A 113194-nucleotide genomic window follows, 5' to 3' on the forward strand; every position below is an offset into this window, starting at 1 on the left:
CTCGGCCAGCACCAGCTCGCGCTGGGAGGCGACGGAGGTGTACTCGCCCGCCGCCATGGAGAAGGCACCGGCCGCGAGCCCGGCCAGGCCGGTGATCACGATCGTCTGGGAAGAGGCGGAACCGCCGGCGACGCCCGTCATGAGGGCCACGTTGGAGACCAGTCCGTCCATGGCTCCGAAGACCGCGGGCCGCAGCCAGCCGCCGTTCACATCGCGGTGCGTGTGGTTGTCGCGGTGCGCTATGTGCGGTGCCTCAGCCGTATCGAGGACAGACATCTTCGCTCGTGCTCCCTTCCCCGGGGAGAGCCTGCCGCCCATCCCCCATGAGTCGAAGGTACGCACGAATTACGATGATCCGCTAGCAAGGAAGGCCGAACTTACCTCTCTGACCTGCGCAAACGCGGGAGGCCCGGGAAAATTCCCCGGAAACGCCCGAGGGCCGCCGGACCTTGGCGGTCCGGCGGCCCTCGGGGCTGATGACGTCCCGGGTCAGAGCTTCTTGCCCGGCCGGTCGGCGGACGCTCCGGTGGCGGTGCCCTTCGCGGCGTCCTTGTCCGTGCCGGTGGCGGCGTCCCCGGACCCGGACGACGGGGCAGCCGGGGTGCTCGCAGGGCCGTCCGCCGGCTTCGCGCCGGGCTTCTCCCCGGGCTTCTCGACCGGCTTCTCGACCGGCTTGGGGCCCGGCTTCGCGGGGGCCTTCTCCGCCCGGGCGTCCGGCGCGGGGCCGTCGTCGGCGGCGGCGGGCTCCACCACGGCTTCCCGGCCGGGCCGGCGCTTCGCGGAGATGACCATGTAGAGGACCGCGGCGAGGAACAGGATGATCGAGGTCCAGCCGTTGAGCCGCAGGCCCAGCAGGTGGTGGGCGTCGTCGACGCGCAGATACTCGGTCCAGAAGCGGCCCACGGTGTACGCCGCGACATAGAGGGCGAAGGCCCGGCCGTGGCCGAGGGTGAACCGCCGGTCCGCCCAGATGACCAGCGCCGCGACGCCGAGGCACCACAGCGACTCGTACAGGAACGTCGGGTGGTACGTCCCCGCGATCCGCCCGATCCCGGGGTCGGCGTCGATCTTGAGCGCCCACGGCAGATCCGTGGGCCGGCCGTACAGCTCCTGGTTGAACCAGTTGCCCCAGCGGCCGATGGCCTGCGCGACCGCGAGGCCGGGCGCCAGCGCGTCCGCCCAGGCGGGGAGCGGGATCCCGCGACGCCGGCAGCCGATCCAGGCACCCACCGCGCCGAGGGCGACGGCACCCCAGATCCCGAGCCCGCCTTCCCAGATCTTGAAGGCGTTGACCCAGTTCCGCCCCGCACCGAAGTACAGCTCGTAGTCGGTGATCACGTGATAGAGGCGGCCGCCGACGAGCCCGAAGGGCACCGCCCACACGGCGATGTCGGCGACCGTCCCGGTCCGCCCACCGCGCGCGATCCAGCGCCGGTTGCCGAGCCAGACGGCGACGAAGACGCCGATGATGATGCAGAAGGCATAGCCGCGCAGCGGGACCGGTCCGAGGTGGATCACACCGGTCGACGGGCTGGGAATGTAAGCGATGTCCATGGCAGCACCGACGCTACCCTGCCGGGACACGCACCGGGCAACCCACCCGGCGCAACGGCTGCGTAACGGCGCTCGGGCCGCCCCGTCCTCCAGCGGCCGTCGCGCCACCGTGCACGCCCCGAGGACGTGCCTCAGCTCTTCGCCGCCCCGGCGACCATCTGCCGCAGCTTCTCGGGCGTGAGCGGGTTGGTCTGGTCGCCGTAGATGCTCTTGCCGTCGAGGAGAACGGTGGGGGTGGCGTGGTGGCCGGACTTGCCGAAGGCCTCGTGGGACTTCTTCACCCAGCTGTCGTGCGTGCCCTCGTTCACACACGTGCGGAAGGCGGGGGTGTCCAGGCCCGGGACCTGGCCGGCCAGGTCCAGCAGGCGGGCCTTCTTGCCGAAGGCGTCGTCGGTCTCCGCCGGCTGGTTCTTGTAGATCAGGTCGTGATAGGCGGAGAACTTGCCCACGTCCTGCGCGCACGCCGCCGCGTTCGCCGCGTTGAGCGATCCGGCGCCACCGAGGTTGTTGTCGATCAGTGTGACGAGGTGATACTCGGTCTTCAGCCGGCCCTTGGCCTCCAGCGCGTGGATCGTGTCGCGGAAGCCGTTCTCGAACTGGGCGCAGCCGGGGCAGCGGAAGTCCTCGTAGACGGTGAGGGTGGCCTTGGAGGCGGGCTTGCCGACCGGGATGGTGACGGCGTCCTTGCCCATGGCGCCCTGGGGCAGGACGGGCGGCCCGGCGGTTTCCTTCCGGTCCTTCCCGGCGCTCGCGAGCAGCGCGCCGACGCCGGCGGCGATGCCGAGGACGCCCACGGCCACGCCCCCCGCGATCAGGGCCCGCTTGCGCTTGGCGCGGGACTCCTCCCTCTGACGCTGTTCCTGCAGCCGCTCACGGGCGCTGCGCTTTCCGTCGCTGTTCTTCTGGCTCACATCCCGCTACAACGAACCGGGGGCGCGCCCATGCGCGCCCCCGGCGACGTTTTCCTTCAAACGGATTACCCGCGCTTGCGTACCCCGGCGGCGAGTTCACCCGCCAGTGCGCGCACTCCGGCCAGGCCCGTTTCCAGGTCGGGGGCGTCCAACAGCCGCTTCACGAAGGCCGATCCGACGATGACGCCGTCGGCGAACTGGGCGACCTCCTCGGCCTGCCGGGCGTTGGAGACGCCGAGTCCGACGCAGACGGGCAGTTCGGTGACCGCCTGGGTGCGCCGCACCAGGTCCTGGGCCTCCTGGCCGACGGACTCGCGGGTGCCGGTGACGCCCATCAGCGAGGCCGCGTAGACGAAACCGCTGCCCGCTGCCGTGATCTTGGCGAGCCGCTCGTCGCGGCTGCTGGGCGCGACGACGAACACGGTGGCCAGGCCGTGCTGCTCGGCGGCCTTGCGCCACACCTCGGACTCCTCGACCGGCAGGTCCGGCAGGATGCAGCCCGCTCCCCCGGCGGCGGCGAGATCGGCGGCGAACCGCTCCACGCCGTAGGCGTCGACGGGGTTCCAGTAGGTCATGCAGAGCACCGGGGCGCCCGTCGCGGCGTGCGCCTCGCGGACCGTGCGGATCACGTCGACGATTCTGACGCCGCCGCGCAGGGCGATGTCGTCGGCGGTCTGGATGACCGGGCCGTCCAGGACCGGGTCGCTGTGCGGCAGCCCGACCTCGACGACGTCGCAGCCGCCCTCGACCATGGCGACGACGGCCCTGACCCCGTCGTCCACGGTGGGGAAGCCCGCCGGGAGGTAGCCGACGAGCGCGGCGCGCCCCTCCGTCTTGGCCGTGGCCAGTACGGAACTCAGCAGTTCGATCGTGCCCGCCATCAGTTCGCCCCCGCAGCGTCGTCGTACAGCCCGAAGTAACGCGCGGCGGTGTCCATGTCCTTGTCGCCGCGCCCGGAGAGGTTGACCAGGACGAGGCCGTCCGGGCCGAGTTCCTTGCCGAGGTCGAGGGCGCCGGCGAGCGCGTGGGCGCTCTCGATCGCGGGGATGATGCCCTCGGTGCGCGACAGCAGCCGCAGGGCCGCCATGGCCTCGTCGTCGGTGACGGCGCGGTACTCGGCGCGCCCGGCGTCCTTCAAATACGAGTGCTCCGGGCCGATGCCGGGGTAGTCGAGTCCGGCGGAGATCGAGTACGGCTCGGTGATCTGGCCGTCCTCGTCCTGGAGCACATAACTGCGGGAGCCGTGCAGGATGCCGGGGGTGCCGGCGGTGAGGGTGGCCGCGTGCTCGCCGCCGGCCACGCCGTGGCCGCCCGGCTCGCAGCCGACCAGCCGGACGCCGGTGTCGGGCAGGAAGGCGTGGAAGAGGCCGATGGCGTTGGACCCGCCGCCGACGCACGCCACGGCGACGTCCGGGAGACGGCCCGTGCGTTCGAGGATCTGGCGGCGTGCCTCGACGCCGATGACCCGGTGGAAGTCGCGCACCAGCGCCGGGAAGGGGTGGGGTCCGGCGACGGTGCCGAAGAGGTAGTGGGTGCGGTCGACGTTGGCGACCCAGTCGCGGAACGCCTCGTTGATGGCGTCCTTGAGGGTGCGGCTGCCGGACTTCACCGCGACGACCTCGGCACCGAGCATCCGCATCCGGGCGACGTTGAGCGCCTGGCGCTCGGTGTCGACCTCGCCCATGTAGATGGTGCACTCCAGACCGAAGAGCGCGCAGGCGGTCGCGGTGGCGACGCCGTGCTGCCCGGCGCCGGTCTCGGCGATGACCCGGGTCTTGCCCATGCGCTTGGTGAGCAGCGCCTGCCCCAGCACATTGTTGATCTTGTGGGAGCCGGTGTGGTTGAGGTCCTCGCGCTTGAGGAACACCCGGGCGCCGCCCGCGTGTTCGGCGAAGCGCGCCACCTCGGTAAGGGCGCTGGGCCGGCCGGTGTAATTGACCATCAGTTCGTTGAGTTCGGCCGCGAAGGCGGGGTCCGCCTTCGCCTTCGCGTACTCCTCGGCCACCTCGTCGACGGCGGCGACGAGGGCCTCGGGGATGAACTTGCCGCCGAAGGCGCCGAAGTAGCCCTCGGGGCTGGGGACGTGACCCTCCGGGTCCGGGATGAAGAAGTCAGACGACATCCGACGTACTCCTCAGTCGGGGCCCGCGGGCCCCGCTAGGTATCGATGGACGGGCATCACGCTATGCGGAGAGGACGACCGCCGAGCCGCGGCTTTCGCGCGGCTAGGCCGTGGCGCGGTGGGTGCGGTTCGTCGTCGTCGTGCGCATGGTGGGGCGACGCCATCGCATGCCGTTGATCTGGCCCGGCTCACAGCCGATGTGGTAGCGCACCCGGCGGCCGTGGATCCGGCGGGCGGGCGCGCGGCAGCCGCGGGGGCGGCAGCCGCGGGCGAGTCGTGCGTACGCCGACATGCCGACGGGGGCCGAGTGCGAACTCGGTCCCGGGCGGCCACGGCGGCGGGTCATGGGAGGGGTCAGCCCCTGCCGTGCCGCAGGGCGGGGTGGGCGCCGGCGGCGACGAGGTCGGCGACCGCGCCGCGCGGGTCGCGGCCGGTGACCAGGGACTCGCCGACGAGCACCGCGTCGGCGCCCTCGTTGGCGTAGGCGATGAGGTCGTGCGGGCCGCGCACCCCGGACTCGGCGATCTTGACGATGTGGTCCGGGATCTCGGGGGCGACGCGGGTGAAGTTGTCGCGGTCGACCTCGAGGGTCTTGAGGTTGCGGGCGTTGACGCCGATGATCCGGGCGCCGGCGTCGACCGCGCGCTGGACCTCTTCCTCGTCGTGCACCTCGACCAGCGGGGTGAGGCCGATCGACTCGGCCCGCTCGATGAGGGAGACCAGGGCCTCCTGCTCGAGGGCGGCCACGATCAGCAGAGCCAGGTCGGCCCCGTACGCGCGGGCCTCCCACAGCTGGTAGGCGGTGACGATGAAGTCCTTGCGCAGGACCGGGATGTCGACCCGGGCGCGGACGGCCTCCAGGTCGGCGAGCGAACCGCCGAAGCGCCGCTGCTCGGTCAGCACGCTGATGACGGCCGCGCCGCCCGCCTCGTAGTCCGCGGCGAGTCCGGCGGGGTCGGCGATCGCGGCGAGCGCGCCCTTGGAGGGGCTGGAGCGCTTGACCTCGCAGATGACGGTGACGTTCTCGCCCTTGAGGGCCGCCACGCCGTCCTTGGCCTGCGGTGCCTTGGCGGCTCGCTGCTTGAGCTCGTCGAGGGTGACGCGCGCCTGCCGCTCCGCGAGGTCGGCACGGACACCGTCGATGATCTCGTCGAGCACACTCACGCGAGCGGCCCCCTTCCGGACTCGGATGGTCTGGGCTGGCGGCTGGAAATCACCCCACCAGGACTTGCGATGGTACTTGCCGGAGGGCGAAGGTCTCGCATCCGGTTGACGCGGATACCGCCACGTGGACATTCACGGGACCAGAGCCGACCCGAACGGCAGATTCCGTACGACGGTGAAGACGAGGACGACCGCGCCCAGCGCCCACCAGCGGCCGGGGCGCGTGCCGGGTGCGGGTACGGCTGCGGGGGCCGCCCGCAGGGACCGGACCAGCCATCCGGCCCAGAACACGGCGAAGGCGGCGTAGCCGGCGACGGCCAGGGCGTTCGCGCCGAGCGCGGTGGCGAGGTCGCCGTGAGCGAGGGCGTGGACGCCGCGCAGTCCGCCGCAGCCGGGGCAGTACAGCCCGGTGTGACGCAGCAGCGGGCAGGCCGGGTAGTGGCCGGGCTCGTTGGGGTCCACGGCGCCGATCCACACGGCGGCCGCGGCGAGCGCCGCCGCGACGCCGAGCGGGGCGGCGAGGCGATGGGCCAGGGGCTCGGGCGGGGCGGTGGTGGTGCCGGGGGTGATGCCGGGGGCCCGGGGGTTCCGGGGCCGGCTCGCGTGGTCCCTCACCCTGTCGAGTCTCCACCGGAAACGACGAAGGCGCAGCTCAGGGCCGGCGTACGGGCAGCCGTACGGGCCCGGGCCGCGCCATGCGTGCCCGCGGTGCCGCCCGTGGTGTGCCGGGCGGCGGCGAGAGGGTGCTCGTCGGAGCCGGGGGTCAGCCCTGGGTCTGTGCGTGCGACTGCGCGCGGACGGGGCGCTTGGGGGCCTGGCCGAGGCCCGCGGCGCGCATGGCCATGCCGACGACGCCACCGAGGGCGATCACGATCATTCCGGCCCAGAAGCCCATGGGCTTGGCCATCACCGTGAACGCGCCGGAGATGCAGAAGCCGATGAAGGCGATGATGACACCGGTCCAGGCGGCCGGAGTGTGTCCGTGGCTGCTACCCGACATGAGTATGACTCCTCGTTGCTGTATCGCGCCTGCGGGCGCAGAGAGAACGCTCGATGCCATTGTCCCCGACGGCCGGGGCTGCCTTGAGCTGGGGTGGGCGTGTCCGGCCCGGCTACTTCCGGGAGGTGTCCCGGGTGGTTTCGCCGGTGGGGTCCTCGCCGCGGTCGAGGGCCTTCCACAGCTCCTCGGGGCGGTCCGGGTCGGGGGCGGTGCGGGCGCGGCGCGGGCGGGGGGTGCCGTCGCGCTCGTAGCGGCCGGACATGGTGGGCCAGTGGCGGCCGTAGCGCAGGGCGAGCAGCCCGGCGAGGAGCAGCAGGACGCCCCCGGCGAAGGCGACCCACGGCCAGGCGGTGTGGGTGACGTTGTCGATGGCGCCGTGGGTGAGGCCGCCCGCCTTGCTCGCCTTCTCCTCCAGGGCGGCGGTGTCGGAGACGCCGCCGAGGGCGCCGGCGATCACGCCGGCGCCGCTCAGGGCGAGCAGCGCGGCGACGGCGATCCGGCCCGCGCCGCGTACGGCGAAGACGGCGACGAGGGCGGCCAGGCCGACGATGGCCAGCGCGCCGGGCAGGCCGCTGACGTCCTGGCCGGTGGCCTGGCGCACGACGCTGCCCTGGGCGACGGCGGCGGTGCCCTCGGCCCAGGTACGGCCGCCGGACAGCAGGACGAGGGCGGCGCCGAGGGCGCCGAAGAGCAGGGCGATGCCGACACTGCGTCTGGCACCGCTGCCGGTGCGCGGGGCGGGCTGGACTACGGGGCGGGGGTGGGGAACGGCTGCGCTCACGGTTACCACTATCCCCCTCCCACCCGCCCGCCCCCAACGGGGGCCCGGCCGGACGGGCTGCTGTGCCCTGTCCTCAAGCGCCGGACGGGCTTGAATCGAGCCCGTCCGGCGCTTGAGGACCCAGCACAGCAAGCCCGTCCGGCGCTTGTGGACGCGCCCGCGGGGCGCCCGCCGCCGTGGGCGGCAAGGTCCGGTTGTCGGCTAGCCGGCGGCGAGCCGATTGGCCGTGTGGACCGCCCGGAGCACCGCGGCGGCCTTGTTCCGGCATTCGGCGTCCTCCGCGGCGGGGTCGGAGTCGGCGACCACGCCCGCGCCCGCCTGTACGTAGGCGGTGCCGTCGCGCAGCAGCGCCGTGCGGATGGCGATGGCGGTGTCGGAGTCGCCCGCGAAGTCGAGGTAGCCGACGCAGCCCCCGTACAGCCCGCGGCGGGTCGGCTCCAGCTCCTCGATGATCTGCATGGCGCGCGGTTTGGGCGCGCCGGAGAGCGTGCCGGCGGGGAAACAGGCGGTGAGCACGTCGAAGGCGGTCCGGCCGGCGGCGAGGCGGCCGGTGACCGTGGAGACGATGTGCATCACATGGCTGTAGCGCTCGATCGACATGAAGTCGACGACCTCGACGCTGCCGGGTTCGCAGACCCGGCCGAGGTCGTTGCGGCCGAGGTCGACGAGCATCAGGTGCTCGGCGCGTTCCTTGGGGTCGGCGAGGAGTTCGTCGCCGAGCGCGGCGTCGGCCTGCGGGCTCGCCCCGCGCGGGCGGGTGCCGGCGATGGGGTGCACCATGGCGTGCCCGTCCTCGACCTTGACGAGCGCCTCGGGGCTGGAGCCGACGACGTCGATGGCGCCGCCGTCCTCGTGGGGGAACCGGAACAGGTACATGTACGGGCTGGGGTTGGTGGCCCGCAGGACCCGGTAGACGTCGAGGGCGGAGGCGGTGCAGGGGGTCTCGAAGCGCTGGGAGGGCACGACCTGGAAGGCCTCGCCTGCGCGGATGCGCTCCTTGATGTCCTCGACGGCCTTCATGTAGTCGGCGCCGCCCCAGCGGGCGGTGTACTCGGGAAGTTCGGAGGGCGGCAGGACCGTGGGGCTGGTAGGTGTGGGCCGGTGGAGGTCGGCGGCCATCGCGTCGAGCCGGGCGACGGCGTCGGCGTAGGCCTCGTCGATGCCGGTCTCGAGGTCGTTGTGGTTGATCGCGTTGGCGATCAGCAGCACGGTGCCGTTCCAGTGGTCGAGCACCGCGAGGTCCGAGGTGAGCAGCATCGTCAGTTCGGGCAGCCCGAGGGTGTCCTCGCCGTGTTCGCCGATCTTCTCGAGGCGGCGGACGATGTCGTAGCCGAGGTAGCCCACCATGCCGCCGGTGAAGGGCGGCAGCCCGGCATCCTCTATGAGGTCGCGGGGGGTGTGCAGGGCCGCCACGGTGTCGCGCAGCGCCGCCAGCGGGTCGCCCTCGGTGGGGACGCCGACGGGCGGGGTGCCGAGCCAGTGGGTCCGCCCGTCGCGGGCGGTGAGGGTGGCGGCGCTGCGGACGCCGACGAAGGAGTAGCGGGACCAGGTGCGGCCGTTCTCGGCGGATTCCAGCAGGAAGGTGCCGGGCCGTTCGGCCGCCAGCTTGCGGTAGAGGCCGACGGGGGTGTCGCCGTCGGCGAGGAAGCGTCGGGTGACCGGGATGACCCGACGGTCCCTCGCGAGCATCCGGAACGTGTCGGCGTCGGGGGTGGTGGTACCCGTGGTCGCGGCGCGGGGGGCCGGGACGCCTGAGGTCGTGGCAGCCATGGCAGCGGAGCCTACTTGCCCAGGGGCAGGACGTCGGCATCGAAACAGGTGCGGTCACCGGTGTGGCAGGCGGCGCCGACCTGGTCGACCTTGACGAGGAGGGTGTCCGCGTCGCAGTCCAGGGCAACGGACTTGACGTGCTGTACGTGACCGGAGGTGTCGCCCTTGACCCAGTACTCGCGGCGGCTGCGGCTCCAGTAGGTGCAGCGGCCGGTGGTCAGGGTGCGGTGGAGCGCCTCGTCGTCCATCCAGCCGAGCATGAGGACCTCGCCGGTGTCGTACTGCTGGGCGATGGCGGGGACCAGGCCGTCGGCGTCGCGCTTGAGGCGGGCGGCGATGGCGGGGTCCAGCCGGGCGCCGTCGGCACGTGCGCCGGGGGACGTCCCGGGAGGTGCGGCGGGAGACACTCCGGGAGAGGAGGGGCCGTGGGGGTCGCGGAGAGGGGCATTGCCGGTCATGCGCCCATTCTGCCGCTTCGCGCCGGTGGGGTTGCCGTAACCCACTGGTGGGGCTGTCAGTGGCATGCGGCATGCTTCGCCCATGACCTCTCCGCCTCCGCCGAACGCCCCTCGATCGCCTGGTGACGGCGGTGGGTTCGGCCCACCGCAGAGTTTCGGCGCGCCCTATGGGCAGCAGGGCCCGCAGGGGGCGCCCGGTCAGCCGTACGGGCAGCCGGCGTACGGCGGTCAGCAGCCGTACGGGCAGCCTTACGGGCAGTTCGCGCCGCCCATGCCGCCGCCCCCGCCGCCCTCCGGTGGCAGCGGCGCGAAGGTCGCCGCGATCGTGGTCGCCTCGGTGCTGGTGGTGGGCCTGGCCGTCGGCGGGGTGATCCTCTCCCGTGGTGGTGACAAGGACGACGAGCCGGCCGCGCGGGGCTCGTCCTCGCCGAGTGCCTCACCGTCGGCTTCCCCTTCGGCGTCCCAGGACTCCACGGGCCTGTCCCCCGGCGAGGGCGGCGCGGTGGACAGCGGCCAGTCGGCCGGCCCGAGCCTGCCCTCCCTGCCGCGTCAGGTGCCGTACGTGGTCCTCAAGCCCGGCCAGTGCTACGACCACCCGGCGTTGAGCAGCACGGTCACGGTCATAGAGACCAGGTCGTGCGAGAGCGCGCACGACGGCGAGGTCGTGGCCAACAGGGTGCTGACGGGTACCTTCTCGACGCAGCGGGAGATCCAGGAGAAGGCCGTGGAGCTGTGCGGCACGGAGGCGGAGAAGCGGGTGCGGTCCATAGCCGACGGCCGCCGGTACTACTCGTACACGCTGATGCCCGCGAAGACGACCTACGAACGCGGGCAGAACCAGCTGTCCTGCACGATCACCCTGAGCAATGCCCGGGGTGGCGCGAAACTGACCGCACCGCTTCCGGAGTAGGACCCGTGGGGGCGGGGAGGCAGGCGCGGCACCATGGCACTGCCGAGGTGACGGTCGTAGGCTGACGGCATGTCAACCCATGCCCAGCGCGAACGCCTCCTCCTCGCCGACCTGTTGGAGACGGCGGGTCCGCACGCTCCGACGCTCTGCGACGGCTGGCGCACCCGTGACCTCGCGGCGCACGTCGTGGTCCGCGAGCGCCGTTCCGACGCGGCGGCGGGTCTGGTGCTCAAGCCACTGGCCGCCCGCCTGGAACGGGTGCAGGCCGAATACGCCGCGAAGCCGTACGAGGAGCTGCTGCAGCTGATCCGTACGGGTCCGCCGCGCCTGTCGCCGTACGCCCTCAAGCAGGTCGACGAGGCGGCCAACACCGTCGAGTTCTACATCCACACCGAGGATGTCCGCCGTGCGCGGCCGGAGTGGACGCCGCGGGTGCTCGATCCGGTCTTCTCGGACGCGTTGTGGAGCCGGGTCGAGCGGATGGCCCGGATGCTGGGCCGCCGCTCACCGGTGGGCCTGGTGCTGCGCCGGCCCGACGGCCGTACGGCCGTGGCCCACCGCGGCACCCCGGTCGTCACGGTCACCGGGGAGCCGGGTGAGCTGACCCTGTTCGTCTTCGGCCGCCAGGACGCCGCCCGCGTCGACCTGGAGGGCGACAAGGACGCCCGCGCGAAGCTGCTCGAAGCGAAGCTGGGCATTTGAGCATCTCAAGCCCGTCCGGCGTTTGAGGACGCGCCCGCAGGGCGCCTCGCCGCCGCAGGCGGCACGACGGGCCGATGGCCGAAGAACCGCCGGAGTCCGTCGGCACCACCGCTGCGCGGCGGTCGTCCTCAATCGCCGGACGGGCTGGATTCGGCTGGGCTTGGCTGTCATGGCCCAAGCCACGTCAAGCCTGTCCGGCGTTTGAGGACGCGCCCGCAGGGCGCCCGCCGCCGCAGGCGGGCGACGGCCTGGGGCCGGTGATACTCGACGGCTCGCGCCTAGCGCACCTCATGCCCGGCGGAGCGCAGGCAGTCCTTGACCTCGCCGATGCGCAGATCACCGAAGTGGAAGACCGAGGCGGCGAGGACCGCGTCCGCGCCCGCCTCGATCGCCGGGGCGAAGTGCTCCAGACGGCCCGCGCCACCGCTCGCGATGACCGGGACGGTGACGTGCTTGCGCACCTCCCGGATCATCTCGGTGTCGTAGCCGTCCTTCGTGCCGTCGGCGTCCATCGAGTTCAGCAGGATCTCACCGGCACCCAGCTCGGCCGCCCGGTGCGCCCACTCCACGGCGTCCATTCCCGTGCCGCGCCGGCCGCCGTGCGTGGTGACCTCGAAACTCCCGGACGGGCCACGGCGGGCGTCCACCGACAACACCAGCACCTGACGGCCGAAGCGCTCCGCGATCTCGCGGATCAGCTCGGGCCGCTCGATGGCCGCGGTGTTGACCCCGACCTTGTCGGCGCCGGCCCGCAGCAGCTTGTCGACGTCGTCGGCGGTGCGGACGCCGCCGCCCACGGTCAGCGGGATGAAGACCTGCTCGGCGGTGCGGCGCACCACGTCGTAGGTGGTCTCGCGGTTGCCCGAGGAGGCGGTGATGTCGAGGAAGGTCAGCTCGTCGGCGCCTTCCCGGCCGTAGATCCTGGCCATCTCGACGGGGTCGCCCGCGTCCCGCAGATTCTGGAAGTTGACGCCCTTGACGACCCGTCCGTTGTCCACGTCCAGGCAGGGGATGACTCGGACCGCCAGGGTCATGTGCTCGATGCTCCTCGGTAAGCTTCTACTTCTACTTCGACCAGGACGCGTGAGTCGACGAAGCCGGAGACCACGACGAGGGTCGCCACGGGACGTACGGCGTCGAAGAGTTCCTTGTGGGCGCGGCCGACCGCGTCCACGTCACGCGCGTGGGTCAGATACATCCGGGTGCGGATGACGGACTCGACGCCGAGACCGAACTCGCGCAGCGCGGCCAGCGCACTGCCGAAGGCCGCGAGCGTCTGCTCGTAGGGGTCGCCCTCGCCCTGCAGGACGCCGTGCACCAGCGGCATCGTCCCGGCGACGAGGACCCGGTCCCCCGCCGCCACGGCACGTGCGAAGCCGATCGACTCCTCCCAGGAGCTGTCTGTCTGCACACGCCGCGGGGCTGGGGATTCGGTCATACGGACACTGCCTCCAGGGCTTCTTCCAAGGTGAACGCCTTGGCGTAGAGAGCCTTGCCGACAATGGCACCTTCGACACCCTCCGGTACCAGAGTGGCGATCGCCCGCAGATCGTCAAGGGACGAAACACCGCCGGAGGCGACGATCGGCCTGTCGGTGACCGCGCAGACCCCGCGGAGGAGTTCCAGGTTGGGGCCCTGGAGCGTGCCGTCCTTGGCGATGTCGGTCACGACGTAGCGGGCGCAGCCCTCGGCGTCCAGACGGGCGAGGGTCTCGTACAGGTCGCCGCCGTCACGGGTCCAGCCGCGGCCGCGCAGGGTGGTGCCCCGGACGTCCAGACCGACGGCGATCCTCTCGCCGTGCTCGGCGATGACCTTGGCGACCCACTCGGGGCTCTCCAGGGCGGCGGTGCCGAGGTTGACGCGGGTGCAGCCGGTGGCGAGGGCGGCGGCCAGCGAGGCGTCGTCGCGGATGCCGCCGGACAGCTCGACCTTGATGTCCATCGAGCGGGCCACCTCGGCGACCTGGGCCCGGTTGTCGCCGGTACCGAAGGCGGCGTCCAGGTCCACCAGATGCAGCCACTCGGCGCCCGCCCGCTGCCAGGCCAGGGCGGCGGACAGGGGGTCGCCGTACGACGTCTCGGAGCCGGACTCGCCATGGACGAGACGGACGGCCTGGCCGTCGCGGACATCGACGGCGGGGAGGAGTTCGAGGCGGTTGGCGCTCAAGGCATGTTCCTAGATAGCAGGGGTCGAGAGGGCTAGAGGGTGGCGAGCCAGTTGGTCAGCAACTGGGCGCCGGCGTCGCCGGACTTCTCGGGATGGAACTGGGTGGCGCACAGCGGTCCGTTCTCCACCGCGGCGATGAACGGCTCGCCATGGGTGGCCCAGGTGACCTGGGGCGGCCGGATGTGGTCCGCGGTGATCTCGAAACCCCACTCGCGCACGGCGTAGGAATGCACGAAGTAGTAGCGGGTGCCTGCGTCGAGGCCCGCGAAGAGCCGGGAGTCCGCCGCCGGGGTGACGGTGTTCCAGCCCATGTGCGGCACCACGGGGGCCTTGAGCGGCTCGACCGTGCCCGGCCACTCGTCCAGGCCCTCGGTCTCGACGCCGTGCTCGATGCCGCGCTCGAAGAGGATCTGCATGCCGACGCAGATGCCCATCACGGGCCGGCCGCCGGACAGCCGGCGCCCGATGATCCAGTCGCCGCGGGCGGCACGCAGGCCCTTCATGCACGCGTCGAACGCGCCGACGCCCGGGACGAGCAGCCCGTCGGCGGTCATCGCCCGGTCGTAATCCCGGGTGATCTCCACATCGGCGCCGACGTGGGCGAGGGCACGCTCGGCGGAACGGACATTGCCGAATCCGTAGTCGAAGACGACGACCTTCTTGCGGTCGCTCATTCCCAGACCCCCTGCAGTCGCAGTACACCGGCCACCAGGCACATCACGGACGCTATGCCGAGCAGCACGATCAGGCCCTTGGGCATGCCCTGTTTGGTGAAGGAGTAGATCCCGCCGGCGAGGAACAACCCCACCACGATCAGGATGGACGAGAGGCCGGTCATCGTGTCTTTCCGTTCGTTTCTCCGCCCGCGCGGCGCGGCGGTGCGGGCTTCGAGGTCGTCCGCGGCCCGGAGGCCGCGCGTGCGTCGCTCACAGCGCGCCCTTCGTGGACGGGAGGATGCCGGCCGCGCGCGGGTCGCGCTCGCTGGCGTAGCGCAGGGCGCGGGCGAGGGCCTTGAACTGGCATTCCACGATGTGGTGGGCGTTGCGCCCGTACGGCACGTGGACGTGCAGGGCGATCTGGGCCTGTGCGACGAAGGACTCCAGGATGTGCCGGGTCATCGTGGTGTCGTAGGCGCCGATCATCGGTGCCATGTTCTCCGGCTCGGAGTGCACCAGGTAGGGGCGGCCGGAGAGGTCCACGGTGACCTGGGCGAGGGACTCGTCCAGCGGCACGGTGCAGTTGCCGAACCGGTAGATGCCCACCTTGTCGCCGAGCGCCTGCTTGAAGGCGGCGCCGAGCGCGAGGGCGGTGTCCTCGATGGTGTGGTGGGTGTCGATGTGCAGATCGCCGTCGGTCTTGACCCGGAGGTCGAAGAGGCCGTGCCGGCCGAGCTGGTCGAGCATGTGGTCGAAGAAGCCGACGCCTGTCGACACGTCGACCTGCCCCGTCCCGTCGAGATCGATCTCGACGAGGACGGACGTCTCCTTGGTGGTGCGCTCCGTGCGGCCCACGCGGTTCATCGGTTGTTCTCCTTGCGAATGGCACGTACCGCGTCGAGGAAGGCGTCGTTCTCCGCCGGGGTGCCGGCGGTGACCCGCAGCCGGCCCGGTACGCCGTTGTCCCTGACCAGGACGCCGTGGTCGAGGATGGCCCGCCACGCCGCGTGGCTGTCCTCGAAGCGGCCGAACTGGACGAAGTTGGCGTCGGAATCCGTCACCTCGCAGCCCATGGCGCGCAGCTCGGTGACGATGCGGTCGCGCTCGGACTTGAGCTGTTCGACGTAGCCGAGCAGCGTATCGGTGTGCTCCAGGGCCGCGAGCGCGGTGGCCTGGGTGACGGACGACAGGTGGTACGGCAGCCGGACGAGCTGGACGGCGTCGACGACGGCGGGGTGGGCGGCCAGATAGCCCAGGCGCAGTCCGGCCGCGCCGAAGGCCTTGGACATGGTCCGGGAGACGACGAGGTGCGGGCGGCCCTCGATGAGCGGCAGCAGCGAGGGGTGGTGGCTGAACTCGCCGTACGCCTCGTCCACGACCACGATCGAGGGCTTCGCCGCCTGCGCGGCCTCGTACAGCCGCAGGACGGTGGCGGCGTCGACGGCGGTGCCGGTGGGGTTGTTCGGAGAGCAGACGAAGACCACGTCGGGCCGCTGCTCGGCGATGGCCCGTACGGCCGCGTCGACGTCGATGGTGAAGTCGGCGGTGCGCGGCCCGGCGGTCCAGCCGGTGCCGGTGCTCCGCGAGATCAGGACGTGCATCGAGTAGGAGGGCTCGAAGCCCATCGCCGTGCGGCCGGGGCCGCCGAAGGTCTGGAGCAGTTGCTGCAGGACCTCGTTGGAGCCGTTGGCGGCCCACACGCCCGCGCGGCCGACCTCGTGGCCGGTGGTGCGGGTGAGGTACTTCGCCAGCTCGGTGCGGAGTTCGACCGCGTCCCGGTCGGGGTAGCGGTTGAGGTGCCGGGCCGCCTCGGTGACGCGCTCGGCGATGCGGGCGACGAGGGGCTCGGGCAGCGGGTAGGGGCTCTCGTTGGTGTTCAGCCGGACGGGCACGTCGAGCTGGGGCGCGCCGTAGGGGGACTTGCCGCGCAGTTCGTCGCGGACGGGGAGGTCGTCCCAGGGGGACGTGGGGGTGTCGCCGGTCACTTACTTCGGCACCTTCCAGCCGAACCTCGCCTTGAGCGCGGCTCCGTGTGCGGGCAGGTCCTCGGCCTCGGCGAGGGTGACCACGTGGTGGGCGACCTCGGCGAGCGCGTCGCGGGTGTAATCGACGACGTGGATGCCGCGCAGGAAGGACTGCACGGACAGGCCGGAGGAGTGGCAGGCGCAGCCGCCGGTGGGCAGGACGTGGTTGGAGCCGGCGCAGTAGTCGCCGAGCGAGACCGGCGCGTAGGGGCCGACGAAGATCGCTCCGGCGTTGCGCACCCGGGCGGCGACGGCGGCGGCGTTCTCGGTCTGGATCTCCAGGTGCTCGGCCGCGTAGGCGTCGACGACGGCGAGGCCCTGGTCGAGGTCGTCGACGAGGACGATGCCGGACTGGCGTCCGGCGAGCGCCTCGGTGATCCGCTCCTGGTGCCGGGTGGCGGCGACCTGCGTCTTCAGTTCGGCCTCGACGGCCTCGGCGAGCGCCTCGGAGGGCGTGACGAGGACGGCGGCGGCCAGCACGTCGTGCTCGGCCTGGCTGATGAGGTCGGCGGCGACGTGCGCGGCGTCGGCGGTGTCGTCGGCGAGGATCGCGATCTCGGTCGGGCCGGCCTCGGCGTCGATGCCGATCCGGCCCTTGAGCAGGCGCTTGGCGGCGGCGACCCAGATGTTCCCGGGGCCGGTGACCAGCTGGGCGGGGCGGCACTCGTCGGTGCCGTAGGCGAACATGGCGATCGCCTGGGCGCCGCCGGCGGCGTAGACCTCGTCGACGCCGAGGAGGGCGCAGGCGGCGAGGATCGTGGGGTGCGGCAGGCCGCCGTGGTCCTTCTGCGGCGGCGAGGAGACGGCGAGCGAGGCGACGCCGGCCTCCTGGGCGGGGACGACGTTCATCACGACGGACGAGGGGTAGACCGCGTTGCCGCCGGGCACGTACAGCCCGACGCGCTCGACGGGCACCCAGCGCTCGGTGACGGTGCCGCCGGGGACGACCTTGACCGTCTTGTCGGTGCGCCGCTGCTCGCGGTGGACGAGGCGGGCGCGGCGGATGGACTCCTCCAGCGCGGCCCGTACGGCCGGATCCAGCCGCTCAAGGGCACCGGTGATCTCCTCGGGGGCGACGCGCACCCGGTCGATCCGGACGCCGTCGAACCGCTCCGCGTAGTCGATCAGGGCCGCGGTGCCACGATGATGCACGTCCTCGCAGATGGGCCGCACCTTTTCCAGGGCGGCCTCGACGTCGAGTTCGGCTCGGGGCAGCAGATCGCGGTCGACGCCCGAGGCGGCACCGCGCAGATCGATTCGGGAGATCACACCGCCAATTGTCTCAGACCCGTCCCGGCACACGGCGCGCCGTACCACTTGGTGATACGTCGCGTCGGGGCCGTTGCCCGTTGACGGGTGCCCGAAGAACAGTTGATCATCACTATCGGCGTTCAAGCGGGCACAGAGCGGGAATGGGACCTGTACAAGTGGTACAGGTGACGGGAGGGAAACGGCCGTGACCGAGCCACGTGACGGTGAACCGCCCGCCGGGCTCGATCTCACCACCGCCGAGTGGGGCATGTGGCAGGCGTTCCGCAATGGCAGCACCCATGATCTGCGCACCCCCTACCCCGAGCGCAACGACCCGACCGGCCCGCACACCTGGGGGCCCGAGCGCAGTGTGCGGGCCCGGATCGTCGCCCTGCTGCTCCTGGACGGCCCGCCCCCGCAGCCGGGCCGCGTCTGCGCCCTGAAGCTCAACGGGGTGCACGTCACCGGCACCCTGGATCTCTCGGGCGGGACGGTCGTCCCGTATGTCGAGATGCACAATTGCCGTTTCGAGCAGCAGATCCTGTTACCGGAGAGCCGTTTCACCACCCTGCGGCTGGTCGGCTGCGCGATCCCCCGGCTGGAGGCCGCCCGGCTGACCACCGAGGGCGATCTGCATCTGCCGCGCTGCGTCATCCCCAGCGGCATCCGGCTGACGGACGCGCACATCGGGTCGGACCTGCTGCTGAACCAGATGATGGTGCGCCGGGACCGGCGGGGGCTGTCCATCGCCGCCGACGGGCTGACCGTCGGGCAGGACCTGCAGGCCGAGATGATGCGTTCCGACGGGGAGATGAGCATGCGCGGCGGCAAGATAGGCGCCTCGCTGAGCCTGCGCGGCAGCTCGCTGAACAATCCCTTCGGGCGGCGCGCCTTCAACGCCCCGCAGCTGACCGTCGAGCGCACCCTCTATCTGACGGCGGCCGGTGTCAGCGGTTCGCCCTTCACCGGCGCCACTCCCCCGTACGGCATCACCAACACCCCGGCGCACGGCACCCGGCTGCAGCCCTTCGAGTGCCAGGGCGGGGTGCGGCTCGACGACGGGCGGTTCGGTGACGCGGTGGACCTCAGCCAGGCCCGGTTCGTGATGGAGGCGGACCAGGAGCTTTCGCTGCGCCGGGTGCAGACGCCCGAGCTGCGTTTCCTCGGGGAGCGGCAGCAGCGCGGTCGGGTGGTGCTGTCCGGGGCGCGGGTGGCCAATCTCGTCGACCGGGCCGACAGCTGGCCGGGCCCCGGCGGCCTGGTGATGGCCGGGTTCTTCTACGAGCACCTGATACCGCTCGGTCACTTCCCGCTCGCCCGGCGGCTGGAGTGGGTGGCGGCCGCCACCCCCGAGTACGCCCCGGAACCGTACGAGCGGCTGGCGGGGGCGCTGCGCGCCAGCGGCGAGGACTCCGACGCGCGGGCGGTGCTGCTCGCCAAGCAGCGCCGCAGACGCGAGACGCTGCCGCTGGCGGGCAAGGCGTGGGGGTACCTCCAGGACTGGACGGTGGCGTACGGCTACCGCCCCGGGCGGGCCGCGGTGTGGATGGCGGTGCTGTGGGCGCTGGGCACGCTGTACTTCACCTGGCGCCCGGTGGCTCCCCTGAAGGAGGGCGAGGGACCGGACTGGAGCGCCGTGCTCTACACCCTGGATCTGCTGCTGCCGGTCATCGACCTGGGGCAGGGCGGTTCCTGGAAACCCACCGGGGCCGCCCAGTGGGTGGTGACGGCCCTGATCCTGCTGGGCTGGGTGCTGGCCACCACGGTCGCCGCCGGGGCCTCCCGGTTGCTGCGCCGTCAGTGAAACGGGCCCGGTCCCCGTCGGGCCCGGGCCGGGGAGCGAGCCCGTGCGGCGGTTGGGGACGCGCCCCGCGGGGCGCCCGTCGCCGCGGCCCGCGCGGACGGCTCGCAGCCCAAGATCCGCCGGACAGGCCCTAGGCTTACCGACTGTGACCACCGCGCGCCTTCCGCTCTTCCCGCTGAACTCGGTGCTGTTCCCGGGACTCGTCCTCCCGCTGAACGTCTTCGAGCAGCGCTACCGCGCGCTGATGCGCGATCTGTCGGCACTGCCGGAGGACGAGCCGCGCCGCTTCGGCGTCGTCGCCATCCGCGACGGCAGCGAGGTCGCGCCCAGCGCGCCCGGTCTGCCCGAGGGCGCCCGGCCGGAGCCGGGACCGGCCTCCGGCTTCGGCCCCGACCCGATCAAGGCGTTCCACCTGGTGGGCTGCACGGCGGACGCGGCGACGATCCGCGAACGCGAGGACGGCACGTACGAGGTGCTGGCCACCGGCACCACCCGTTTCCGGCTGCTGTCCGTCGACGCCTCGGGCCCGTATCTGACGGGTGAGGTGGAGAGCATCGAGGAGGAGCAGGGCGCGGAGGCGGGCGCGCTGGCCTCCGGTGTCGTGCGGGCCTTCCGGGCCTACCAGAAGCGGCTGGCAGGGGCGCGGGAGCGGTCGCTGAGCGGTGCGGCGGACCTGCCCGGCGAGCCGTCGGTGCTGTCCTACCTGGTGGCGGCCGCGGCGGTGCTGGACACCCCGGCCAAGCAGCGGCTGCTGGAGGCCCCGGACACGGCGGCCCGGCTGACGGAGGAGCTGAAAATACTGCGCGCCGAGACCGCGGTGATCGGTAAGCTCCCGTCGCTCCCGGCCGTGGAATTCACCCGGCGGCCGACCAGCCCCAACTGAGCCCCGACGGCACCCCCACGAAAGGGCCGGCCTTGGCGAAGAAGTCCAGGAAACAGCAGTCCGGTGCCACGCCCGCGATCGTCGCCCTGGAGAAGGCGGGCACCGTCTTCGCCGTGCGCGCCTACGAGCACGACCCGGCCGCCCCCTCCTACGGCGAGGAGGCGGCACGGGCACTGGGCGTCGACCCGGGCCGGGTGTTCAAGACCCTGGTGGCCGACGTGGACGGCGAGCTGACCGTGGCCGTGGTGCCCGTCTCCGGTTCGCTGGACCTCAAGGCCCTCGCGGCCGCGGTCGGCGGCAAGCGGGCCGCGATGGCCGACCCGGCGGCGGCCGAGCGCACCACGGGATACGTGCGGGGCGGGATCTCGCCGCTCGGCCAGCGCAAGCGGCTGCCGACGGCGCTGGACGCCTCGGCCGGCGCGTTCGAGACGATCTGTGTCTCGGCGGGCCGGCGCGGGCTGGAGGTCGAGCTGTCGCCCGGTGACCTCGCGGCGCTGACGGGCGCGGTGCTCGCGCCGATCGCCCGCCCCTGAGCCACCGGTCCGCTTCCGCGCTCCCCTGCCGTGGGGCTGGACTGTTGCGCGTCCCTCGGTTACGACCGGGGGGCGGGCCGCCGTACGCGCGTCCCGCCCAGGGAGGGACGCCCATGTCGAAGCGCACCCGCAAGCGCCGCTGGCGCCTGAAGAAGAACCGCGCCAACCACGGCCGGCGCCCGGCGTAACGCCTGGGGCCGGCGGCGCGACGAACGACGACCGGCGCTGTGCCCTGTCCTCAAACGCCGGACGGGCTCGAATCAAGCCCGTCCGGCGCTTGAGGACGCGCCCGCAGGGCGCTCGCCGCCGCAGGCGGCAACGACGGCCCGCAGCCGAGGATTCGCCGGGCGCGGCGCGCCCTACCCCTTCGGCGCGGGGCCCGACCAGTGCGGAGCATCGGGTTCCGGGTCGCGAGGACCGAACGCCGCGGTGAGGCCGAGGTGGACGGCCATCGCGGCCAGGGGCCAGGTCAGCAGCGCGCCCTTCGCTCCCAGCCGGAGCGGGGCGTCGAAGACCACGCCCCGGCCCGCGGCGCGGGCACTGGCGGCCACGTCGGAACTCGGGCCGAGCCACACGCCCAGCCGCCAGCCGACCACCGAGGCCAGCAGCGAGCCGAGCGCCAGCCCGATGACGAGGGGGATGCCGCCGCGGCGGCGGAACCAGAAGACCAGGGCCGCGCACACCGCGCCGAAGCCCACCCCCAACAGCACGAACGTGCCGTCGGCGCCGATCGCCTGCTCCCCTTCGGTGGCCTTGAGGTAGACGGCCTTGCCGTCCGAGATCAGCGGCACGCGCGGCGCCAGCCACAGCCACAGCAGCCCCAGCAGCACCCCGGCGAGGGTCACCACCGCGGCGACGGCCCCGGCCTGGCGCAGCTCGGCGACGAGTCCCGGGCCGTCGTCGGTCTCCTGGGGCGCGAGCCCGTGCGGGGGGATGCGGGAGGGTTCGTGCGGGGGTTCGTGCGGCGGCGTCAGCGGTGCGGTCACCTTGCCATCGTGCCAGGTCGGCGGTGTGCCGTCGGCGGCAGGACCGCCGCTGCGGCGCGTCACCGCACGGCCGCCCTGCGGTACGCCCAAGTGGCGACGGCCAGCGAGACCACGCCGACGGCGGCGCACACCCCGAGGTCGGCGGCCACCAGCAGCCAGTCGGGCCGCTCGTCGAAGGTCCGCGCCAGGGCCTCCACGCCGTAGGTGGAGGGCAGCAGATCCCGCGCGTAGCCGATGGGGGCGGGCAGGTGGGCGGCCGGGAGCACGCCCAGCAGCAGCGCCGCGGACATGCCCAGCTGGCCGCACAGCGTCGCCAGTTCCTGGCGGGGGGCGAGCAGCCCGAGCGCCGCGCCGAGCCCGGCGAGCGCCGCCCCGGCCAGCGGGATCACCGCGACGAGCACCCACAGATGGGTCATCGGCAGATGGAACAGCGCGCTGCCGACGACGGCCGTGACGGCCGTGCCGGGCACGGTGAAGGAGGCGTAGGCCGCCGCCGCGCCCAGCACCACCGCGGCGGGCGGCACCGGGAGGGTCGCGTAGTGGTCGAGGCCGCCGCTGGCGCGCAGCTGCCCGAAGTACTGGGCGAGGAGGTTCAGCGCGACGAACGCCACGACCAGCACGCTGGACCCGGCGACGACGGCCCGCGCCTCGTCCCCGCCGTCCACGACCCCGCGCATCAGGACCATGATCCCCACGGACTGGAACGTCGCGACGAACAGCAGCGGGATCCGCGCCACCCGGGCGCGCGAGAGCTGCGCCCGGTACACGGCGACCAGGGCGGGCAGCAGCCGCGCCCGGGGAGCGAGCGGTGCGGCGCCGTCGCCGCCCGGCCGGGGCCGGGTTCCGTCCACGGGCCGGGCCGGGCCCTCGGCCCCGGCGCGGCCGGACAGTACCTCCGCGGATACAGCAGTCACCCGGCACAGCTCCTGTTCGGTCCGGTCCAGTGGCCCGTCATGAATGGGTCACCCCTTCACCAGTCCCTCGGTGCGGTCGCCGCCGAGCGCCAGATAGACGTCCTCCAGACTCGGGGTGGCGAGCGTGAAGTCGTCGAGCGCGGCGAAGGCGGGGCCGCCGGTCACGGCGGCCACGGCGGCCCGCGCCGCGGCGGGGGCGAGCCGCAGCGACCAGCGGCGGCCCGACTCGTGGGCCGCGTCGCGCAGCGCCGCGACCTCGGGGATGTCCAGCGGGGGCTCGGCGCGCCAGACGAGTTCGACGCGGACCTCGTCGCCGACGAGTTCCTTGAGGCCGGTGGGGGTGTCACAGGCGATGATCCGGCCGCGCTCCAGGACCGCGACCCGGTCGAGGACGGTCTCGGCCTCGATGACGTTGTGGGTGACGAGCAGCACGGTCGCGCCGTGCTCGGCACGCCGTCGGTCGACGGCGGCCCAGACGGCGCGGCGCGCGACGGGGTCCATGCCGGTGGTGGGCTCGTCCAGGACGAGCACGGGCCGCTCCCCGACGAGGGTCGCGGCGAAGCAGGCGAGCCGGCGCTGGCCGCCGGAGAGCTTCTTCAGCGGGCGGCCGGCGATCGGGGCGAGGCCGAGTTCGTCGATGACGGCGTCCCGCTCGGCGCGGGCGTCGCGCAGGGTGAGCCCGCGCAGCCGCCCGGTGGTCTCCGCGGCCAGGGAGACCGTCAGCTCGTCGAGCGCGGTGGACTCCTGGCCGAGGTAGCCGACGAGCCGGGAGGCGCGCTCGGGGTGGCGTACCAGGTCGTGGCCGAGCAGGTCGACGCTGCCGGCGTCGGGCCGCAGCAGACCGGTGAGCTGGCGTACGAGGGTGGACTTGCCGGCGCCGTTGGGGCCGAGCAGCCCGAAGATCTCACCACGCCGGACGTCGAGGTCGATGCCGTCGCTGGCCCGTACGGCGGCCGCGCCGGGGGCGCCCCGGCGCCCGCGCGCGGCGGGGTAGGTCTTGACGAGGCCGCGCACGGTGCACACCGCGTCGTCCGTCGCCCGCCCTGGGGAGCCCCGCTCCGCCTGTTTCGCGCCCATCCTCACGAGCTATGAGGGTACGCGCTCCGGGGCCCTTGGCTTGCTTCGGGGTGGCGCGCCCGGGGATCTCCCCCGGCGGGCTCGGGCGGCCGGGCCCGGCCGCGTCCGGCCCAGCCGGCGTCGGCGGGCCGGGGCGGTGGCGGCTCAATCCCCCGCGGGGGCGTGCTCGGCCGCCGTGCGCGCGTCGATCTCGCGCCAGAACCCCGCCCGGATCGCGTAGCGGTCGTGCTCGTCGATCTGGTCGTCCTTGTGGGCGAGCAGCCCGAAGCGGGCCGCGTAGCGCAGCAGCTCGCCGTCGATGCGGTGCGGGATGCGCGGGTACTCGGTGGACAGGTGCTGGAGGTGGACGGAGTCGGTGAGGCGCTCGGTCCAGCGGCGGGCGAAGACCTGGCCGACCTCGAAGGGGTCGCCGCCGACGGTGGTGATGTCCTCCTCGCGGTCGGCCCAGCGCTGCTCGGCGCTGGTGAGCTGGGCGAGCATGGGCAGGGAGGCCGTTTCGGGCGGCTCGCCCAGGCCGTTTCCGGCGCCGCGCTCGACCCAGCCCTTGTCGGAGGACCAGCGCAGGGTGGCGTTGGGGGCGGGCGTGCCCTGCGCCCCGGCCTGGGCGCCCCCGCCGTTGGGGGACGCCGCTCCGGCCAGTCCGCGGGCGAGGCCGGCGAGGTCCTTCGGGGTGGGCACGCCCTTGCCGCCGGGGCTGTCGGTGCCGCGCTCGGACTCGGGGCAGACGTCGGGGCAGGGCTCGGCGGGGGTGGCGGGCCGGGTGCCGTTGCGCCGGTCGGGGCGGGCGTCGGCCGCGCGGCTCGCGGCGGCGGCAGCGGCGGCCGCCGCGGTCTCGGGGAGCGGCGCGGAGAGAATCGCGGCGATCTCGGGGCGGGGCGCGGGCTGCGGGGCGCAGATGCCGGTGAGTTCCTTGGCGCGGACGGCCCGGGTGATCCAGGTGCGGTCCAGGACGCGCCGCTCGTCGGCTTCGGCGACCAGGTCCTCGGACTGGTTGTAGTCGCCGTCGGCGGCCTGGACGGCCCACAGATGGACGGCGACGCCGTGTTCCTTTGCGGACATCAGGCCCGGGAGCAGATCGCCGTCGCCGGTGACGAGCACGATGTCGGCACAGGCACGGTTGCGGGCCAGCTCGGTCAGCTCGGCGTGCATGGCCGCGTCGACCCCCTTCTGCGCCCACCGGCCGTCGCTGCGGGTCAGGGCACCCAGCCGGACGGTGACCCGGGGCATGACGCGGAGCCTGCGGTGCTCGGGCTGCGGCACCCGGTCGGGGGCCCCGTCGAACCAGTAGATCCGCAGCAGCGGGCACTGCGTCTCGGCTTCGGCCCGCTCCCGCAACCCCTGGATGAGAGTCGCGTGGTCGACGGTGATGCGGGACCGGGCGGGCTCCCCGGCCAACAGGCTCGCGGCGGCGCCCAGCAGATAGCCGGCGTCCACCAGGACGACGCAGCGGTCCACGTTCCACCCTCTTTCCGTCAGTGTGCTGTCAGTCCAGAAGTGCGGTCGCCCCCCGGCACGGTCGTGCCCCTGGTTTGCCTTGGCTTTCCTTGGAGTCTGCCCGACCGCACGGGGGTTATCAGTCCGAACTGGATCATCGGCGTGGCGGATACGGGCACAGAACGATAAGTGCATCTATCACGCACGGTAATTACCCGAAATGCACGGTTCGCCGGCGCGTGCCAGTGTGTTCGGCGGGGGGTCACCCCGACTGGAGGCACGTGAGCATGGCCAAGAACAGGAAGCAGAACCGGGAGCAGCAGAAGAGCAGCGCGGCCGAGCGCGGCACGCAGCAGGCGAAGAGCTCCTCCATGGAGGCCCAGGCCGATCAGCGGCAGTCCCATGTGACGCCCGCGGACGTGGCCCACAAGGGCCGGCAGAAGCGCTTCGGTCACAACTGAGCGCTCGCCGGGCCGCCGGGGCAGGGCCCGCGGGCGGGCGGCTCCGCCCCGACGGCGCCGCCCGCCCCCGTCGGGACGGTGCCGGCCCGGCGCCTTGAAGTGCGCGTGGGGCGCGTCCGGTTGAACCGGACGCGCCCCACGTCGCTGTGTGTGACGGGCCGGCCGGCCCGTCCGGGTTCAGCCCGCCAGACAGGAGGGGCCGAGCAGGACCTTCAGGTCGCCGAAGAGCGCCGGGTCGGGGGTGACCCGGTGGCGGTCCAGGCGCAGCACGGTCGTCTTGCGCGCGCCCTGGAGCTTGATGCGTACCTCGGTGGAGCCCCGGTGGTGGGTGAGCACCTGGCCGAGCTTCTCCACCAGCGGCGGGGTGACCTTGACCGTGGGGATGGTGATGATCACGGGGGCGTTGGTCCCGGCGTTGGACAGGTCGGGGACCATCAGCTCCATGGCGACCAGGCGGGGGATGTCCTCGCGCTTGTCGAGCCGTCCCTTGACGAAGACGACGGCGTCCTCGACGAGCTGGGTGGAGACCAGCTGGTAGGTGGCGGGGAAGAACATGCAGTCGATGGAGCCGGCCAGGTCCTCGACGGTGGCGATGGCCCAGGCGTTGCCCTGCTTGGTCATCTTGCGCTGGAGGCCGGAGATGATGCCGCCGATGGTCACGATCGCGCCGTCGGCGTGCTCACCGCCGGTGAGCTGGGAGATCGCGGCGTCGGCCTTGTCGTTCAGGACGTGCTCGATGCCGAAGAGCGGGTGGTCGGAGACGTAGAGGCCGAGCATCTCGCGCTCCTGCGCGAGGAGGTAGGACTTCTCCCACTCGATGTCGGAGAACTCCACGTCGAGCCCGAAGCCGGGCTCGTCGCTGTCCGCCTCGCCCATGCCGCCGAAGAGGTCGAACTGGCCCTCGGCCTCCTTGCGCTTGACCGCCACCACGTTGTCGATCATCGGCTCGTAGTGCGCGGTGAGGCCCTTGCGGGTGTGGCCCATCTCGTCGAAGGCGCCGGCCTTGATCAGCGATTCCACGGTCCGCTTGTTGCAGACGACGGCCTCGACCTTGTCGAGGAAGTCGGGGAAGGAGCTGTACTTCCCCTTGGACTTGCGGCAGCGGATGATCGAGTCCACCACGTTCTGCCCGACGTTGCGGACGGCGGTGAGGCCGAAGAGGATCACGTCGTCGCCCTGGGCGGCGAAGTTCGACTCGGACTCGTTGACGTTGGGCGGCAGCACCTTGATGCCCATGCGCCGGCACTCGTTGAGGTACGTCGCCGACTTGTCCTTGTCGTCCTTGACCGAGGTCAGCAGGGCGGACATGTACTCGGCCGGGTAGTTCGCCTTGAGATAGGCGGTCCAGTAGGTGACCAGGCCGTACGCCGAGGAGTGGGCCTTGTTGAACGCGTAGCCGGCGAAGGGGACCAGCACGTCCCACAGGGCCTGGATGGCCTCGTCGGAGAAGCCCTTCTTCTTCGCGCCCTCCTTGAAGAACACGAAGTTCTTCGCCAGCTCGTCGGGCTTCTTCTTGCCCATCACGCGGCGGAGGATGTCGGCCTCGCCGAGCGAGTACCCGGCGATGATCTGGGCGGCCTTCTGCACCTGCTCCTGGTACACGATGAGGCCGTAGGTGACGCCCAGGACCTCCTTGAGCGGTTCCTCCAGCTCGGGGTGGATCGGGGTGATCTCCTGCTGGCCGTTCTTGCGCAGGGCGTAGTTGGTGTGCGAGTTCATGCCCATCGGGCCCGGCCGGTAGAGGGCCGAGACGGCGGAGATGTCCTCGAAGTTGTCGGGCTTCATCAGGCGCAGCAGCGAGCGCATGGGGCCGCCGTCGAACTGGAAGACGCCGAGCGTGTCACCGCGGCAGAGCAGTTCGTAGGTGGTGGGGTCGTCCAGCGGGATGGCCAGGAGGTCGATGTCGACGCCCTTGTTGGCCTTCACCATCTTGACGGCGTCGTCCATGATCGTGAGGTTGCGCAGGCCGAGGAAGTCCATCTTCAGCAGGCCGAGCGACTCACAGCTCGGGTAGTCCCACTGGGTGATGGTCACACCGTCGGAGTGCCGCACCCAGACGGGGACGTGGTCGGTGATCGTCTCGCTGGACATGATCACGCCGGCCGCGTGCACACCCATCTGGCGGACCAGGCCCTCGACGCCCTTGGCGGTGTCGATGACCTTCTTGACGTCCGGCTCGTTCTCGTACATCCCCCGGATCTCGCCCGCCTCGCCGTAGCGCGGGTGGCTGGGGTCGGTGATGCCGTTGAGGTCGATGCCCTTGCCGAGGACATCGGCGGGCATGGCCTTGGTGAGCCGGTCGCCCATGGCGTAGGGGTAGCCGAGGACGCGCGCGGAGTCCTTGATCGCGTTCTTGGCCTTGATCTTGCCGTACGTACCGATCATGGCGACCTTGTCGGCGCCGTACTTCTCGGTGACGTACCGGATCACCTCACCGCGCCGGCGCTCGTCGAAGTCGATGTCGACATCGGGCATGGAGATGCGCTCGGGGTTGAGGAACCGCTCGAAGATCAGTCCGTGCTCGATGGGGTCGAGGTCGGTGATGCCCATGGCGTACGCGACGATCGAACCGGCCGCGGAGCCTCGGCCGGGGCCGACCGCGATGCCGTTGTTCTTGGCCCACATGATGAAGTCGGCGACCACGAGGAAGTAGCCGGGGAACCCCATCTCGATGATGATGTCCATCTCGTACTCGACCTGCTTGAGCCGGTCCTCCGGGATGCCGCCCGGGTAGCGCCGGGCCATGCCGCGCATGGTCTCCTCGCGGAACCAGGTGACCTCGGTGAACCCCTCGGGCACATCGAACTTCGGCATCAGGTTCCGCTCCTGGAACCAGCCCTCGGTGTCGATCTGGTCGGCGACCAGGCGCGTGTTGGCGCAGCCCTCCTGCCAGGCGTCGGAGGAGTCGATGGCGTACATCTCGTCCGTCGACTTCAGGTAGTAGCCGGTGCCGTCGAAGCGGAAGCGGTCCGGGTCGGAGAGGTTCTTGCCGGTCTGGATGCACAGCAGGGCGTCGTGGGCGCTCGCCTCGTGCGCGTAGGTGTAGTGCGAGTCGTTGGTGACCAGCGGGGGGATGCCGAGCTTCTTGCCGATCTCCAGCAGCCCGTCGCGGACCCGGCGCTCGATCTCGATGCCGTGGTCCATCAGCTCCAGGAAGTAGCGGTCCTTGCCGAAGATGTCCTGGTAGTCGGAGGCGGCCTTGAGCGCCTCGTCGAAGTGGCCGAGCCGCAGCCGCGTCTGCACCTCGCCGGAGGGGCAGCCGGTGGAGGCGATCAGGCCCTCGGACCACTGGGAGATGGTCTCCTTGTCCATGCGCGGCCACTTGGTCAGCCAGCCCTCGGCGTACGCGTCGGAGGACAGCCGGAAGAGGTTGTGCAGACCGGTCTTGTTCGCCGCCCAGATGGTCTTGTGCGTATAACCGCCCGAACCGGAGACGTCGTCGCGCTTCTGGTGCGGCTGGCCCCACTGGACGCGCCGCTTGTTGCGCCGCGACTCGGGCGCCACGTACGCCTCGATGCCGATGATCGGGGTGACGCCCGCCTTCTTGGCCTGATGGAAGAAGTCGTAGGCGCCGTGCAGGTTGCCGTGGTCGGACATGGCGATATGCGTCATGCCCATCTCATTGCAGGCCTTGAACATGTCCGACAGCCGCGCGGCACCGTCCAGCAGGGAGTACTGCGTGTGTACGTGCAGGTGCGTGAAGGGCGGCTTGCTCACAGTGGAAGACCTCCGGCGAACGGTCGGCGACAGCGGGGGGAGACAGCTTTGAAGGTTACCGGCCCCCACCGACAAGCGCGGGCACCCGCCGGTAGCCTCGCTCGTTGAGAGCGGCAGGACACCTGTCCGTTTCATGACCCTCCCCGGCTACCGCTGGGGGTGCCCCCACCAGGAGGACCAGCGATGGCGCTCGAGCACGTCCGGGCCACGCAGCGCGGCGAGGACATACTCGCTGTTTTCGACACCGCATTCGGCACGCTCCTCGCGGCCGACCCCGCGGCCTTCCGGGTGAAGTTCCGCAAGATGGCGGCCTCGGCCTTCGCCTTCTACCGGGGCACCGCCTGCCTCTTCTACGCCGACCTGGCACGGTCCGGCGAGCACGAGGAAGGCGCCGTGGGCCCGTACCTGGACGAGCGCACGAGCCGGGTGTGGATCCACGGCGATCTGCACGCCGAGAACTTCGGCACGTACATGGACGCCAACGGCCGGCTGGTCTTCAACGTCAACGACTTCGACGAGGCCTACGTCGGCCCCTTCACCTGGGACCTCAAGCGCTTCGCCGCCTCCGTCGCCCTCATCGGCTACACCAAGGCGCTCAGCGACGAGATGATCACCGATCTGGTGCGCGTCTACGCCGCGGCCTACCGCGAGCGCATCCACGCGCTGGCCACCGGCGCCAAGAACGACGAGGTGCCGCCCTTCACCCTGGACACCGCCGACGGCCCGCTGCTGGACGCCCTGCGCGAGGCCCGCTCGCTGACCCGCTTCGGGCTGCTGGCCTCGATGACCGGCATCCGGGACTTCGAGCGCCGCTTCCTGGCGGACGGCGGATCCATCGAGCTGGACGCCGCGACCCGCTACAAGGTCCTCGCCGCGTTCGACGGCTATCTGGAGACGCTGCCCGACACCAGCCTGGCCCGCCCCGACTCCTACCGGGTCAAGGACGTCGTCGGCCGCCGGGGCATCGGCATCGGCAGCGCCGGCCTGCCCTCGTACAACATCCTTCTGGAGGGCAACAGCGACGCCCTGGAGAACGATGTCGTCATCTATATGAAGCAGGCGCAGACCCCGGCGGTCTCCCGGCACATCACCGATCCGCGGGTGCGCGGCTACTTCGAGCACGAGGGCCACCGCACGGTCATCTCGCAGCGCGCCCTGCAGGCCCACGCCGACCCGTGGCTGGGCTGGACGGAGATCCAGGAGGGGGGCCTGCGGTACGGGCAGCTGGTCGCCGAGATCTCCCCGTACGCGGTGGACCTCGACTGGTCGGACATCGACGACCCCGCCGAGATCGCGACCGTCGTCGCCGACCTGGGCCGGGCCACCGCCACCATGCACGCGGCGGCCGACGACCAGAGCGGTCACTCGCTGGTCCCCTTCTCCACCGAGCGGGCCATCGACGCGGTGATCGCCGCCGACGAGGCGGGCTTCGGGGACCTGCTCGTCGACTTCGCCCACTCCTACGGCGCCCGGGCCCGCGCGGATCACCAGATCTTCGTGGACCTCTTCCGCAACGGCCGGATCCCCGGCCTGTAGCGGCCGGGGGCCGGCGGGACGCCCCCCGGGGGGGCGGGAGGCGATTCGGGGCCCTACGGGTGGTTCCGGGCCCTGATGAGGGGCTTAATCCGCCTTTATCGAAGACCGTGCCAGACTTGTCAGTCATGGACATTTCGGCGGCACGGTTGCGGGCATTGCGCGCGGCGCTGTTCACAGCGCTGTGCGTGACGCTGTCCGCGGCCTCCCATGTGCTGCTGTCCGGCACGCCGCTGCCCCTGCCGACCGTCGCCGCCGCGTCCGTCGCCGTCTTCGCGCTCGCCTACGCCCTCGCGGGGCGGGAGCGGGGCTTCGGGCACATCGCCGCCCTCCTCGTCCCGCTGGAGCTGGCCGCCGACGCCCTCTTCACCACCGGGCAGCGGACCTGCTACGGCGCGGACGGCCGGCCCGTACCGGGCGCCCTGACCGCACTGTGCGGCGGCGGGATCGAGGGGCCATTCGCCCCGGCGGGCGGGCCGGGCGCGGCGTCCTGGCTGCTGCTCGCCGCGCACCTCGGGATCGGGCTGCTCGCCGCCGCCTGGCTGCGGCGCGGCGAAGCGGCGCTGGCCCGGCTGCTGCGCGCCGTCGCGGCGAGCGCCTTCCGCCCCCTGCTGACGGTCATCACGGCGCGCGCACCCCGCCCGCGCCCCGGCGGCTCACGCGTACGCGCCGTGCGCCACGCGCGCGTGCCCGACGCCCCGCCCCGCCTCCTGCACTCCGTCGTACGCCGTGGACCACCGCCCGGGCCCGCCCCCGCCTGAGCGGGACGCCCCCACGTCGACACACGGAGCACGGAGAAGCAGAAACATGAGCAAGCGCAACAACTGGGAGAACAAGCAGTCGGCCCGCGAGCGGCTGCGCGCCGAGCGGGAGCGGCAGGCCAAGAAGGAGAAGACGCGCCGCCAGCTCTTCGTCGGCGGGGCGGTCGTCGCGGTCCTGGCGGTGGCGGCGGGCATCGTGGTGGCCGTCTCCCAGCTCGGCGGGGACAAGGACTCCGACTGGGCCGCGGCGGCGAAGAAGGAGCTGGTCAAGCCCGCCCACACCGCCGGCGACAAGGGCACCGAAATCGTCATCGGTGACAAGAAGGCCAAGCACACCCTGGACCTCTACCAGGACATGCGCTGCCCGATCTGCTCGGTCTTCGAGCAGAACGTCGGCGGCACGCTCGACAAGGACGTCAAGGACGGCAAGTACAAGATCTCGTACCATGTCGCCACCTTCCTCGACCGCAACTTCGGCGGCAGCGGCTCGAAGAACGCGCTCAGCGCGCTCGGCTCGGCCCTGAACGTGAGCCCCGAGGCGTTCAGCGCCTACAACAAGGCCCTCTACTCCAAGGCCAACCACCCGCAGGAGACGAAGGACGACTACGCGAAGGACGACGTCCTGCTGAAGATCGCCGAGGAGGTTCCGGCGCTCAAGGGCAACGCGGAGTTCCGCAAGAACGTCGAGGACGGCACCTTCGACAAGTGGGCGCTGGAGATGTCCGCCGAGTTCGACAAGGCCAAGGACGTCACCGGTACGCCGACGCTCAAGCTCGACGGCAAGAAGCTGACGACCGACGGCAAGAACGTCCCGATCACCCCGGACCAGTTCACCAAGACGGTCGACGCCGAGCTGAAGGCCTGACCCCTCGTCCCCGAACCCCTCGTCCCGGGTGTCCCGTCCCCGCCGTCGATGCCGAATCTTGACACGACACATACCCACGATCGTGGCAAACTTCGGCCTCATGGAGGGGACGGGAGTTCGACTGAGAGCACTGCGCGCGGCGCTCTTCACGGCTTTCTGCCTCACCCTGTCCGCCGCCTCCCACGTGCTGCTCTCGCGCATGCCGCTGCCGCTGTCCACGGTCGCCGTGCTGGCCGGGGCGTTCTTCACGATCGCCTACGCGCTGGCGGGCCGGGAGCGGGGTTACGGGCGGATCGCCGCCCTCCTCGTCCCCCTGGAGCTGGTGGCCGACACCGTCTTCACCGCCGGGCAGCACACCTGTTACGGCCGGGCGGGCGGCCCCATCGCGGGCCCGCTGCGCTCGATGGGCGTCGACCTGGTCTGCCGCGGCGGCGACTTCGGCACCCCGCTGGCCCGGATGGCCGCCGCCCGGGGCGGCACCGGCCCGCTCGCCGCGGCCACCGGAACGGGCTCCGCCATCCCGTGGCTGCTGCTCGCCGGCCATGTCGCGGTCGGTCTGCTGGCCGCCGCGTGGCTGCGCCGCGGCGAGGTGGCGCTGGCCCGGCTGCTGCGCGCCGTCGCGGCGAGCGCCTTCCGCCCGCTGCTGCTGGTCATCGCCGCGGTCGTGCCCGGCGCGGGCCGCCCGGGCACCCCCCGGCGGCCCGTGCGCCACGCGCGCGTGGCCCGTTCGTTGCCCCTGCTCGTCCACTCCGTCGTGCGACGCGGTCCGCCCCTGTGCCCGGCAGTCGCCTGAGCACCAGCGTTCCCCCTCATTCGTACGTTCATCACCCGGAGAAGACCTCATGAGCAACCGCAACAACCAGCAGAACAAGCAGGCCGCCCGCGAGCGGCTGCGCGCCGAGCGGGAGCGGCAGGCCAAGAAGGAGAAGACGCGCCGCCAGCTCGTCGTCGCCGGATCGATCGTCGTCGTCCTCGCGATAGCCGGCGGCATCGGCTACGCGGTGACCAACATGACCAACGGCAGCAAGAACAACAAGGTCTCCGCCAAGGAGTGGAAGGCCGCCGCGGACAAGACGGACTACAAGCAGCCGGCCAACACCACCGGCGACCAGGGCACCACGGTCGTCATCGGAAAGAAGGACGCGAAGAACACGCTCGAGATCTACGAGGACATGCGCTGCCCGATCTGCGCCGACTTCGAGGCGACCACGGGTGACACCATCGTCAAGGACATCAAGGACGGCAAGTACAAGGCGCAGTTCGTGATGGGCGCCTTCCTCGACGACAACCCGCAGATCGCGGGCTCCGGTTCGCGCAACGCCCTGAGCGCGCTGGGCGCGGCGCTGAACGTCGGCCCGGATGTCTTCCTCGAGTACAAGAAGGCGCTCTTCGACAAGAAGAACCACCCGCAGGAGACGGACGACGCCTTCTCCGACGACGCCAAGCTGATCGAGATCGCCCAGTCGGTCAAGGAGCTGAAGGGCAACAAGGACTTCGACGCCGCCGTCGAGAAGGGCACCTACGACAAGTGGGCCCTGGCCGTCGCCCAGAACTTCAAGAACGCCAAGGACGTGACCGGCACGCCCACCTTCAAGCTCAACGGCCAGAAGCTGACGGGCGCGGGCGGCGGCGCCCCGGGCTCGCCCCAGGAGTTCACCTCGCTGGTGAACGCGGAACTCAAGAAGTAGCCGCGCACCGGCGGCCCCGGTAATGATCCGGGGTCGCCGGGCCAACGGGCGGGCGAACTCTTCGAGTCCGTCCGCCCCATGGGCTTACCCCTGGTTTTACCCGAAAGTAATATGACGGCTCGTGACCTCACCTGACCAGATCACGCGCCGTACGGCCGTCACGGCCGTAGCCGCCACCACGACCGCCGCCCTGCTGCCCCTGGCCGCCGCCCCGGCCGCCCACGCACGGCCCGCCGTGCCCGCGCCCGGCGCGGCCCCCGCCGCCGGGACCACGGCGGCCACCGGCTTCCTGCACGGCGTCGCCTCCGGCGACCCGCTCCCCGACGGTGTCCTGCTGTGGACCCGGGTCACACCCACCCCCGAAGCCGTTCCCGGCTCCGGGGCGGGTCCGGACGTCGAGGTCCGCTGGCAGGTGGCCGAGGACGCGTCGTTCGCGCACGTCGTCGCGGACGGCACGGTCACCGCGTCGGCGGCGACGGACCACACCGTCAAGGCCGACGTCCGCGGCCTGCGCCCGGCCACCGACTACCACTTCCGCTTCACCTCCGGCGGCACCACCTCCCCCGCCGCCCGCACCCGCACGGCCCCCGCCCACAACGCGGCCACCACGGGCGTCCGCTTCGGCGTGGTCTCCTGCGCCAACTGGGAGGCGGGCCACTTCTCCGCGTACCGCCACCTCGCCGGGCGAAGAGACCTGGACGCGGTGCTGCACCTCGGCGACTACATCTACGAGTACGGGACGGGCCAGTACCCGGCCGCGAAGTACACCGTGCGCCCGCACTCCCCCGCCCACGAGATCGTCAGCCTGGCCGACTACCGCGTCCGCCACGGCCGTTACAAGACCGACCCCGATCTGCAGGCCCTGCACCGGGCGCACCCGACCGTGGCCATCTGGGACGACCACGAGTTCGCCAACGACGCCTGGTCGGGCGGCGCCGAGAACCACACCCCGGGCACCGAGGGCGACTGGGCCGCGCGCGTGGCCGCCGCCAAGCAGGCCTACTTCGAGTGGATGCCGGTCCGCCCGTCCGTCGAGGGCACCACCTACCGGCGGCTGCGTTTCGGCAAGCTCGCCGACCTGCACCTGATGGACCTGCGCTCGTTCCGCTCGCAGCAGGCCAAGGGCGGCGACGTCGACGACCCCGAGCGCACCATCACCGGCCGCGCCCAGCTCGACTGGCTCAAGGCGGGCCTGGCCTCGTCCGACACCACCTGGCGCCTCGTCGGCAACTCCGTGATGATCTCCCCGGTGGCCTTCGGGGCCCTGCCCGCCTATCTGCTGGAGCCGCTCGCCAAGCTGCTCGGGCTGCCCGCGGGCGGCTTCACGATCAACGCCGACCAGTGGGACGGGTACACCGACGACCGGCGCGAACTGCTCGCCCACCTCGCCGACCGTTCGATACGCAACACCGTCTTCCTGACCGGGGACATCCACATGGCCTGGGCCAACGATGTGCCCCGCACGGCCGCGACGTACCCGCTGTCACCGTCGGTGGCCACCGAGTTCGTGGTCACCTCGGTGACCTCGGACAACATCGACGACCTGCTGCACGTGCCGCCGCACACCGTCTCCCTCGCCGCCGCCACCGCGATCAAGGCCGCCAACCGGCATGTGAAGTGGCTCGACATGGACTCGCACGGCTACGGCGTCCTCGACATCACCGCCGAGCACGCCCAGATGGACTACTACGTGCTGTCCGACCGTACGGACCCGGAGGCCACGTCCTCCTGGTCGCGTTCCTACCGGACGCGCTCGGGCGCGCAGCGGGTGGAACGGGCGCAGCGGCCTGCCGGCTAGCCGCCGCAGGCCGCGAAACACGGCTTAAGCCACGTCGTCGAGGAAGCCGAGGGCCACCTTCCACGCGGCCTCCGCCGCCTCCTCGTCGTAGTCCGCCAGGCCGGGGTCGGTGAACAGGTGCCCGGCCCCGGCGTAGCGGTAGATCTCCACGTCCGCGCCCGCCCGCTGCATCCGCAGGTACCAGGCGTTGAGCCAGTCGTGCGGCTCGAACGGGTCCGGGTCCGCGACGTGCAGCTGCACGGGCAGCCCGTCCACGGCCGCGTCCTCGGCGAGGTCGGAGGTGCCGTGCAGCAACAGCAGACCGCGGGCCTTCTCGTCGCCCAGCGCGAGATTCTGCGCGATCGATCCGCCGAGTGAGAAGCCCGCGTAGACAAGGCCGCGGTCGGACAGCGGCGCGACCGCGGTGATGGCCCGGCGCAGCAGCTCCTCCTTGCCGATCTCGTCCTTGATCAGCATGCCGTCCTCGACGGTGTCCGTCGTCCGGCCGTCGTAAAGGTCCGGAACGTGCACCTCGTGACCGGCGGCACGCAGGCGCTCGGCGGCGGCGTGCACCGCGGGCCGCAGCCCGAACGCCGAATGAAACAAGACAATCGTGGTAGGGGACGCCACTGGAGTCACTTCCTTACGGGTGGATCGCGTGTCCCCATCGTGCCAGTTACGGTCGGGGGGACGCCCACCGGAGAGCAGCGAGGACCCGCAGGCCGGAAGGAGCCAAACGTGTCCATGGAGGACGTGCTGCGTCCGCTCATCGTCGTCGGTGGGGCGGTACTCGTCACCGCGGTCGTCGGCTGGGTGGCGGACCAGATACTGAGCCGCATCGCCGCCCGGCACCCCGAGATGCCACTGTGGGGGCTGCTGGGCCGCTGCCGGCTGCCACTGCGTCTGGTCCTGTGCACGGCGCTGCTGCGCGGCAGCTACGACTCCGCCGGGATCACCGAGGGGCACGAGGCCGGGGTGGGCCAGGTACTGACGCTGGTGCTGATCGGCGCGTGCGCCTGGCTGGTGGTCCGGGTGGCCACGGCCGTGGTCGAGTCGACGTACGCCCGCTACGCCGCGCACGCGGCGGACCCCGCCCGGGTGCGCCGGGTACGCACCCAGGTCACACTGATCCAGCGGATCGTCGCGGCGGCCATCTGCGTGGTGGCGGTGGCGGCGATGCTGCTGACCTTCCCGGCGATGAAGACCGTGGGGACGTCGATGCTGGCGTCGGCCGGTGTGATCGGCATCGTGGCCGGTGTCGCGGCGCAGTCCACGCTCGGCAATCTCTTCGCCGGGCTGCAGATCGCCTTCGGCGACCTGGTCCGGATCGGTGACACGGTCGTGGTCGACGGCGAGTGGGGCAAGGTCGAGGAGATCACGCTCACCTATCTGGTGGTGACCACCTGGGACGAGCGGCGGATCACGATGCCGGTGTCGTACTTCACCAGCAAACCGTTCGAGAACTGGTCGCGCGGCAATCCCCGGATGACCGGCACGGTGTTCTTCCACCTCGACCACTCGACGCCGATAGACCTGCTGCGCGACTACCTCCACAACGTGCTCAAGAGCAGCCACGAGTGGGACGAGCGAGGCTGGGGCCTGGTGGTCACCGACAGCACCCCCTCGACCATCCAGGTACGGGCCCTGGTGACCGCCAAAGACGCCGACGACATATGGACGCTGCGCTGCCTGGTGCGCGAACAGCTCATCGAGTGGCTGCGCCGGGAGCATCCGTACGCGCTGCCGCGCATCAACACCGCGCCGGCCCCGGGCCTGGACGACGCCCCCGCCCGCCGCCAGGCCCCGCCGACCGCCGACGACATAGGGCCGGGCCCGGGCACGAACTGAGACCCGGAACAAGCCCGTCCGTGACGCACCGGGCAGCCGCTAGCCGCGAAGGCTGCGGACGTCGAGCTGGCGCAGCACCCGGTCGACGACCTCCGGATCCGCCCCGGGCTCGCTGCGTGCGGCCAGCACCTCGTGCCGGGCGGCGGAGAGCATCTCGTTCTGGATGCGCTGGACGGTGCGGATCCGCTCGACGCGCTGGGCGTGCGCCTCGCGGCGTTCCTCGTCGACCATGTCGGGGCTGATCCGGGCGCCCACCTCGTAGGCCCGCCGGTGGAGCTGTTCGACGAGGTCCTCGGGGAGGTCCTCGTCCTGTTCGATCTCCTTGAGCCGGCGCTTGGCGGCCTTGGCGACGCGCACGGCGAGCTGCCGCGACAGCTCCCGCTCGGCGTCGGTGTCGGACTCCACGCCCAGCCGTTTGACGAGCCAGGGCAGCGTGAGGCCCTGGACGACGAGGGTGGCGACGATGACGGCGAAGGCGATGAACAGGATCTCGTCGCGGGCGGGGAAGGGCGAGCCGTCGGCCGTGCGCAGCGGGATGGCGAGGGCCAGTGCGACGGAGGCGACGCCACGCATCCCGGACCACCACATCACCACCGTCTCGCGCCAGCTCATGGGGATCTCCTCGTCGAGGTCCCGGCGCCGGTGCAGCTTCTTGGCGAGCCACGCGGCGGGCAGCAGCCACAGCAGGCGCACGCCGACGACGACCGCCACGACGACGGCCCCCGTCCGGAGCATCTCGCCCCACCGGCCGGAGGCGACGTGGAAGACGTTGTGGAGTTCCAGGCCGATGAGCCCGAAGGCGACACCGGTGACGAGGGTGTCGACGACCTCCCAGAAGGTGTGCCCGGCCAGCCGGCCGAGGACGTCGTCGGGGTCCGTGGCGTACTCGGCGAGGAAGAGCGCGGTGACGAGCACGGCGAGCACCCCGGAGCCCTTGAACTCCTCGGCCAGGACGTAGGAGACGAACGGCACCAGCAGGGTGAGGCCGATCTGGAGCGTGGCGTCGCCCAGGACGTCCATGAGCTTCTTGGCCGCCCAGCCGAGCGCCAGCCCGACCGCCAGGGCCACCACGGCGGACAGCACCAGCTCGGCGACGGCCCGTGGCAGGGAGAAGCTGCCGCTGACGGCCGCGGCGATGGCCACGTGGTAGAGCACGATGGCGGTGACGTCGTTGAAGAGCCCCTCGCCCTCCAGGATGGACACCAGCCGGCGGGGCAGCCCGAGGGCGCCCGCGACGGCAGTGGCGGCGACCGGGTCGGGCGGGGCGACGAGCGCGCCGAGCGCGACGGCGGCGGCGATGGGCAGGCCGGGCACGATGGCGCCCGCGACGGCGGCGACCGCGGCGGTCGTGACGAAGACGAGCGCGACGGCGAGCAGGAAGATCGGCCGCAGGTTGGCCGCGAACTGGCGCCAGGAGGTGCGCTGCACGGAGGCGTAGAGCAGCGGCGGCAGCACCAGCGGGAGGATGAACTCCGGTGGGATGTCCACGTTCGGCACGAACGGCAGCAGGGCCAGGACGATCCCGCCGAGGGTCATCAGCACCGGTGACGGCAGGCCCAGGCGGTCCCCGAGCGGCACCATGACCACGGCCCCGATGAGCAGGACGAACAGCAGGGCGAGCTGGTCCACGGAGGCCCTCCGGGCGGGTGGGGGAACAGACGTTCACGCCCCAGCCTGCCATGGACCGGGGCAAACCCCGCTATGCCGGGCCTCTCGGAACGCCGCCGTCGTCGCCCGCGCGGGCAGCGCACCACCGCACGGGAGGCGCGCCGCGCCGAGGGACCGCCCCGGTCACCTCGGCAGCACCCCCGGCCCGAAGGCTCCCGGCTCTAAGGCTCCCGGCCCGGGAGCCCGGTCTCAGGAACTCTCGGCGCGGACGATGTCCAGGGCGCGCTGCAGGTCCTCGGGGTAGGCGCTCTCGAACTCCACCCAGCGCCCGTCCCCGGGGTGCTCGAAACCGAGCCGCATGGCGTGCAGCCACTGCCGGGTGAGGCCCAGCCGCTTGCCGAGGGTCGGGTCGGCGCCGTAGGTGAGGTCACCGACGCACGGGTGCCGGTGCGCGGCCATGTGCACCCGGATCTGGTGCGTACGGCCGGTCTCCAGCTTGATGTCGAGGAGGCTGGCGGCCCGGAACGCCTCGATGAGGTCGTAGTGGGTCACCGACGGCTTGCCCTCGGCGGTGACGGCCCACTTGTAGTCGTGGTTGGGGTGGCGGCCGATGGGGGCGTCGATGGTGCCGCTCATCGGGTCCGGGTGGCCCTGGACCAGCGCGTGGTAGCGCTTGTCGACCGTGCGCTCGCGGAACTGCTGCTTGAGCAGGGTGTAGGCGCGCTCGGACTTGGCGACGACCATCAGGCCGGAGGTGCCGACGTCCAGGCGGTGCACGATGCCCTGGCGCTCGGAGGCGCCGGAGGTGGAGATGCGGTAGCCGGCGGCGGCGAGACCGCCGATGACGGTGGTGCCGGTCCAGCCGGGGCTCGGGTGCGCGGCGACGCCGACCGGCTTGACGATCACGACGATGTCGTCGTCGTCGTGGACGATCTCCATGCCCTCGACGGGCTCCGCGACGATCTGCACCGGCGCGGGCGCGGCGGGCATCTCGACCTCCAGCCAGGCCCCGCCGGTCACCCGGTCGGACTTCCCGGCCTCGGCCCCGTCGAGCTGGACCTTGCCCGCGGCCGCGAGTTCGGCCGCCTTGGTGCGGGAGAAGCCGAACATGCGGGCGATGGCGGCGTCGACGCGCTCGCCTTCGAGGCCATCGGGGACGGGAAGGGCGCGGATCTCGGGAATGGTGCTCACCCGTCGAGTATGCCGGACGGGCCGGACCCGCCCGTACGCCCGTCCGGGACGACGGCGGCCCGGCCCCGTCCCGGACCGGGCCGAAAGGCGTACGGCGAAGCCGTCAGTCGTCCGTGTGGACCGTGCCGTCCGGGTCCAGGCCGCGGAAGGAGAGGATCACGATCAGGAAGCCGCCGCAGACGATCGCGGAGTCCGCGAGGTTGAAGACCGCGAAGTGCGCGGGGGCGATGAAATCCACCACCCCGCCCTCGAAGCCGCCGGGCGACCGGAAGAGCCGGTCGGTGAGGTTGCCGAGGGCGCCGCCGAGCAGCAGACCGAGCGCGATCGCCCACGGCAGGCTGTAGAGCTTGCGGGCCAGCCGCGCGATGACCACGATCACGGCGGTGGCGATCACGGTGAAGACGATGGTCATCGCCTCGCCGATGCCGAAGGCCGCGCCGCGGTTGCGGATCACGTTGAACTGGAGCCAGGTGCCGAACACCTCGATCGGGTCGTGATGCTCCAGCTTGGCGACCACCACCAGCTTGCTGGCCAGGTCGAGCAGATAGGCGCAGACGGCAACCGCGAGGAGCACGCCGATCCGCCGCCGGCCCTTGGCCGCGCTGTTCTCGCCGGCCGTCGCCTCTCCGGCGCCGTCGGCGCCCTCCGGCATACCGGTGGCCTGTTCCGCCTCTGTCACGTGAGTCCCTCGACGTCGTCCCACGCCAGGGCCCCGCCTGGCTGAGGTCGAGGGTACGGCACGGCGTGCGCGCTCGGTCAGCGACGTTCCTGACGTTGTTTGCACTCGACACACAGCGTGGCGCGCGGAAAGGCCTGCATCCTGGCCTTTCCGATGGGATTGCCACAGTTCTCACAGATCCCGTACGTACCGGCCCCGAGCCGCTCCAACGCCCGCTCGGTCTGTTCCAGCATCTCCCGGGCGATCGCGGCCAGGGCCAGCTCGTGCTCGCGCGTGATGTTCTTGGTGCCGGTGTCGGCCTGGTCGTCCCCCGCGCCGTCGCCCGAGTCGCGCATCAGACCGCTGATGGCCTCCTGGGCGGTGTCGATCTCGGCCCGCAGCCGGGCGACCTCGTCCCGCAGCTCCGTGCGGGCCCCGGCCACCTCCTCGGGCGACCAGGGCTCCTCACCGGGGCGTACGGCGAGCGCGCCGGGCTCCGCCGCGCCCGTGCGGGCCCCCGGCACCGTCTTCGCGGCCTCTGTCTCGCTCATGGTCTTCTTCGCGGCCACCGTCCTGGCTCCCGTCTTCTTGGCGGGCACCGCCTTCTCGGCAGGTGCGGATGCCGCTCGCGCGGCCTTAGCGGCTGGTGCGGCCTTCTTGGCCGCGGCCTTGGTGGTGGTCTTGGTGGTTGCCTTCGCGGCGACCGCCTTCTTCGCCGGCGCGGCCTTCTTGGCGGGCGCGGCCTTCTTCGCCGGTGCCGTCTTCTTCGCCGGTGCCGTCTTCTTCGCGGAGGCGCTCTTCTTCGCGGGGGCCGGGGCGGTCTTGGCGGTCTTCCTGGCCGCGGTCGCGGACTTCGGGGCCGCGGTCGCGGACTTCGTGGCCGGTGCGGCCGTCTTCACGGACTTCTTGGCCACCATGGCCGCGACCCCTTCACATTTTATGATCTTGCGCGTGAATCGTGCCGGAACGATAAATCGCCTCCGGGCACGCGGCAACGGGCCACGCCGGTCTCCACCCTTGTGCCCCGCACCCGGCCCTGTAATCGGCGGCCTCCGGCCGGCCGGGGTAAATCGGTCGGCCGTCCTCGGCGCGGCCCTTTACACTGGGCGCAGCGAAAGGCGTGGAAGGGACGAGTAGCGCCGCACGCAGCCATGAGCGATCCGGGGACGGTGTGAGCCCGGAGGTGTGCGCGGAGTGAAGATCACCCCCGAGCCGCCGGAAGAACGCCCCGCACGGGGTCAGTAGAACCGGTGTCGCGGCCCAATGAGGGGGCCACAGGCGTACTGCCTGCGGCCAAGGAGGGTGGTACCGCGGGAGCGCGAGGCTCTCGTCCCTCCGACGGAGAGCGCGACAGCGCAATGACGTTCCGCCGGAGGCAGACCCAGATGAATCCGCAGCCGCAGTACCGCCAGGTGCCCGCCCAGGTGGACCTTCCCGCGCTCGAGCACGCCGTGCTCGACTTCTGGCGCGAGAACAAGGTCTTCGCCCGCACCCTCGAGCAGTCCGAGGGGCGCCCCGAGTGGGTCTTCTACGAGGGCCCCCCGACCGCCAACGGCATGCCGGGCGCCCACCACATCGAGGCCCGCGTCTTCAAGGACGTCTTCCCCCGCTTCCGCACCATGCAGGGCTATCACGTCGGCCGCAAGGCCGGCTGGGACTGCCACGGTCTGCCGGTCGAGCTGGCGGTGGAGAAGGAGCTGGGCTTCAACGGCAAGCAGGACATCGAGAAGTACGGCATCGCCGAGTTCAACGCGAAGTGCCGGGAGTCCGTGACCCGTCACACCGACGCGTTCACCGAGCTGACCACCCGCATGGGCTACTGGGTCGACCTGGACGACGCGTACCGCACGATGGACCCCGACTACGTCCAGTCCGTGTGGTGGTCGCTGAAGGAGATCTTCAACAAGGGCCTGCTGGTCCAGGACCACCGCGTCGCCCCCTGGTGCCCCCGCTGCGGCACCGGGCTGTCGGACCACGAGCTGGCGCAGGGCTACGAGACGGTCGTCGACCCGTCCGTCTTCGTCCGCTTCCCGCTGACCTCCGGTCCGCTGGCCGGCGAGGCCGCGCTGCTGGTGTGGACGACCACCCCGTGGACCCTGGTCTCCAACGTCGCCGCCGCCGCGCACCCGGACGTCACCTATGTCGTGGCCACCGACGGCAACGAGAAGCTGGTCGTCGCCGAGCCGCTGCTGGAGAAGTCCCTCGGCGAGGGCTGGACCGCCACCGGGCAGTCCTTCACCGGCCGCGAGATGGAGCGCTGGGCCTACCGCCGCCCGTTCGACCTGGTCGAGCTGGAGGGCGCCAACTTCGTCGTCAACGCCGAGTACGTGACGACCGAGGACGGCACCGGCCTCGTCCACCAGGCCCCGGCCTTCGGTGAGGACGACCTCAAGACCTGCCGCGCCTACGGCCTGCCGGTCGTGAACCCCGTCCGCCCGGACGGCACCTTCGAGGAGGGCCTCGGCCTCGTCGGCGGCGAGTTCTTCAAGAAGGCCGACGAGAAGCTCGTCGCGGACCTCTCCGAGCGCGGCCTGCTGTTCCAGCACATCGCCTACGAGCACAGCTACCCGCACTGCTGGCGCTGCCACACCGCGCTGCTCTACTACGCGCAGCCGTCCTGGTACATCCGCACCACCGCCGTGAAGGACCGGCTTCTCCAGGAGAACGAGAAGACCAACTGGTTCCCCGAGTCGGTCAAGCACGGCCGCTTCGGCGACTGGCTGAACAACAACATCGACTGGGCGCTCTCCCGCAACCGCTACTGGGGCACCCCGCTGCCCATCTGGCGCTGCGAGGAGAACCACCTCACCTGTGTCGGCTCGCTGGCCGAACTCGGCGAGCTGACCGGCACCGACCAGAGCGCGCTCGACCCGCACCGCCCCTACATCGACGACGTCACCTTCCCCTGCACCGCCGACGGCTGCGCGCACACCGCCGTCCGCGTGCCGGAGGTCATCGACGCCTGGTACGACTCGGGTTCGATGCCGTTCGCGCAGTGGGGCTACCCGTACAAGAACAAGGAACTCTTCGAGAAGCGCTACCCGGCGCAGTTCATCTCGGAGGCCATCGACCAGACGCGCGGCTGGTTCTACACCCTGATGGCGGTCGGCACGCTCGTCTTCGACAAGTCGAGCTACGAGAACGTCGTCTGCCTCGGTCACATCCTCGCCGAGGACGGCCGGAAGATGTCCAAGCACCTGGGCAACATCCTCCAGCCGATCCCGCTGATGGACCAGCACGGCGCCGACGCCGTCCGTTGGTTCATGGCGGCCGGCGGTTCCCCGTGGGCCGCGCGCCGCGTCGGGCACGGCACGATCCAGGAGGTCGTCCGCAAGACGCTCCTCACCTACTGGAACACCGTCGCCTTCCAGGCCCTGTACGCCCGTACGGCCGGCTGGGCGCCGTCCGCCGCCGACCCGGCGGCAGCCGAGCGGCCGCTGCTGGACCGCTGGCTGCTCAGCGAGCTGAACGCGCTGACCGACGAGGTCACCCAGGCCATGGACGCCTACGACACCCAGCGCGCCGGCAAGCTGCTGTCCTCCTTCGTGGACGACCTGTCGAACTGGTACGTGCGGCGTTCGCGCCGTCGCTTCTGGCAGGGCGACAAGGCCGCGCTGCGCACGCTGCACGAGGTCGTCGAGACGGTGACCCGGCTGATGGCCCCGCTGGTGCCCTTCATCACCGAGCGGGTGTGGCAGGACCTCATCGTGCCGGTCGACCCCGAGGCCCCGGCGTCGGTCCACCTCGCCACCTGGCCGAAGGCGGACACCGCCCTCGTCGACCCGACGCTGTCCCAGCAGATGCTGCTCGTCCGGCGCCTGGTCGAGCTCGGCCGCGCCACGCGCGCCGAGTCGGGGGTCAAGACCCGTCAGCCGCTGTCCCGCGCGCTGGTCGCGGCCGCCGGCTTCGAGTCGCTGGGCGCGGAGCTGCGGGCGCAGATCACCGAGGAGCTGAACGTCTCCTCCCTGGCCTCGCTGAGCGAGGTCGGTGGTTCGCTGGTCGACACCACGGCCAAGGCCAACTTCCGCGCCCTGGGCAAGCGGTTCGGCAAGGGCGTCCAGGCGGTGGCCAAGGCCGTCGCCGAGGCGGACGCCGCCGCGCTGTCGCTGGCCCTGCGCGAAGGCACCGCGTCGGTGGTCGTCGACGGCGAGCCCGTGGCGCTCTCCCCCGACGAGGTCATCATCACCGAAACCCCCCGCGAGGGCTGGTCGGTGGCCTCCGACTCGGGTGCGACCGTGGCGCTCGACCTGGAGATCACCCCGGAGCTGCGTCGCGCCGGGCTCGCCCGTGACGCGATCCGTCTGATCCAGGAGGCGCGCAAGAACAGCGGCCTGGACGTCGCCGACCGGATCGCGGTCCGCTGGTCCGCGTCCGGCGCCGAGACGGCCGAGGCCCTGGCCGAGCACGCGGGCCTCATCGCGGACGAGGTCCTCGCGCTCGACTTCGCCCAGGGCGAGGGTGACGACTCCTACGGCGAGTCGTTCGAGGACGAGGGGCTCGGCCTCACGTTCCGCCTCCGCAAGCGGTAACTGCCGGGCGGCGTCGGCCGCCTGACACACCACCCGGTGCGCCCGGGGGCCAAGGCCCCTGGACGCACCGGGTTTTGTCGTACCGCGAGCGGCCCGGCGGGCATGCCACTGACGCCCGGACGGCTTGCGGACGACATACAAACGGTTTGCGGGACGGCTTGCGGAACGACTTGTGGGACGACGGAAACGGGCCGGGCCCGGGACATGAAGTCCCGGGCCCGGCCCGTTGATTGCCGACGTCCGACGCCGAGCGTTTAGTTGTCGTCCTCGTCGATCAGGAAGCCCCGCATCGGGGACGGAGCCTGCTGCATCGGCTGCTGGCCCTGCGGCCGGACCGGTGCCATCGGCTGCGTCATCGCCGGGGACATCTGCTGCTGGCCGCCGTAGGACGGGGCACCCGTCGCACCGCCGTGGCCGCCCATGGACGGGTTGCCGCCCATGCTGTGGCCACCCATGCCCGCACCGGCCGAAGCCATGGACCCGCTCATCGAGGGGGCCGCCGGCAGCGACGCGGTCGCCGGGGTACGGGGCGGGGCGAGCGAGTCGTCCGCCTGGTTCTCCAGCTGGCGCAGCTGGCTCTCCAGGTAGGACTTGAGCCGGGTGCGGTACTCGCGCTCGAAGCCGCGCAGGTCCTCGACCTTGCGCTCCAGCGTGGCGCGAGCGGACTCCAGGGAGCCCATCGCCACGCGGTGCTTCTCCTGCGCGTCCCGCTCCAGGGCGTCGGCCTTGGCGCGGGCGTCCCGCTCCAGGCCCTCGGCGCGGCTGCGCGCCTCGCCGACGATCTTGTTGGCCTCGGAACGGGCCTCCGCGATCGCCTGGTCGGCGGTCTGCTGCGCGAGCGAGAGCACACGTGCGGCACTGTCGCCGCCCGGGCCCTGGCCCTGCTGCTGCATCTGCTGGCCGGGGCCGCCCATCGGACCGTTCTGGCCCATGCCCTGGCCCATCGGACCGGGACCGTTCTGCCCCATGCCGTTCTGACCCATCGGGCCGTTCTGCCCCATGGGACCGTTCTGTCCCATCGGACCGCCCATGGGGCCGCCCATCGGACCGTTCTGTCCCATGGGACCCGGACCGTGGGGACCCTGCGGGCCGTGGCCGTGACCGCTGGGGCCGGCCGGCAGCTGCGGGGCACCGCCCGGAAGCTGCGGCGGGCCGCCCATCTGCTGCTGCTGCGGCACCGGCTGCGGTCCGGATATGGCGGCGGGCACCGGAGCGCCCGGTCGCTGGTCCTGCGGCTCGGGCTTGCGCATTCCCTGCTGCTGGTTCTGCGCGGCGGCCCGCGTGGCCGCGGCCAGCTTGGCGCGCAGGTCCTCGTTCTCCCGCAGCAGACGGGTCAGTTCGGCCTCGACCTCGTCCAGGAAGGCATCGACCTCGTCCTCGTCATAGCCTTCTCGGAGACGGACGGTCGTGAACTGCTTGTTCCGCACGTCCTCGGGGGTCAACGGCATCTCTTCTTCACCTCAACGTAGTCGTCGGCAACCGGCAAGACCGTATCGCTCACACCAACGCCCGCCTGACGACGGCGGTCAGGATGTAAACAATGATCATCAATACGAAGAAGGACAGGTCGAGCGCCACGCCCCCGAGACGCAGCGGCGGAATGAACCGCCGCAGAAGCTTGAGTGGCGGATCGGTGACAGTGTAGGTGGCCTCCAGAACGACCACCATCGCCTTACCGGGTTGCCATGAGCGGGCGAACTGGAAGACGTAATCCATCACCAATCGGAAGATCAGCACAACCAGGAAGCAATACAGCGCGATGTAGATCACCTGCAGTGCGATGTCCATCTCCCGCGCTTCCCTCTCCCCTTGCCCGTACTCGGCCCATTGGCCGTTTTTACCGGTTTGCCCGGTGTTGCGTCTCAGCTCTGGTTGAAGAACCCGCCCTCTGCGATACGGGCCTTGTCCTCCGCCGTGACATCGACGTTAGCAGGAGACAGCAGAAACACCTTCTGTGTCACCCGCTCGATGCTCCCGTGCAGACCGAAGACCAGACCGGCGGCGAAGTCGACGAGGCGCTTCGCGTCGGTGTCGTCCATCTCCGTCAAATTCATGATCACCGGGGTGCCCTCACGGAAGTGTTCCCCGATGGTACGGGCCTCGTTGTAGGTCCGGGGGTGCAATGTCGTGATGCGGTAGGGCTCCCGCTCGGACACAACCTTGGGCATGATCACCGGTGCGTTCTTCTCCAAAGAGTGGCGTTCTGGTGTGATGGATGCCACGGGGGCGATTCGCGCGGGTCGTCCCGTTTCCGCTACGAGCGGAGCCGGTTCGCGCTGGGCAGGTGGCTGGGCGACTCGAACCGGTTCGTCCGATTGCGTCTGTTGTGGCTGGTGTTGCTGTCGGCGCCGATCGGGTTCCGGCTCGGGCTCGAACTCGTCATCGGGGTCGAACCCCGGGCCGTCGTACCCATCGTCCTCCACGAGGCCGAGGTAGACCGCCATCTTGCGCATCGCGCCGGCCATTCTCTGCGTCCTCCGCTCTGTGGTGGATCGGCTCCGCCAACGGGCGCCTTGGATCCACTTGGTCTGTCCGTCTTTTGACGGTAATGACCATATTTTCTGCTGTGGTCCGACTTCTTGGCGACGTTACCGGAGCCTGGGTCGGACTCCGAGTACCGCTGTGCCGACACGTACATGTGTCGCCCCGGCAGCAACGGCGTCCTCGAGGTCCGCGCTCATCCCTGCTGACACCATGTTCGCAGCAGGATGGGCCGAGCGCAGGTCCGTTGCGATTTCCATCAGCCGGTCGAACGCGGCCCGTTGCCGGTCGGCATACGGTCCGACGAGCGGAGCGACCGTCATCAGCCCGGCCGGCCGCAGCCCTTCGGCCGCGGCCAACGCGTCGGCGAGCGCCGCCACGTCGTCCGGGGCGACACCGCCGCGATCCGCCGTCTTCCTCCCGGTCTGTCCCGACTCGGCGTCAAGCGCCACCTGGATCAGGCAGTCGAGCCGCCGGCCGCTGCGGACGGCCGCCGCCGAGAGGGAGTTGACCAGCTTGAGCCGGTCAACGGACTGCACCACATCAGCGTAATTCGCCACGGACCGGACCTTGTTGGTCTGCAGCTGGCCGACGAAGTGCCAGGTAAGGGGCAAATCCGAGCATTCGGCGGCCTTGGGGGCCGCGTCCTGATCGCGGTTCTCCGCGACATGACGGACACCCAGCTCGGCGAGGAGCCGGACGTCGCTCGCGGGGTAGGTCTTGGTGACCACGATCAGGGTCACGTCCCCGCGCTCACGGCCGGCGGCCGCGCAGGCGGAGGAGATACGTTCCTCCACCAGCTCCAGGTTCTGGGCCAGTTGCGTTCTACGGTCCGTCACAGCTCTGCGTCCAACCAGACATAACTCGCGAGTCGCCCCGTGGTGCGCTCACGCCGGTACGAGAAGTGGTCCTTCGACTCCAGCGTACAAATGTGAGATTGTCCGCTGATCCGCACACCAAGCCCGCCGAGTTGGGCCCGGACGCCGGCCGCGACATCCACCGCCGGAGTGCCCTGCCGCGTGGTGGCCCAGGCCTCGGGCACCTTCGCCGCGACCTCGGCGCGCATCGCCTCGGGCACCTCGTAGCAGAGTCCGCAGACCGAGGGGCCGAGCCGGGCGACGATCCGGGCCGGGTCCGCCCCGAGGGCGGTCATCGAGGCGACGACCGCCGGGACGACTCCGGCGACCAGACCCGGGCGGCCGGCGTGGGCCGCTCCCGCGACCCCGGCGACGGGGTCCGCGAGCAGTACCGGCGTGCAGTCCGCGGTGAGCACCGCGAGGACGAGCCCCCGGCGGGCCGTCACCAACGCGTCGACGGCCGGGATGGGGGCGGTGGAACCGGCGTCGCTCCACGGGCCGTCGACCACGGCCACGTCCCGGCCGTGCACCTGGTTCATCCAGACCACCGCGGCCGGGTCGAGGCCGAGTGCCCTCGCCGTCCGCCCGCGGTTGGTCCGCACGGCCGCGGGGTCGTCACCGACCGCGCCGCCGAGGTTCAGCTCGTCATACGGAGCGGCGCTCACCCCGCCCCACCTGTCGGTGAAGGCGAAGTGCGCGCCGCTCGCGTGCTCTTCGGATGTCACTGCGTGCTGTTGCCCTATCACTGGGGGCCGCTCGTTCGATGCCGCCGGACTACTTCAGGAAGTCGGGGACATCCAGTTCCTCGGCGGTGGAGTCCTGGTACGGACGGGCCGGCGGGACCTGCGGCGAGGAGACCGGCGGCGCCGGGATCTCGTTGACCGGGCTCGGGTCGGCCGGCACCGGCTCCTCGGTGCGCGGCGTCACGCTGCCGAGTCCGCCGAAGGCCGGACGGGACGGCTCCGACCGCTCGGCCGGCCGGCTCGGGGCCGGTGCGGCGGGCGCGCTCTCCTCGCGGCCGCCGTAGGAGGAGCCGAGCACCTTGTCGCGGCTGCCCTTGGCCGGCGGCTGGCCGCCGTCGAAGCCTGCCGCGATGACGGTGACCCGGACCTCGTCGCCGAGGGCGTCGTCGATGACGGCGCCGAAGATGATGTTCGCCTCGGGGTGGGCGGCCTCGCTGACCAGCTGGGCGGCCTCGTTGATCTCGAAGAGACCGAGGTCGGAACCACCGGAGATGGAGAGCAGCACACCGCGGGCGCCGTCGATCGACGCCTCCAGGAGCGGCGAGGAGATCGCCATCTCCGCGGCGGCCACCGCGCGGTCGTCGCCGCGCGCCGAGCCGATGCCCATGAGCGCCGAGCCGGCCTCGGACATCACGGACTTGACGTCGGCGAAGTCGAGGTTGATCAGGCCCGGGGTGGTGATCAGATCGGTGATGCCCTGAACGCCCGACAGCAGCACCTGGTCCGCCGACTTGAACGCGTCGAGCACGCTCACCTGACGGTCCGAGATGGACAGCAGTCGGTCGTTGGGGATGACGATGAGGGTGTCGACCTCGTCGCGCAGCCCGGCGATGCCGTCCTCCGCCTGGTTGGCACGGCGGCGGCCCTCGAAGGTGAACGGGCGGGTGACCACACCGATCGTCAGGGCGCCCAGCGAGCGGGCGATGTTGGCGACGACGGGGGCGCCACCGGTGCCGGTGCCGCCGCCCTCGCCCGCGGTCACGAAGACCATGTCGGCCCCCTTGAGGACCTCCTCGATCTCCTCGCGGTGGTCTTCGGCGGCCTTGCGGCCGACGTCGGGGTTGGCGCCGGCGCCGAGGCCGCGGGTGAGCTCCCGGCCGACATCGAGCTTGACGTCGGCGTCGCTCATCAGGAGAGCCTGCGCATCGGTGTTGATCGCGATGAACTCGACGCCCTTGAGACCGACCTCGATCATCCGGTTGATGGCGTTCACGCCACCGCCGCCGATACCGACGACCTTGATGACTGCGAGGTAGTTCTGCGGTGCTGCCACGTCGAAGGCCTCTCGCCTCGAGTTACGTATGCCTGGGGGCGGTTCTCAATGCCGACCCGAACCCTAACGTTGAAGTTTAGGGTTACCGGTGTCACTGTTGTCTGGGTTCTCTGAACAGGACACTAAGTCGACAAGCGGTGCGCGTTCAATGAACACGCCGAACCTCCCGTTTTTCTTTTCACCCTATGTGATCACCCATAGTCGTAGCCAACCAGGGTGCTGGCGGGCCCGGATCGGCGTCAACTCCCCGACGCCGCCGGAGCCCCGGGAGCGCTGACGTCGAAGTGGTCGGCGCCCCGGGCGGCTTTGAGCAATGCCGTGAGCGTACGGGCCTTCGCGTCCCCCCGTTCACCACTCCCCCAGACGACCGTCCGACCGCCCGTCAGTTCCACGGTGATGGAGTCGTACGAGCGTACGCGGATCGACAGCGTGTCCCGGCGGACGGCGGGGGGCAGGTCCACCGCGACGCGGACCGCCTCCCGTTCGAGCCGCTCGGGGCCGAACCGGCGCGTACCGGGCGTATCCTCGGCCGCCATCGTCAGCCGGGGCACCCCCTTCGGGGCTTGATCGACTGTGGCGAACCGCACGCCCGTACCGTCGATTTCGATGAACTTCCCGCCCTTTTCGAGGACGGCTTTCGGCTGCCGCTCGGTCACTTTCAGACTGATTCCATGCGGCCAGGACCGTTCGACCTCCACCGCCTCGATCCTCGGCAGCCGGTCGCGCAGCCGGTCGGCGATGGCGTCGGTGTCCACGGCGGCGAGGGGGTCGCCGAACGGGACGTCGGCCTCCCGGCGGACCTCACCGGGCGTCAGTACGGCGGTGCCGCTGACCTCCACATGAGTGACCCGCAGCCAGCTGGAGCCGTACAGCGCCCAGCCGGCGGCCGCGCCGAGGGCCACGGTGACGGCCGCCCAGCCGAGCAGTCGGCGCCGGCGCGGGGGGATCGGGAGGCGGGGGCGGCGCGGCTTCGCCTTGCCCGGCCGCCCGCCGGAGCGGGGCGGGCCGGACGGCTGCCGCGAGCGCGGCGACTTGTCGTTCTTGCCGCCACCGCGCCGGGCGGTCGTCGGTCCGGCCACGCTCCCCGCCTCCTGCTCCTACGGGCCGTCAGCGGGCCCTGCGTGCGGCAATCGCCTCGTACACCATGCCGACGAGCAGCTCGTCGGCGTCCCGGCGCCCGAACTCGGAGGCGGCGCGGGACATCTCGTACAGCCGGTGCGGGTCGGCGAGCACCGGGAGCACATGGCTCTGCACCCACTCGGGGGTCAGCTCGGCGTCGTCGACCAGCAGACCGCCGCCCGCCTTGACCACCGGCTGGGCGTTGAGCCGCTGTTCGCCGTTGCCGATGGGCAGCGGGACGTAGGCGGCCGGGAGCCCGACGGCGGACAGCTCGGCGACGGTCATCGCGCCCGCGCGGCAGAGCATCATGTCCGCCGCGGCGTACGCGAGGTCCATCCGGTCCACATACGGTACCGGGATATAGGGCGGCATTCCGGGCATGTTGTCCGCGTGCGGCAGGTCGTTCTTCGGGCCGACCGCGTGCAGGATCTGGATGCCGGAGCGCTGGAGCATCGGCGCGACCGCCTGGATGACCTCGTTCAGCCGGCGGGCGCCCTGCGAGCCGCCGGAGACCAGCAGCGTCGGCAGGTTGGGGTCGAGCCCGAACGCCGCGCGCGCCTCGGGCCGGACCGCGGCCCGGTCGAGGGTGGCGATGGTGCGGCGCAGCGGGATGCCGACGTAGCGGGCGTTGCGCAGCTTGCTGTCCGGGGTGCTCACCGCGACCGACGCGGCGTAGCGCGAGCCGATCTTGTTGGCGAGGCCGGGCCGGGCGTTGGCCTCGTGGACGATGATCGGCACCCCGAGCCGCTTGGCGGCCAGATAGCCGGGCAGCGCCACGTAGCCGCCGAAGCCCACCACGCAGTCGGCCTTGGTCCGCTCCAGGATCTGCTCGGCGGCCTTGATGGTGCCGCGCAGCCGTCCCGGAACGGTGATCAGCTCGGGTGTGGGCTTGCGGGGCAGGGGTACGGCGGGGATCAGCCCCAGTTCATAGCCCCGCTCGGGCACGAGCCGGGTCTCCAGGCCCCGCTCCGTGCCGAGCGCCGTGATCCCCACGGTCGGGTCCTGCCTGCGCAGGGCGTCCGCGAGGGCGAGCGCGGGCTCGATGTGGCCGGCGGTCCCCCCGCCGGCGAGTACGACATGCACCGAAATTCACCGCTCTCCGGACGGTCGCTTCTTGACGCGCCGTCTCATCGTCTTCCATCTCACCCCAGGCTGCCGCATGGCGAGCGCTGCCCGCGCACCGGGCTCGTCGCGCGCGAAGGCGATCAGCAGTCCGATGGCGAACATGGTCGGCAGCAGGGCGGAGCCCCCGTAGGAGAACAGCGGCAGGGGGACCCCGGCGATCGGCAGCAAGCCGAGCACCGCACCGATGTTGACCACGGCCTGCGCCGTGATCCAGGTGGTCACACCTCCCGCTGCGTACCTCACGAAGGGGTCCTCCGTGCGTCCGGCCACGCGGATACCCGCATAGCCTAGAGCCGCGAAGAGGGCGAGTACCGACAGCGTCCCCGCGAGACCGAGTTCCTCACCGGTGATGGCGAAGATGAAGTCGGTGTGGGGTTCTGGGAGTTCGCCCCATTTCTCCACACTCGCACCCAGTCCGGCGCCGAACCAGCCGCCGTTGGCGAGGGCGTAGATTCCGTGCACGGCCTGCCAGCACCGGTCGTGGGCACCGGGTTCGGTCGCGCCGATGCAGGCGAGGCGGGACATCCGGTTGGCGCTGGTCTTGATGAACAGCGCGGCGAGCACGGCGGTGACCGCGAAGATCCCGGCGAAGAGCCGGGTCGGGGCGCCCGCCACCCACAGCAGGCCGAGCAGGACCACGCTGAGCACGACGGTGGTGCCCATGTCGCCGCCCAGCATGATCAGGCCGAGCAGCAGGAAGGTGACGGGCACCAGGGGCACCAGGAGGTGTTTCCACTGGCTGAGCAGCTTCTTGGAGTGTTTGCGCGCCAGCAGGTCGGCGCCCCACAGCACGAGGGCGAGCTTGGCGAACTCGCTGGGCTGGAGCTGGAAGGGGCCGCCCAGGGAGATCCAGTTGGTGTTGCCGTTGATGGTCTGCCCGATGCCGGGCACCTGGACCAGGCAGAGCAGGAAGAGGGATCCGGCGAGCAGCGGATAGGCCAGCGCCCGCAGCAGCTTGACGGGCAGCCGGGCGGCGGCCAGCAGCAGCACGGTGCCGATGGCGGCGGCGAGCAGCTGTTTGCGGAAGAAGAAGCTGGGTGGCAGGCCGTTCTGCAGGGCCTTGATCTGGGACGCGGAGTAGACCATCACCAGGCCCAGCACGGTGATCAGCAGAGAGCCGCCGAGGACCAGGTAGTACGCGGTCAGCGGGCGGTCCCAGGCGCGCTTCACGCGCGCGTGCAGCCCGCGCAGCCCGCCGCCGGACGGCCGCCGGGGCCCGCGTGGGCCCCCCGCGCGGATCCGTGCGGGGCGGGGGGCGCGCTGGGGCCGGGGCCGGGCGGGGGCCCCGCGCAGGGCCCGCAGGCCGCCCGGTGTGCCCCCGGTGCCCGCGGTGTCGTCGGCGTGCATCCGGGTGTCCCCTCCGCTGGTCTCCTGGCCGCCGGCCCGCGCCGCGGGGAGATCGGGCGGCTACTCCTCCGGGGTCCGGCCGGTGGCCAGTTCCCGGACCGCGTCGGCGAAGGCCTCGCCGCGCTTGTTGTAGTTGACGAACATGTCCATCGAGGCGCACGCCGGGGCCATGAGGACGGTGTCCCCGGGCCGGGCGAGCCGCGCCGCTTCCCGGACCGCCGCCGCCATCGCCCCAGTGTCGGTCCGGTCGAGGTCCACCACCGGCACATCGGGGGCGTGTCGCGCCAGCGCTTGGCGGATCAGCTCCCGGTCGGCCCCGATCAGCACGACGCCGCGCAGCCGCCCCGCGGAGGCGGTGACCAGGCCGTCGAACGTGGCGCCCTTGGCCAGGCCGCCCGCGATCCACACGATCGACTCGTAGGCGGCCAGGGATGCCTGGGCGGCGTGGGTGTTGGTGGCCTTGGAGTCGTCCACGTAGGCGACGCCGTCGACGTCGGCGACATGGGCGATGCGGTGGGCGTCGGGGCGGAAGGCCCGCAGCCCGTCCCGGACGGCCGTGGCGGGGACGCCGAAGGCGCGGGCCAGGGCCGCCGCCGCGAGGGCGTTGGCGATGTTGTGCGGGGCGGCCGGCGTCACGTCCGAGATCTCGGCCAGCTCCTGCGCCTGCTCCCGGCGGTTCTCCACGAAGGCGCGGTCGACGAGGATGCCGTCGACCACGCCCAGCTCGGAGGGGCCGGGGGTGCCGAGGGTGAAGCCGATGGCACGGCAGCCCTCCTCGACGTCGGCCCCCATGACCAGGCGCTCGGTGGCGGGATCGGCGACGTTGTAGACGCAGGCGATCTCGTTGCCCTCGTAGATGCGGCCCTTGTCGGCGGCGTACGCCTCCATCGAGCCGTGCCAGTCGAGGTGGTCGGGCGCCAGGTTGAGCACGGCCGCGGAGTGGGCGCGCACGGAGGGCGCCCAGTGCAGCTGGTAGCTGGAGAGTTCGACGGCGAGCACGTCGTACGGCTCGGCTCCGTCGCGCCCCTGGGCGAGCACCACGTCGACGATGGGGGTGCCGATGTTGCCGACGGCGACCGTGCGCAGTCCGGCGGCCTCCAGGATGGAGGCGAGCATCTGGACCGTGGTGGTCTTGCCGTTGGTGCCGGTGACGGCGAGCCAGGGGGCCGGCCGCTCGCCGTGCGCGCCGCGCAGCCGCCAGGCGATCTCGACATCGCCGACGACGTCCACGCCCGCCTCGCCGGCGGCGGCGAAGAGCGGGCTCTCGGGCTTCCAGCCGGGTGAGGTGACGACCAGTTCGGTGCCCGGGGGCAGCGTCTCGGCGTCGGCGAGGCGCACGGTGATGCCCTCGCGCTCCAGCTCGGCGGCGCGCTCGCGGTGGGTGGCGCTGTCACCGCCGTCGACGACGGTCACCCGGGCGCCGAGGCCGGCCAGGGCGCGGGCGGCGCTGACGCCGCTCACGCCGAGGCCGGCGACGGTGATGTGCCGCCCGGCCCAGTGGTGGGACGGGGTGGAGGGAGTGGTGGGGGTCACTTGATGGCCAGCCATCCGGCGTAGAAGAGTCCGAGGCCGACGGCCACGCACAGGCCCTGGATGATCCAGAAGCGGACCACCACCAGGACCTCGCTCCACCCCTTGAGTTCGAAGTGGTGCTGGAGCGGTGCCATCTTGAAGACGCGCTTGCCGGTCAGCTTGAAGGAGCCGACCTGGATCACGACGGACATGGTGATCAGGACGAACAGACCGCCGAGGAGGGCGATCAGCAGCTCGGTGCGGGAGCAGATGGCCAGTCCCGCGAGGGCGCCGCCGAGGGCGAGCGAGCCGGTGTCACCCATGAAGATCTTGGCGGGCGAGGTGTTCCACCACAGGAAGCCGAAGCAGGAGCCCATCAGGGCGGAGGCGACGACGGCGAGGTCGAGCGGGTCGCGGACCTCGTAACAGGCGGCGCCGGCGGTCAGCGGGTTGCCGCAGGACTGTCCGTGCTGCCAGGTGCCGATGAAGACGTAGGCGCCGAAGACCATCACGGACGCGCCGGTGGCGAGGCCGTCGAGGCCGTCGGTGAGGTTCACGCCGTTGGACATCGCGAGGATCATGAACAGCGCCCAGACCACGAAGATCACGGGGCCGACGGACCAGCCGAAGTCCTGGGTGAAGGACAGCTTGGTGGAGGCCGGGGTCTGGCCCCGGGTGTCGGCGAACTGCAGCGCGAGGACCGCGAAGGCGATGCCGACGATGAGCTGGCCGGCCATCTTCGCCTTGGCGCGCAGGCCCAGGCTCCGCTGCTTGACGATCTTGATGTAGTCGTCGAGGAAGCCGACCAGGCCCATGCCCGCCATCAGGAACAGCACCAGCACGCCGGAGAACGTCGGCTCGTGGCTGGTGATGACCTTGGTCAGGGCGTAGGCGATGAGCGTGGCCAGGATGAAGGCGATGCCACCCATGGTGGGCGTGCCGCGCTTGCTGTGGTGCTCGCGCGGGCCGTCGTCACGGATGAACTGGCCGTAGCCCTTGCGGGCCAGGAACTTGATCAGCAGCGGGGTGCCGACCAGGGTCAGCAGCAGACCGATGACACCCGCGAACAGGATCTGGTTCATCAGCCGGAGACCTCGCCATCGGTCGCGAGCAGCGCGGCTGCGACCCGCTCCAGGCCGACCGACCTGGACGCCTTCATCAGCACGACGTCTCCCGGACGCAGCTCGCTGCGCAACAGGTCGACCGCCGCCTGCGCGTCGGACACGTGCACCGACTCCTCACCCCACGAACCCTCGTTATAGGCACCCATTTGCAGCCAGGCCGCTTCCCTGCCCCCGACTGCCACGAGCTTGCTGACGTTGAGCCGGACGGCGAGCCGTCCGACCGCGTCGTGCTCGGCGAGTGAGTCCTCGCCGAGCTCGGCCATCTGACCGAGCACGGCCCACGTGCGGCCCCCCTTCGCCGTGGCGGCTTGGCCCATGGCGGCCAGCGCGCGCAGCGCGGCTCTCATGGACTCGGGGTTCGCGTTGTAGGCGTCGTTGACGATCGTCACGCCGTCCGCGCGCTCGGTGACCTCCATCCGCCAGCGGGAGAGCTGGCCCGCCTCGGAGAGCGCGGTGGCGATCTCCTGCGCGGGCATGCCCAGCTCATGGGCGACGGCGGCGGCGGCGAGCGCGTTCGACACGTGGTGCTCACCGTACAGCCGCATGGTCACGTCGCCGCACCCGGTGGGTGTGTGAAGCGTGAAGGCGGGCTGTCCGGTCGCGGTGAGGTGGACGTTCTCGGCCCGGATGTCCGCCTCCTCGGCCTCGCCGAACAGGACGGTGCGGGCCTTGGTGCGGGTGCGCATGGCCCGTACGAGGGGGTCGTCGGCGTTGAGCACGGCGATGCCGCCCTCCGCCGCGGTGGGCAGGCCCTCGACCAGTTCGCCCTTGGCCTGGGCGATCTGCTCACGGCCGCCGAACTCGCCGATGTGCGCGGTGCCGACGTTCAGGACGAGGCCGATGCGCGGCGGGGTGAGTTCGGCGAGGTAGCGGATGTGGCCGATGCCGCGGGCGCCCATCTCCAGCACGAGGTGACGGGTGCTCTCCTGCGCGCGCAGCGCGGTCAGCGGCAGCCCGATCTCGTTGTTGAAGTTGCCGGGCGGCCCCACGGTCGGGCCGATGCGCTCCAGGAGCTGGGCGATCAGGTCCTTGGTGCTGGTCTTGCCGGCCGAGCCGGTGAGCGCGACGACGGTGGTGCCGAGCCGCTCCACGACGGCACGGGCGAGGGCGCCGAGGGCGGCGACGACGTCGTCCACGACGATGGCGGGCACGCCGACGGGCCGGGCGGCCAGGACGGCCACCGCGCCCGCGGCGACCGCGCGCTCGGCGTAGTCGTGGCCGTCGGTGTTCTCCCCGGACAGCGCCACGAAGAGGCTGCCGGGCCGCACGTCACGGGAGTCGATCACGACGGGGCCGTGGGCGGCGACGCCCGGGTCCGGTATGTCGTGCTGCTGCCCGCCGACGAGGGCGGCGATCTCGGCGAGAGACAGAGCGATCACTGAGATTTACCTCCGGCCGTTCGGGAGGGCTTCCGGGGGGAGGGTTGTGCGCGCATGGCGGTCTGTCATCCCTGGTCGTTCCGGTGCTTGGTCGACAAGCGCAGTCGCTCGGCTTCGATGGCCTCGCGCAGCACCTGGCGGTCGTCGAAGGGGCGTACCACTCCGGCGATGTCCTGGCCCTGCTCGTGGCCCTTGCCCAGGACGAGGACGGTGTCGCCCGGCTCGGCGCGGGCGACGGCGGCGGCGATGGCGTCGGCCCGCTCCTCCGCGAGCAGGACCGTGCCGCGCTCGTGGACGGGCACCTCGGCGGCGCCCGCGAGCATGGTGGCGAGGATCGCGAGGGGGTCCTCGGAGCGGGGGTTGTCGGAGGTCAGTACGGCGGTGTCGGCGAGCCGGGCCAGGGCCGCGCCCATGGGGGCGCGCTTGGTCTGGTCCCGGTCGCCGCCGCAGCCGAGGACGGCGTGGATGCGGCCCTTGCCCACCTTGCGCAGGGCGCGGAGAACCGATTCGACGGCGTCCGTCTTGTGGGCGTAGTCGACGACGGCCAGGTAGGGCTGGCCGACGTCGACGCGCTCGAGCCGGCCGGGCACGCCGGGCACGGCCGCGACGCCGTCGGCGGCGGTCTGCGGGTCGATGCCTGCGGCGACGAGCGCGGTGATGGCGGCGAGGGCGTTGGCGACGTTGAACGGGCCGGCGAGCGGCGCCCGGGCGGTGACCGACTGCCCCTGGGGGCCGAGGACGGTGAAGTCCGAGTCGAACGGGCCGACGTGGACGTCGGCGGCGCGCCAGTCGGCGTCGGGGTGGCCCTCCGCCGAGAAGGTGACGACCGGGACCTCGGAGGCGCCCTCGGCGAGGCGCCGGCCGTACTCGTCGTCGAGGTTGACGACGCCGAGGCGGCTGCGGGCCTTGGTGAACAGCCGGGCCTTGGCCTGGAAGTAGTCCTCCATGCCGGAGTGGAACTCCATGTGCTCCGGGCTGAGGTTGTTGAAGACCGCGATGTCGAAGACACAGCCGTCGACGCGGCCGAGCACCAGGGCGTGGCTGGAGACCTCCATGGCCACCGAGCCGACGCCGCGCTCGCGCATGACCGCGAAGAGCGCCTGGAGGTCGGTCGCCTCGGGCGTGGTGCGCTCGGACTTGATCCGCTCGTCGCCGATCCGGGACTCCACCGTGCCGATGAGGCCCGTCAGGGCCCCGGACTCGCCGGCGGCGGCCTTCAGGCCGCCCTCGATGAGGTAGGCGGTGGTGGTCTTGCCGGAGGTGCCGGTGATGCCGATCTGGAGCAGGTCGCGGCCCGGCTCGCCGTAGATCGTCGCGGCGAGCGCGCCCATCCGGGCGCGCGGGTCGTCGACGGTGAGGACGGGCAGGCCGGCGGCCGTGGCCCGGTCGGTGCCGGCCGGGTCGGTCAGCACGGCCACCGCGCCGAGCCCGGCGGCCTGGGCGGCGAAGTCCGCGCCGTGGAAGCGGGCGCCGGGCAGGGCGGCGTAGATGTCGCCCGGGCGCACGGCCCGCGAGTCGTGGGTGATGCCGGTGACCGTGGCGGTCGCGGGGGCCTCGTCGGCGGCTGTGGCGGCACGGGTGACGGCGATGCCCAGCTGACCGGCGAGCTCCGCGAGGGGCGCGGGGCGGACCTGGGTGGGGCGGGGCGCTCCCGGATACGTGGCCGGGGCGTCCGTGGGGCTGGTGTGGGACTGATCAGCGTGGGGCACGGCGGTGAGCGTACCGGGCCCACCCGCCTGGTCGCGAAGCGAGGGGCGTGCCGGGCCGTGGTTCCCCGGTTCGGGAGTGATCGTCGTCACGGCGGCCCCCGGGTCAGCTGTCGCCGTAGTTCACCGGCAGCCGGGGAGGCTGGGTGCCGGACGGCGGTACCTGGAGGGTCTTGAGCGCGAACTCCATGACCTTCTTGTAGACCGGGCCGCAGATCTGGCCGCCGAAGTAGCTGCCCTCGGTCGGGTTCTGGATGGCGCAGTAGACGGTGACCCGGGGCTGGTCGGCGGGGGCGAATCCGGCGAACGAGGCGGTGTATCCGTGGTAGCGCCCGGTCTGCGGATCCACCCGGTTGGACGTGCCGGTCTTGCCCGCGACGCGGTAGCCGGGGATCTTCGCCTTCGTCCCGGTGCCCTCCCGGTCGTCGACGACGGACTCCAGCATGGTGGCCAGGGTCTTGGCGGTCCGTTCGCTGACCACGCGGGTCCGCGGCGGGGCCGGCGCGGGGGTGAAGCGGCCGTCGGGGCCCTTGATGCCGCGTACGAGCGTGGGCCGCACCCGCTCGCCGCCGCCGGCGATGGTGGAGTAGACGGAGGCGGCCTGTACGGCGTTCAGGGAGAGGCCCTGCCCGAAGGGGATCGTGTGCTGCTGTGAGGCGCTCCACTTCCCCGGTGCGGCGAGGATGCCGGGCGTCTCGCCCGGGAAGCCGAGGCCGGTGGGGGCGCCGATGCCGAATTTGCGCAGGTAGGAGTGGAGGACACGGTTGGCTTCGGGCTGACTGTCGCCGAGCTGTTCGGCGGCCAGGATCGTGCCGATGTTGCTGGACTTGGCGAGCACCCCGTTGAGGGTCAGGTGCCAGGTGGCGTGGTCGATGTCGTCGGCGAAGGCCCGGTCGGCGCGGGGCAGCCGGTTCGGCACCTCGACATGGGTGGCCGGGGTGGCCTTGCCCTCCTCCAGGACGGCGGCCATGGTCATCACCTTGCTGACGCTGCCCGGCTCGTACGCGTCCTGGAGCGCGGCGTTGCCCATGGCGTTGCCGTCGGCGTGGGCGAGGTCGTTGGGGTTGTAGCCGGGGGCGTTGGCCATGGCGAGGATCTCGCCGTTGCGGGCGTCCTGGACGACGACGTAACCGCGGTCGGCCGCGGATGCGCGCACCTGCTCGGCGATGGCGTTCTGCGCGGCCCACTGGATGTCGCGGTCGATGGTCAGCTCGACGTCGGAGCCGGGCACGGCGGGCTGTTCCTTGAGGTCGCCGGTGGGGACCTGGTGGCCGAAGGACTGGGCGTAGACGAGCTTGCCGTCCTTGCCGGCGAGTTCCCTGTTGAGCTGGGCCTCGATGCCACCGCCGCCCTGGCCCTCGGCGTTGACGAAGCCCAGTATCCCGGCGGCGAGGTCCCCGTTGGGGTAGACGCGCTTGCTGTGGGACTCGCGGTTGACGCCCTCGAGGAGGTTGACGCCCCGTTCGGCCTTCGCCCGGTCGGCGACGGTCTTCTTCAGTTCCTTGATCCGGTTCCAGACCGCGGGGGACTGTCGGCGGGCGAGCACGACGTACTTCGACTTGGGGTTGGCGGTGAGCTTCCGCTCCAGCTCCGCCGACCGCTCGGCGAGCAGCGGGGCGAGCAGCTCGGCGGCCCGGCGGGCCGCGTCGGGTGTCTTGGTCCGCTCGGGGGTCAGCAGGTCGGGGGCGGCGGTGATGTCGTAGGCGTCGACGGTGGTGGCGAGGGCGATGCCGGCCCGGTCGGTGATGGCGCCGCGCTCGGCGGCGAGCGTGACCGGGATGTAGCGGTTGACGTTCGCCTTGGCGGCGTAGGCGTCGGCGTCCACGGCCTGCACCTGGAGCAGCCGCACGGTGAAGACCAGCAGGACGAGCGTGAGCCCGGCGCCGACCATGCGCAGCCGTGGCCGTGGGCTGCCGAGCCGCAGCTGCTGGGCGGCGGGGCGGTAGCCCGGGGGGCGGGGGGCGCGGGCCGGGCGGGCGGCGGGACGGGCGGGCCCGGGGACGCGGCGGCGGGGGTCGCGGAGCTGGCGGGGGCGGCGGGGGGCCGTCATGGCGCGCTCACCCTCCGGGGGCGCCGCCGGTGCGCGGCCGGGGGCCCGGGCGGCCCGGCGGCCGGGCGGGCCTGCGAGAAGCGCGGGGGCCGTACCCCGGGGGTTTGCGGCACTGCGTCACCTGCCGGTGGTCGGAACGGTCTTCACTGCCGTACGGGCGTCGGGGGCGGGGACCTGCGGAGCGGGGGCCTCGGGGACGGCCGGGACCTCGGGGATCTCCAGGACGTCGGGGATCTCGGGCACCTCGGGGGCGGCCGGGGCCTCGAGCGGGGCGGCCGGGAGGAGCGGGGTGGTGAAGCCGGCGGGGTCGGCGGCGGCCGGGGACGGGACGCCGTGGACGGTGCCGTCCGGGTCGAGGAAGGCGGGGCTGCCGCCGGGGACCATGCCCAGTTCACGGGCGCGGCGCGCCAGCGCGTCCGGGGCGGCGAGCTGGTCGACCTCCTGCTGCAGCGCCTGCTGCTCGTCGGTCAGCTCGGTGGTCTTGCGCTGGAGCCGGCTGAGTTCGAAGGAGCCCTGGTTGAGCGAGGAGTTCAGGACCAGCAGGGAGAGCAGCCCGGAGCCGAGCAGCACCACGACCAGCAGGACGAACGGGGTCCGCTTCGCTCCGACGGCCCCGGCGGGCAGCATCCGGATCAGGCGCGCGCCCGGGCCGCGGGCGGCCGGTGTCACCGCGCGTCCTCGCGGATGCGCTCGGCGCCGCGCAGCCGGGCGGGCGCGGCCCGCCGGTTCTCGGCGACCTCTTCCTCGGTGGGCAGCTCGGCGCCGCGGGTGAGGAGCTTCAGACGGGGCTGGTAGCGCTCGGGGACGACCGGCAGTCCGGGGGGCGCGGTGTTGGCGGCGCCCGCCGCGAAGACCTGCTTGACGATGCGGTCCTCCAGCGACTGGTAGGACAGCACGGCGATCCGGCCGCCGACGGCGAGGGCGGCGACGGCGTTCGGGATGGCCTGCTCGACGCTGGCCAGCTCCGCGTTGACCTCGATGCGCAGGGCCTGGAAGGTGCGCTTGGCGGGGTTGCCGCCGGTGCGCTTGGCGGCCTGCGGCAGCGCGTCGCGGATCAGCTCGACGAGCCGGGCGCTGTTGGTGAAGGGCTCCTTCGCGCGTTCCTTGACGATGGCGCTGACGATCCGCTTGGCCTGCTTCTCCTCGCCGTAGGCGCGCAGGATGCGCACCAGCTCGCCGGGGGCGTAGGTGTTGAGGACCTCCGCGGCGCTGAGCCCCGTCGTCTGGTCCATCCGCATGTCCAGCGGGGCGTCCTGGGCGTACGCGAAGCCGCGGTCGGCCTCGTCGAGCTGCATGGAGGACACGCCGAGGTCGAAGAGGACGCCCTGGACGCGCGGGATGCCGAGCCCGTCCAGCACCTCGGGGAGTTCGTGGTAGACGGCGCGCACCAGCGTGGCGCGGTCGCCGAAGGGGGCGAGCCGCTCCCCCGCGAGTGCCAGGGCGGTGGGGTCGCGGTCGAGGGCGACGAGCCGGGCCTCGGGGAAGCGGCTGAGCAACGCCTCGCTGTGCCCGCCGGCGCCGAGGGTGCAGTCGACGACGACCGCGCCGGGCTCGGTGAGAGCGGGGGCGAGCATGTCCAGGCAGCGCTGGAGCATGACGGGGACGTGTCGCGCGTTGCTGCTCATGCGCCCTTCTGAGAGTCCGGGGAGGTCCGCGGGCGACGCATCCCCGGGTCCCCGCCCGCTCGAAGGGGAAGCGGCCGGTCCGGCACCGGGGAAGTGATGTCGGGCGACCGGGGAGCGGGAGGAGGCCGAGGGGTACGTACGCGGCGCGCACGTGCGGGTTTTCGGTTCCAAGGGGAGCGTCAGGCCTCCCACTTCGCGCCACTTTAGTCCACTCGTCCCTTCGGTCAATCAACCGGCCAGCGCGTCCCGCCCCGGCCTTGGGCGGCGCCGGGGGAACGTGCGGGAAGCGGGCCGCACGCCGGGGTCGAGCCGGGCCGGGGCCGGGCCAGAGCCGGGCTAGGGCTGGGTCACGACGCGCCCTCACCCGTACGGCGGCATACGCCTTTGACCTGTGGCTTACCTCACAGGAGGCCATGTTGGCGGCGTTTGCCCGCTCTGAAAGCGGGCCGATGGGCCGCGCGCCGACTACCTTCATGCATATGTCGATATCCGCGCCTCAGCCCTCGCAGCCGACCTCCGACCGCGACCACTTTGAGAAAACGGTCACCGACCGCCTGGTCGAGGCCAACGCCAAGTACGCCTCCGCGTTCAGCGACCCGGGCATGGACGCCCGTCCCGTCCTGAAGGTCGCCGTCGTGGCCTGCATGGACGCCCGTCTCGACCTGCACGCCGCACTCGGCCTGGAGCTCGGCGACTGCCACACCATCCGCAACGCCGGCGGTGTGGTCACCGACGACATCATCCGTTCCCTGACGATCAGCCAGCGTGCGCTGGGCACCCGCTCGGTGGTGCTGATCCACCACACCGGTTGCGGTCTGCTGAACCTGACCGAGGACTTCCGGCACGAGATCGAGGCCGAGGTCGGGCAGCGCCCGGCGTGGGCGGTGGAGGCGTTCAAGGACCTGGACCAGGATGTCCGGCAGTCCATGCAGCGGGTCCGCACCTCGCCGTTCCTGCTGCACACCGACGACGTGCGCGGCTTCGTCTTCGACGTGACGACGGGACTGCTGCGCGAGATCGACCCCCGGCGCTGATTGTCCACAGGCGGTGACGGAACACCGCGTGAGCGGCCAGAATGCGTAGGTGACGCCCGCCCCCGCGACCGGCGGGGGCGCGGCGGCACCTTTCGGGGAGGGCCGGTCCGTACCCACGGGCCCGGTTCGGTTTGGGGAATCCCTGCTCCTCGCGAGCTTGGGGAAGGGCCGAGGAGGGCCGGGTGACGACCTATGACGAACGAGCGAGCCTCAGCGATCTGACCACCACAGCGGAGCGGGTCCGCAGATCGGTGGAGAGTGTGATCGAGGGCAAGCCGGAGGTCGTACGGCTCTCGCTGACCGTGCTGCTCGCCGAGGGGCACCTCCTGATCGAGGACGTGCCCGGGGTGGGCAAGACCATGCTCGCCAAGGCGCTGGCGCGGTCCATCGACTGCTCGGTGCGGCGCATCCAGTTCACCCCCGACCTGCTGCCGTCCGACATCACCGGGGTGAGCGTCTTCGACCAGCAGCGGCGGGACTTCGAGTTCAAGCCCGGAGCGATCTTCGCCCAGATCGTGATCGGCGACGAGATCAACCGCGCTTCGCCCAAGACCCAGTCGGCGCTGCTGGAGTCGATGGAGGAGCGCCAGGTCACCGTCGACGGCCACAGCTACGAGCTGCCCAGCCCCTTCATGGTGGTGGCCACGCAGAACCCGGTCGAGATGGAGGGCACCTATCCGCTGCCCGAGGCGCAGCGCGACCGCTTCATGGCCCGGGTCTCGATCGGCTACCCGCACCCGGAGGCCGAGCTGCGGATGCTGGACGTGCACGGTGGCGTCTCCCCGCTGGACGACCTCCAGCCCGTGGCGCACGTGCACGACATCGTCAAGCTCGTCGAGGCGGTCCGCGCGGTGCACGTCGCCGAGTCCGTGCGGCGGTACGCGGTGGACCTGGTGGGCGCGACCCGGCAGCACCCCGATCTGCGGCTCGGGGCGTCGCCGCGGGCGACGCTGCATCTGCTGCGCGCGGCCAAGGCCGCCGCGGCGCTGGCCGGCCGGGACTTCACCCTGCCCGACGACGTCCAGGCGCTGGCCGTGGCGGTGCTCGCGCACCGGCTGCTGCCCACCGCGCAGGCGCAGCTGGGCCGGCGCACGGCCGAGCAGGTCGTCGTCGACATCCTCCAGCGGACCCCGGTGCCCGATCCGTCGGCTCAGGCGTGGCGTCAGCCGCAGCCGCCCGGCCACCAGCCCCCGGCGGCGCGGCGGCTGTGATGTCTTCCGGGGGAGCCCCCGCCCGGGGCCCGGCGGGGGCCGGCGAGCGGGCCGGGGAGCGCGGGGCCGCGCGCAGCGGTCTGTGGACGGCGTTCGGCGGGCTGACCACCCGCGGCCGTTCCTTTCTGGCGGCGGGGGTCGCCGCCGCCGGGTGTTCCTACGTCCTGGGCCAGTCGGACCTGCTGCGGGTGGGGCTGCTGCTGGCCGTGCTGCCCGTGGTGTGCGTGATCGTGTTGCATCGCACCCGGCACCGGGTCACCGGCAGCAGACGGCTGTCGCCCTCGCGGGTGCCCGCCACCGCCGAGGCACGGGTGCATCTGCGGATCGACAGCGTCTCGCGGCTCCCCACCGGGCTGTTGATGCTCCAGGACCGGGTGCCGTACGTCCTGGGGCCGCGCCCCCGCTTCGTCCTGGACCGGATCGAGCCGGGCGGCCGCCGTGAGGTGTCCTACCGGGTCCGCTCCGATCTGCGCGGCCGCTATCCGCTGGGGCCGTTGCAGCTGCGGCTGACGGACCCGTTCGGGATGTGCGAGCTGACCCGCGGTTTCAGCGCTTTCGACACCCTGACGGTCGTGCCGCGGGTGGATCCGCTGCCCCCGCTGCGGCTCGGCGGCGAGGCGGCGGGCTACGGCGACGGCCGGCACCACTCGCTCGCCCTGGCCGGTGAGGACGACGTCATACCGCGCGGCTACCGCCACGGCGACGATCTGCGCCGGGTGCACTGGCGCTCCACCGCCCGCTACGGCGAGCTGATGGTGCGCCGCGAGGAGCAGCCGCACCGGGCCCACTGCACGGTGCTGCTGGACACCCGCGGCATCGCCTACGAGGGCGCCGGGCCCGACTCCCCGTTCGAATGGGCGGTGTCGGGGGCGGCCTCCACGGCGGTCCATCTGCTGGAGCGGGGCTTCTCGGTGCGGCTGCTGACCGACACCGGCAGCGCGGTGCCCGGCCCCGACGGCACGGGCGGGTACGGCGGCTCCGCGCACGACGGTGCCGACGCGGCCGGGCTGCTGCTGGACACCCTCGCGGTGGTGGACCATTCCGAGGAGACCGGGCTGGCCGCCGCCCACGACGCTCTGCGCGGCGGTGCCGGCGGGCTGCTCGTGGCGTTCTTCGGCGAGCTGGACGAGGAGCAGACGATGCTGGCCGGGCGGCTGCGGCAGCGCGGCACGACGGCGGTCGCCTTCGTCCTGGACCCCGCCGACTGGGCCTACGACCCCGGGGTCCGGCGCCCCGGGCCGGAGCTCGACGGTGCGCGGCGGCTGCGCGTGCTGCGCGAGGCCGGGTGGACGGCGCTGGCCGTCACCCCGGGAGCACCGCTGGCGGATCTGTGGCGGCTGGCGGGTTCCGCCGGTGCGGCCCCCGGCCGTGACGAGGCGCCGGGCGCCGCCCCGGGCGGGACGGCGGGCGGCTGGAGCGGTGTGGCGGGAGGCAGGTCATGAGCGGCGGAGTCCGGCTGGCGGTGTGCGCGGCGGCGGCCACCCTGGCGGCGGCGGGGGCGCTGCTGCCTTTGGTGGACCGCACCGTATGGCTCGTCCAGGCCGCGTTCCTGCTGGTCGTCCAGGCCGCGGTGGGCGTGCTCGCCCGGCGGGTGCCGCTGGCCAGGGCACTGACGGTGGCGGCGCAGGCCCTGGTGGCCCTGCTGCTGCTCACCGTGGTCTTCGCGCGGGAGCAGGCGATCGGCGGGCTGCTGCCGGGGCCGGACGTCTTCCAGGAGTTCGGGCAGTTGCTGCGGGAGGGGGCGTCCGACGTCGGGCGGTACGCCATCCCGGCACCGGCGACCACGGCCATCAGACTGCTGCTGGTCGGCGGGGTGCTGGTGATCGGCCTGGTGGTGGACGCGCTGGCGGTCACCTACCGCAGCGCCGCACCGGCCGGGCTGCCGTTGCTCGCGCTGTACTCCGTGGCGGCCGGGCTGGCGGAGGGGACCGACTGGCTGTGGTTCCTGGCCGCCGCGGCCGGCTATCTGCTGCTGCTCCTGGCCGAGGGCCGCGACCGGCTCGCCCAGTGGGGCCGGGTCTTCGGCGGTGGCGGCGGGCCGCCGGGCCCGTCGGCCCATCCGCTGGGCCCCGGCCACGGACCGGCCATCGCACCGGTCCGGACGGGCCGGCGGATCGGGGCCCTCGCGCTCGGTATCGCCCTGCTGGTGCCGGCCGCGCTGCCCTCGATGGACGGCGGGCTGCTCCAGCCGGGCGGCCCCGACAGCGGCGCGGGCGGCGGCACGGGCGGGGGATCCGGCGCGGTCAGCCCGCTGGTCGCCCTCCAGAACAGCCTCCGGCAGCCGGAGAACCGCGAGGTGCTGCGCTATCGCACCTCCACCCGGAACACCGCGGACCTCTACCTGCGCATCGTCGCCCTCGACCGGTTCGACGGCTCGACCTGGCGCACGTCCACCGACCGTCCCGTCACCGAGGTCCCCGACCCGCTGCCCACCCCCGCCGGGCTGGCCCCCGGTGTGCGGACGGATCCGGTCAACACCTCCGTGGCCGCGTCCGGTTCGTACGCGCAGACCTATCTGCCCCTCCCCTACCCGGCCGAGCAGGTGCGGATCGGCGGCCGGTGGCGGTACGAGCCGGAGGGCCGGATGCTGGTCGGCGGCCACGCGCAGACCACCCGCGGCGCGCGCTATCAGGTGACGAGCCTGCTGGTGGAGCCGACGGCGGCGCAGCTCGCCGCCGCGCCCGCGCCCCCGCAGCGGGTGCTGCGCGAGTACACGAAGGTGCCGGGTTCACTGCCGAAGGTGGTGGCGCAAACGGCGCGGAAGGTGACGGCCGGCGCGGCGAACCCGTACCAGCAGGCGGTGAAGCTGCAGGAGTGGTTCGCGGTCGACGGCGGCTTCCGCTACGACACGGAGGTGCGCTCGGGCAGCGGACCGGACGCCATCGCCACGTTCCTCCGGGACAAGGAGGGCTTCTGCGTCCACTTCTCCTTCTCCATGGCGGCCATGGCACGGACGCTGGGCATCCCCGCACGGGTGGCGGTCGGTTTCACCCCGGGCACCCCGCAGGCGGACGGCTCGATGTCGGTCGGCTCCAAGGACGCGCACGCCTGGCCGGAGTTGTACTTCGAGGGGACGGGCTGGACCCGCTTCGAGCCCACGCCGAGCCGTGGCACCCAGCCCGAGTACACGGTCGCCGAGACGCCCGCCGGGTCGGACCCGGGCGCCCCCTCCACGCGCCCCGACCGGTCCGCCGCGCCCTCGGCGCCGGCCGGGCCGGGCGACGACTGCACCCCGCGGCTGAAGAAGATCGACGGCTGTCCGGCCCTCGCCCAGCAGCCGGGTGCCGGGACGTCCGCCGGCGGACCGCGGGCGGGCACGGTCACGGGCGTCGTGGTGGCCGCGCTGGTGGTCCTCGCGCTGCCCCTGCTGCCGATGCTGTGGCGCAGACGGGTACGGGCCCGGCGCCTCGGCGCGATGAGCGGGGCCGGGCCGGACGAGGATCCCCGGGAGGCGGTGGACCGGACACTGGCGGCCTGGCGCGAGCTGACCGACTCCGCCTGGGACTACGGCATCCCGCCGGACGACGCGCAGACCCCACGGCGGGCGGCGGCGCGGATCGTACGGATCGGCGCGCTGGAGGGACCGGCGGCCGAGTCCGCCGTCCGGGTGGCCACCGCGGTCGAGCAGGCGCTGTACGCGCCGGCGCCCGGACCGGTCGGGGCGCTGGCGGCGGAGGTCGAGTCCGTACGGGCCGGGTTGCGCGCGGCGGCGGGACGAGGGGCCCGGCTGCGGGCCGTGCTGGCGCCACGCTCGGCCGCCCGTGTGGCCTGGGCGTGTTCCCGCCGCTGGTCGACCACGCTCGAACGCCTGCGGACCGGACGGATGGTGGCGCTATGGCACCGAGCGGGCAGCGCGCTGCGCCTCGCGCGCCAGCGGGGCTGAACGGCGCCGCCGCCGGACGGGCCCGAGGGGGCTGGTGTCGGCTGAGCCCAGCCAAATCAAGCCCCTGGGGGTACCTCCCAGCGGTAGCTGGGGGAGCTTGAGGACGCGCCCGCAGGGCGCCCGCAGCCACGCGAAAGGGGCCGGGACATCAACGTCCCGGCCCCTTTCGACCTACTTCACGGAAATGCGGGGCTCAGTGGCCCTGTTCGTCACGGCGGCGCTGCCAGCGCTGCTCGATCCGGTCCATCACGGTGCGGCGCTGCCGGGCCTGTCGCCGGGGTGCCCCGCCCATCGCGGCGGGTCCGGCCTGTGCTCCGGGCCTGGGCGCCTTGCGCCACCCCGTCACCGCGAGCACGGCGCATCCCAGCATGACGAGGAACCCCACCACGCTGATCCAGATCTGCTGGGCGACCATTCCGGCCATGAGGAGGGCGATGCCCACCAGAAAACCCGCGACCGCCTGGTAGACCCGTCGCCGGGTGTACGTGCGCAGGCCGCTGCCCTCGAGCGCTGTGGCGAATTTGGGATCTTCGGCGTACAGCGCTCGCTCCATCTGCTCGAGCATGCGCTGCTCGTGCTCCGAGAGCGGCACGGAGTCCTCCTACTCGTCGGTCGCGGGGGGCGACCGGGTGCGACCCTTTCAGGATAGGCAGGGAATCGCCCCCGTGAAACCCGCCCCTCTGCGCCAATCCGCCCACCGATGTGGTGTGGCGATCGATGACGTCGGGACGTACATTCCCTGCCCGCCGATCCGCCATGCCGGACGGTGTGCACCGATCATACGGGGCGAACGGGCTGATCGGGTGGCCTGTGACCTACCGCGTGCGGTCAGCCACGCTCGGCCAGTACGTGCAGCTGAGTGGCCACGGAGTGGAAGGCGGGCAGCTCGGCCGCCGCGGCCTCCAGCTGGAGCAGCGCGTCGATGGCTCCGGGCTCGGTGTCGACGAGCACGCCGGGCACCAGATCGGCGAAGACCCGCACACCGTGCACGGAGCTGACGGCCAGCCCGGCCTCGGTGACCAGCTCGGAGAGCTGGTCGGCGGTGAAGCGGCGCGGGACGGGGTCGCCGTCGCCCCAGCGGCCGGCCGGGTCGGCGAGGATCTGCCGGGCCTCGGTGAAGTGACCGGCCAGCGCCCGGGCGAGGACGGCGCCGCCCTGGCCCGCCGCCAGCAGGCTGAGGGTGCCGGCCGGGCGGAGCGCGGCGATGGCGTTGCGGATCCCCTCGGCGGGGTCGTCGACGTACTCCAGCACGCCGTGGCACAGGACGGCGTCGTAGCCGCCGCGCTCGACCACGTCGAACAGGCCGTGAGCGTCGCCCTGGACCCCGCGCACCCGGTCGGCGACCCCGGCCTCGGCGGCCCGGCGCTCCAGCGCGAACAGGGCGTTGGGGCTGGGGTCGACGACGGTGACCCGGTGTCCGAGACGGGCGAGGGGCACGGCGAAATAGCCGGAGCCGCCACCGGTGTCGAGGACCTCGAGCTCGCTCGTGGCGTCCCCGCCGACGGCCTTGGCCCGGCGGCCGAGGGCGTCCCGCAGGACCTCCCAGACCACGGCGGTACGGAGGGACGCCCGGGGGCGCAGCGGGTCTGACACGGCGGGTGGCTCCTCGGCGCGGTGTCGCCACCGCCTCGGGGCGGCGACGAAGGACTGTCGTCGGCGCTCCCCACCCTAATGGGCGGCGCCCGGCCCCACCGCGTCACTCGCTGCGCGGCAGTTGTCCTCAATCGCCGGACGGGCTGGAATGGGCTGAGCTTGGCTGCCATGGCTCAGCCACCTCAAGCCCGTCCGGCGCTTGAGGACGCGCCCGCAGGGCGCCCGCCGCCGCAGGCGGCACCACCGGCCGGTAGCCGAAAAACCGCCGGAAGCGAACAGGGCGCTCCACTCGGCGAGTTCGGGGGCGACCTCGGGCAGGACCTCCCAGGCACTGCGGATCCTCCGGCGGCGCCGCGCGGCGCGGGACGGGTGGGAGGGGCAGACGCCTAGCGCAGGGGCAGTTGGCGCGTTCGGCGGCGCATGCGCGAGGCCGAAAACCTCCGTGAGTGGTTGACGGCCGCGGGGGCTGTCCCCCCATGCTTTTGCACTGACCGGTCAGTGCACCTTCTGGTACGGGAGGTTCGTGTGAACAGCGCTCCGCCGACCGGCGCCCCGCCCGGGGCCGCCGTCACGGCCGAGGGGCTCGGCGTCCGGGGCCCGCGTGGCTGGGCCTTCTCCGGCGTGGACCTCACGGCCCCGCCCGGCGCGCTCGTCGCCGTCGAGGGCCCTTCCGGCTCGGGCCGCACCTGTCTGCTGCTCACGCTCACCGGCCGGATGCGGGCGGACGCCGGCCGGGCCGAGGTCGCCGGAGTGCCACTGTCCGGGACGGGCCGGGGCCCGCGCCGCGCGAACCTGGCGGCGGTCCGGCGCGTCAGCGCTCTCGCGCACGTACCCGGCGTCGCCGAACTCGACACCTCCTTGACCGTCGCCGAGCACCTGCGGGAACGCGCGCTGCTGCGCCGCCGGTTCGACGGCCCGTTGCGCGGTCTGCTGCGGCCGCGCGCCGAGCGGGCGGCGGAGACCGGTGCCCGCATCGAGGCGGCTCTGACGGCCGCCGGGCTGGACCCGGCGGCCCTGCCCAAGGGCGGCCGTACGGCCGTACGGGACCTGGAGCGGCTGGAGTCGTTGCGGCTGTCGGTGGCCCTCGCCCTGATCGGCGGTCCTCGGCTGCTCGCCGTGGACGACACCGACCTCAAGCTCTCCGACGCGGACCGCACGCATGCGTGGGCGCTGCTGCGGTCGGTGGCCGACGCCGGTACGACCGTGCTCGCGGTATGCGCCGCGGCGCCGCCCGAGGGCACGGTCGTCGTCTCGACGGACCGCCGCGCGGCCGGGACCGTCACCGCCGACGAGGAGGAGACGGCAGATGCGTTCGCCGAGACTGGCCGCCCTTGAGCTGAGGCGGTTCGGCAGGGGACGGCTCCCCCGCGCGGCACTCGTCGCGCTCCTGCTGCTGCCGCTGCTCTACGGCGCGCTGTACTTGTGGTCCTTCTGGGATCCCTACGGACGTCTCGACAAGGTGCCGGTGGCGCTGGTCAACGCCGACCGGGGTGCCACCGTGGACGGCCGGCGGCTCAGCGCGGGCGACACGATCGCCAAGGGGCTGCGCGACAGCAAGTCGTTCCAGTGGCACGAGACGAGCGCCGAGGCGGCGCGTAAGGGCGTCGAGAACGGCACGTACTACCTCTCGCTGACCGTGCCCGCCGACTTCAGCGAACAGGTCGCCTCCAGCTCGGGCCGGACCCCCCGGACGGGCGCGCTTCAGGTGCGCACGAACGACTCCAACAACTACATCGTCGGCCAGATCTCCCGCACGGTCTTCTCCGAGGTCCGTGCGGCCGCCTCCCGCAAGACCTCCCGGTCCTTCTACGACAAGATCTTCGTCTCCTTCTCCGACCTCCACGACAAGACGGCGAAGGCCGCGGCCGGCGCGGGCCGGCTCGACGACGGGATCGGCAAGGCGCGCAAGGGCGCCGGGGACCTGGAAAAGGGGCTGGCCGACGCGGAGAAGGGCACCGGCGACCTCCAGGAGGGCGTGGACGAACTGCACACCGGGGCGGGCACCTTGGACAGCGCGTCACTGGAGCTGGCCACGGGCGCGCGGAAGGTCGCCGACGGCACCCGGCAACTGGCCGCCAAGGTCAACGGCGCCGCGGCCGAGGAGGGTGCCTTCGTCAAGGCGAACGCCGAGGAGATCGGCCGTACCGCCCGCGTCGTCGCCCAGGCGGCGAAGACATTGCGGGAGCACCTGGACGATCTGCCCTCCCCCGCCACCGCCGCCCGGCTCGCCGACGGCAGCCGCCGCGCCGCCGACGCCCTGGCCGCCGCGTACGAGAAGTCATGCGGGCCGGGCGCGAAACCGGCCCCCGACGCCGTCTGCCCGGAGCTGCGGAAGGCGGTGTTCGCCGCCGGCAAGTCGGCCGACGGCGCCGCGGCCCTGAGCGCCCTGGTCCACAACGAGAACGGCGAACTGGACCGGCTGCCGGGCAGGCTGGACACCCTGCACGCCTATGCCGTGCGGCTCGCCGACGAGGCCCCGCACCTCGCCCGGGACATCGACGGGGCCGTGCGCAAGGTCAACGCCCTCGACCAGGGGGCGCGCAAGGTCGCCGAGGGCGCCGGGGCACTGCACTCCGGGGCCGGGAGGCTGTACAGCGGGCTCGGCACCGCCAAGGAGGGCGTCGGCGATCTGGACGGCGGGATCGGGAAGTTGCGCGAGGGCGCGGGCACCCTGCGGGGCGGCATGTTCAAGCTCTCCGACGGTTCCGCCGAACTCGCCGGCGGGCTGCGCGACGGCGTGGACCGGATTCCCGACTACGACCGGAAGGAGCGTGACGCCCGTACCCGGGTGATGGCCGACCCGGTCGCGCTGGCCTCCCATGCCACCCACAAGGCGGCCAACTACGGCACCGGCTTCGCGCCGTACTTCATCCCGCTCTCCCTCTGGGTGGGCGCGATGGTCGCCTACATGCTGATCCAGCCGCTCAACCGGCGTGCCCTGGCCGTCGGCGCGGGCGGCTGGCGGATCGCCCTCGCGGGCTGGCTCCCGGTCGCCGCGATCGGGGTGCTCCAGGTCGGCGCGCTGCTGTCCGTGCTGCACTGGCTGCTCGGGCTGGAACTGCCGCGCGCCGCCGCCACGATGGGCTTCCTGGTCCTCGTCACGGCGTGCTTCGCCGCGATCGTGCAATGGCTGGGGGCCCGCTTCGGCCCGGCCGGGCGCATTCTCGTCCTGGCGCTGCTGATGCTCCAGCTGACGTCGGCGGGCGGCACGTATCCGGTGCAGACCAGTCCGGGGTTCTTCAACGCCGTCCACCCCTTCCTGCCGATGAGTTACGTGGTGGACGGGCTGCGGCACCTCATCACCGGCGGCGGGCCCGCCCCGGTGTGGCGGGCGTGCGGCGTGCTGGCCGCGTTCACCCTGGGCGCGCTCACGCTCACCGCGTGGACGGCACGGCGCAAGCAGGTCTGGACGGTGGACCGGCTGCACCCGGAGCTGAGCCTGTGAAGCGCGCGGGACCTGTGCGCGACGACACCTCGCCGGCAGGGAGAATCATCCCCATGGACAGCAGCGGTACGCGGCGTCAGAACACCCGGCGGAAGCTCTTCGAGGCGGCGGTGACCCTCATCGCCGAACAGGGCTTCTCCTCCACCACGGTGGACGAGATCGCCGAACGGGCCGGAGTCGCCAAAGGCACGGTCTACTACAACTTCGCCAGCAAGTCCGTGCTGTTCGAGGAGTTGCTGCGGCACGGCATCGAGCTGCTGACCGACTCCTTGCAGCGGGCCGCCGACGAGAGCGCCGAGCGCGGCGGCGGCCGCGTCGACGCACTGGACGCGATGGTCCGGGCCGGGCTGGACTTCATCTCGCGCTACCCGGCGCTCACCCAGCTGTACGTGGCCGAGCTGTGGCGCACCAACCGGTCCTGGCAGTCGACGCTGATGCAGGTGCGGCAGAAGGCCATCGCGGTCATCGAGTCCGTGCTGCGGGAGGCGGTCGCCGCCGATGAGCTGAGCCCGGAGATCGATGTGCCGCTGACGGCGTCGGCGTTGTTCGGCATGGTGCTGGTGGCGGCCCTGGACTGGCAGTCCTTCCAGCCGGAGCGGTCGGTCGACGAGGTGCACTCGGCGCTGTCACGGCTGTTGCAGGGACGGGTGGGCGGCACCATCCGCTGACGGGCGCGCAGCAGGCCGTCACCGGGGGAACGGCGCTGTTCCGGTGCGGTCCGATCCCCCTCGGCCCGCACCGGAACAGCGTTCCCCCGTACTTCCCCCGTGTTCCCCCATGCCCCCCGGGCCTCCGCGTTTCCCCCGTGGAGACCCGGTTCTCCCCCGTCACGGCCGAGCCGTCGCGCCGTTCCGCCGCCCCGTGTCGGCGGTCCGGCACTCCGGCTCTTCCGTGGGCACCACTCTTCCTTCCGCGCGGCCCCCGTCCCATCCGCGCGGCTACTCATCTCCGGTACTGAGTACGTGTACTCACGCCCGTGCGTTCACCGCCGGGCGAGCGGGCCGCCGCGCGCCGGGGGCGGCTGGGGAAAGGCACCGGGCGGTGTTGTCGGTGGCGCCGGATACAGTCACTGGCATGGCACGGATTGTGGTGATCGGCGCCGGGATGGGCGCGATGGCAGCCGCCGCCCGGCTGGCCGTCGCGGGCCACCGGGTGGCGGTGTACGAGCGCGCGGCGACGCACGGAGGCGGCGTCGGGCGCCTTGAGAGGGACGGCTTCGTCTTCGACACGGGGCCGGGGCTGCTGCATCTGCCCGCCGTCTACCGCGACCTGTTCGTCAAGACGGGCAAGGAGCCGCTGGAGCGTTGCGTCGGCCTGTCCCAGGTCGACCCGGCGAGCCGGCACGTCTTCGCGGACGGCACGGACGTCTCGCTGCCCAACGCCTCCCGGGCGGGGGTCGTCCAGGCGCTGGACGCCGCGATCGGCCCGGGTGCGGGCGAGCGCTGGAGCGACCTGGTCAACCGGGCGCGCGAGGTCTGGGACGCCACCCGGCGGCCGTTGCTGGAGGAGCCGCTGCGCGAGGACCGCACGGCCCTGGGCCGGGACCCCTACCCGGCGGTGCGCAGGCGCGCGCTGTTCCGGCGGCCCGGCCCGGTCACCCTCGCGTCGGTCGCGGAGCGCGAGCTGGGCGACACACGGCTGGCCGCCCTGCTGGAGAGCCACGCCCTGGCGTACGGACTGGACCCGCGCCGCGCCCCCGGCAGCGCGACCGTGCTGCCCTACATGGAGCAGACCTTCGGCAGTTGGTACGTAAGCGGTGGCGTACGGGCGCTCGCCGACGCGCTGTACGAGCGCTGCCGGGCCCGCAAGGTGGAGTTCCACTTCGGGGCGGAGGTGGTCCGTCTGCTGGAGCGGGACGGGCGGGCCGCCGGGGTGGAGCTGGCCGACGGGAGCGTCGCCGAGGCGGACATGGTGGTCGCCGGCGTCTCGCCCGGCCGGCTGGCGGCGATCGCGCCGGGCGCGGCCACGCGGCCCCAGGCACCGGTGCCACCCGGCAGGTTCACGGTCTTCCTCGCGCTGCGCGGGGCCCGGCCCGAGGGCGCCGTCCACCGCACGGTGGTCCACACCGACGACCGGGCGGCGGAACTGACCGCGGTCTTCGGCGGTCCCGCCGACGGCGGGGCGGACTGGCGGCCGACGGTGACCGTGCTGCGTCCGGACGACCCGGCGACCCGTCCGGACGACGGGCACGAGGCCGTCACGCTCACCGCCACGGTCGCGCCGCACGGCCGCGTCGACTGGGCCGACGAGCGGGCCGTCGACGGCTTCGCACAGCGGATGGTCGACGCCGCGGCGGCGGCCGTACCGGGGCTGCGGGAGCGGCTGCTGTGGCGGGAGGTCCGTACTCCGGCCGATACGGAAGCGGCCGTCGGGGCCGAGGGCGGCGGAGTGCCCGCGCCGGTGCTGGCGGGTGCGGACGGCGCCTTCCTCCGCCCCGGCAACGCGACCGCGGTGCCCGGGCTCCACCTCGCGGGCGGCTTCGCCCACCCGGGCGGCGGGCTCGCCCACGCCGGGATGTCGGGGGCGCTGGTCGCCGGTCTCATCGTCTCCGGGTCCGACTGGCGCGGCTCCCAGTGAGCGTCGCCCCCGGATGAGCGTCACCCCTCGTACCCGCCGGGCGGGTACGAGGGGTGCGTGACCGTGGCGGGCCGCGTCAGTAGCGGTAGTGCTGCTCGTCGTAGCCGTTGCCCGGCAGTTGCTCCGGGTAGGTCGGCTGCTGCCCGGGCGGCGGCGGGGTGTCGTTGTCGCGCTGCTGCGGCACCCAGACACCGCCGGGCGGGGTGTCGATGTCGTACTGCCGCGGCATGCCGTACGCGTCGACGGGGTAGCCGGCGGCCGTGCCCGCGTCGTACTGCTGCTGGGCCTGGGCCTCCTGCTGCCCGTAGCCCCCGTAGGTCTCGTAGGGCTGCTGGCGATTGCCGATGTAGGGGTCGGAGTAGGGCGCGTACTGCCCCTGCCCGTAGTCGAACTGGCCGGCATAAGAACTCTGGCCGCTCTGGCCGCCCTGGGCCGGGGCACCGGAGGGGTCGGGGCTCTGGCCGCCGTAGGGGTCGTAGGTGCCGAAGACGCTCGTGTCCTGCTGGTCGTAACCGGAGGTGTCGCCGTAGCCGGACGTGGCGCCGTACGGGCCGGGGGATGCCTCGTCGGACGGTTCGGGGACGGGCTGGTGGACCGCGCTGGGCAGCAGGGCCGGGCCCGGGTCGGCCTCGGGGACGGGATGGACTTCGAGGCCGGTGACCTCGAGGGTCGGCTCGGCGAGGGAGGCGGTGCCCCCGCCCCGGCGCCGGCGGCCGCCCCGGGTGCCGGCCGCGGCCGGGGGCCCGGCGGCGGGCTCCGCGGCGTCGTCCTTGCCGCGGCGGATCGCCCAGCCGGTGGAGAAGCCACGGCGGAAGGAGAGCGTCACATACGTCTGCCCGATCGCGAAGGCGATCGCGCCCACCGCGATGACCACCACGGACGGGATGAGCACACCCACGACCACGCCGAGGAAGCCGACGAACGCCAGGAGCCGCCAGCGCAGCCGCGCCTTGTACTGCAGCAGCACCTCGCCCAGCAGCCAGAGCGCGACGACGCCGAACGCGATGTAGAGGACCGTCCAGCCCATTAACGCCCCTCTCGTACGGCCGCCGTTCGCGGGCCGACCGTCAGGACCGCTGGTGCAGTCCCAGATTCTCGTAGATTTCCAGAGTCGCCGTGGAGTGGTTCAGGGTAATGAAATGCAGCCCGGGAATCTCCTCGGCCATCAACCGAGTGCACAGCTGCGTGGCGTACTCGATCCCGATCGAGCGTACAGCCGCCGGGTCGTCCTTGACCGCAAGGATCCGTTCCGCCAGATCCGGGGGGAACGCCGCGTTGCTGAGCTGTGCGAATCGTTCGATCTGGCGCACATTCGTGACCGGCATGATTTCCGGGATGATCGGGGTGTCGCACCCCGCCGCCGCGACGCGGTCCCGCAGCCGCAAATAGTCCTCCGGATAGAAGAACATCTGGGTGATGGCGAAATCCGCGCCCGCGCGGCACTTGTCCACGAAGTGCCTGATATCGGTTTCCCAGTCGGTGGAGCGCGGGTGCATCTCGGGGAAGGCCGCGACACCGACGCAGAAGTCGCCGGACTCCTTGATGAGCCGCACCAGGTCGGCCGCGTGGTCGATGCCCTTCGGGTGGCGCACCCACTCGCCCATGGGGTCGCCGGGCGGGTCGCCCCGCAGGGCGAGCATGTTGCGGATGCCGACGTCGGCGTACTGGCCGATGACGTTGCGCAGTTCGGCCGTGGAGTGGTTGACCGCCGTCAGGTGCGCGACGGGGGTGAGGGTGGTGTCGGTCGCGATGCGCTCGGTCGCCCGCACGGTGCCCTCACGGGAAGAGCCGCCCGCACCGTAGGTCACGGAGACGAAGGTGGGGGCGACGGCCTCGATGCGGCGAATGGCGTTCCACAGCGTCCGCTCACCCTTCTCGGTCTTCGGGGCCGCGAACTCGAACGAATACGACCGCTCGCCTCGGGCGAGTAGCTCACGCACCGTGTGGGCGTGGTCTGTCCTGGTGGAAGCAGTGCCAAGGGCCATACCGGCAAGTTAACCAGCGGCGCGACGGAGGCCCCAAGCCACGTTTTCGATATGCCCTTTTCGCCCGGCCAGTGTCCACACCCTGGACATTTCGTGGAAATGTCGTGGACCCGGGGGCCTACGCCACGTGGTCGCGGACCCGCTTCGCGAGCCGGGCCGCGGCCTCGCCCGGGTCGTCCGCCTCGGTGATCGCGCGCACCACGACGACCCGCCGCGCGCCCGCTTCGAGCACCTCGTCCAGATTGCCGGCGTCGATGCCGCCGATGGCGAACCAGGGCCGTACCGGGCCCGTGGCCTCCAGGGCCGCGGCGTAGCGCACCAGGGACAGGCCCGGGGCGTGCCGTCCGGGCTTGGTGGGGGTCGGCCAGCAGGGGCCGGTGCAGAAGTAGTCGACGCCGGGCTCGGCGGCCGCGGCGGCCACCTCCGCCTCGGCGTGCGTGGAGCGGCCGATCAGTACGTCGTCGCCGAGGATCGCCCGCGCGGCCGGCACCGGCAGATCGCCCTGGCCCAGGTGGAGGACGTCGGAGCGGATGGCGTGGGCGACGTCGGCCCGGTCGTTCACCGCGAGGAGCCTGCCGTGGCGGCGGGCCGCCTCGGCGAAGACGGCGAGGTGCTCCAGCTCCTCCCCGGCCTCCATGCCCTTGTCGCGCAGCTGGATGATGTCGACGCCACCGGCCCCGAGCACGGCGTCCAGGAATTCCGGCAGGTCGCCCTGGCGCTTGCGGGCGTCGGTGCACAGGTACAGCCGGGCGTCGGCGAGCCGCTCGCGTGCGGTGACGGACATGTTCGGTGGGTCCCCCCGGGTCGGCGGCGTACGGGCAGGGGATCGCCCCCTGCCCGTACGCCGGACGGTTGTCTCACTTCGCGTCTACGGCGCCTACGGGTGCGTCAGACGGCGAGCGCCTGGGCGCGGCGCTTCACCTCCGTGCCACGATTCTCGCGCAGCGCCTGCGCGGGAGTCCCGGGCAGGGTGGGGTCCGGGGTGAACAGCCACTCCAGCATTTCCTCGTCGCTGAAGCCGTCGTCCCGCAGCAGCGTCAGGGTCCCGGCCAGGCCCTTGACGACCTTGCCCTCGCCGACGAAGTCGGCGGGCACCTGGAGCACTCGGTTCTCGCCACGGCGCACGGCGATCAGCTGGCCTTCCTTGACCAGCTGCCGGACGCGCGTCACCTCGATATCGAGCATCTCGGCGATATCGGGGAGGTTGAGCCAGGCGGGGACGAGAGCATCAATCTTTGCGTCAATCTCGGTCACGGGACAAGCCTGCCATCTAGGACTGACAGTGGGTAGCCGGGTTGACCCGCGCCGGACCCGGAACCGGCCGGGCGAGCGGTGCGGACCGCGTCACAGCGCGGCGGTCTTCAGCGGCACGGCCGCGTCCGCGGCCTTCGTCCGGTCGATGGCGGCCCCGCGCTCGATGAGTTTGCGCCCCTGGGCCAGGTCACGGGGCCGGCCCACGGCCAGCAGGGCCACCAGAACGCCGGCGCGCAGCCAGCACACCGTCCAGGCGGCACCGTCGGGGTCGCCGCGCCACAGCAGCTCGTCGGCGGCCGCGTGGTGGCCCGCGTACTGCACGAAGCGGCCGAACTGCTCGGACCAGAAGTAGGGCACCGGGTCGTAGACCGGGCTCTCGGCCGGGCCGTGGACGATGTTCGCGGCGACGGTCCGGGGGCCCTGCAGGGCGTTGTCCCAGTGGTGCACCAGCAGCCGCTCGCCGTAGCGGGCGGAGGGGAAGGACGCGCAGTCGCCGACGGCGTAGACGTCGGGCAGGGAGGTGCGCAGCCGGTCGTCGGTGACGACGGAGCGGTCCGCCGCGAGCTCGACGCCCGAGCCGGCCAGCCAGCCGGTCGCGGGCCGCGCCCCGATGCCGACGACCACCGCGTCGGCCGCGAGCCGGGTGCCGTCGGCCAGCAGTACCGCGCCCGCCTCCACGGCGGCCACGCGGGCGCCGGTCAGCAGCCGGGCCCCGCTGTCGGCGTACCAGCGGGCCATGGGGGCGGCGACCTCGGGCGGCATGGCGCCCGCCAGCGGCAGTTCGGCGGCCTCCACGACCGTCACCCGGCAGCCCGCCTCGCGTGCGGCGGTCGCGAACTCCGCGCCGATCCAGCCCGCGCCGACCGCCACGACGTCGTGCCGCCCGGCCAGTACCGGGCGCAGCCGCTCGGCGTCGTCGAGGGTGCGCAGCAGGTGCACACCGGGCACGCCCTCGCTGCCGGGCAGGGCGAGGGGTTCGGCGCCGGTGGCGATGACCAGCACGTCGTAGGACACGGGCCCGGCGTCGGTCTCCAGCAGGTGTTCGGCGGCGCGCAGGCCGGTGGCCGCCCGGCCGAGGTCCAGCTCTATGCCGAGCGACGCGAAGTCCACCTCGAAGGCCGAGCCCTCGGCCTTGCCGAGCAGGACGGCCTTGGAGAGCGGCGGCCGGTCGTACGGCCGGTGGGGCTCGGCGCCCAGGACGGAGATCGCACCGCGCCAGCCCTGCTCGCGCAGGGCGACGGCGGTCTGCACCCCGGCCATCCCGGCGCCGACGATGACGACGCGCCGGTCGGTGGTGGTCTTCGCTGCTTTCCCGTGCTCGCTCACCCGATCACTGTAGGGCCGTGGCCTGTCCGTACCGGAGCACCCGCCGCGGAGACGTCTGACACAGCGTCACCACGGGCGGTCGCCGGGGCGTGCCGGGCGGCGCGGGCCTGGCCCGTCCGGCCGCCCTTCCGGTCCTTTCGCGGCGCGTACTAGGGTGGCCGTGCAAAGCACTCGCGGGAGCCCGGACGACCGGGCTGAGAGGGAGGCTGGACGGCCTCCGACCGTACGAACCTGATCCGGGTCATGCCGGCGAAGGGAGGGGCTGGACGCCCATGCACGCGTCTTCCACCATGCCCGCGGGGCCGGGCACGCCGTCGGACACCGTCTGCGACGTGCTCGTCGTCGGCGGCGGTGTCATCGGTCTCGTCACGGCGTGGCGCGCGGCGCAGCGCGGTCTGCGCACGGTCGTCGCGGACCCCGCGCCGGGCGGCGGCGCGGCCCTGGTCGCGGCGGGCATGCTGGCCGCCGTGACGGAGCTGCACCACGGTGAGCAGTGGCTGCTCGCTTTGAATCTGGCGTCCGCGCGGCGCTATCCGGCGTTCACGGCCGAGCTGGAGGAGGCGAGCGGCCAGGACACCGGTTACCGCGCCTGCGGCACCCTCGCCGTCGCCCTCGACGCCGACGACCGCGCCCATCTGCGGGAGCTGCACGCCCTCCAGCAGCGGTCCGGGCTGGAGGCGCAGTGGCTGTCGGGGCGCGAGTGCCGGCGGCTGGAGCCGATGCTCGCGCCGGGGGTGAGCGGCGGTGTGCGGGTGGACGGCGATCACCAGACCGATCCCCGGCGGCTCGCGAAGGCCCTGCTCATCGCCTGTGAGCGGGCCGGTGTCCGGTTCCACCGCGCGGCGGCGGCCCGCCTCACGGTCGGGGCGGAGCGCGCGACGGGGGCCGAGCTGGCCAACGGCACCCGGGTCGCCGCCGGGGCGACCGTGCTCGCCGCGGGCAGCCACAGCGGCCGTCTCGCGGGGGTCCCCGAGCGGGTGCTGCCCCCGGTCCGCCCGGTCAAGGGCCAGATCCTGCGGCTGCGGGTGCCCGGCCCGTACGCGCCGTTCCTGTCCCGGACCGTACGGGCGGTGGTCCGTGGCGGCCCGGTCTATCTGGTGCCGCGCGAGAACGGCGAGCTGGTCGTCGGAGCCACGACGGAGGAGCTGGGCTGGGACACCACCGTCACCGCCGGCGGGGTGTACGAGCTGCTGCGCGACGCCCACGAGCTGGTGCCCGGCATCACCGAGCTGCCCCTGGTCGAGACCCGCGCCGGGCTGCGCCCCGGCACCCCCGACAACGCGCCCCTGCTGGGGCCGACCGAACTGCCCGGCCTGCTCATGGCCACCGGCCACCACCGCAACGGCATCCTGCTCACCCCGCTCACCGGCGAGGTGATGGCCGAGGTGCTGACCGGTGGACGGCTGCCGGAGACGGCCCTTCCCTTCTCCCCCCGACGCTTCTCGAACGCGCTCCAGGAGCTGCCCGCATGAACCCCACCGATCCCACCGACCGCCCCGAGGCCCACGTCGGCATCCATGTCAACGGCGAGCGGCGCGAGGTGCCCCGGGGGCTGACCCTCGACGGCCTCGTCGCGGCCCTCACCACCGCGCGCGCGGGTGTCGCCGCCGCCGTCAACGAGGCCGTCGTCCCCCGTGGCCAGTGGACCGCCACGACGCTCGGCGACGGCGACCGCGTCGAGGTCCTCACCGCCGTGCAGGGGGGCTGATCCGTCGTGGCAGACGATTCGCTGACCATCGCCGGCACCGCGTTCTCCTCCCGGCTGATCATGGGCACGGGCGGGGCGCCCAGCCTCGACGTGCTGGAACGCGCGCTGCTGGCCTCCGGCACCGAGCTGACCACGGTCGCCATGCGCCGGCTGGACGCCGGTGTGCGGGGCTCGGTGCTCTCCGTCCTGGAGAAGCACGCCATCCGGGTGCTGCCGAACACGGCGGGCTGCTTCACCGCCGGTGAGGCGGTCCTCACCGCCCGGCTGGCCCGTGAGGCGCTCGGCACGAACTGGGTCAAGCTCGAGGTGATCGCCGACGAGCGCACCCTGCTGCCCGACCCGATCGAGCTGCTGGACGCCGCCGAGATCCTGGTCGACGACGGGTTCACCGTCCTGCCGTACACCAACGACGACCCGGTCCTGGCCCGCAAGCTGGAGGACGTCGGCTGTGCCGCGATCATGCCCCTGGGCTCCCCCATCGGCTCCGGCCTCGGCATCCGCAACCCGCACAACTTCCAGCTGATCACCGAACGCGCCGGGGTCCCGGTGATCCTCGACGCGGGCGCGGGCACCGCGTCCGACGCGGCGCTCGCCATGGAACTGGGGTGCGCGGCGGTGATGCTCGCCTCGGCGGTGACCCGCGCCCAGGAACCGGTGCTGATGGCGGAGGCCATGCGCCATGCGGTCCACGCGGGCCGCCTGGCCCACCGGGCGGGCCGCATCCCCCGCCGGCACTTCGCCGAGGCGTCTTCTCCTGCGGAGGGCTTGGCGCGATTGGATCCGGAGCGTCCGGCGTTCTAGGACGGGCCCCGGGCCCGCAGGCGATGTGGCCGGCCTCAGCCAAAACCAGCCCGTCCGGCGATTGAGGACGCGCCCGCAGGGCGCCCGCCGCCGCAGGCGGCACCACCGGCCGGTAGCCGAAGATCCGCCGACCAGGCGAAAGGTCACAAAAAGACAAGCGGCACCGCCAGGGTAGGCGCACCGCGTTCGAGCTGTCCGTCGTGGCTCGTAGACTCGTGTGCCGTGGATACGACCCTGGGGGACCCGCTCGTCGGGCACGTGCTCGACAGCCGCTATCGCGTCGAGGCGCGGATCGCCGTCGGTGGCATGGCCACGGTCTACCGGGCCGTCGACACCCGGCTCGACCGCGTGCTCGCGCTGAAGGTGATGCATCCGGGCCTGGCCGCCGACGCGGCCTTCGTGGAGCGCTTCATCCGCGAGGCCAAGTCCGTGGCGCGGCTCGACCACCCCAATGTGGTGGGCGTCTTCGACCAGGGCACCGACGGCGTCTATGTGTACCTGGCGATGGAGTACGTGGCCGGGTGCACGCTGCGCGACGTGCTGCGCGAGCGCGGGGCGCTCCAGCCGCGCGCCGCGTTCGACATCGTGGAGCCCGTCCTGGCCGCGCTGGGCGCCGCCCATCTGGCCGGGCTGGTGCACCGGGACATGAAGCCGGAGAACGTGCTGATCGGCGACGACGGCCGGGTCAAGGTCGCCGACTTCGGGCTGGTGCGGGCCGTGGACACCAACACCACGACCAACAGCGGCTCGGTGCTGGGCACCGTGTCGTACCTCGCGCCCGAGCAGCTGGAGCACGGCACCGCCGACACCCGCGCCGACGTCTACGCCTGCGGTGTCGTCCTCTACGAGATGCTCACCGGCTCCAAGCCGCACACCGGCAGCACCCCCGCCCAGGTGCTCTACCGCCACCTCCACGAGGACGTACCGCCGCCGTCGGGGACCGTCCCGGGGCTGGCGGCCGAGCTGGACGCCCTGGTGGCCGCCGCGACGGCGCGTGATCCCCGGCTGCGCCCGGCGGACGCGATCGCGTTGCTGGGGCTGGTCCACGGGGTGCGCGAGAGCCTGTCCGACGAGCAGCTCGACGTGGTGCCGCCGCGGGCCGCGGCCGACGGCGGCGACGGGGAGCCTGCCTCGGACCACGCCGGTTCCGAGGACCGTACGAGCGTGATCCCGCGAACCCCCGCCGCGCCGCCCGCGCCCGCCCCCGACGATCACCTCGACCACACCACGCGACTGGAGCCCGTGCTCTCGCCGCCACCCCCGCCGGCACCGCCGGGCACCGTGCCGCGCCCGGGCCGGCGGCGGCCGTCGCGCGGGCTGCTCGCCGTGCTCGCGGCGGTGCTGCTGGTGCTGGCGGGCACGGGCGTCTGGTACATCAATTCCGGCCAGTTCACGAAGGTCCCGGCCGTCCTGGACATGCCACGGGAGAAGGCCGAGCGGGAGCTGCGCGGGGCCGGCCTCGGGGTGAAGGTCAAGGAGGAGGTCAGCGACACCATCGAGCGCGGCCACGTCATCTCCACCGACCCCGGGCCGGGCGGCCGTATCCGCAACACCGGCAAGGTGACGATCGTCCTGTCCAAGGGTCCCGCCCGGGCCGAGGTGCCCAATGTCGTCGGCATGCCCTTCGGCACCGCGAAGCGGAAGATCGAGGACGCGGGGCTGACGGTCGGCGAGGTCGGCCGGCAGTTCAGTGGTGAGACCCCGCAGGACTCGGTGCTCGCGACCGACCCGAAGCCGGGCGTGGAGCGCCGTCCGGGCACGGCCGTTGCCCTGACCGTCAGCAAGGGCGAGGCGCTGGACGTGCCGGACGTGAGCGGGCTGTCCATCGGGGACGCCACCTCCGCGCTGGAGGGGCGGGGCCTGAAGGTCAAGGTCGCGGACGACCCCGTCTTCTCCGACAAGGAGAAGGGCGCGGTGGCCGGCCAGTCCCCCGCCCGGGGCGAGCGGGTGGCCAAGGGCGACACCGTCACCATCACGGTCTCCAAGGGCAAGGAGATGGTCGAGGTCCCCGACGTCACCGGCAGGAGCGAGGCCGACGCCAAGAGGGCGCTGACGGCCGCGGGCTTCGCGGTGAAGGTGGACCGCCCGTTCCTCTTCCCCCGGGACTCGGTCGAGGGCCAGTCGGTCAAGGGCGGCGACAAGGCGCCCAAGGGCGACACCATCACCATCCGTCTCAAGGGCGGTCTCTGAAGCCGTGAACGGAACCATGAACGCACCGCTGACCGGGCGCGCCCGCAATCCCGTCGGCGGCCACATCCCGGTGGCCGGCGGTCTGGCCAGGGTCGGTCTGCCGTACGCCCGGGAGATGGGCGCCGAGGCCGTGCAGGTCTTCGTCGCCAATCCGCGCGGCTGGGCGACCCCGTCCGGCAACGCCCGGCAGGACGAGGAGTTCCGCGCCGCCTGCGCGGCCGAGTCGCTCCCCGTCTTCGTGCACGCCCCCTACCTGATCAACTTCGGTTCGCACACCGAGGCGACGGCGGAGAAGTCCGTGGAGTCGATGCGGCACTCGCTGCGCCGGGGTCGGGCGATCGGGGCGCGCGGCGTGGTCGTGCACACCGGTTCGGCGACCGGCGGCCGGCCGCGCCACGAGGCCCTGGCGCAGGTCCACGAGCGGCTGCTGCCGTTGCTGGACGAGCTGACCCACGACGACGACCCGTGGCTGCTGCTGGAGCCGACGGCAGGTCAGGGAGCCTCGCTCTGCTCACTGATGGCGGACCTCGGCCCGTACTTCGACGCGCTGGAGCACCACCCGAAGCTCGGGGTCTGCCTGGACACCTGCCATGTCTTCGCGGCCGGTCACGACCTCGCCGAGACCGGCGGGATGAAGCGGACGCTCGACGAACTGGTCTCCGTCGTGGGCGAGGGCAGGCTGCGGCTGATCCACGCGAACGACTCCCAGGAGACCGTCGGCGCGCACCGGGACCGGCACGAGAACATCGGTTCCGGCCACATCGGCGCCGACCCGTTCGCGGAGCTGTTCACCCACCCGGCGACCGAGGGCGTCCCGCTGACGATCGAGACCCCGGGCGGCAAGGAGGGGCACGCCGCGGATGTGGCACGGCTGAAGTCGCTGCGCGACGGTGGGTAGTGGCGGTTTGCACCACCGCTGCGCGGCGGTGTCCTCAATCGCCGGACGGGCTGGTCAAAGTTCCGGCCCGTCCCCCGGCTCCTCCTGGTAGGAGTAGCGCTGCTCACGCCAAGGGTCGCCGACATTGTGGTAGCCGCGCTCTTCCCAGAAACCCCGGCGGTCGGTGGTCATGTATTCGACACCGCGCACCCATTTGGGGCCCTTCCAGGCGTACAGGTGCGGTACGACGAGCCGGACCGGGAAGCCGTGCTCGGCGGTGAGCGGCTCGCCGTCCTTGTGGGTGGCGAACATCGTCGTCTCGGCGGTGAAATCGGCGAGCCGCAGATTCGAGCTGAAACCGTACTCGGCCCACACCATCACATGGGTGACCTCGGGGGCGGGCGGTGCGAGTTCGAGGATCGTACGGGCCGAAACACCACCCCATTCCGCGCCGAGCATGCTGTACTTCGTGACGCAGTGCAGATCCGCGACGACCGTCGAATACGGCAGGGCGGAGAAGGCGTCATGATTCCAGCAGTGCTTGTCACCGTCGGCGGTCGAGCCGAAGACGCGGAACTCCCAGCGGTCGGGCTTGAACTTCGGCACCGGTCCGTAGTGCGTCACCGGCCAGCCGCGCTGGAGACGCTGCCCCGGAGGCAGCTGAAGATGTTCCCCTTTGCGGCTTTCCGACTGACCCATGGGTCCATGGTGTCAGACCTGCGGGTGTGGTGATGACCAGGGGTTCCGCTAGTGGGGCAACTCCCACTAAGTGTGCACTTACTGGACGCTTCCGAGGGGCGGTGCGAGGATGCGGCCTACCTGCCAGTCATCCTCTTGGAAGGAGCCTCTGCGATGCAGGGCGACCCCGAGGTCATCGAATTTCTCAATGAGCAGCTGACTGCCGAGCTGACGGCCATCAACCAGTACTTCCTGCACGCGAAGATGCAGGAGAACTTCGGCTGGCCCAAGCTCGCGAAGCACACCCGGGCCGAGTCGTTCGACGAGATGAAGCACGCGGAGATCCTGACCGACCGGATCCTGTTCCTGGACGGGCTGCCGAACTACCAGCGGCTCTTCCACGTCCGGATCGGACAGACGGTGACCGAGATGTTCCAGGCCGACCGGCAGGTGGAGGTCGAGGCCATCGACCGCCTCAAGCGCGGCGTGGAGGTCATGCGGGCCAAGGGCGACATCACCTCGGCGAACATCTTCGAGTCGATCCTCGCGGACGAGGAGAGCCACATCGACTATCTCGACACCCAGCTGGACCTGGTCGAGAAGCTCGGTGAGCCGCTGTACCTCGCGCAGCTGATCGAGCAGCCGGACAGCTGACTCAGGCCGCCTGCGCCTGGGGTATCCCGGCCGGCTGGGCGCTGAGCACCGCCGGGTCGCCCTGGTCGGCGAGTTCCCGGCGGGGGCACGCGCCACGGCCGAGGATGGCCTGGATGCGGCGGACACAGCCGCCGCAGTCGGTGCCGGCCTTGCAGGCGGAGGCGATCTGGCGGGGAGTGCACGCCCCGCTGTCCGCGTGCTCGCGCACCTGCCGCTCGGTGATCCCGAAGCATGAGCAGACGTACACGCGGTTCACCGCCTCACCGGGTTGATCAATAAGGTTACCCTTACCTTACCCGGCCCGGTCGGGGATTAACAACGCAGTGGGGCGCGGATCACTTCGATCCGCGCCCCACTGTGCGTTTCCGCCGGGTCCGCTACTGGTCCCGGTACATCTCCGCGACCAGGAACGCCAGGTCCAGGGACTGGCTGCGGTTGAGGCGCGGGTCGCACGCCGTCTCGTAGCGCTGGTGCAGATCGTCGACGAAGATCTCGTCGCCGCCGCCCACGCACTCCGTGACATCGTCACCGGTCAGCTCGACGTGGATGCCGCCCGGGTGGGTCCCGAGGCTCTTGTGGACCTCGAAGAAGCCCTTGACCTCGTCGAGCACGTCGTCGAAGCGGCGGGTCTTGTGGCCCGAGGCCGCCTCGAAGGTGTTGCCGTGCATCGGGTCGCTGATCCAGACGACCTGCGCACCGGACGCCGTGACCTTCTCGACGAGCGTCGGGAGCTTGTCCCGGATCTTGTCGGCACCCATGCGGGTGATGAAGGTGAGCCGGCCCGGCTCGCGCTCGGGGTCGAGCCGCTCGATGAGGGTCAGCGCGTCCTCGGGCGTCGTCGACGGGCCGAGCTTCACCCCGATCGGGTTTCGGATCTTCGACGCGAACTCGATGTGCGCGCCGTCGAGCTGCCGGGTGCGCTCGCCGATCCACAGCATGTGGCCCGAGACGTCGTACAGGTCGCCGGTGCGCGAGTCGACACGGGTCAGCGCCGACTCGTAGTCCAGGACGAGCGCCTCGTGCGACGAGAAGAACTCGACCGTCTTGAACTCCTCCGGGTCCACCCCGCAGGCGTTCATGAAGTTCATCGCGCGGTCGATCTCCCGGGCGAGCGCCTCGTAGCGCTGGCCGGAGGGGGAGGACTTCACGAAGTCCTGGTTCCAGGCGTGCACCTGGCGCAGGTCCGCGTAGCCGCCGGTGGTGAAGGCGCGGACCAGGTTCAGGGTGGAGGCGGAGGCGTTGTACATCCGCTTGAGCCGCTGCGGGTCCGGGGTACGCGCTTCGGGGGTGAAGGCGAAGCCGTTGACGGAGTCGCCGCGGTAGGTCGGCAGGGTCACGCCGTCGCGGGTCTCGGTCGGCTTCGAGCGGGGCTTGCTGTACTGGCCGGCGATGCGGCCCACCTTCACGACGGGCACCGACCCGGCGTAGGTCAGCACCGCGCCCATCTGCAGGAGCGTCTTGAGCTTGTTGCGGATCTGGTCGGCGCCGACGGCGTCGAACGCCTCCGCGCAGTCGCCGCCCTGGAGCAGGAACGCCTCACCGCGGGCGACGGCTCCCAGACGGTGCCGCAGCTGGTCGCACTCGCCCGCGAAGACCAGCGGGGGATACGACTCGAGCTCGGCGATCACATCGCGCAGAGCCTCTTGATCCGGCCAGTCAGGCTGCTGCGCCGCGGGCAGGGAGCGCCAGGTGTTGCCACCGGCGTGGAGTTCAGCGTTCACGGTCACACTCCAACATTACGGGGTCGGGTCGTCGGTCCATCCGCCGGTTCGACATCTGAGACGGCCCGCACTCGGATGTCGGGGTTCCGGTAGGGTGCGCAGCATGTTCGCGCCGACGACCCAGAACTGGTGGTGGACCGCTCTCAGGCGGCCCACCGATCGCGCGTAGCAGCACACTCACCGCGAAGGCCGCCCCCGAGGGGCGGCCTTCCGTGTTTCACGGGCCGTTCCCTCCCCGCACCGGAAGGAACACCCCAGATGCCCGACACCTCCGCCCTCCTCGCCCGGCTGACCGATCCCGCCTGCCCGCCCTTCGCCCTCCTGCGCCGCCGCGTCCCCGGCCGCCCGCACGGCGCCGGGACCGATCACGTCGAGCTGCTGCTCGGCCCGGTGGGCGAGGCCGGGCGCCTCGCCGACATCCCCCTGCCGCCCGCCGCCCCCGCCGAGGGCGGCCCCGCGCACGACGCGCTCGCCCTGGTGCCGTTCCGGCAGATCCGCGAGCGCGGCTTCGCGGCCCGCGACGACGGGACGCCACTGCTGGTGCTGCGCCCCGAGGAGTCGTACGAGCTGCCGCTCGCCGAGGTCCTCGCCGCGCTGCCCGCGCACGACGTGCGGGTCGAGGGCGGGGCCTTCGACGTGAGCGACGAGGAGTACGCGCGGATCGTCGAGCGGGTGATCGAGGACGAGATCGGCACGGGCGAGGGTGCCAACTTCGTCGTCCGGCGGACCTTCGAGGGTGAGATCCACGGCTTCGCGGCGGCCGACGCGCTGGCCCTGTTCCGGCGGTTGCTGGCCGGGGAGCGCGGGGCGTACTGGACGTACGTGGTGCACACGGGCGACCGGACGCTGGTGGGGGCCAGCCCGGAGGCGCACGTACGGATGTCCGGCGGGACGGTCGTGATGAACCCGATCAGCGGCACCTACCGCTACCCCGCCGAGGGCCCCACCGCCGAGGGACTGCTGTCGTTCCTGCACGACCGCAAGGAGGTGGAGGAGCTTTCCATGGTGGTGGACGAGGAACTGAAGATGATGTGCACGGTCGGGGACATGGGCGGTGTGGTGGTCGGCCCCCGGCTCAAGGAGATGGCCCATCTCGCGCACACCGAGTACGAGCTGCGCGGGCGCTCCTCGCTGGACGTGCGGGAGGTGCTTCGGGAGACGATGTTCGCGGCGACCGTGACCGGTTCGCCGGTGCAGAACGCCTGCCGGGTCATCGGGCGGTACGAGCCGGAGGGGCGCGGCTACTACGCGGGGGCGCTGGCCCTCATCGGCCGGGACGCGTCCGGCGCCCGGACGCTCGACTCGCCGATCCTCATCCGGACCGCCGACATCGACCGGCGCGGCCGGCTGCGGGTGGCGGTCGGCGCCACGCTCGTACGCCACTCCGACCCCGCCGGGGAGGTCGCCGAGACGCATGCCAAGGCGGCCGGTGTGCTCGCGGCGCTCGGCGTCCGCGCCGCGCGCGGCACCGCGCCCGCGCCGGCCCCGGCCCGGCTCGGTGACGACCCGCGCGTACGGGCCGCGCTCGACGCCCGGCGCGCGGACCTGGCGCCGTTCTGGCTGCGCATGCGGGCGGCGTCGTCGACGGCGAAGCTGTCGGGGCACGCGCTCGTCGTCGACGGCGAGGACACCTTCACGGCGATGCTGGCGCATCTGCTGCGCACCTCGGGGCTGGCCGTCACCGTGCGCCGCTACGACGAGCCGGGGCTGCGGGACACGGCGCTGGGCCACGCCGGCCCGGTGGTGCTGGGGCCCGGTCCCGGCAACCCCTCGGACCCGGCCGACCCCAAGATGCGGCTGCTGCGCGGGCTGACGGGCGAGCTGCTGCGGGAGCAGCGGCACGGGCTGCTGGGGGTGTGCCTGGGGCACGAGCTGATCGCGGCGGAGCTGGGCCTGGACGTCGTCCGCAAGGCGGACCCGGCGCAGGGCGCGCAGCGGCGGATCGACTTCTTCGGGCGCCCGGAGACGGTCGGCTTCTACAACACGTTCACGGCGCGCTGCACGGACAGGGCCCAGGAGGAACTGGCGATGCACCGGGTGGAGGTCGCCCGGGACGCCTCCGGCGAGGTCCACGCCCTGCGCGGCCCCGGCTTCGCGGGGGTCCAGTTCCACCCGGAGTCGGTGCTGACGCTGAACGGCGCGACGATCGTGGCGGACCTGCTGGCGTCGGTACTGGTCTGAGGGACTCTCCCACCTCGATCGCCGGGCAGGCTCCTCGGAGCCCGTCCGGCGATCGAGGACGGTCTTTCGGCTCCCGGCGGTAGCCGGGATCTCATCCGAACAGAAGCTTCGCTTCCTCGTACCGATCGGACGGCACCGTCTTCAGTCGGGCCGTCGCCTCGCCGAGCGGCACCCGGACGATCTCCGTGCCGCGCAGCGCCACCATCGTCCCGAAGTCGCCGTCCCGCACCGCGGAGATCGCGTGCAGTCCGAACCGCGTCGCCAGCCACCGGTCGAACGCGCTCGGGGTCCCCCCGCGCTGTACGTGGCCCAGCACTATCGTGCGTGCCTCCTTTCCGGTGCGGCGCTCGATCTCCCCGGCGAGCCACTCCCCCACCCCGGACAGCCGGGCATGGCCGAAGGAGTCCCGCGCGCCGGCGTTCTTCAGGACCAGGTCGCCGTCCTTCGGCATGGCGCCCTCCGCGACCACGACGATCGGGGCGTAGCTGGCGCGGAAGCGGGACGTGACCCAGCCGCACACCTCGTCGAGGTCGAAGCGCTGTTCGGGGATGAGGATGACGTTGGCGCCGCCGGCCATGCCGGAGTGCAGGGCGATCCAGCCCGCGTGCCGGCCCATGACCTCCACGACGAGGACGCGCATGTGCGACTCGGCGGTGGTGTGCAGCCGGTCGATGGCCTCGGTGGCGATGTTGACGGCGGTGTCGAAGCCGAAGGTGTAGTCGGTGGCGGAGAGGTCGTTGTCGATGGTCTTGGGGACGCCGACGCAGGCGATGCCGTACTCGGCGCACAGCCGGGAGGCGACGCCGAGGGTGTCCTCGCCGCCGATGGCGATCAGGGCGTCCACCCGGTCCTTGGCGAGGGTGTCCTTGATCCGGCGGACGCCGTCCCGCTCGTTGAAGGGGTTGGTCCGTGATGATCCGAGCACGGTGCCGCCGCGCGGCAGGATCCCGCGCACGGCCGGGATGCCGAGGGGCGTCGCCGCTCCTTCGAGCGGTCCGCGCCAGCCGTCCTTGTAGCCGAGGAATTCGTAGTCGTAACGCTGGACGCCCTTGCGGACGACGGCGCGGATGACCGCGTTGAGCCCGGGGCAGTCACCGCCACCGGTCAGTACTCCGACCCGCATGACACCTTCCCTTCAGCCGGGTACGCCCGGCCGCGGAGGGTCAGGCGTCGTCGAGACCTCGCTCTATCGCGTAGCGCACCAGCTCTACGCGGTTGTGCAACTGGAGCTTGCCCAAGGTGTTCTGCACATGGTTCTGCACCGTGCGGTGGGAAATAACCAGCCGCTCGGCGATCTGTTTGTAGGAGAGGCCCTTGGCGACGAGACGCAGCACCTCGGTCTCCCGGTCGGTGAGCCGGGGGGCCTTCGGTTCGTCGGGGGCGGCGGGGGCCGGGTCGGAGGCCAGCCGCCGGTATTCGCCGAGCACCAGTCCGGCCAGCCCGGGGGTGAAGACGGGGTCGCCGGCGGCGGTCCGGCGTACGGCATCCACCAGTTCGCCGGTGCTGGCCGACTTCAGCAGATAGCCGGTCGCCCCGGACTTCACCGCCTCCAGGACGTCCGCGTGCTCGCCGCTGGCGGAGAGCACCAGGACGCGCAGGGCGGGGTTCTCCTGGACCAGTTCCTTGCAGACGGCCACACCGGGCAGACCGGGCAGATTGAGGTCGAGGACCAGGACGTCGGGGACCACGGCCTGGGCGCGCCGGACCGCCTGCGGGCCGTCCCCGGCGGTGGCCACGACGTCGAACCCGGCGGCGGCCAGATCGCGGGCGACCGCGTCCCGCCACATGGGGTGGTCGTCGACCACCATGACCCGTACGGCCTGCTCTTCACTCATCGGGATGTCACTCATCGCTCGTCACCCGCACCGGGCTCGTCGCCCCGGTGCCTTCCCTTGCGGTTCGCGTTCACGCGCCGGCGCGCGGAACTCTCAGTTCGACTTCGGTGCCCTGTCCCGGCACCGACACCAGCTCCGCGCTGCCGCCCAGGTCGCGCAGCCGGCCGCGGATCGACAGCGCGACGCCCATGCGTCCCTCCCGCTCGGCGTCCGCCAGCCGGCCTTCGGCGATGCCCGGGCCGTCGTCCCGCACGGTGACGATCACCTCGCCGGGCTCGTCCTCCAGCAGGATCCAGGCCCGCGCGCCGTCACCGGCGTGCTTGGCCACATTGTCCAGGGCGGCACCGACGGCCGCGGCCAGTTCCGCCGCGGCGGCCGCCTCCAGCAGCACGGGCGTACCGGGCCCGGCGAAGGAGACACCGGCTCCGGCGTAGGGGGCGAGGAGCGCCTGGAGGTCGCAGGGCCCCGAGGGCACGGCGGCGGGGGCGGTGTGGGTGACCGTCCGCACCAGTTCGGCGTCCTCAACGAGCTGCGCGGCCGAGCGCTGCGGGGGCAGCAGGCCACCGGCGACGAGGGTGCGCAGCGCGATCTCCTGCTCGCCCGCCATCCGGCCCAGCTCGGCGGCCTCGCCGCCGAGCGCGGTGCCGCGGCGCTGCACCATGGCCAGCACCTGCAGGACGCCGTCGTGGATGTCGCGGGCCAGCCGCTCGCGCTCGCGGGTCGCCGCCTCGATCGTCAGGGCACGGGCGAGCGTGCGCTCACTGGCGCGGGCCACCTCGACGATGTAGCCGATGGCGATGCTGGAGACCCACACCAGCAGCACGTTGTGGACCGTGTCGCGGGCGGCGCCGCCGCGCTCGATGAGGTTGGCGACGGCCACGAGCGTGGAGCCGACGGCCGCCCAGCGCCAGCCGCCCTTGATGGCACAGCCCAGCACGGCGCCGCCCGCCCAGATGGACGGCAGGGTGGCCGCGCCGCTCGCGATGCGCTCGGCGGAGTCGATGACGGAGGTCAGCAGGATGCCGGCCAGCGCGATGGTGAGATCGGCGGCCAGGAACCGTCTGGTGCAGCGCTCGGGTGCCGTCACCCGGTTCCAGGTCAGCAGCATCCATACGGTCAGCGCGCCCATGTAGAGGGCGGCGCCGAGCGGGTGCGCGTACTCGCGGTAGTTGAGGACGAAGAGGGCGAGGGCGTAGCCGAGGGTGATGATCCGGTAGCCGGTCAGCGCACGCCACAGCGGCAGCTCCACGGACATGCGGACGGCACGCGGCCGCTTGCCGCCCGGTGCCCGCGATATGCCCGGTGGCGTGTGTGTCGCCTCGGTCATCGACCCCACCCCCCGCCGGGCGCTCAGGCCTCGGGCTGCTTGCCGGCCTTGTCGAGGCCGGCCGCCTTGGCCGCCTTCTCCTCCTCGGCCTTGCGCTTGGCCTCTTCCGCGATCTGCCGCTTGGCGGCCGTCGCGTAGATGTCGACGTACTCCTGGCCGGACAGCTCCATGATCTTGTACATGACCTCGTCGGTCACCGAGCGCAGGATGAAGCGGTCGCCGTCCATGCCGTGGTAACGGCTGAAATCGAGCGGTTCACCGATCCGGATGCCCGGGCGGATCATCTTGGGCAGCACCTTCCCGGGCGGCTGCACCTTCTCCGTGTCGATCATCGCGACGGGGATCACGGGGGCGCCGGACAGCAGCGCCACCCGGGCGAGACCGCCGGGCTTGCCGCGGTAGAGACGCCCGTCCGGGGAGCGGGTGCCCTCGGGGTAGATACCGAACAGCTCACCGCGCTCCAGCACCTCGATGCCGCTCTTGATCGCGGCCTCACCCGCGCCGCGGCCGCCGGAACGGTCGACGGGGAGCTGGCCGACGCCCTTGAAGAACGCGGCCGTCAGCTTCCCCTTGACCCCTGGGGAGGTGAAGTACTCCTGCTTCGCGATGAACGTGACCTTCCGGTCGAGCACCGCGGGAAGGAAGAAGGAGTCCGAGAAGGACAGGTGGTTGCTCGCCAGGATCGCGGGCCCCTCCGCCGGGATGTTCTCCAGGCCCTCCACCCACGGCCGGAAGGCAAGCTTCAGCGACCCGCCGATGGACAGCTTCATAGCGCCGTAGAACAACCCAGAACCTCCTGTAGTGACGAGGAGACCTTAACCTGCCTACCCGCCGTGCGGCGCTCCGCGTACGCTGAGGGCCAGACCCCTTTCCCGTTCCATCGATCGGAGATCCCGGTGCCGCTCCTCCCCGGCGCCGAGCCGTTCCGCCACGTCGGCGGAGAGGTCGGCGTCCTTGTGTGTCACGGCTTCACCGGTTCCCCGCAGTCCGTACGGCCCTGGGCCGATTATCTCGCGGAACGCGGCCTGACGGTGTCGCTTCCCCTCCTCCCCGGCCACGGCACCCGCTGGCAGGACATGCAGCTCACCGGGTGGCAGGACTGGTACGCGGAGGTGGACCGCGAGCTGCGGTCCCTGCGCGAGCACTGCTCCGAGATCTTCGTGTGCGGGCTGTCGATGGGCGGGGCGCTCGCGCTGCGGCTCGCGGCCCTGCACGGTGACGTGGTCCGCGGCGTCGTCGTGGTCAACCCCGGCAACAAGGTGCACGGCCTCGCCGCCAAGGCGCTGCCCGTGGCGCGCCATCTGCTGCGCAGCACCAAGGGCATCGCCAGCGACATCGCCAAGCCGGGCGCGGCCGAGATCGGCTACGACCGGGTGCCGCTGCACGCCGCGCACTCGCTGCGCCGCTTCTTCCGGCTGGTCGACGCCGAACTTCCGCAGGTCACCCAGCCGTTGCTGCTGCTGCACAGCCCCGACGACCGGGTGGTCCCCGCCGCCGACTCGGCGCGCATCCTGGCCCGCGTCTCCTCCCGGGACATCACCGAGCGGCTGCTGGAGCGCAGCCGCCACGTGGCGACCCTCGACCACGACGCCGATCTGATCTTCAAGGACACGTACGCGTTCATCAGCCGGCTGAGCACGGCTGCCGACGCGGACGCCGGCAAGGAGGGGACGGCCACCCGTGGCTGAGCGCGACGCCGGCCGCGACGAGAGCCGCGACCCACTGGACGAGGACGCGGCCTGGGCGGAGCTCGTCGCCGCGTACGGCGAACAGCCCGACCCCGCCAAGGGCCGCTGGCCCGCCTCCGGTGATGTCACGGACGAACTCGACGACCGCGACCGGGCCCCGGACCGTCCCGTTCCGGACAGGCCGGACGATGCCGCCGCCGACGGCCCGGACGGCCCCGACGACGACCGGGACGGCACCACCAGGACCGCCCCGGCCGCCCCCGGGCAGCCGGACCGGCCGGGTAGCTTCATCGTCTACGCCCCCGGCGTCGGCCCCCGCGACCGGCCCGAGCCGGGGCCCGGCGGCGCCGACGAGGCGGACGAGGCGGACGAGGGCCACTTCGTCCCCCCGGAGCCGCCGCCGCTGCCCACCGGCGATGTCACCGCCCGTTTCGCCTGGATCGCCGTACTCGGCGGACCGCTGCTCCTGCTGATCATGGTGCTGCTGCGCCAGGAGCTGACGTGGTGGATGACCACCCTCGGCGTCGGCGGCTTCCTCGGCGGCTTCGCCACGCTGGTGCTCCGCATGAAGGACGGCGACGACGAGGACAACGACGACCCGGGCCGCGGAGCGGTCGTATAGGGCACCCGCATTGTCCTCAATCGCCGGACGGGCTAATTTTCCGAGCCCGCCCGGCGCTTGCAGACCGGGCCCGGCGAAAACAGCCCGCCCGGCGCTCGACCGGGGCCCGGCAAAACTCAGCCCGTCCGGCGATTGAGGACCGGGGTCCGGGGCGGAGCCCCGCGCAACCGGGCCGGCACCCGGATACCCACCGGGGCCCGAGGCCAAGGGCCCCGCGCAACCGGGCCGGCACCCGGACATCCACCGGGGCCCGAGGTCAAGGGGCCCGCACAGCGCTAAGCGGCCGGCACCCGCACAACCGCCAACACCGGCAGGTGATCCGTGGCGGACCTCAGATCCCGCTCCGCGACCCCCGCCAATCCCATCGGGACCCCGCAGCCGAGGATCTCCACGCCCTCGGTCGCGAAGACCGCGTCGATGCGTTGGAGGGGGTCGCCGAGCCGGGTGGTGTGCTCGCGCCCCCACGGCTTCGTGGCCCAGCCGTCCTGGAGGGCGCCCGCGAGGAGCTTGAACGTCCTCCCGTCGGGCCGGTCGTTGAGATCGCCCGCCGCGACGGCGTGCGGGACGCCGAGGGAGGCGAGCCGCTCGAGGAGCAGTCGGCCCTGGCCGTAGCGTTCCTCGTCCTTCATGCTCAGGTGGCAGCTGAGGACACCGAGCCGGGCCCGGCCGAAGCGGAGCACGGCGGTGGCGAAGCCGCGCTGGTGCAGACCGGGGGTGCGGGGCAGCAGGACGTCCTCCGCGCTCTCCACCGTGGCGCGCAGCGAGGAGAGGATCATCGGGCCGGAGGCGGTGGCCCCGCCGGTGACGTACACCAGGCCGGAGGTACGGGCGAGGCGGGCGGCGGCCTTGCGCCAGCGGAAGAAGCGCGGCGCTTCCTGGACGCAGACGACATCGGGGGCGCAGGCCCGGATGACGCGGGCCAGCGCCCCTGTGTCGTCACGCATGGAGCGGATGTTGTAGCTGAGTACGCGGACGACGGCCGAACCGTCGGACTCCGTCCGGGATGCGGGCAGGTCGTGCAGCACGGTGCTTTCCCTTTCCGCCGTGGGCGGCGAGCGATGCGGAACGGGGCCCGGCGCCGCCGGGCCCCGCCGTCGGGTCACCCCTGGCGTGCCAGGTCGGCGGCGCCGACGAGACCGGCCTTGCCGCCCAGCTGCGCGGCGAGCACCTGCGCGTGCGGGCGCCACTGGCCGCCGATCAGCCAGCGCTTGAAGGACTTGCGGATGGGGTCGAGCACGAGGTCACCCTCGTCCGAGACCCCGCCGCCGACGATGAACGCGGACGGGTCGAAGAGCGAGGCCAGGTCGGCCAGGCCCGCGCCTGCCCAGCGGGCCAGCTCGCGGAAGGAGTCGATGGCGACCGGGTCGCCCTGCCGGGCGGCGGTGCTGATGTGCTTGCCCTCGATGCCCTCGACGGTGCCGTCACCGAGCCCCAGCAGGATCGCCGCGTTCTCCGGGGTGGCGTTGGCGCGCTGCTTGGCGTAGCGGACGAGGGCGCGCCCGGAGGCGTACTGCTCCCAGCAGCCCTGGCTTCCGCAACCGCACAGCAGGCCGTCGGGGACGACCCGGATATGGCCGAATTCGGCCGCCACACCGAAGCGGCCGCGGCGCAGCTTGTTGCCGATGATGATGCCGCCGCCCAGGCCGGTGCCCAGGGTGATGCAGATGACGTCGTCGTGGCCCTGGCCGGCGCCGAAGCGGTATTCGCCCCAGGCGGCGGCGTTGGCGTCGTTCTCCACGACGACCGGGAGGCCGACGCGCTGCTCGACCTTGTCCTTGAGGGCCTCGTGACGCCAGTTGATGTTGGGGGCGAACAGGACGGTGGCCCGCTTGTCGTCCACGTAACCGGCGGCACCGATACCGACCGCCTCGACGGCGTGCCCGACACCGACCGTGCGCACCGCGTCCGCGATGGCGTCGACGACCGCTTCGGGGGTCGGGGGGGTGGGCACCTTGCAGGTCGCGAGGATCTTGCCCTCTTCGTCGACCACGCCGGCCGCGATCTTCGTGCCGCCGATGTCGACGCCGATGGTGAGTCCCATGTATCCCTCAGTTATTCGCTCGAACCCCGCCACGGCCCACCGTACCGGAGGCCCAGGTCAGTCAAGGTCGATGCGCTCGCTTCCGCCGGCGGCTCCGTCGCCCTTGCCGGGCGGGGTGCGGTCGTCGGGGGCGGTCCGGCCGGCGGGCGCGGACGCCGGGCTCTCGCCCCGGGTCCAGCGGCCCTCCTGGCCCTGGACGGCGGCGCGGTAGGCGGCGAGCAGTTCGGAGCCCGCGGAGGCCAGGTGGTCGAAGACGTCGGGGTTGCGCTCGATGACGGGCTCGACCACCGCCTTCGCCTGGGTGACGAGCTGGCGCACGGCGCCCTGCGCGGCCGCCCCGGCGAGTGGCAGTTGGAGCCCCGCGACCTTGTCGGCGACGGCGTCGACGAGCTTGCGCAGCTCCTCGGCGGCGCTGCCGGTGGCCGGCCCCTGCCGTCCGTACTCCGCGCGGCGGCGGGCCTTCTCCGCGGCGAGATCCTCGGCGCAGGCCCGCTCCCAGGCGTCGTGGTCGGCCTCCCCTTCGAAGACGGGGCGCTCGTTGGCTTCGCTCATGGCGGACTCCTGCGGGCTGGTTTTTCCTTCGACGTTACCCGAACGGCGTAGTGCCGTTCAGCCGCTCCGCGGCCAGAGGCCGGGGTCGGGGGTGAACCGCACGCACAGGGCGCCGTCGCGCAGCGCGGCGCCGGAGACGGTGCAGCGGCGCAGCGCGGACGGCAGGGGCAGGACGCGGCGGAACGGTCCGACGCCGACGATCAGCTCGTCGCCCCGGCGGACCAGGTCCAGTGACTCACGGTCGGCGCCGGGCAGCGGCAGCCGCCAGACGAGGACGCCGTCGGCGACGGTGCGGTCCTCCACGGACCAGGCGTCGGGCTCCCCGACGCCGTCCGGGCCGTCCGGGCCCGGGCCGGTCCAGCCGTCGAGTTCGTCGGTCAGGCCGTCCCCCTCGACGATCCCGGTCCCGCCGATGGTGGTCGAGCGGGCGCGGCCGGCCAGTTCGGCGAGGTCCCGGGCGCCCCGTGGGCCACGGCCGAGGTGCGGCAGCGCGCAGACGGTGACGGCGTCGACGAGGAACTCCTCGCGCAGCGCCTTCAGCGCGGTGTGCTGCTCGGCGGCCAGCCCGGCGAGCCAGGGGTCCGCCGTGCCCGTCCCGGGGGCGTCGGGCAGCAGCCGGTTGGTGACGAGGGTGTCGATCCGGCAGCCCTGGAGGGCGAGCCCGGCGCGGGCGACGCGCACCTCCTCGGCGGCGACCGGCCCGGGGTCCACGACGAGGCGTAGGGTCGTGTCCCTCGCCTCGATGACCCGCTGCACGGCGGCCAGCTCCGCTTCCCAGCGCTCGGCGGTCTCGTACAGCCGCTGTGCGGGCATCGGCACCCCGGCCAGTTGCGCGAGCATCGGCCGCAGCGCGCGGGCCGCCTGCCGTTCGGGGGGCAGCAGCCGGCGCAGATAACGGCGCAGCTGTTCGGGCAGGGCGAGCAGCCTTATGGTCTCCGGCGCGGGCGGCATGTCGACGACGAGCAGGTCCCAGGGGGTGTCACCGGTGTGGGCGGCGCGCAGCGCGGTGAGGATCGCCAGGGGTTCGGCGCCGGGGAGTTCGGTGAGTTCCTCGGCGTCGAGGGGGGTCGCGCCGAGCAGGTCGAAGAGGGAGGCGCCACGGTCCTGGAGTTCGCGGGCGCGGTCGCGGAAGTGCTCGCCGACGGCGATGCGGGCCGCCCGGAGGCCGGGGGCGACCTCGACGGGCGGCGCCCAGGGGGCAGGGCCCCCGGGTCCGGCGGGCGGCGCCGGCAGCGCGACGCCGAGGACCGCCTCGGGCGCGGGGCCGCGGTCGGAGGTGAGCAGCAGCACGCGCCGCCCCTGGCGGGCCGCGGCGAGTGCCGTGGCCGCCGCGGTGGTGGTACGGCCCGCGCCGCCGGGACCGGTGACGAGGACCGTACGCAAGGTGGAGCCTCCGGCGATGAGGTGCAGGGGTGACGCGGTGGGCGCGGCGGTGGCCGGACGGCCGGGCCGTCCGCCGCACCGGGCCGGGTCGGTGGGTCGGTTCAGGAGGCGGGGCCGCTCTCGACGCGTTCCTTGAGGCCCTGCAGGGCGCGGTCGATGATGACCTTCTCCGCCTTGCGCTTGATCATTCCGAGCATGGGGATCTTGACGTCGACCGTGAGCTGGTACGTCACCTCGGTGTGCGCGCCGCCGGCCACGGGGGCCAGACTGTAGGAGCCGTCGAGCTGGCGCAGCATCTGGGACTTGACCAGCGACCAGCTCACCACGTTGTCGGCGGGCCAGCTGTAGGCCAGCGTGTGGTCGTCCTTGATCGCACCGGCGTCGAGGACCAGGCGTACCTGCTCGGCACGGCCCTGCTCGTCCTTGGCGAGGACCTCGGCCTGCTTGACCTCGCCGGTCCACTCCGGGTAGCGGTCGAAGTCGGCGATCACCGACATGACCTCGGCCGGGGCCGCCTCGATCGTGATGCTCGAGCTGGTGTGTTCCGCCATCGCCGTGGCTCCTCCGTACCGGTCCCGCTGCCGCGTGTGCCTCGTGTGCCTGCCGGTGAAGGCTACATCGCGCGGCCGGTCACCACTCCAGTGCCCACGGAGTACCGGACGACGCGAAATGGCCGACATTGACGCACTCGGTGCCGCCGATGCGCATCCGCTGGGCGAGCGGCTGGTGGACATGTCCGAAGAGGGCGTACTTGGGGCGGGTGGCCTTGATCGTCTCCAGTAGTGCCGAGCTGCCGCGCTCGAAGCGGCGGGCGACGGTGTCGTAGCAGAGCTCGGGCACGTCGGGCGGGATGTGGGTGCAGAGCACGTCGACCTCGCCGAGGGCGGCGAGCTTCGCGGCGTAGGTCTCGTCGTCGATCTCGTAGGGGGTGCGCATCTGCGACCGGAGGCCGCCGCCGACGAAGCCGAAGACCCGGCCGCCGATCTCGGCGCGCTCGCCGTCGAGGATGGTCGTGCCGGGCCGGGCGTACTCGGGCCACAGGCCGGGGATGTCGACGTTGCCGTAGGTGGCGTAGGTGGGGGTGGGGAACGCGGCGAACAGCTCGGCGTACTGCCCGCGCACGGCCTTCTCGACGGCCGCGTCCCGGTCTATTCCGGCCCACAGGCGCCGGGCCAGCGCGCGGGCCTCCTCGAAGCGGCGGGCCGTGCGCAGTTCCACGAGCCGGTCGGCGTTCTCGACGCCGAACAGCTCGGGGAAGATGCCGCGCGCGTGGTCGGCGTAGTCGAGGAAGAGGACCAGGTCGCCCAGGCAGACCAGGGCATCGGCACCGTCGCCCGCCCGGGCCAGGGCCGCGCTGTTGCCGTGCACATCACTGACCACGTGAATCCTGAAGCCACCTCGCATGCGGATCACCCTAGGCGTGCGGCCCGGCCTTCGGAAGGGCCCCGACCTGCGGTTACTTCCGGGTTACCAAAGCTAGGGGCTAGGGTTCGGACAGCAGTCCCGTGGCATGTGACGCATAGAACATCTGGACGCGACCCCTATTCGAATAGCCGTACCGGTGGGTAACGTCCGGGCAGTCCACTACCCCCCTTGCCTGATCATGGACCGCAGCCGACGCAGCGCCCCTCGAAGACGCGGCGGCGCCGGCGCCCGACGAGGAGCAGCAGTCTTGCGCGAGTTCAGCCTTCCGGCCCTGTACGAGGTCCCCGCGGACGGAAACCTGACGGATCTGATCCGCCGCAACGCCGCGCAGCATCCTGATGTCGCCGTCATAGGGCGCAAGGTCGACGGTGTGTGGCAGGACGTCACCGCCACCCGGTTCCTGGCGGAGGTCCGTGCGGCCGCCAAGGGCCTGATCGCCTCCGGCATCCGCCCCGGCGACCGGGTCGCCCTGCTGTCCCGCACCCGCTACGAATGGGCGCTGCTGGACTTCGCCATCTGGAGCGCGGGCGCGGTGACCGTGCCGGTCTACGAGACCAGCTCGGCCGAGCAGATCCAGTGGATCCTCGGCGACTCCGGGGCCGTGGCCGCTCTGGTGGAGTCCCCCGCGCACGAGGCGGCCGTGGAGTCCGTGCGGGACCGGCTGCCCGACCTCGCGAACATCTGGCAGATCGAGCGCGGGGCGCTCGACCGGCTGCGGGCCGCCGGCGAGGAGCTGAGTGACGAGGTGGTCGACGAGCGCAGCGCCCTCGCCACCGCCGACTCCCCCGCCACCATCGTCTACACCTCGGGCACCACGGGCCGCCCGAAGGGCTGTGTGCTGACCCACCGCAGCTTCTTCGCGGAGTGCGGCAACGTGGTCGAGCGGCTCAAGCCGCTCTTCCGCACCGGCGACTCCTCCGTGCTGCTCTTCCTGCCCGCCGCGCACGTCTTCGGCCGGCTGGTCGAGATCGCCTCGGTGATGGCCCCGATCCGGCTGGGCCTGGTCAGCGACATCCGCAATCTCACCGACGACCTCCAGTCCTTCCGGCCGTCGCTGGTGCTGGGCGTGCCGCGGGTCTTCGAGAAGGTCTACAACGGTGCGCGGGCCAAGGCCCAGGCGGACGGCAAGGGCAAGATCTTCGACCGGGCCGCGGACACCGCGATCGCCTACAGCCGCGCGCAGGACACCCCGGCGGGCCCCTCGTTCGGTCTGCGGATCAAGCACAAGATCTTCGACAAGCTGGTCTACGGGAAGCTGCGCGCGGTGCTCGGCGGCCGGGCCACCCACGCGATCTCCGGCGGTGCGCCGCTGGGCGAGCGGCTCGGCCACTTCTACCGCGGCATCGGCTTCACGGTCCTGGAGGGCTACGGGCTGACCGAGACGTGTGCCGCGACCGCGTTCAACCCGTGGGACCGGCAGAAGATCGGTTCGGTCGGGCAGCCGCTGCCGGGGTCGGTGGTGCGCATCGCCGACGACGGCGAGGTGCTGTTGCACGGCGAGCACCTGTTCACGGGCTACTGGAACAACGAACAGGCCACGAAGGACGCCCTCTCCGACGGCTGGTTCCACACCGGTGACCTGGGCACGCTCGACGAGGACGGCTACCTCGCGATCACCGGCCGGAAGAAGGAGATCATCGTCACGGCGGGCGGCAAGAACGTCGCGCCCGCGGTGATCGAGGACCGGATCCGCTCGCACGCCCTGATCGCCGAGTGCATGGTCGTCGGCGACGGCCGGCCGTTCGTGGGCGCGCTGATCACCCTGGACGAGGACTTCCTGCCGCGCTGGCTCGCCGAGCACGGCCGTCCGGCCGGTACGACGCCGACCCAGCTGGCCGACGACGCCGAGCTGCTGGCCGATGTGCAGAAGGCGGTCGACGACGGCAACGCGGCGGTCTCCAAGGCGGAGTCGGTGCGTAAGTTCCGCATCCTGCCCGCCCAGTTCACGGAGGAGTCGGGGCACGTGACGCCGTCGCTGAAGCTGAAGCGGAACGTGGTGGCGAAGGACTTCGCGGGCGAGATCGAAGCGATTTACCACGCGTAGCGGTGCGCGGAAAGGACTGCCCTCGATCGCCGGGCGGGCTTGCTGCGCTGTGTCCTCAATCGCCGGACGGGCTTGCTTTATCAAGCCCGTCCGGCGATTGAGGACATTTTTAAAGCAGTTTCCGTAGGCGGTCAGCCAAGAGGTCCCAGCTCCACCGCTCCGCCACCCACGCGCGGCCCCGCTCGCCCATGCGACGGCGGAGTCCGGGGTCCCGGAGCAGGGTGACGATCCGGTCGGCGGACTCCTCGGCGGAGCCGCCCCGCACCACGTACCCCGTCTCGCCGTCCAGGACGGCGTCCGGGGCGCCGCCGGAGTCGCCCGCGACCACCGGGAGCCCGGTCGCCGACGCCTCCAGGTAGACGATGCCGAGCCCCTCGACGTCCAGCCCGCCGCGGCGGGTGCGGCAGGGCATGGCGAAGACGTCGCCGGCGCCGTAGTGGGCGGGCAGTTCCTCCCAGGGGACGGGCCCGGTGAAGCGGACCGCGTGGGCGACGCCGGTGCGCTCGGCGAGCGCCCGCAGCTCCTTCTCGTACGGGCCGCCGCCGACGATCAGCAGCACCGCGTCCGGGACCGCGGCGAGGATCCGCGGCATCGCCTGGACGAGGGTGTCCTGGCCCTTGCGCGGGACGAGCCGGGAGACGCACACCACGACGGGGCGGTCGGCGAGCCCGAGCCGGGCGCGTACCCCGGCACCGCCCGAGGCCGGGTGGAAGGTCTTCTCGTCCACCCCGGGCGGCAGCCGCACCATCCGTGCGGCCGCCTCGGGGGTCAGCGCGGCGGCGATCCGGGACCGGGTGTACTCCCCCAGATAGGTGATCGTGTCCGTGCCCTCGCCGATCCGGCGCAGCAGTTGCCGGGCGGCGGGCAGCTGGGCCCAGCCCGCCTCGTGGCCGTGGGTGGTGGCGACCAGCCGCCGGGCCCCGGCGCGGCGCAGCGCGGGTGCCATGAGCCCCAGCGGCGCGGCGGCACCGAACCACACGGAGGTGCAGCCGTGTTCGCGCAGCAGCGCGGTGGCACGGCGCGTGACCCGGGGGGTGGGCAGCAGCATCGTGGTGCGGTCACGGACGACCTCGAAGGGCTGCTCGGCGTCGAAGCGGGCGGTGGCCTCGGCGCCCTCCCGGCCGCGCTTCCACGTCGAGGCGTAGACGACGACGTCCGCCGGGTCCAGACGCAGCGCCATGTTGTGCAGGAATGCCTGGATGCCGCCGGGCCGGGGCGGGAAGTCATTGGTGACGATCAAGGTCTTGTGCACGGGGGTCTTTCGGCTGGGGGTGGCTCGGCCGGTGGCCTTGGGCCGTGACATCGCCGCCGACAGTACCGGGTGCGATCGGGCGGCAACCGCGCCGCGTCCCGCCACGTCACCGCGCGCGGGCCGTCCCGACCGGCATCATGCCTTGGAGTGACGGAGCGGGTAGGGCCGTGCGTGGACCGTGAACCGTGCGTGGACCGTGAGTGGACGAGGTGAATCATGGCGGGCACTGGCTTGCGGCTCTCGATCGTGGCGTGGGCCGTCACCCGGGCCGTTCTGCTGCTGTGTGTGTTCCGGGTGTGGGTGCTGCCCGGATCGGACGTCGCGATCGACATCGAGGTGATCTACCACGGCTGGTACGAGGTGCTGCGGACGGGCGTCTTCCCGCTGAACGACGTGACCTGGCAGTACCCGCCGGCCGCGGCGCTGGCCGTGCTCTCCCCCGGGCTGCTGCCGTTCCTCGACTACGCCCCGGCGTTCTTCCTGATGTGCTTCCTGGCGGACGCGCTGGTCTTCGCGATGCTGCTCCACACTGTGCGGGGCGGCAGGCGCAGCCGGGCGGGGGTGTGGGTCTGGGTCGTCGGGGTGCCGCTGCTGGGCCCGATCGTCTACGCCCGCTACGACGTGATGGTGACGGCGGTGTCCGTCGCGGCGCTGCTGGCCGCCGCGCGCCCGGCCGGGGCCCGGCTCTCGGGGGTGCTCGCCGGGTTCGGGGCGCTGCTGAAGGTCTGGCCGGTGCTGCTGCTCGTCGGCACCCCGCGCGGCCGCCGCTCCCGTACCGCCTGGGGTGCCGCGCTGGTCACGGCGCTGGTGCTGGGGCTGCTGTTCGCCGTGGCGATGCCGGGGGCGCTGGCGTTCCTGACCTTCCAGCGCGATCGGGGCACGGAGATCGAGTCGCTGGGGTCGCTGGTGTTCCATCTGGGGCGGCACTTCGGGTGGGAGGGCCACGCGCGGCTGCACTACGGCTCGGTGGAGTTCCTCGGCCCGTACGTCCGTACGATGAGCCGGCTGGCGCTGGGGCTGAGCGTGCTGGCCTTCGGGTGGCTGCTGCTGTGGCGGGTGCGCGCGCGGCGCTTCACGGCGTGCACGCCCTTCGACGCGGCCTTCGCCGCCGTGCTGCTGTTCACCACCACCAGCCGGGTGATCAGCCCGCAGTATCTGATCTGGCTGGTCGGTCTGGCGGCGGTGTGCATGACGATGCGCACGACCCGGCAAGGGCTGCCCGTCGCCCTGGTGCTGCTGGCGGCGCCGCTGACCCAGCTGGAGTTCCCCCTCTGGTTCGCCCACGTCGTGGCCAGCGACAAGCTGGGCGTGACGACGCTGACGCTGCGCAATCTGCTGCTGGTGGTGGCGACCTTCCTCTCATGGTCCCGGCTGTGGCGGGAGACGGTGACCGAGGCGGGGCCGGCCGGCACCCCGGAACCGCCCGCCGAGCGCTCGTCGGCGCTGGTCGCCAAGTGACGCGGCGTCCTCCCACAGGGGGCGCGGCCGGGCGTCAGCCGAGCGCGGCCTCCATATAGGCCCGCCAGCGTGCGGTGAAGTCGCCGACGCCCACGCCGAGCACATCGCGCAGGGCGGCCTCGACGGCGCCCGGCCGCCGGCTGTGCCCGCCCACCGCCCGGTAGAAGGCGACGAGCTTCGCCTCGCCCCACTCGTCGGCGATCATGCGGCAGGCCAGCCAGCCCTCCTCGTACGCCCGGGCCAGCCGCCCGGACTCGCCCGCGAAGCCGAACTCCGCGTCCTCGGGGAGCCGCCGGGGCAGCTCGCCGCGGGTGACGGCGCGGGCCAGCTCGGGGGCGGCCTGGCGCGGGGTGCGGTCGGTGTCACGGTAGGCGGCCCAGTCGGCGAAGCCCTCGGAGAGCCACAGCGGGGTGGCCGGGGAGGTCAAGGCACGGGTGGCGACGTGGGCGGTCTCGTGGGTGAGCACGACGCGGCGGCCGAATTCACCGAGCACGCCGTACGCCTCGGGGTTGACGATGACGCGGTCGGCCGGGGCGGCGCCGGCGCCACCGACCTCTCCGGTGGTCACCGCCGCGATGCCCCGGTAGCCGGAGGCGGGCGAGCCCAGCAGGGCCGCCATGGTGTCCAGCGAGGCCGGCATCTCGACGACCACCCGTCCCGCCCACTTCCCGCGCCAGGCCGCGCCCACGGCGGGCACCGCGCGGTCGGCGAGGGCCGCGACGGCCCGCAGCCGGGCCCGGTCCTGGCCGACGCCCAGGACGAGGCTGTGCTCGCCGCGCACGACCGTGACCGTGCCCTGCTCCCACAGCTGCCGGCCACCGCCCCGGTCGTCCTGGGCGGCCACGTACCACCGGCCGTCGCGCTCGACGAGCGTCAGCCGCGCGGGGGCCGTGACGGGCGCGGTGTCGTAGCCGGCGATCCGGTAGCGCAGTTCGGCCTCGACGGCGACGCGGTGGCCGTCGCCGGGCGCGGGGGCGAACCCCCCGGTCCGCACCACCCGGTAGTCGTAGGCGGCGAGCGGCACTTCCTCGATCCGCGCGAACACCCGCCGCCGGGTGGCGCGGTAGTCGGTCGCCCGGGGGTCGACGGCGGCCAGGAAGGCGGCCTCGTCACGGCCGCGCAGCGCCTGGGCCCACCGGTCCAGCAGGCGCTGTACCGCCCGGTCGTCGGCGTCGGGGCCCGCCGCGGAGCCCATCGCCCCGCAGCCGGTCAGGGCCTGGAGCCCGAGCAGGGCCGCCGCCAGGCCGCACGCCACGCGTCTTCCGCCCCACCGCTGTCGCCCTGTCACGTCCCGCATCGTACGAGCCGCCGGGCGGGTGGCAGGGGTTCAGGGCGTGCTCATGGCCGGGTGACGGAGGAAATCGGCATCATGTTGGCCGGGTCGTAGCGGACCCGGGCGCCGGGGTAGGGGGCGTGCACGACCTGACCGTTGCCCACGTACATGGCCACATGGCTGGCGTCGGCCCGGTAGATCACCAGGTCGCCGGGCTGGGCCTCCGCCAGTGAGACGTGCCGCCCGGCGTTGCGCTGTGCCTGTGAGGTGCGCGGCAGGCCCACGCCCGCGCGCCCGTAGGCCCACTGCGTGAGGCCCGAGCAGTCGAAGGCGCTCGGGCCGGTGGCGCCCCAGGCGTACGGGGAGCCGACCGCGGAGCGCGCGGCCATGGCGGCAGCGGCCCCCCGGGAGGAGGTGGGGGCGAGGTTCGGCAGCGCGGCGGCGAGGATGCCGTCGTCGCGGTCGGAGCGGGAGGGGCGGCCGTACTCCTCCCGCTCCGCGGTGGGCAGGGAGTTCAGCAGCCTGCGTGCCGTGGCGAGCTTCCGCTCGACCTCCTGCTTGTGCCGGACGACGGCCCGGCGGCCGTCCTCGAGGTCCGCGAGGATCCGGGCCGCCTCCGCCCGCTCCTGGCGCAGTTCGCGCTGCGCGCCCGTCAGGACCCTTAGCTGGTCGGCCTGCCGGCCGGTGACCCGGTCGAGGGTGGCGGCCCGTTCCAGGTAGCCGTCGGGGTCGGAGGACAGCAGCAGCGCGATGGCCGGGTCCATGGCGCCGCCGGTGCGGTACTGCGCGGTGGCGATCATGCCGAGGGCGGACCGCAGCCGGTTGACCCGCTCCTGGCCGCGCGCCACCCGGTCGGCGGCCCGCTCCACCCGCTCGCGCAGGCTGTCGGCGCGCTCGTCGGCCGCGTTGAACTTCTCGGTGGCCCGTTCCGCTTCCTCGTAGAGCCGGTCGACCCGCGCCTTCACCGTTCCCGAGGCCCGGGCGTCGTCCACGGGTTCGCCGGGCCGGGCGTCCGCGGGGGCCGCCGACAGGGCGGCGGCCGCGGTGGCCATGGCGGCGGACAGGACGGTGACGCGGACGGACCGGTGGAGACCGGTCGGCGCGGGACGGCGATGGAACGCCACGGGAAGCCGCACTCCCTTTCACTGTGTGCGGTCCCTGCCGCCCGGGTCGGGCGTACGACAGCGGGGCACCGCGCGCCAGACAGTAGCGGCGTGATCACCCCGGGTTCAAAGACCGGCCGGGGCGGGAAACCCGACGCCCCGCCGGAGACGCAGGTCACCGGCGGGGCGTGGAGTCAGCGAAGGGTTCCGGGATTCATCCGAAAGGGCGGTGTGTCGCTCAGGCCCGTCGCGGAGGACGGGCCGGGGACATACCCGGGGTGCGGATGGGGCTGATGAAAACCGCCCACCCGCCCGAGGGGCGGCCGGAAGTCCGGCGGAGGGCGTCAGCCGACGCGCACCCCGAACTGGAAGGGCATGTTGCCCATGGCCTCGTAGCGCACGTTGGCGCCCGGCTTCGGGGCGTGCAGCACCTGGCCGTTGCCCGCGTACAGGCCGACGTGGTGCAGATCGCCGTAGAAGATCACCAGGTCGCCCGGCTTGAGGGAGCCCTGGTCGTAGATGCGGGTACCGGCGTTCGCCTGGTCCTGCGACATCCGGGGCAGGGTGACACCCGCCTGCGCGTAGGCCCAGGAGGTCAGCCCGGAGCAGTCGAAGGAGCTGGGGCCGGTCGCGCCCCAGACGTAGGGGGAGCCGATCTTGCTCTGTGCGGCACCGAGCGCGCCGCCGGCGCGCTGCGACTCGGGTACGGGCTTGCCCGCGCCACCCGGGTCCGTGCGGCTGCCGCCGGAGCGGTCGGCGCGGTCGGCATCCTTGCCGTCCTGGGCCTTGTCCGCGCCCGTGACCTCGGCCTTCTCCTTGGCCGTGAGGGTGTTGAGGAGTTCCTGGGCGTCCGCGAGCTTGCCCTGGATCTCCTTCTTCTTGTCCCCCAGCGCCTTGCGCGTGGACTCCAGGTCGGCGAGCTTGTCGGCGGCCTCCTGGCGTTCCTGCTTCAGGGTGCGCTGCTTGCCGGCTATCTGACGGAGCGTCTCCGCCTGCTTGCCGGTGATCTGGTCGAGGGTGGAGGCCCGCTCCAGGTAGCTGTCGGGGTCGGAGGACAGCAGCAGCTGCAGGGAGGGGTCGATGCTGCCGGTGCGGTACTGCGCGGTGGCCATCGAACCCAGGCTGTTGCGGAGCTTGTTCAGCTCCTCCTGGCCGCGGGCGACCTTGTCCTGGAGGTCGTTGACCTGCTTGTCCAGCTTGTCCTGCTTCTCCTTGGCCCCGTTGTACTTCTCGGTGGCCTGCTCGGCTTCCTCGTAGAGCTTGTCGACCTTCGACTTGACGTCCTGCTTGGACGCCTGCGGATCGGCGTGCGCGGCCTGGGCCGAGAGGGCGACGGCCGCGGCGGCGGTCGCGGTGAGCACGGTCACCCGGGTGCGGCCCGGCTGCTTGGGTCGACGGTGGGACGCCACGGAGACGAGCTCCTTTTCCTGGGGGCCGCCTACCGCGCAGGATCCGCGGGCACGGCGGGACCTTCGCCGTCACCCCGAATGGATGAACAACCGCGCGAAGGTTCGAGGCCCGACCTTAGTGACCTACCGGTATTCCGTTCAAACTCTGAGGCAAAAAATTCCGGCCGCCGCCACATCTTTTACGCACACGCCACGGTAGGTGACGGCCGCCCCACCCTCAGGTACGCGCAAGTCGCTTGAGCAGCAAGGCCGATGCGACCGGCCGCGCGCCCGCCTTGGCGACCCCGTCGGCCACCTCCCGGTCCGTGGAGACCACGACCACCGGGCGGCCCGGCGGCTCGGCCCGCACCAACTGCCGGATCAGCTCGTCGGCCGTCACCCCGGCCTTGCTGAACAGCACCCGCACCCCGCGCGGCGGCGCGAGCAGCACCGGCGCGGCCAGCTCGGCGCCGTCGAAGACACACGTCATCTCCGCACCCGTCTGCGCGGCCAGCATCGCGAGCCCGCCGAGCAGCCGCAGCCGCTGCTTGTCCAGCGGCATCGTCGGATAGCCGGTCTTGGTGACGTTGTAGCCGTCGACCACCAAA

General features: G+C 72.6%; 106 protein-coding genes, 1 pseudogene and 1 riboswitch (2 of these 108 only partly in view). Of the genes and pseudogenes, 35 read left to right on the top strand and 72 right to left on the bottom strand.

What is annotated here, in order from left to right; translation table 11 throughout:
• The 12 genes from ACZ6MA_RS01020 to hisI form a co-directional block, all read right to left on the bottom strand.
• Positions 1-276 carry the start of a VIT1/CCC1 transporter family protein gene (locus ACZ6MA_RS01020; protein WP_469430024.1) on the bottom strand. The gene continues 456 nt to the left of window position 1, outside the view, so only the first 276 of its 732 coding nucleotides appear in the window; the start codon lies at positions 274-276; its stop codon lies beyond the left edge, outside the window.
• A 213-nt stretch (positions 277-489) separates the two neighbouring features.
• A complete protein-coding gene (gene lgt, locus ACZ6MA_RS01025) occupies positions 490-1554 on the bottom strand; it encodes a prolipoprotein diacylglyceryl transferase (RefSeq protein ID WP_469430026.1) in 1065 nt (354 codons plus the stop codon).
• 131 nt (positions 1555-1685) lie between these two features.
• Entirely contained in the window at positions 1686-2465 is a 780-nt protein-coding gene (locus ACZ6MA_RS01030) for a DsbA family protein (protein ID WP_469430027.1), read from the bottom strand.
• A 65-nt stretch (positions 2466-2530) separates the two neighbouring features.
• Complete coding sequence (gene trpA / locus ACZ6MA_RS01035; RefSeq protein ID WP_469430031.1) at positions 2531-3346, bottom strand: tryptophan synthase subunit alpha; 816 nt, start codon at positions 3344-3346, stop codon at positions 2531-2533.
• On the bottom strand, positions 3346-4587 hold the full coding sequence (trpB, locus tag ACZ6MA_RS01040) for a tryptophan synthase subunit beta (protein ID WP_469430032.1): 1242 nt from the start codon (positions 4585-4587) through the stop codon (positions 3346-3348). Before trpB ends, trpA begins: the two co-directional genes overlap by 1 nt.
• Positions 4588-4690: 103 nt before the next feature.
• Entirely contained in the window at positions 4691-4933 is a 243-nt protein-coding gene (gene trpM / locus ACZ6MA_RS01045; RefSeq protein ID WP_469430034.1) for a tryptophan biosynthesis modulator TrpM, read from the bottom strand.
• A gap of 8 nt (positions 4934-4941) precedes the next feature.
• On the bottom strand, positions 4942-5751 hold the full coding sequence (trpC, locus tag ACZ6MA_RS01050) for an indole-3-glycerol phosphate synthase TrpC (protein ID WP_469430035.1): 810 nt from the start codon (positions 5749-5751) through the stop codon (positions 4942-4944).
• Positions 5752-5883: 132 nt separating this feature from the next.
• Positions 5884-6366, bottom strand: coding sequence for a DUF2752 domain-containing protein (locus ACZ6MA_RS01055; protein WP_469430036.1), 483 nt, complete (start codon positions 6364-6366; stop codon positions 5884-5886).
• Positions 6367-6514: 148 nt separating this feature from the next.
• On the bottom strand, positions 6515-6751 hold the full coding sequence (locus tag ACZ6MA_RS01060; protein WP_469430038.1) for an HGxxPAAW family protein: 237 nt from the start codon (positions 6749-6751) through the stop codon (positions 6515-6517).
• Between the two features lie 112 nt (positions 6752-6863).
• Positions 6864-7532: a TIGR02234 family membrane protein gene (locus tag ACZ6MA_RS01065; RefSeq protein ID WP_469430039.1), complete on the bottom strand. Its 669-nt coding sequence runs from the start codon at positions 7530-7532 to the stop codon at positions 6864-6866.
• A 201-nt stretch (positions 7533-7733) separates the two neighbouring features.
• Positions 7734-9302, bottom strand: coding sequence for an anthranilate synthase component I (locus tag ACZ6MA_RS01070; protein WP_469430040.1), 1569 nt, complete (start codon positions 9300-9302; stop codon positions 7734-7736).
• An 11-nt stretch (positions 9303-9313) separates the two neighbouring features.
• Positions 9314-9760, bottom strand: a complete 447-nt coding sequence (gene hisI / locus ACZ6MA_RS01075) for a phosphoribosyl-AMP cyclohydrolase (RefSeq protein WP_469430041.1) — start codon at positions 9758-9760, stop codon at positions 9314-9316.
• An 82-nt stretch (positions 9761-9842) separates the two neighbouring features.
• On the opposite strand from hisI, the gene ACZ6MA_RS01080 reads away from it, so the two are divergent.
• Both ACZ6MA_RS01080 and ACZ6MA_RS01085 read left to right on the top strand, forming a co-directional pair.
• Positions 9843-10670: a septum formation family protein gene (locus ACZ6MA_RS01080; protein ID WP_469430042.1), complete on the top strand. Its 828-nt coding sequence runs from the start codon at positions 9843-9845 to the stop codon at positions 10668-10670.
• Between the two features lie 69 nt (positions 10671-10739).
• On the top strand, positions 10740-11372 hold the full coding sequence (locus tag ACZ6MA_RS01085; protein WP_469430045.1) for a TIGR03085 family metal-binding protein: 633 nt from the start codon (positions 10740-10742) through the stop codon (positions 11370-11372).
• A gap of 278 nt (positions 11373-11650) precedes the next feature.
• Here ACZ6MA_RS01085 and hisF read toward each other — a convergent pair whose 3' ends face one another.
• The 8 genes from hisF to hisD all read right to left on the bottom strand — a co-directional run bounded on the left by hisF (position 11651) and on the right by hisD (position 17487).
• Entirely contained in the window at positions 11651-12406 is a 756-nt protein-coding gene (hisF, locus tag ACZ6MA_RS01090) for an imidazole glycerol phosphate synthase subunit HisF (RefSeq protein ID WP_469430046.1), read from the bottom strand.
• Complete coding sequence (locus tag ACZ6MA_RS01095) at positions 12403-12810, bottom strand: RidA family protein (RefSeq protein ID WP_469430047.1); 408 nt, start codon at positions 12808-12810, stop codon at positions 12403-12405. The genes hisF and ACZ6MA_RS01095 overlap by 4 nt, the downstream gene beginning before the upstream one ends.
• A complete protein-coding gene (gene priA, locus ACZ6MA_RS01100) occupies positions 12807-13538 on the bottom strand; it encodes a bifunctional 1-(5-phosphoribosyl)-5-((5-phosphoribosylamino)methylideneamino)imidazole-4-carboxamide isomerase/phosphoribosylanthranilate isomerase PriA (RefSeq protein WP_469430049.1) in 732 nt (243 codons plus the stop codon). Before priA ends, ACZ6MA_RS01095 begins: the two co-directional genes overlap by 4 nt.
• A 32-nt stretch (positions 13539-13570) precedes the next feature.
• Positions 13571-14212, bottom strand: a complete 642-nt coding sequence (gene hisH, locus ACZ6MA_RS01105; protein ID WP_469430050.1) for an imidazole glycerol phosphate synthase subunit HisH — start codon at positions 14210-14212, stop codon at positions 13571-13573.
• Positions 14209-14376 carry a hypothetical protein gene (locus tag ACZ6MA_RS01110; RefSeq protein WP_469430052.1) on the bottom strand — a complete coding sequence of 56 codons (168 nt, stop codon included), beginning with the start codon at positions 14374-14376 and terminating at the stop codon, positions 14209-14211. The genes hisH and ACZ6MA_RS01110 overlap by 4 nt, the downstream gene beginning before the upstream one ends.
• 88 nt (positions 14377-14464) lie before the next feature.
• The gene (hisB, locus tag ACZ6MA_RS01115) at positions 14465-15058 is read right to left on the bottom strand and encodes an imidazoleglycerol-phosphate dehydratase HisB (RefSeq protein ID WP_469430053.1); all 594 of its coding nucleotides are present in this window, start codon (positions 15056-15058) and stop codon (positions 14465-14467) included.
• Positions 15055-16179, bottom strand: coding sequence for a histidinol-phosphate transaminase (locus ACZ6MA_RS01120; protein ID WP_469430055.1), 1125 nt, complete (start codon positions 16177-16179; stop codon positions 15055-15057). Before ACZ6MA_RS01120 ends, hisB begins: the two co-directional genes overlap by 4 nt.
• Positions 16180-17487 carry a histidinol dehydrogenase gene (gene hisD / locus ACZ6MA_RS01125; protein WP_469430056.1) on the bottom strand — a complete coding sequence of 436 codons (1308 nt, stop codon included), beginning with the start codon at positions 17485-17487 and terminating at the stop codon, positions 16180-16182.
• 187 nt (positions 17488-17674) lie between these two features.
• On the opposite strand from hisD, the gene ACZ6MA_RS01130 reads away from it, so the two are divergent.
• The 4 genes from ACZ6MA_RS01130 to ACZ6MA_RS01145 all read left to right on the top strand — a co-directional run bounded on the left by ACZ6MA_RS01130 (position 17675) and on the right by ACZ6MA_RS01145 (position 20877).
• Positions 17675-19273, top strand: coding sequence for an oxidoreductase (locus tag ACZ6MA_RS01130; RefSeq protein WP_469430058.1), 1599 nt, complete (start codon positions 17675-17677; stop codon positions 19271-19273).
• A gap of 145 nt (positions 19274-19418) precedes the next feature.
• Complete coding sequence (locus tag ACZ6MA_RS01135) at positions 19419-20156, top strand: LON peptidase substrate-binding domain-containing protein (protein WP_469430060.1); 738 nt, start codon at positions 19419-19421, stop codon at positions 20154-20156.
• Positions 20157-20188: 32 nt separating this feature from the next.
• A complete protein-coding gene (ybaK, locus tag ACZ6MA_RS01140) occupies positions 20189-20689 on the top strand; it encodes a Cys-tRNA(Pro) deacylase (RefSeq protein ID WP_469430062.1) in 501 nt (166 codons plus the stop codon).
• Positions 20690-20802: 113 nt separating this feature from the next.
• A complete protein-coding gene (locus ACZ6MA_RS01145; protein WP_430542707.1) occupies positions 20803-20877 on the top strand; it encodes a 50S ribosomal protein bL37 in 75 nt (24 codons plus the stop codon).
• 171 nt (positions 20878-21048) lie between these two features.
• On the opposite strand, the gene ACZ6MA_RS01150 is transcribed toward ACZ6MA_RS01145, so the two are convergent.
• The 4 genes from ACZ6MA_RS01150 to ACZ6MA_RS01165 all read right to left on the bottom strand — a co-directional run bounded on the left by ACZ6MA_RS01150 (position 21049) and on the right by ACZ6MA_RS01165 (position 25121).
• Complete coding sequence (locus ACZ6MA_RS01150; RefSeq protein ID WP_469430063.1) at positions 21049-21675, bottom strand: ABC transporter permease; 627 nt, start codon at positions 21673-21675, stop codon at positions 21049-21051.
• A gap of 59 nt (positions 21676-21734) precedes the next feature.
• On the bottom strand, positions 21735-22589 hold the full coding sequence (locus tag ACZ6MA_RS01155; RefSeq protein ID WP_469430065.1) for an ABC transporter permease: 855 nt from the start codon (positions 22587-22589) through the stop codon (positions 21735-21737).
• A gap of 48 nt (positions 22590-22637) precedes the next feature.
• Positions 22638-23666, bottom strand: coding sequence for an ABC transporter ATP-binding protein (locus ACZ6MA_RS01160; protein WP_469431144.1), 1029 nt, complete (start codon positions 23664-23666; stop codon positions 22638-22640).
• Positions 23667-23810: 144 nt separating this feature from the next.
• On the bottom strand, positions 23811-25121 hold the full coding sequence (locus tag ACZ6MA_RS01165; RefSeq protein WP_469430067.1) for an NYN domain-containing protein: 1311 nt from the start codon (positions 25119-25121) through the stop codon (positions 23811-23813).
• Between the two features lie 266 nt (positions 25122-25387).
• Here ACZ6MA_RS01165 and ACZ6MA_RS01170 point away from each other — a divergent pair, with 266 nt between their 5' ends.
• Positions 25388-25561 carry a hypothetical protein gene (locus ACZ6MA_RS01170; RefSeq protein WP_469430069.1) on the top strand — a complete coding sequence of 58 codons (174 nt, stop codon included), beginning with the start codon at positions 25388-25390 and terminating at the stop codon, positions 25559-25561.
• Positions 25562-25738: 177 nt separating this feature from the next.
• On the opposite strand, the gene dnaE is transcribed toward ACZ6MA_RS01170, so the two are convergent.
• Positions 25739-29278 (bottom strand): DNA polymerase III subunit alpha, encoded by a 3540-nt coding sequence (dnaE, locus tag ACZ6MA_RS01175; protein ID WP_469430071.1) that lies wholly within the window; start codon positions 29276-29278, stop codon positions 25739-25741.
• A gap of 183 nt (positions 29279-29461) precedes the next feature.
• Here dnaE and ACZ6MA_RS01180 point away from each other — a divergent pair, with 183 nt between their 5' ends.
• From ACZ6MA_RS01180 to ACZ6MA_RS01205, 6 genes are all read left to right on the top strand, one after another.
• Positions 29462-30814 (top strand): DUF2252 domain-containing protein, encoded by a 1353-nt coding sequence (locus ACZ6MA_RS01180; protein WP_469430073.1) that lies wholly within the window; start codon positions 29462-29464, stop codon positions 30812-30814.
• A gap of 125 nt (positions 30815-30939) precedes the next feature.
• A complete protein-coding gene (locus ACZ6MA_RS01185; RefSeq protein ID WP_469430074.1) occupies positions 30940-31572 on the top strand; it encodes a hypothetical protein in 633 nt (210 codons plus the stop codon).
• A gap of 46 nt (positions 31573-31618) precedes the next feature.
• Positions 31619-32437, top strand: a complete 819-nt coding sequence (locus tag ACZ6MA_RS01190; protein ID WP_469430076.1) for a thioredoxin domain-containing protein — start codon at positions 31619-31621, stop codon at positions 32435-32437.
• A 100-nt stretch (positions 32438-32537) separates the two neighbouring features.
• The gene (locus tag ACZ6MA_RS01195; RefSeq protein ID WP_469431146.1) at positions 32538-33230 is read left to right on the top strand and encodes a hypothetical protein; all 693 of its coding nucleotides are present in this window, start codon (positions 32538-32540) and stop codon (positions 33228-33230) included.
• 49 nt (positions 33231-33279) lie between these two features.
• Positions 33280-34125, top strand: a complete 846-nt coding sequence (locus tag ACZ6MA_RS01200) for a thioredoxin domain-containing protein (protein WP_469430078.1) — start codon at positions 33280-33282, stop codon at positions 34123-34125.
• 121 nt (positions 34126-34246) lie between these two features.
• Positions 34247-35923, top strand: coding sequence for an alkaline phosphatase D family protein (locus tag ACZ6MA_RS01205; RefSeq protein WP_469430080.1), 1677 nt, complete (start codon positions 34247-34249; stop codon positions 35921-35923).
• Between the two features lie 24 nt (positions 35924-35947).
• On the opposite strand, the gene ACZ6MA_RS01210 is transcribed toward ACZ6MA_RS01205, so the two are convergent.
• Positions 35948-36532 (bottom strand): dienelactone hydrolase family protein, encoded by a 585-nt coding sequence (locus ACZ6MA_RS01210; protein ID WP_469430082.1) that lies wholly within the window; start codon positions 36530-36532, stop codon positions 35948-35950.
• Between the two features lie 114 nt (positions 36533-36646).
• On the opposite strand from ACZ6MA_RS01210, the gene ACZ6MA_RS01215 reads away from it, so the two are divergent.
• On the top strand, positions 36647-37750 hold the full coding sequence (locus ACZ6MA_RS01215) for a mechanosensitive ion channel family protein (protein WP_469431147.1): 1104 nt from the start codon (positions 36647-36649) through the stop codon (positions 37748-37750).
• A 39-nt stretch (positions 37751-37789) separates the two neighbouring features.
• Here ACZ6MA_RS01215 and ACZ6MA_RS01220 read toward each other — a convergent pair whose 3' ends face one another.
• The 4 genes from ACZ6MA_RS01220 to ACZ6MA_RS01235 form a co-directional block, all read right to left on the bottom strand.
• Positions 37790-39379 (bottom strand): Na+/H+ antiporter, encoded by a 1590-nt coding sequence (locus tag ACZ6MA_RS01220; protein ID WP_469430084.1) that lies wholly within the window; start codon positions 39377-39379, stop codon positions 37790-37792.
• Between the two features lie 228 nt (positions 39380-39607).
• Complete coding sequence (locus tag ACZ6MA_RS01225; RefSeq protein ID WP_469430086.1) at positions 39608-40549, bottom strand: RluA family pseudouridine synthase; 942 nt, start codon at positions 40547-40549, stop codon at positions 39608-39610.
• 103 nt (positions 40550-40652) lie between these two features.
• Positions 40653-41228 carry a signal peptidase II gene (lspA, locus tag ACZ6MA_RS01230; RefSeq protein WP_469430088.1) on the bottom strand — a complete coding sequence of 192 codons (576 nt, stop codon included), beginning with the start codon at positions 41226-41228 and terminating at the stop codon, positions 40653-40655.
• Positions 41229-41305: 77 nt separating this feature from the next.
• Positions 41306-42124, bottom strand: a complete 819-nt coding sequence (locus ACZ6MA_RS01235; protein WP_469430089.1) for a TraR/DksA family transcriptional regulator — start codon at positions 42122-42124, stop codon at positions 41306-41308.
• A 468-nt stretch (positions 42125-42592) separates the two neighbouring features.
• Between ACZ6MA_RS01235 and ileS the strand changes: the two genes are divergently transcribed.
• Positions 42593-45736 (top strand): isoleucine--tRNA ligase, encoded by a 3144-nt coding sequence (gene ileS / locus ACZ6MA_RS01240; RefSeq protein ID WP_469430090.1) that lies wholly within the window; start codon positions 42593-42595, stop codon positions 45734-45736.
• 254 nt (positions 45737-45990) lie between these two features.
• Here ileS and ACZ6MA_RS01245 read toward each other — a convergent pair whose 3' ends face one another.
• The 16 genes from ACZ6MA_RS01245 to rsmH all read right to left on the bottom strand — a co-directional run bounded on the left by ACZ6MA_RS01245 (position 45991) and on the right by rsmH (position 64077).
• Positions 45991-47184, bottom strand: a complete 1194-nt coding sequence (locus ACZ6MA_RS01245) for a DivIVA domain-containing protein (RefSeq protein WP_469430092.1) — start codon at positions 47182-47184, stop codon at positions 45991-45993.
• A 49-nt stretch (positions 47185-47233) separates the two neighbouring features.
• Complete coding sequence (locus ACZ6MA_RS01250) at positions 47234-47524, bottom strand: YggT family protein (protein ID WP_469430094.1); 291 nt, start codon at positions 47522-47524, stop codon at positions 47234-47236.
• A 74-nt stretch (positions 47525-47598) separates the two neighbouring features.
• Complete coding sequence (locus ACZ6MA_RS01255; RefSeq protein ID WP_130877828.1) at positions 47599-48201, bottom strand: cell division protein SepF; 603 nt, start codon at positions 48199-48201, stop codon at positions 47599-47601.
• 123 nt (positions 48202-48324) lie between these two features.
• Positions 48325-49056 carry a YggS family pyridoxal phosphate-dependent enzyme gene (locus ACZ6MA_RS01260; RefSeq protein WP_469430096.1) on the bottom strand — a complete coding sequence of 244 codons (732 nt, stop codon included), beginning with the start codon at positions 49054-49056 and terminating at the stop codon, positions 48325-48327.
• Positions 49053-49820 carry a peptidoglycan editing factor PgeF gene (gene pgeF, locus ACZ6MA_RS01265; RefSeq protein WP_469430097.1) on the bottom strand — a complete coding sequence of 256 codons (768 nt, stop codon included), beginning with the start codon at positions 49818-49820 and terminating at the stop codon, positions 49053-49055. Before pgeF ends, ACZ6MA_RS01260 begins: the two co-directional genes overlap by 4 nt.
• 28 nt (positions 49821-49848) lie before the next feature.
• Positions 49849-51090: a cell division protein FtsZ gene (gene ftsZ / locus ACZ6MA_RS01270; protein ID WP_469430098.1), complete on the bottom strand. Its 1242-nt coding sequence runs from the start codon at positions 51088-51090 to the stop codon at positions 49849-49851.
• Positions 51091-51329: 239 nt separating this feature from the next.
• A complete protein-coding gene (locus ACZ6MA_RS01275) occupies positions 51330-52169 on the bottom strand; it encodes a cell division protein FtsQ/DivIB (RefSeq protein WP_469430100.1) in 840 nt (279 codons plus the stop codon).
• A gap of 28 nt (positions 52170-52197) precedes the next feature.
• On the bottom strand, positions 52198-53292 hold the full coding sequence (gene murG / locus ACZ6MA_RS01280; protein ID WP_469430101.1) for an undecaprenyldiphospho-muramoylpentapeptide beta-N-acetylglucosaminyltransferase: 1095 nt from the start codon (positions 53290-53292) through the stop codon (positions 52198-52200).
• 6 nt (positions 53293-53298) lie between these two features.
• Entirely contained in the window at positions 53299-54681 is a 1383-nt protein-coding gene (gene ftsW, locus ACZ6MA_RS01285; RefSeq protein ID WP_469430102.1) for a putative lipid II flippase FtsW, read from the bottom strand.
• 60 nt (positions 54682-54741) lie between these two features.
• Positions 54742-56229 carry a UDP-N-acetylmuramoyl-L-alanine--D-glutamate ligase gene (murD, locus tag ACZ6MA_RS01290; RefSeq protein WP_469430103.1) on the bottom strand — a complete coding sequence of 496 codons (1488 nt, stop codon included), beginning with the start codon at positions 56227-56229 and terminating at the stop codon, positions 54742-54744.
• The gene (gene mraY / locus ACZ6MA_RS01295) at positions 56211-57275 is read right to left on the bottom strand and encodes a phospho-N-acetylmuramoyl-pentapeptide-transferase (RefSeq protein ID WP_184730560.1); all 1065 of its coding nucleotides are present in this window, start codon (positions 57273-57275) and stop codon (positions 56211-56213) included. The genes murD and mraY overlap by 19 nt, the downstream gene beginning before the upstream one ends.
• Positions 57275-58696 (bottom strand): UDP-N-acetylmuramoyl-tripeptide--D-alanyl-D-alanine ligase, encoded by a 1422-nt coding sequence (locus tag ACZ6MA_RS01300; RefSeq protein ID WP_469430106.1) that lies wholly within the window; start codon positions 58694-58696, stop codon positions 57275-57277. The genes mraY and ACZ6MA_RS01300 overlap by 1 nt, the downstream gene beginning before the upstream one ends.
• A 65-nt stretch (positions 58697-58761) precedes the next feature.
• Complete coding sequence (locus tag ACZ6MA_RS01305) at positions 58762-60495, bottom strand: UDP-N-acetylmuramoyl-L-alanyl-D-glutamate--2,6-diaminopimelate ligase (protein WP_469430107.1); 1734 nt, start codon at positions 60493-60495, stop codon at positions 58762-58764.
• A gap of 13 nt (positions 60496-60508) precedes the next feature.
• Positions 60509-62452: a peptidoglycan D,D-transpeptidase FtsI family protein gene (locus tag ACZ6MA_RS01310; RefSeq protein WP_469430108.1), complete on the bottom strand. Its 1944-nt coding sequence runs from the start codon at positions 62450-62452 to the stop codon at positions 60509-60511.
• Between the two features lie 117 nt (positions 62453-62569).
• Positions 62570-63079 (bottom strand): cell division protein FtsL, encoded by a 510-nt coding sequence (gene ftsL, locus ACZ6MA_RS01315; RefSeq protein WP_469431148.1) that lies wholly within the window; start codon positions 63077-63079, stop codon positions 62570-62572.
• Between the two features lie 38 nt (positions 63080-63117).
• The gene (gene rsmH, locus ACZ6MA_RS01320; protein WP_469430110.1) at positions 63118-64077 is read right to left on the bottom strand and encodes a 16S rRNA (cytosine(1402)-N(4))-methyltransferase RsmH; all 960 of its coding nucleotides are present in this window, start codon (positions 64075-64077) and stop codon (positions 63118-63120) included.
• Positions 64078-64556: 479 nt separating this feature from the next.
• On the opposite strand from rsmH, the gene ACZ6MA_RS01325 reads away from it, so the two are divergent.
• The 4 genes from ACZ6MA_RS01325 to ACZ6MA_RS01340 all read left to right on the top strand — a co-directional run bounded on the left by ACZ6MA_RS01325 (position 64557) and on the right by ACZ6MA_RS01340 (position 70205).
• Positions 64557-65111: a beta-class carbonic anhydrase gene (locus tag ACZ6MA_RS01325; RefSeq protein WP_469430112.1), complete on the top strand. Its 555-nt coding sequence runs from the start codon at positions 64557-64559 to the stop codon at positions 65109-65111.
• Between the two features lie 182 nt (positions 65112-65293).
• Positions 65294-66322 carry an AAA family ATPase gene (locus ACZ6MA_RS01330; protein WP_469430113.1) on the top strand — a complete coding sequence of 343 codons (1029 nt, stop codon included), beginning with the start codon at positions 65294-65296 and terminating at the stop codon, positions 66320-66322.
• On the top strand, positions 66322-67764 hold the full coding sequence (locus tag ACZ6MA_RS01335; RefSeq protein ID WP_469430115.1) for a DUF58 domain-containing protein: 1443 nt from the start codon (positions 66322-66324) through the stop codon (positions 67762-67764). Before ACZ6MA_RS01330 ends, ACZ6MA_RS01335 begins: the two co-directional genes overlap by 1 nt.
• Entirely contained in the window at positions 67761-70205 is a 2445-nt protein-coding gene (locus ACZ6MA_RS01340; RefSeq protein WP_469430117.1) for a transglutaminase TgpA family protein, read from the top strand. The genes ACZ6MA_RS01335 and ACZ6MA_RS01340 overlap by 4 nt, the downstream gene beginning before the upstream one ends.
• Positions 70206-70398: 193 nt before the next feature.
• On the opposite strand, the gene ACZ6MA_RS01345 is transcribed toward ACZ6MA_RS01340, so the two are convergent.
• The 3 genes and pseudogenes from ACZ6MA_RS01345 to ACZ6MA_RS01355 all read right to left on the bottom strand — a co-directional run.
• Positions 70399-70797, bottom strand: coding sequence for a DUF3040 domain-containing protein (locus ACZ6MA_RS01345; RefSeq protein ID WP_130877337.1), 399 nt, complete (start codon positions 70795-70797; stop codon positions 70399-70401).
• A 236-nt stretch (positions 70798-71033) separates the two neighbouring features.
• Positions 71034-71798, bottom strand: coding sequence for a methyltransferase (locus ACZ6MA_RS01350; RefSeq protein WP_469430118.1), 765 nt, complete (start codon positions 71796-71798; stop codon positions 71034-71036).
• A gap of 264 nt (positions 71799-72062) precedes the next feature.
• Positions 72063-72158 (bottom strand): annotated as a pseudogene (locus ACZ6MA_RS01355) (SAV_6107 family HEPN domain-containing protein); the annotation flags it as partial.
• Between the two features lie 165 nt (positions 72159-72323).
• On the opposite strand from ACZ6MA_RS01355, the gene ACZ6MA_RS01360 reads away from it, so the two are divergent.
• The 4 genes from ACZ6MA_RS01360 (at position 72324) to ACZ6MA_RS01375 (ending at position 77820) form a co-directional block, all read left to right on the top strand.
• Complete coding sequence (locus tag ACZ6MA_RS01360; protein ID WP_469430120.1) at positions 72324-73133, top strand: ATP-binding cassette domain-containing protein; 810 nt, start codon at positions 72324-72326, stop codon at positions 73131-73133.
• Positions 73105-75243, top strand: a complete 2139-nt coding sequence (locus tag ACZ6MA_RS01365) for a YhgE/Pip family protein (protein WP_469430122.1) — start codon at positions 73105-73107, stop codon at positions 75241-75243. The genes ACZ6MA_RS01360 and ACZ6MA_RS01365 overlap by 29 nt, the downstream gene beginning before the upstream one ends.
• A 53-nt stretch (positions 75244-75296) precedes the next feature.
• Positions 75297-75911 (top strand): TetR/AcrR family transcriptional regulator, encoded by a 615-nt coding sequence (locus tag ACZ6MA_RS01370; RefSeq protein ID WP_469430123.1) that lies wholly within the window; start codon positions 75297-75299, stop codon positions 75909-75911.
• Positions 75912-76317: 406 nt separating this feature from the next.
• Positions 76318-77820 carry a phytoene desaturase family protein gene (locus ACZ6MA_RS01375; protein ID WP_469430125.1) on the top strand — a complete coding sequence of 501 codons (1503 nt, stop codon included), beginning with the start codon at positions 76318-76320 and terminating at the stop codon, positions 77818-77820.
• A gap of 76 nt (positions 77821-77896) precedes the next feature.
• Here the strand turns inward: ACZ6MA_RS01375 and ACZ6MA_RS01380 are convergent, their stop codons facing one another.
• The 5 genes from ACZ6MA_RS01380 to ACZ6MA_RS01400 form a co-directional block, all read right to left on the bottom strand.
• Positions 77897-78847 (bottom strand): hypothetical protein, encoded by a 951-nt coding sequence (locus tag ACZ6MA_RS01380; protein ID WP_469430126.1) that lies wholly within the window; start codon positions 78845-78847, stop codon positions 77897-77899.
• Between the two features lie 40 nt (positions 78848-78887).
• Positions 78888-79805 (bottom strand): methylenetetrahydrofolate reductase [NAD(P)H], encoded by a 918-nt coding sequence (gene metF, locus ACZ6MA_RS01385; RefSeq protein WP_469430128.1) that lies wholly within the window; start codon positions 79803-79805, stop codon positions 78888-78890.
• Between the two features lie 118 nt (positions 79806-79923).
• Positions 79924-80589: a thiamine phosphate synthase gene (gene thiE, locus ACZ6MA_RS01390; RefSeq protein ID WP_469430130.1), complete on the bottom strand. Its 666-nt coding sequence runs from the start codon at positions 80587-80589 to the stop codon at positions 79924-79926.
• Between the two features lie 104 nt (positions 80590-80693).
• Positions 80694-81059, bottom strand: a complete 366-nt coding sequence (locus ACZ6MA_RS01395) for an Rv2175c family DNA-binding protein (RefSeq protein ID WP_469430131.1) — start codon at positions 81057-81059, stop codon at positions 80694-80696.
• A gap of 90 nt (positions 81060-81149) precedes the next feature.
• Positions 81150-82319: an NAD(P)/FAD-dependent oxidoreductase gene (locus ACZ6MA_RS01400; protein ID WP_469431150.1), complete on the bottom strand. Its 1170-nt coding sequence runs from the start codon at positions 82317-82319 to the stop codon at positions 81150-81152.
• A gap of 229 nt (positions 82320-82548) precedes the next feature.
• A riboswitch (TPP riboswitch) is annotated at positions 82549-82660 on the top strand.
• Between ACZ6MA_RS01400 and thiO the strand changes: the two genes are divergently transcribed.
• The 5 genes from thiO (at position 82658) to ACZ6MA_RS01425 (ending at position 87982) form a co-directional block, all read left to right on the top strand.
• Positions 82658-83857, top strand: a complete 1200-nt coding sequence (gene thiO, locus ACZ6MA_RS01405) for a glycine oxidase ThiO (RefSeq protein WP_469430132.1) — start codon at positions 82658-82660, stop codon at positions 83855-83857. (Overlaps the previous riboswitch by 3 nt.)
• Positions 83854-84093, top strand: a complete 240-nt coding sequence (gene thiS / locus ACZ6MA_RS01410) for a sulfur carrier protein ThiS (RefSeq protein WP_469430134.1) — start codon at positions 83854-83856, stop codon at positions 84091-84093. The genes thiO and thiS overlap by 4 nt, the downstream gene beginning before the upstream one ends.
• Positions 84094-84153: 60 nt before the next feature.
• A complete protein-coding gene (locus ACZ6MA_RS01415; RefSeq protein ID WP_469431152.1) occupies positions 84154-84894 on the top strand; it encodes a thiazole synthase in 741 nt (246 codons plus the stop codon).
• A 222-nt stretch (positions 84895-85116) separates the two neighbouring features.
• Positions 85117-87084, top strand: a complete 1968-nt coding sequence (pknB, locus tag ACZ6MA_RS01420) for a Stk1 family PASTA domain-containing Ser/Thr kinase (RefSeq protein ID WP_469430135.1) — start codon at positions 85117-85119, stop codon at positions 87082-87084.
• A 16-nt stretch (positions 87085-87100) separates the two neighbouring features.
• On the top strand, positions 87101-87982 hold the full coding sequence (locus ACZ6MA_RS01425) for a deoxyribonuclease IV (RefSeq protein WP_469430136.1): 882 nt from the start codon (positions 87101-87103) through the stop codon (positions 87980-87982).
• Between the two features lie 54 nt (positions 87983-88036).
• Here the strand turns inward: ACZ6MA_RS01425 and ACZ6MA_RS01430 are convergent, their stop codons facing one another.
• Positions 88037-88660, bottom strand: coding sequence for a sulfite oxidase-like oxidoreductase (locus ACZ6MA_RS01430; protein ID WP_469430138.1), 624 nt, complete (start codon positions 88658-88660; stop codon positions 88037-88039).
• A 153-nt stretch (positions 88661-88813) separates the two neighbouring features.
• Here ACZ6MA_RS01430 and bfr point away from each other — a divergent pair, with 153 nt between their 5' ends.
• Positions 88814-89293, top strand: coding sequence for a bacterioferritin (bfr, locus tag ACZ6MA_RS01435; protein ID WP_469430140.1), 480 nt, complete (start codon positions 88814-88816; stop codon positions 89291-89293).
• 1 nt (position 89294) lies between these two features.
• Here bfr and ACZ6MA_RS01440 read toward each other — a convergent pair whose 3' ends face one another.
• Positions 89295-89549: a (2Fe-2S)-binding protein gene (locus ACZ6MA_RS01440; protein ID WP_469430141.1), complete on the bottom strand. Its 255-nt coding sequence runs from the start codon at positions 89547-89549 to the stop codon at positions 89295-89297.
• Positions 89550-89670: 121 nt separating this feature from the next.
• Positions 89671-91020 carry a class II 3-deoxy-7-phosphoheptulonate synthase gene (locus tag ACZ6MA_RS01445; RefSeq protein WP_469430142.1) on the bottom strand — a complete coding sequence of 450 codons (1350 nt, stop codon included), beginning with the start codon at positions 91018-91020 and terminating at the stop codon, positions 89671-89673.
• A gap of 97 nt (positions 91021-91117) precedes the next feature.
• On the opposite strand from ACZ6MA_RS01445, the gene ACZ6MA_RS01450 reads away from it, so the two are divergent.
• Complete coding sequence (locus ACZ6MA_RS01450; protein ID WP_469431154.1) at positions 91118-91183, top strand: trp operon leader peptide; 66 nt, start codon at positions 91118-91120, stop codon at positions 91181-91183.
• 89 nt (positions 91184-91272) lie between these two features.
• Positions 91273-93195, top strand: a complete 1923-nt coding sequence (locus ACZ6MA_RS01455; RefSeq protein ID WP_469430144.1) for an anthranilate synthase family protein — start codon at positions 91273-91275, stop codon at positions 93193-93195.
• A 91-nt stretch (positions 93196-93286) separates the two neighbouring features.
• Here the strand turns inward: ACZ6MA_RS01455 and ACZ6MA_RS01460 are convergent, their stop codons facing one another.
• The 4 genes from ACZ6MA_RS01460 to ACZ6MA_RS01475 all read right to left on the bottom strand — a co-directional run bounded on the left by ACZ6MA_RS01460 (position 93287) and on the right by ACZ6MA_RS01475 (position 97127).
• The gene (locus ACZ6MA_RS01460; protein ID WP_469430146.1) at positions 93287-94318 is read right to left on the bottom strand and encodes a 6-phosphofructokinase; all 1032 of its coding nucleotides are present in this window, start codon (positions 94316-94318) and stop codon (positions 93287-93289) included.
• A 40-nt stretch (positions 94319-94358) separates the two neighbouring features.
• Positions 94359-95030: a response regulator gene (locus tag ACZ6MA_RS01465; RefSeq protein ID WP_469430148.1), complete on the bottom strand. Its 672-nt coding sequence runs from the start codon at positions 95028-95030 to the stop codon at positions 94359-94361.
• A 70-nt stretch (positions 95031-95100) separates the two neighbouring features.
• Positions 95101-96357 carry a MacS family sensor histidine kinase gene (gene macS / locus ACZ6MA_RS01470; RefSeq protein WP_469430149.1) on the bottom strand — a complete coding sequence of 419 codons (1257 nt, stop codon included), beginning with the start codon at positions 96355-96357 and terminating at the stop codon, positions 95101-95103.
• 23 nt (positions 96358-96380) lie between these two features.
• Positions 96381-97127: a lysophospholipid acyltransferase family protein gene (locus tag ACZ6MA_RS01475; protein WP_207303895.1), complete on the bottom strand. Its 747-nt coding sequence runs from the start codon at positions 97125-97127 to the stop codon at positions 96381-96383.
• Positions 97128-97253: 126 nt separating this feature from the next.
• On the opposite strand from ACZ6MA_RS01475, the gene ACZ6MA_RS01480 reads away from it, so the two are divergent.
• Entirely contained in the window at positions 97254-98045 is a 792-nt protein-coding gene (locus ACZ6MA_RS01480) for an alpha/beta hydrolase (RefSeq protein WP_469430151.1), read from the top strand.
• Positions 98038-98667, top strand: coding sequence for a hypothetical protein (locus ACZ6MA_RS01485; RefSeq protein ID WP_469430153.1), 630 nt, complete (start codon positions 98038-98040; stop codon positions 98665-98667). Before ACZ6MA_RS01480 ends, ACZ6MA_RS01485 begins: the two co-directional genes overlap by 8 nt.
• A 275-nt stretch (positions 98668-98942) precedes the next feature.
• Here ACZ6MA_RS01485 and ACZ6MA_RS01490 read toward each other — a convergent pair whose 3' ends face one another.
• The 6 genes from ACZ6MA_RS01490 to ACZ6MA_RS01515 all read right to left on the bottom strand — a co-directional run bounded on the left by ACZ6MA_RS01490 (position 98943) and on the right by ACZ6MA_RS01515 (position 104047).
• Positions 98943-99689: an endonuclease/exonuclease/phosphatase family protein gene (locus tag ACZ6MA_RS01490; protein ID WP_469431156.1), complete on the bottom strand. Its 747-nt coding sequence runs from the start codon at positions 99687-99689 to the stop codon at positions 98943-98945.
• 77 nt (positions 99690-99766) lie between these two features.
• Entirely contained in the window at positions 99767-100708 is a 942-nt protein-coding gene (locus tag ACZ6MA_RS01495; protein WP_469430155.1) for an ROK family glucokinase, read from the bottom strand.
• Between the two features lie 57 nt (positions 100709-100765).
• A complete protein-coding gene (locus ACZ6MA_RS01500; RefSeq protein WP_469430157.1) occupies positions 100766-101260 on the bottom strand; it encodes a DUF5304 domain-containing protein in 495 nt (164 codons plus the stop codon).
• Between the two features lie 57 nt (positions 101261-101317).
• The gene (locus tag ACZ6MA_RS01505) at positions 101318-102643 is read right to left on the bottom strand and encodes an ArsA family ATPase (RefSeq protein ID WP_469430159.1); all 1326 of its coding nucleotides are present in this window, start codon (positions 102641-102643) and stop codon (positions 101318-101320) included.
• Positions 102644-102744: 101 nt separating this feature from the next.
• Positions 102745-103194, bottom strand: a complete 450-nt coding sequence (locus ACZ6MA_RS01510; protein ID WP_469430161.1) for an SRPBCC family protein — start codon at positions 103192-103194, stop codon at positions 102745-102747.
• 79 nt (positions 103195-103273) lie between these two features.
• Positions 103274-104047, bottom strand: coding sequence for a metallophosphoesterase family protein (locus ACZ6MA_RS01515; RefSeq protein WP_469430163.1), 774 nt, complete (start codon positions 104045-104047; stop codon positions 103274-103276).
• A gap of 268 nt (positions 104048-104315) precedes the next feature.
• Between ACZ6MA_RS01515 and ACZ6MA_RS01520 the strand changes: the two genes are divergently transcribed.
• Positions 104316-106112 carry an AMP-dependent synthetase/ligase gene (locus ACZ6MA_RS01520; RefSeq protein ID WP_469430165.1) on the top strand — a complete coding sequence of 599 codons (1797 nt, stop codon included), beginning with the start codon at positions 104316-104318 and terminating at the stop codon, positions 106110-106112.
• A 109-nt stretch (positions 106113-106221) separates the two neighbouring features.
• On the opposite strand, the gene ACZ6MA_RS01525 is transcribed toward ACZ6MA_RS01520, so the two are convergent.
• The gene (locus tag ACZ6MA_RS01525) at positions 106222-107364 is read right to left on the bottom strand and encodes a glycosyltransferase family 4 protein (protein ID WP_469431158.1); all 1143 of its coding nucleotides are present in this window, start codon (positions 107362-107364) and stop codon (positions 106222-106224) included.
• Positions 107365-107580: 216 nt separating this feature from the next.
• On the opposite strand from ACZ6MA_RS01525, the gene ACZ6MA_RS01530 reads away from it, so the two are divergent.
• Positions 107581-108822: a glycosyltransferase 87 family protein gene (locus ACZ6MA_RS01530; RefSeq protein ID WP_469430166.1), complete on the top strand. Its 1242-nt coding sequence runs from the start codon at positions 107581-107583 to the stop codon at positions 108820-108822.
• Between the two features lie 34 nt (positions 108823-108856).
• Here the strand turns inward: ACZ6MA_RS01530 and ACZ6MA_RS01535 are convergent, their stop codons facing one another.
• The 4 genes from ACZ6MA_RS01535 to ACZ6MA_RS01550 form a co-directional block, all read right to left on the bottom strand.
• A complete protein-coding gene (locus tag ACZ6MA_RS01535) occupies positions 108857-110119 on the bottom strand; it encodes a hypothetical protein (protein ID WP_469430168.1) in 1263 nt (420 codons plus the stop codon).
• Between the two features lie 41 nt (positions 110120-110160).
• Positions 110161-111219 carry a C40 family peptidase gene (locus ACZ6MA_RS01540; RefSeq protein ID WP_469430169.1) on the bottom strand — a complete coding sequence of 353 codons (1059 nt, stop codon included), beginning with the start codon at positions 111217-111219 and terminating at the stop codon, positions 110161-110163.
• Between the two features lie 323 nt (positions 111220-111542).
• On the bottom strand, positions 111543-112607 hold the full coding sequence (locus ACZ6MA_RS01545; protein WP_469430170.1) for a C40 family peptidase: 1065 nt from the start codon (positions 112605-112607) through the stop codon (positions 111543-111545).
• Between the two features lie 217 nt (positions 112608-112824).
• On the bottom strand, positions 112825-113194 hold the 3' portion of the coding sequence (locus ACZ6MA_RS01550) for an NYN domain-containing protein (RefSeq protein WP_469430172.1). The gene runs 998 nt beyond the window's last position; only the last 370 of its 1368 coding nucleotides appear in the window; its start codon lies off the right edge, out of view; the stop codon is at positions 112825-112827.

The sequence above is a fragment of the Streptomyces sp. NPDC042259 genome (assembly GCF_055582085.1).

Coding starts and splice junctions, on each gene's coding strand:
- ACZ6MA_RS01460 (WP_469430146.1), bottom strand. CDS start 94,318: ATGCGGGTCGGAGTACTGACCGGTGGCGGTGACTGCCCCGGGCTCAAC.
- ACZ6MA_RS01475 (WP_207303895.1), bottom strand. CDS start 97,127: ATGAAGCTGTCCATCGGCGGGTCGCTGAAGCTTGCCTTCCGGCCGTGG.
- ACZ6MA_RS01070 (WP_469430040.1), bottom strand. CDS start 9,302: ATGGCTGCCACGACCTCAGGCGTCCCGGCCCCCCGCGCCGCGACCACG.
- bfr (WP_469430140.1), top strand. CDS start 88,814: ATGCAGGGCGACCCCGAGGTCATCGAATTTCTCAATGAGCAGCTGACT.
- ACZ6MA_RS01370 (WP_469430123.1), top strand. CDS start 75,297: ATGGACAGCAGCGGTACGCGGCGTCAGAACACCCGGCGGAAGCTCTTC.
- ACZ6MA_RS01335 (WP_469430115.1), top strand. CDS start 66,322: ATGTCTTCCGGGGGAGCCCCCGCCCGGGGCCCGGCGGGGGCCGGCGAG.
- thiS (WP_469430134.1), top strand. CDS start 83,854: ATGAACCCCACCGATCCCACCGACCGCCCCGAGGCCCACGTCGGCATC.
- murD (WP_469430103.1), bottom strand. CDS start 56,229: ATGGCTGGCCATCAAGTGACCCCCACCACTCCCTCCACCCCGTCCCAC.
- rsmH (WP_469430110.1), bottom strand. CDS start 64,077: ATGAGCAGCAACGCGCGACACGTCCCCGTCATGCTCCAGCGCTGCCTG.
- ACZ6MA_RS01340 (WP_469430117.1), top strand. CDS start 67,761: ATGAGCGGCGGAGTCCGGCTGGCGGTGTGCGCGGCGGCGGCCACCCTG.
- ACZ6MA_RS01110 (WP_469430052.1), bottom strand. CDS start 14,376: ATGACCGGCCTCTCGTCCATCCTGATCGTGGTGGGGTTGTTCCTCGCC.
- ACZ6MA_RS01325 (WP_469430112.1), top strand. CDS start 64,557: ATGTCGATATCCGCGCCTCAGCCCTCGCAGCCGACCTCCGACCGCGAC.
- ACZ6MA_RS01250 (WP_469430094.1), bottom strand. CDS start 47,524: ATGGACATCGCACTGCAGGTGATCTACATCGCGCTGTATTGCTTCCTG.
- ACZ6MA_RS01085 (WP_469430045.1), top strand. CDS start 10,740: ATGTCAACCCATGCCCAGCGCGAACGCCTCCTCCTCGCCGACCTGTTG.
- ACZ6MA_RS01170 (WP_469430069.1), top strand. CDS start 25,388: ATGGCCAAGAACAGGAAGCAGAACCGGGAGCAGCAGAAGAGCAGCGCG.
- ACZ6MA_RS01235 (WP_469430089.1), bottom strand. CDS start 42,124: ATGGTGGCCAAGAAGTCCGTGAAGACGGCCGCACCGGCCACGAAGTCC.
- mraY (WP_184730560.1), bottom strand. CDS start 57,275: ATGAACCAGATCCTGTTCGCGGGTGTCATCGGTCTGCTGCTGACCCTG.
- trpB (WP_469430032.1), bottom strand. CDS start 4,587: ATGTCGTCTGACTTCTTCATCCCGGACCCGGAGGGTCACGTCCCCAGC.
- ACZ6MA_RS01515 (WP_469430163.1), bottom strand. CDS start 104,047: ATGCGAGGTGGCTTCAGGATTCACGTGGTCAGTGATGTGCACGGCAAC.
- ACZ6MA_RS01080 (WP_469430042.1), top strand. CDS start 9,843: ATGACCTCTCCGCCTCCGCCGAACGCCCCTCGATCGCCTGGTGACGGC.
- ACZ6MA_RS01060 (WP_469430038.1), bottom strand. CDS start 6,751: ATGTCGGGTAGCAGCCACGGACACACTCCGGCCGCCTGGACCGGTGTC.
- ftsW (WP_469430102.1), bottom strand. CDS start 54,681: ATGCACGCCGACGACACCGCGGGCACCGGGGGCACACCGGGCGGCCTG.
- thiE (WP_469430130.1), bottom strand. CDS start 80,589: ATGTCCGTCACCGCACGCGAGCGGCTCGCCGACGCCCGGCTGTACCTG.
- ACZ6MA_RS01500 (WP_469430157.1), bottom strand. CDS start 101,260: ATGAGCGAAGCCAACGAGCGCCCCGTCTTCGAAGGGGAGGCCGACCAC.
- lgt (WP_469430026.1), bottom strand. CDS start 1,554: ATGGACATCGCTTACATTCCCAGCCCGTCGACCGGTGTGATCCACCTC.
- hisH (WP_469430050.1), bottom strand. CDS start 14,212: ATGAGCGACCGCAAGAAGGTCGTCGTCTTCGACTACGGATTCGGCAAT.
- ACZ6MA_RS01400 (WP_469431150.1), bottom strand. CDS start 82,319: ATGGCCGGGGTGCAGACCGCCGTCGCCCTGCGCGAGCAGGGCTGGCGC.
- ACZ6MA_RS01455 (WP_469430144.1), top strand. CDS start 91,273: ATGCCCGACACCTCCGCCCTCCTCGCCCGGCTGACCGATCCCGCCTGC.
- thiO (WP_469430132.1), top strand. CDS start 82,658: ATGCACGCGTCTTCCACCATGCCCGCGGGGCCGGGCACGCCGTCGGAC.
- hisI (WP_469430041.1), bottom strand. CDS start 9,760: ATGACCGGCAATGCCCCTCTCCGCGACCCCCACGGCCCCTCCTCTCCC.
- ACZ6MA_RS01425 (WP_469430136.1), top strand. CDS start 87,101: ATGAACGCACCGCTGACCGGGCGCGCCCGCAATCCCGTCGGCGGCCAC.
- ACZ6MA_RS01495 (WP_469430155.1), bottom strand. CDS start 100,708: ATGGGACTCACCATCGGCGTCGACATCGGCGGCACGAAGATCGCGGCC.
- ACZ6MA_RS01180 (WP_469430073.1), top strand. CDS start 29,462: ATGGCGCTCGAGCACGTCCGGGCCACGCAGCGCGGCGAGGACATACTC.
- macS (WP_469430149.1), bottom strand. CDS start 96,357: ATGACCGAGGCGACACACACGCCACCGGGCATATCGCGGGCACCGGGC.
- ACZ6MA_RS01365 (WP_469430122.1), top strand. CDS start 73,105: ATGCGTTCGCCGAGACTGGCCGCCCTTGAGCTGAGGCGGTTCGGCAGG.
- ACZ6MA_RS01465 (WP_469430148.1), bottom strand. CDS start 95,030: ATGAGTGAAGAGCAGGCCGTACGGGTCATGGTGGTCGACGACCACCCC.
- ACZ6MA_RS01195 (WP_469431146.1), top strand. CDS start 32,538: ATGGAGGGGACGGGAGTTCGACTGAGAGCACTGCGCGCGGCGCTCTTC.
- ACZ6MA_RS01380 (WP_469430126.1), bottom strand. CDS start 78,847: ATGGGCTGGACGGTCCTCTACATCGCGTTCGGCGTCGTCGCGCTCTGG.
- ACZ6MA_RS01535 (WP_469430168.1), bottom strand. CDS start 110,119: ATGCGGGACGTGACAGGGCGACAGCGGTGGGGCGGAAGACGCGTGGCG.
- hisB (WP_469430053.1), bottom strand. CDS start 15,058: ATGAACCGCGTGGGCCGCACGGAGCGCACCACCAAGGAGACGTCCGTC.
- metF (WP_469430128.1), bottom strand. CDS start 79,805: ATGGCCCTTGGCACTGCTTCCACCAGGACAGACCACGCCCACACGGTG.
- ACZ6MA_RS01430 (WP_469430138.1), bottom strand. CDS start 88,660: ATGGGTCAGTCGGAAAGCCGCAAAGGGGAACATCTTCAGCTGCCTCCG.
- ACZ6MA_RS01375 (WP_469430125.1), top strand. CDS start 76,318: ATGGCACGGATTGTGGTGATCGGCGCCGGGATGGGCGCGATGGCAGCC.
- ACZ6MA_RS01255 (WP_130877828.1), bottom strand. CDS start 48,201: ATGGCCGGCGCGATGCGCAAGATGGCGGTCTACCTCGGCCTCGTGGAG.
- ACZ6MA_RS01190 (WP_469430076.1), top strand. CDS start 31,619: ATGAGCAAGCGCAACAACTGGGAGAACAAGCAGTCGGCCCGCGAGCGG.
- ACZ6MA_RS01415 (WP_469431152.1), top strand. CDS start 84,154: ATGGGCACGGGCGGGGCGCCCAGCCTCGACGTGCTGGAACGCGCGCTG.
- trpM (WP_469430034.1), bottom strand. CDS start 4,933: ATGACCCGCCGCCGTGGCCGCCCGGGACCGAGTTCGCACTCGGCCCCC.
- hisF (WP_469430046.1), bottom strand. CDS start 12,406: ATGACCCTGGCGGTCCGAGTCATCCCCTGCCTGGACGTGGACAACGGA.
- ftsL (WP_469431148.1), bottom strand. CDS start 63,079: ATGCTGCCCGCCGGGGCCGTCGGAGCGAAGCGGACCCCGTTCGTCCTG.
- ACZ6MA_RS01530 (WP_469430166.1), top strand. CDS start 107,581: ATGGCGGGCACTGGCTTGCGGCTCTCGATCGTGGCGTGGGCCGTCACC.
- ileS (WP_469430090.1), top strand. CDS start 42,593: ATGAATCCGCAGCCGCAGTACCGCCAGGTGCCCGCCCAGGTGGACCTT.
- ACZ6MA_RS01510 (WP_469430161.1), bottom strand. CDS start 103,194: ATGGCGGAACACACCAGCTCGAGCATCACGATCGAGGCGGCCCCGGCC.
- ACZ6MA_RS01185 (WP_469430074.1), top strand. CDS start 30,940: ATGGACATTTCGGCGGCACGGTTGCGGGCATTGCGCGCGGCGCTGTTC.
- ACZ6MA_RS01245 (WP_469430092.1), bottom strand. CDS start 47,184: ATGCCGTTGACCCCCGAGGACGTGCGGAACAAGCAGTTCACGACCGTC.
- ACZ6MA_RS01215 (WP_469431147.1), top strand. CDS start 36,647: ATGGAGGACGTGCTGCGTCCGCTCATCGTCGTCGGTGGGGCGGTACTC.
- ACZ6MA_RS01310 (WP_469430108.1), bottom strand. CDS start 62,452: ATGACGGCCCCCCGCCGCCCCCGCCAGCTCCGCGACCCCCGCCGCCGC.
- trpA (WP_469430031.1), bottom strand. CDS start 3,346: ATGGCGGGCACGATCGAACTGCTGAGTTCCGTACTGGCCACGGCCAAG.
- ACZ6MA_RS01200 (WP_469430078.1), top strand. CDS start 33,280: ATGAGCAACCGCAACAACCAGCAGAACAAGCAGGCCGCCCGCGAGCGG.
- ACZ6MA_RS01095 (WP_469430047.1), bottom strand. CDS start 12,810: ATGACCGAATCCCCAGCCCCGCGGCGTGTGCAGACAGACAGCTCCTGG.
- ACZ6MA_RS01160 (WP_469431144.1), bottom strand. CDS start 23,666: ATGGGCGCGAAACAGGCGGAGCGGGGCTCCCCAGGGCGGGCGACGGAC.